This window comes from Bacillus sp. M13(2017), assembly GCF_002218325.1.
Classification (GTDB): domain Bacteria; phylum Bacillota; class Bacilli; order Bacillales; family Bacillaceae_G; genus Bacillus_A; species Bacillus_A thuringiensis_K.
Genome location: NZ_KZ268512.1, coordinates 56,135 through 162,909, shown reverse-complemented (window position 1 = coordinate 162,909; position 106,775 = coordinate 56,135). Strand labels below are relative to the sequence as shown.

Below are 106,775 nucleotides of genomic sequence, written 5' to 3'. Positions count from 1 at the left end.
TAAATAGTTTTTTTGTCATTTTCAACATTCTCCGATCCCAATTTTCCTTTTATTATACAAGAAATACCCTATAGAATAGACTTTTTTCAAGTGTCTATTCTATAGGGTACATTTTAATACATGCTTGCTTCTTTTCTTTATTTTGTAGAAACTTCGCCTTCAGCTTCTGTTTGCGGAATAAAGTATCCAATTATACCACCGATGATTGCTGGAACGATCCAGCCGATCCCTAAGTTATAAAAAGGAATCGTGTGTACGATATTAGCGATAAAACTTGGTATCATTCCCACATTATCAAGTGCATGAATACAGCTAATAATAAATGCTGCGATCATCGCTCCGATGTAGACAGAAGGTTTACGTTTCGTATATTTATCGATAAATGATACGAAAATTAAAATGATTGTAATTGGGTACAAAATAATTAATACAGGTAGTGTGATTTTAATTAATAAGCTTAATCCTAAGTTTGAAATAACGAAGCTAAAGATACAAACGTATAGTACAAGCTTTTTGTATGAAACATTTGTTAGCACTGTTGTGAAGTAATTTGCAAATGCACTTACAACACCAATTGCCGTTGTTAAACAAGCGAAGATAATGGCGATACTTAATAAAATATTACCGCTTGTCCCAAAGAATTGATACATAACAGTAGCTAATAGTTGACCACCGTTTTCGAATTGCCCTAAGTTTCCGTTTGAAGCTCCGATATAACCGAGTAAGAAGTAAACAATTGTTAAGAATAGAGCAGCGATGCTTCCGCAAATGATTGTATATTTTGCGATAGATTTCTTCTCTTGTATACCGTTTTGACGAATTGCATTTACAACAATTGTTGATAGAACGAGAGCGCCAATTGCATCTAACGTTAAAAATCCTTCAAGAAATCCTTTGAAAAACGGGATGTCTTTATAGTCACCGATAGGCTCTGCAAACGTTCCTGGTGAAAGAATCGCTTTTGTTGCCATAATTGCAATAATTACAAGTAAAATTGGCGTTAATATTTTACCGATATGATCTACTAGCTTGGATGGATTTAATGATAAGAAGTAAACGACTGTAAAGAAAATCGCACTAAAAACTAACATAGAATACCATTGATCTGTGAAAAGTGGTACAATCCCAATTTCATAAGATACAGATCCAGTTCGTGGAATAACAAATAGTGGGCCGATTGAAAGATAAATAATGATAGCGAATACTGCTGCGAATTTTGGATGAACACGGCTCGCTAAAGTGTTAAAACTACCACCAGCAAGGGCAACAGCAACGATAGCAAGTAAAGATAAACCGACGTCTGTAATAATAAATCCTGTAATGGAAACCCACATATTTTCTCCGGAAGAAAGACCAAGAAGGGGTGGGAAAATCATATTACCAGCACCGAAGAAAACTGCGAATAGTAATAAACTAATCGAAAGTATTTGCGCTGGTTTCAAAGTTGTACGCATATAAAGAAAATCCTCCTAATGAGTATTTTTGTCGAAAATTCAAATAATTTGTCGAGTAACTGTTATTATTTTAAAGGTCTGATGACTAGAAAGCAATAGGGAATTTTGAAAAAATTAAAAAATAATGCATTAAATCGAATAAATATACTATTTGTATGTTTAATAGGAAGGATTTAACTTTTAACGTGAAAAAAACACATATCGCTAGGATACGTGTATTAAAAATATATTTTTCTATCGCGTTCTTCTTTTAAAATTTCAACGGCTTCTCGGAAGCGTTGGGAATGGACAATTTCTCGTTCGCGTAAAAAGCGTAAGCTGTCATTTATGTCGGGATCGTCAGATTGGTTGATAAGCCACTGATATGTGGCACGCGCTTTTTCTTCAGCTGCAATATCTTCGTATAGGTCGGCAATTGGATCACCTTTAGCTTGTATATAGGTTGCAGTAAATGGAACACCAGCTGCGTTATGGTAATGAAGTGCGCTGTCATGATCGACGTAATGAGGGTCGAGACCAGCTGCCTTCATCTGTTCAGGAGTCGCATCTTTTGTCAGCTTATAAACCATCGTAGCAATCATTTCAAGATGCGCAAATTCTTCTGTACCAATATCGGTAAGGAGGCCAATGACTTTATCAGGAATGGTATAACGCTGGTTTAAGTAACGTAGTGCAGCAGCTAATTCTCCATCTGCACCACCGTATTGCTCAATTAATAATTTGGCAAGTGCTGGATTACAAGTTCCTACTTTAACAGGGTATTGTAATTTTTTTTCATAAATCCACATAGTTTCTCTCCTTTATATTTGCCATGGCCAAGGACCTTTACTCCATTCCCAAGGGGCATTAGAATAGCTATTTCCATACTGTTGAAGCGGTCCATATTTTTCTTCCATCTGTTGTTTTAATACTCTTCGTTTATAGGAAAAATCATTAAATTGGTTAATAGCTGCTGTATCGTCTGGGTGGGTGTCTAAGTAAAGAGTTAGTTCAACTAATACAAAGTCTAATTCTTGGAGATTCTCTAAAAGTCGATAATACTCTTCTGGTAGTGGTTGATTCACGTCAGTAGTCACCGCCCTTTTTTATAAGGATTTTCGTAATAATCATAAAAAACAGGCCATAAAGTTCCTTTTTGTAGTGCTTCTTTCGGTGAGAATTGTGGTAAATTTGGCGGTTGAAAACCTAAATATAAATTAGGAGGGGTAGAGTAATATTTTTTCCCAATAGGAGGGCAAGGATCTTGAGGGCTATGATATGGCACATATGATTTCATGTATTTATCCATTAATAAACCTCCCTATATCTTCATCACTACGTATTGTATTCAGACATAATGAGCATTTATGACACATATAAAAAAGTAATAAGTACAGGGGGAATGAATGTGGAGAATGTAAAGAATTTAATCGTGTTAGAAGTAAAGAACTTAAAGGAAACTCTGTATTTTTACGAAGGGATTTTAGGAATAACACCTAGTTCATTGAGGCCGCAATTAGATGTTACAGGGGTTTGGTATGATATCGATTCAACGAGAATTAGTTTTGTTATGAATCGCATGTTAGGAGGAAGAGAAAAGAGTGTTACGAATTTATGCGAGGTTATAACATTTTCAATTTCTAACATAGAGAAGTTAAAAAAGAAGCTAACGTTTTATGAAATTTTATATATAGAAAACAAAAGTGAGAAGAGTATTGTAGTACAAGACCCAGATGGATATAAACTTCAAGTGATAGAGAAGGATGAATAAACGGAGGGGATTTAGTGGAGAGAAGTTATGAAGAAAGTGCGTTGTTTGAGCATCAATTTTGGCTAAAGGTACTTACTGATCATGCACAATTTTTACTGGATGCATTAGCTCCGAAGGAAAAAGAGGATATAAAGAAAGCTACTTACTTTGTTGAAACATTTACGAATCTGTTAAATAAAGTTCGCAATGTGAATCTGATGGTATTCTCCAAAGAGGCAGAACAAGCCGCTAAGGAGATTCGGGCGTTTAAATTAGATACTATACAGAAACAGCTGGAAGGGAAAATTACTATTCATTTTACGCCAACTTTTATTAATCATATGGTAAACGAAGTGGAAGAGTATATAACGGTTTTAGAGTTTTTGAAGAAAGGGGAAGTTCCGCCTGTTTTTCATGAATTACATTATCATCTCGTTTGGTTAACAGATGCGGCTGGTCATGCAGGTTCTATTTCTGGTGGGCTAGATCTTGTTGAAAAAAAATTGAAAGAGAAAAGCGAAGAATTTACGAAGCATTTTGAACAATTTTACTTAAAGGCAGTTGAGATGACTGGATATTTACGAACGGAGCTTCATCATTTTCCAGCATTAAAGAAGTTTACGAAAGATGTTTCACTTGAATTGAAATTATTTTCGCATTTTTTACATGAAGTGGAAGAGCTCGAGTTATCGAATGAAGTATTAAGTGTATTATCAGCTAGAATGGCAGATCATATGGCAAGAGAGGAATGTTACTACTTATTAAAACTAGCTCAATCGTCTGGACTTGAAATGCCAAAATGTAATCCGCTTTAAAGACAAAGAGGCCAATTTTATTTGGCCTCTTTGTCTGTTTTATTGTCTCTTTTTATTTTTGCTTGTTCAATGCTTGCCTGTAATGTCTCCATAATATTAATGATGTTCGGAGCTGGAGAGATTGTTTCAGTTTTTTCCTGTTGTTCAATTTTATTCTCGATTAATTCGGTAAGGGCTTCTTTATATTCATCTGTATACATTTCTTGTTCAAAAGGATTTGTAAGATGGTGGATTAAATTAATTGCTGCGGTGAGTTCTTGTTTTTGTATAGGATAATTTTCGTTACTTGGTAAGTTAGGTGTATTTGTTATTTCGCGAATTTCATTAGGGTAGTGGATGGTTTGTAACATTAGCCCATCTTCAAAGTTACGGATAATAGCTAAATGTTGTTTTTTTCTAATAGAAATATGAATAAGCCCAAGTTTATTTGTACGTTCAAGAGCTTCTTTTAATAATAAATAGGATTTTTCATGTCCTGGGGTAGGACCTATAAAATAAGAACGGTCATAAAGAACAGAATCGATTTCGTTATTTTGGACAAAAGATATAATCCGAATGGATCGTGGTTCGTGAGCTTTTTGCAACTCAGCTAATTCTTTTTCATCCATAATAATGTATTTATGAGGTGCATATTCATAGGCTTTTACAATATCTGTATCATCAATTTCTTCATCCGTACAATCAGGAGCAAATTTTTTATATTTAATAGGTGTTAAGCATTCTTTATGGAGACTTAAAAATTTTATATCGTTTTCTTCTACGGCACTGTATAGTTTAATTCCTATATTTAATAGTCCAAGTGAAAGTGCACCTTTCCAGACGGTATGCAAATGAAACATCTCCTTTCGTTCAAAAATGGTTATGTATATTATGAGATAGTAAGAAATTTCCTATACGTTTTTTGTTTTTTACGGAAGGGATTGGGATATAAAATATATTGACAAGCTCTCTGAAATATTTTAATGTGATTGTATAAAATTGTGTATAAAGGGGAGTAACTTATTACAGTAAAGTCGTCATTACAGGGAGAAACCCTCGGCTTTATTGGCAACGTTTCGTTGTTAGTGAGACCTTTACCAGCAATGGTAAAGGCCCCTTATTGTCTTTTTGAGGACCCTTACCATATTTGGTAGGGTCCTTTTCGTATACAAAGAGAGGAGAAATAAAAATGAAAAAACTTATTAGTAGATTAAGAGTTGTATTTCATGTTCGCCGATTTGTTCCATTCCTATTTGACTTTTTCACTTCAAAAGAGGTTTCAATAAAGAAGAAAATTTTATCTATCGCTTTTTTAGTTGGTTATGTAGCGATGCCGCTTGATTTAATTCCAGACTTTTTACCGTTTATCGGTATTTTAGATGATATTGGAATTGTGTTATTTATTTTGAACCGAATTGTAAAAATGGCGCCAGTTCAATTACAAGAAAAGCATAACGTAAACGTAGGATAGGAGTTAAAAATATGGAGCAAATGATTTTAGATATAATCGAGTTTTTAAAGCAGTTTTCTTATTTTGGAGTTGTGTTAGCATTAACGTTTGAATTTATTCCAGCAGAAGTAGTTTTGCCCATGGTTGGGTATTGGGTGTACGAGGGAGATATGAATTTTTGGCTCGCTGTATTAGCTGGAACACTGGGCGGAACGACAGGACCTTTAACGTTATATGCACTCGGTTATTACGGCGGTCGTCCTCTATTAATAAAATACGGGAAATACTTCTTTATTAAAGAAGAACAAATTCAAAAAGCGGATGATTTCTTTGAGAAATATGGACCAGTTGTAGCATTTGTTGGACGCTTTGTACCGGGAGTTAGAACGCTTATTTCGGTTCCGTGTGGTATGGCGAAAATGAATATATGGAAATTTAGCATATATACATTTATAGCAATGTTCCCGTTAACGACTTTGTATGTTTATTTTGGAATGAAATTAGGTCCGCATTGGGAAAAAGCAGCAGATGTTGTTGGGCAATATATGCTACCGATATTAGGGGGCGTTATTCTTATCGTTGCTAGTATCTTTGTCTATAAATATATGAAGAAAAGAAACAAAACGGAATCTATCTAGTCATTTGAATATTTTTTGAAAATAGATGAATAGTACAGGCAAAAGACTCTGAGGGACATACACATATAGGGAATATAAAAGAGAGAGGGGAAACAACTATGTCTTGTGAGTGCTCAGGGTCAGCATTAACTTGTTGTCCAGATAAAAATTATGTGCAAGATAAAGTGTGTAGTCCGTGGTCTGCTACTGTAGTTGCAACAGCAATTGATAATGTTCTCTATACAAATAATATTAACCAAAACGTAATTGGTACTGGTTTTGTTAAATATGATGTTGGACCAGGCCCAATTACTGTAGAGGTACTTGATTCTGCTGGTACTGTAATAGATACACAAACATTAAATCCAGGAACGAGTATCGGGTTTACGTATCGTCGTTTTGATATTATACAAGTTGTGTTACCTGCAACACCTGCTGGAACGTATCAGGGAGAATTTTGTATTACAACACGTTATCCACTTTCATAGCAGAATAGGAGAGGATCGAAATGGGAATGAGAAGTTCCAGTTTGTCTTGTTGTTCTAATAAAACACTTGTGCAAGATCAAGTATGTACAGACTGGTCTATTACAGGTGCTGGTACTCAAATTGTATATACAAATAATATCACGCAAGAAGTATATGGTTCAGGTTATGTGAAATATGATGTAGGTGCCAACCCGATTACAGTTGATTTTTTAGTAGGTGCAACAGTAGTTGATACAATTACTGTACAACCACAAAGTAGTGGTACTTTCACTGTCCGATATTTTACTACTGTCCGAATTACTACGACAGGAACGACTGTTAATCAAGGAGAGTTTTGTATTACAGTACGTTATCCAATCTCATAAAAAGCATACCGTGAACGGTATGCTTTTTATATTAAGGAAATAATGAAATTGGTATTCTATAAGCAACATGTAAATTCGCAACAGTACTTGCCTTCTAAATATAGTGAAAGATTACTTGTTATATTGATAATATTGATCGACTGTAGGTCTTTTCCTGTGTACGATATTGTATTACCAGGAAACACAGTGAAAATATTGGTTACTGTTCCAATGATTTGAATTGTAATTGCTTCGGTGCTGCTAGTACTATTGTAAACCGAGACAGTACCTGATATAAGTAGTATCCCATCACTTTGCCATAGTATCATTGATTGTGATGCATCTTTGGCAGAGGGGATGGTGTTATTAGTTATGAGGAAATTCCCTGCAAATTCATTTTTTACTCGCTCGCAATTTGGATTTGGAGGAGGGGACGGTGGACAAGGGTCTGGACAAATAATAGATAAAGGAGCGAAACAGCCAATATTTTTTTTATTCTTCAATACAACCCCTCCTTTTAAGTTGTCTTTTACTACTATTAAATGTAAAAGTATGGCCGATGTGTTAAAAAAAGAAGGAAATATTAAAAATTAAGATTGTCTAATAGGCTTAAACCTTAACTTATCATTAGTGTTATAGAAAAGATTATATGTGAATAGTCATAGGAAAAGAATGATCAGACTCTTTTAGACAAAAGGTGGTTGTATACAATAGTACAAGTAATGTTGGACTTAATTTCTAATTAACTGTATATTTACAAAAATCTAATAAAGTTCATTTGTTATTTAAACGACATTAACATGTATTAGATAAAATAGCCCTTGTAATGAATCAATTATTATGAGGAGGATTCACGTGGACAGAAATGCTTTAAGAAAAGTAAAAGGCCTTATTGGATTATTAATGGTTTTTGTATTAGCATTTGTATCATTTCCGTGGAGTACATCAGTCAAAGCGGAAGAGAAAAAGCAAGAAAAGGCACCAAGTGAGAAGAAAATAGTTTTCCCTGTTGTAAGTGATGTTCATATTAAAAATAGTGGAACAGATGATATGTTTCGCTGGAAAAGAGCGATTGAACAGTTCAATACGCTTGCACCAAAGCAAGATGCGTTCGTAATTGTAGGAGATTTTACTGATTCAGGGTCTGTGCAGCAATATGATCGTTTCATGCAAGTGTATAATGACAATGCAAATAAAGATGCGGTACGAATGAATTCTCTAGGTAACCATGATTATTGGAACGGTTTATCCGTAGAGGGAGCACAGAAGCGTTTCTTAGAAAAAACAGGTATGGAATCAATTTATTATCATAAAGTGGTAAAAGGTTATCATTTTATCGTAATGTCTCCAGAAAATGAAACGACACATGGGTATTATTCGGACAAGCAAATTAATTGGTTAAAAGAAGAGATGGCAAAGGCGCAAAAAGATGACCCAGAAAAACCGATTTTCGTATTTTTACATCAACATATTAAAGATACAGTGTACGGTAGCCAAGAATGGGGAACGAAGGATAGTGCAAAAATTAATGCAGTATTAAAAGAATACCCACAAGTCATTACGTTTTCAGGTCATTCACATTATCCATTAGATGATCCAAGGTCGATTCATCAAAAAGACTTTACATCTGTTGGTACGTCTTCTGTAAGCTATATGGAGGTAGAGGGCGGTAAAGTGCAAGGGAATATTCCTTTAGAATCGCGTGCATTAAGCCAAGGTTTATTAGTAGAAGTAGACGATAAAGAAGTAACGATTAATCGTCGTGATTTCCATACAAATTCTTGGACAGGTGAGCCTTGGAAAATTAAATTACCAGCAAAGAAAGAAACTTTTACACATGTAGAAGATCGTGATAAAGAAAAACCATCTTTTTCGACAGATGCGAAGTTATCAGTATCAAATGTAACAGAAAATGCAGCAACAGTAACATTCCCACAAGCATTGGACAACCTTCTCGTTCATTCGTATCGCGTACAAGCGAAGGATAAACAAACGGGAGAGATTAAAAACAAGTTATTAGCATTCTCAGAGTTTTATCGTGATCCAGTACCAAAAGATCTTACGTTTACGCTTGCTGGGTTAGAGGGTGGGAAAACATATACACTTGAAGTAGTTGCGATTGATTCATTTGGCAATGAAACCGCGCAGCCGTTAACAGCAGAAATTACTACAAAAAAAGATAATATTGACCCGAATGTGAAAGTACCAAAAGCGGATGTTTTTGATGTAAACTTTGCAGATGGTACATTTAAAGACAATTCACCATTTGGTACAAAAGGTGATGTGAAGGGCAATGTGGTTATTGAATATGATAAAGCATTGAAGAAGAATGCTATGAAGTTAAACGGAAAAGCAAATACATTTGGATATCTTCCATTTTCAGCAGCACAAAAAGAGAAAATAGCAAATACGTTTACGTTAGAAACTGTGTTTTCAATGAATGAAATTCGCGGGCAAGGTATTTTGCAAAATACAGAGAGCGGCGGAATTGGTTTTGAGTCTACAGGAAGTGGATATGTTGAATTATGGGCTCACATTGGCGGTAGCTACAAACGTGTTGGCGTTCAATTGGAAGCGAACAAAACGTATCATTTAACAGGAACATATAACGGAAGCGAAGTGGCAATTTACGTAGATGGTAAAAAAGTAAATAGTCAGTCAGCTCAAGGGAAAGTTTATAACCCGAACGTACCATTTGCATTTGGAGCGGATCCTGATAGTAACGGAAATGGTAGTATTCCGTTAAATGGACAAATCGCGTTAGCAAAATTATATAGTAAAGCTTTAAGTTCTTCAGAAGTATTAGCAGCGTACAATGAGTTTTCTAACCGTACGAAGTTAGAGCAAGTAAATGCGCTATTTGAAGAGCTTGGAAAAGTAAAAGAAGTGTTAGCTGGTACGTATGAGTTTGGTGACAAGCCAGGTCAATATTCAAAAGAAGCATTTCAAGAATTAGAGAAAAGCTTTAACATAGCAAAGCAAGCATTTGAAAATGTAGGGAGTACGGGAGAGCAAATCGTTCAAACGTATAACGAATTAAAAACAGCTAATGTAACATTTGTACAATCTAAAGTAGTAGAACAACCGAAAACACCGAAAGAAAAATTACAAATTAATATTGAATCTGCAAAAGCAGTAGTGAAAAAAGCGCAAGCTGCAAATGTAATGGACGGTTCAGTGAAATCATTGAGTCAAAAAATTACAGTAGCAGAATCTGTGTTAAAAGATGCGAAAGTAAAAGATACACAAGTAGAAACGATGAATCGTACGATGGAATATGCGATTTCACTCGTTGAAAAAAGTATGAACAAATAAGAGAGAAGAAAAGAAGCTTATCATGATAGGCTTCTTTTTTGTTATACTAAAAGTAGCATATAAAGAAGGAGCGAATAATTTGGAACAGAAAAAGCTAAAAAGAATTCTTGAATATGTATGGATCGCGGTTGTGCTCCTTGTAGGATATTATTTATTAAAAGATAAAAGTATTTGGGTTTTATTCTTAATGACGTTTTTATTAGCAGGATTAGGAACGTTATTTATTAACTTCTTCTTTGATAGTTTGAATGCCTGGAAGAAGAAAAAGAAGGGGACGAAGTAAAGGAGGGAATATATGCAAAAATGGAAGCTCATATATCAGGTGATTATTTTCTTAGTGCTTGTGGGTATTGGAATGGTCAAATACTCGACACCAATAGGAAATTGGGCATGGTTTACAGCTTGCATCGGCATATTTTTCATTTTACAATCGTTAACGAAAAAATATAATAATACAGAAAGATAGCTCGCCGTTTTATCGGCGAGCTATTTTGTTATGCTTTTTTCTGTTCATCATCTGTTTTTTCGTTAGCTAAATGACTATGTTTCCTAGAGTAGAAGAAATAGAAGCATAAGCCGACTATAAGCCAAACTGCAAAGCTAATCCATGTTGTTTTAGACAAATTGATCATTAAATATAAGCAGCAAAGAATCGCGACAACTGGTAGTACAGGTACGAAAGGTGTACGGAATCCACGTTTTAAGTCAGGATGTGTTTTTCGTAAAATAAGTACAGCGCAGCAAACGAATGTAAAGGCTGTTAATGTACCGATATTTACTAAATTCGCTAGCAAATGTAAGTCTAAAAGGCCTGCTAATAAAGCGGCAATGACGCCAGTAATCCATGTATTTAATAAAGGGATTTTTACTCTTTTATTTACACGTGCTAACGCTTTTGGAAGTAGACCGTCACGGCTCATCGCATATGAAACGCGAACTTGTCCATACATCACGACTAGGAGGACGGTCGTCATTCCAGTCATCGCTCCAACAGCGAGTAGTCCTGCAATTGCATCTTCACCAACGAAGTGCAATGCAAATGCAACTGGATCAGAAACGTCTAATTGTGTATAAGGAACCATACCTGTTAAAACGAAAGATACAATCATATATAAAATAGTACAAATAAGAAGGGAACCAATAATACCAATTGGTAAATCACGCTGTGGTTTTTTCGTTTCTTCCGCAGCGGTTGCGATTGCATCAAAACCTAAAAAGGCGAAAAACACAGTGGCAGCGCCAGTAATAATACCGTCGTATCCGAATGGAATGAACGGTGTCCAGTTTTCAGGTTTTACATATTTTGCGCCTGCTACGATAAAAGCGATAATAACGGCTAACTTGATAAGAACCATAATATTATTAATGCGTGCGCTTTCGCGTATACCAAAACTTAAAAGGGCAGTAATGATGAGTAAAATACAAACAGCTGGTAAATCGATGAGACCACCTTTTCCTACGCCGGGGGCTGAGGCGATTATGGCGGGCAGGTGTATATTGAACCCTTGTAGTAAAGATTGCAAATAACCAGACCAACCGACAGCTACTGCTGCAACGGCAAGTAAATATTCGAGCATTAAACACCATCCGACGATGAAGGCGACAACTTCTCCGACTGTCATGTATGCGTAAGTATACACACTTCCTGAGACAGGAATAGAAGAAGCAAATTCAGCATAACAAAAGGCTACACAAGCACAAGTAAATGCAGCAATAAGGAATGATAGCATAATACCAGGACCAGAATGTTTTGCTGCAACAATACCTGTTAATACAAAGATCCCTGTCCCAATTACGGCGCCGATTCCTAAAAATGTTAAATCGAGTGCAGTTAATGTTCTATCTAGCTGCTTTGGTGATTCAGTACTAAGCGCTTTTTTTCGTAATAATGACTTCACTTTGGACTCTCCCCCCATTTTTTTATTTCCATAACTGCGACTATAGTATGAGCCCATTAAAAAAGAGTAAGTAAGGAAGTGGAGGTGCAGTTATGGTATGTAGTTTTTTTTAAAATTGCTGGATTAATCTTAATATAATTCAGAATATTTTGTCAAATAAAAATATGACAAATAAAATGCGGATCAATAGGGGAAACTACTTGCAGAAATGGACGGGGGTTAATAATCTACTTGGATGGAGAACCCCACTGATTAAAGTTAAAGTAGGAGCAGATGCTATGTTATTTTATTTTGAACTTGTCGTCATTTTACTTTGTACGAAATTAGCTGGTGACATTAGTGTGAGACTTGGTCAGCCTTCTGTACTTGGTAAGTTAATTGTCGGTATTATTATCGGTCCGGCTGTACTTGGTATTATTAATAGTTCTGAACTGATCGATGAACTGAGTGAGATTGGTGTTTTGTTACTTATGTTTATGGCGGGACTTGAAACAGATTTAGAAGAGTTAAATCGGAATTTGAAATCGTCGTTTGCAGTAGCGGCCGGTGGAATTATTTTTCCTTTCATCGGTGGTTATGTAACAGGATTGCTGTTTGGATTAATACAGTCCCATGCCATTTTTTTAGGGTTATTACTTTGCGCAACATCGGTTAGTATTACGGTCCAGACGCTACGTGATCTAGGAAAAATGAATACGAGAGAAAGTACAACAATTTTAGGTGCTGCCGTATTTGATGATGTCATTGTCGTTATTTTATTGGCATTTGTAATGAGTTTTTTAGGAACACAAGATGTGAATATAACACTTGTCATTGTAAAGAAAATTATTTTCTTTGTAAGTATTGTTTTTATTGCTTGGAAAGTCGTTCCTTGGATTATGAAAATGCTTGTACCGCTTCGTGTAACAGAAGCGTTAATTAGCGCGGCTCTTATTATTTGTTTCTCTTTTTCTTATTACAGTGAAATGATGGGAATTGCAGGTATTATTGGAGCGTTTGCAGCGGGAATTGCTATTTCTCAAACAGAGTATAAGCATGAAGTGGAACATAAAATTGAACCGATTGCTTATGCAATATTTGTTCCAGTATTCTTCGTAAGTATCGGAATGGAAATTACATTTCAAGGTATTGGAAGCCAGCTTTGGTTCATTATTATTATGACTCTCATTGCGATTTTCACAAAGTTAATCGGATCAGGTTTAGGAGCAAGGCTGACAGGATTTAATCTCCAATCTTCTATTAGTATTGGCGCGGGGATGGTATCACGTGGTGAAGTAGCGCTTATCATCGCTGCAAATGGACTTACGGCGAATTTATTAGCGAAAGAAAATTTCACAGCGATTGTTATTGTTGTTATATTGACGACGATTATTACACCGCCACTTTTGAAGAAATATTTTGTATAGAGAGGAAGGGCTTATCTGATGTAGGTAAGCTCTTTTTTTATTCCCAAAAGCAATGATCATATAGCATGAAGGGTTTGTAATTATGGTAAAATCTATGTATGTGATATGACAAGGAGAGGGAAGTGTGAAGATTACGAAGGAGAAGGTTATTGGTGTAATCGTACTTATTGCAGTATGTATACCATTTACTGCATGGAAAGAATCAAAAGTGAAAGATTTTCCGGTTTCTATTTTTTCGGAAGAAGCAGATGGTGAGTACGGTCAGAAGCTGAAATATACTGCTTTTTTACCTGATGTTGCGATTTGGATGAACGGTTGGGAAAAGAAGTGGACAGAAGGGGAAAGAACTGTTTATCAAAAAGGGAATCGCATTGTAAATGTGTTTCATCCTCCTGGCGATGATGGTTATTACCTTCTTGAAGCAAGAGAAAATAAGTGAACGCAACCGTAAGAAGTGGAGGTTAAATAGTGAAAGCTTCAACATTACTATTTAAAATTGAAAGTAATATGGATCAATTTTCACCAGCTGAGAAGAAGGTTGCCATGTACATAATGGAGAATGCAGAGATTGTACCGAATTTAACGACGAAAGAAGTGTCAACGAATGCAGGCGCAAGTGAAGCGAGTGTCGTTCGCTTTTGTAAATCGATTGGAATCGGAAGTTTTAAAGCATTTAAGATAGCACTCGTTCGTGAATTAACGATTGCTGATTATAATATTAACGATTTTTCAGTGATGAATACAGAAGATGGACCGTATGATTTATTTAATAAAGTTACTTATGTGAATAAAGCTGCAATTGAGGCGAGCGTGACGGCGATAGATAAAAAAGAACTTGAAAAAGCTGCAGATCGTATTGTAAATGCCGATAAAATTATCTTTTATGGAGTAGGCGGATCAGCTACTCCGGCGATGGACGGAGCTTATAAATTTACAAGGCTCGGATTTACAGCGATGATGCTATCTGATTTTCATATGATGTTGCCGCTTGTGACGAATTTAAAAGAAGGCGATATATTTGTTGCGATTTCAACATCTGGTCGAACGAAAGATGTGCTTGAAATGGCGCAGTATGCAAAGAGACAAGGTGCAACTGTTATTGGAATTACGAAACTAGATCAATCATCACCGTTATATAAAGAAGCGGATATTCGCCTTTGTATGCCAGATGTAGAACAAGATCATCGTATTGCGAGTATTGCTTCGAGAATGACGCAATTGAATATGATCGATGCTTTATATGTGATTACTTTCAATCGAATTGGTAATAAAGTATTGAATCAATTTATGGAGACACGAGAAGAAGCGTTGCGGTTACGGAAGTTAAAGTAGAAGAAAAGATGAGGAGACTCATCTTTTTTTATCCCCCTATTTGCCGGGCAGTAAGACCCTCACTTCAAAATTCAGCGGAAGCAAAGAAAGTTAGGTGGGGATCAACTGCCCGTAAATGCCCGATTGGTGCGGGCTAATAATCAGTGGGGATGAACAAAACCCACACTGATTAAAGTTTCACTTTATTATCTTTGACAAAAATATGTCATGTCGTGAAATTTTATTTCATAAAATAAGAAAGAGTAATTGATTTTTAGTTTCTTAAAGTTATAATAAAAGTGTGAAATATAATTTCAAAGAGGGTGGCAATATGTTAGAAAATTTATCGACAGAACATCGTAATGAGAAAACAATGAATTTGGATGAGATGAGCATAAAAGAAGTGTTGCAAAGTATGAATGAAGAAGATCGAACTGTTGCGTTAGCAGTTGAAAAAGAGATAGAACAAATTGAAAAGGTTGTACAGACTGTTATTAAATCTTTTGAAGAAGAGGGACGTTTAATTTACATTGGTGCTGGTACGAGTGGTCGTTTAGGTATTCTAGATGCAGTGGAATGTCCGCCGACATTTGGCACGGATGATAAAATGGTGCAAGGATTTATAGCAGGTGGATTGAAAGCGTTTACTAAAGCGGTGGAAGGTGCCGAAGATCGCGAAGAGTTAGCAGAAGAAGATTTAAAAAGTATTGGATTAAATGAGAAAGATACAGTGATTGGAATTGCTGCAAGTGGCAGAACTCCTTACGTAATTGGCGGCTTGAAATACGCACAGAGTGTAGGAGCGAGTACAGCGAGTATTTCTTGTAATAAAAATGCTGAAATAAGTAAATATGCAAAGTTAAATGTGGAAGTAGAGACAGGTGCAGAAATATTAACAGGATCAACGCGTTTAAAAGCTGGTACAGCACAAAAATTAGTGTTGAATATGATTTCAACAGCTTCGATGATTGGTGTAGGAAAAGTATATAAAAACTTAATGGTAGATGTTCAATCCACAAATGAAAAGTTAGTAGAACGGTCAAAACGAATTATTGTGGAAGCAACAGGCGCTAGTTATGAAGTAGCGGCAGAGTATTATGAAAAGGCAGAACGTAACGTAAAAGCTGCCATTGTTATGGTGTTGTTGCAGTGTGAATATGGGGAAGCACTGGAGAAACTAAAATACGCTAAAGGGTTTGTGAAGAAAGCACTATAAAATAATAGGGAGGGGGATTCTATTATGAAGAAAGAAGAGAGAATGGCCAAGGAAATTTCGGAGCAACTTGGAGGAATAAAAAATATTCGTAGTATTGCTCATTGTATGACGAGACTACGATTAACGCTTCATGATGAAAGTAAAGTAAATATGGACCTTTTAAAAAAAGTTGAAGGCGTTATGGGTGTTATAGAAGATGAGACGCTTCAAGTTGTCGTTGGTCCAGGAACAGTAAATAAAGTAGCAGCTGAAATGGAAGGCTTAACAGGACTACGAATTGGTGAGATAGCAGATCATCACCTTGAAGATATTGGGCAAGAGATGAAATCAGAGATTAAGAAGAAAAATAATACACCGGTGAAAAACTTTTTACGAAAAATAGGAAGTATTTTCATTCCGTTAATTCCAGGACTTGTTGCGTCAGGAATTATAAACGGGGTTGCTAACTTTGCGAAAAACGCTGGTGCTGATCCAAATGCAACGTGGTTACAAATGTTACTACTCATTGGCGGCGGTATCTTTACATTCTTAGGAATTTTAGTTGGTTGGAATACAGCGAAAGAGTTCGGCGGGACACCGGTTCTTGGGGCAATTGCTGGCATTTTAATTTTCAACCCGGCGATGGCAAACGTAAAATTGTTTGGTGAAGCATTAGTGCCCGGACGGGGCGGATTATTCGCAGTTATTTTTGCAGCATGGCTTATGGTTGTAGTGGAAAGACAAGTTCGAAAAGCAGTGCCGAATGCAGTTGATATTATCGTGACACCACTCATTACTGTATTAGTTGTAAGTATTGTAACAATGTTAGCCATTCAGCCATTAGCAGGTTTCTTATCAGATGGTATTACGAGCGGAATTAATGCGATTTTAAATATTGGCGGAGCATTTGCTGGCGCAGTACTTGCGGGAACATTTTTACCTCTCGTTATGGTCGGATTGCATCACGGTTTAACACCAATTCATATGGAATTTATTAATCAAACACACGTAACACCTTTATTACCAGTACTAGCAATGGCTGGTGCTGGCCAAGTGGGCGCAGCAATTGCGATTTATGTGAAAACAAAAAACAAACGACTTCGAAATGTAATTAAAGGTGGATTGCCAGTTGGCTTTTTAGGAATTGGTGAGCCGCTATTATACGGGGTTACATTACCACTTGGGAAACCGTTTATTACTGCTTGTTTAGGAGCGGCTGTCGGTGGTGCATTCCAAGCAGTTATGCAAACAGCTTCTCTTGGAATTGGCGTATCAGGGCTATCTTTAATTCCGTTAATTGCTGACAATAAATATTTACTATATTTCTTAGGTTTAGTAATTGCATATGCTTTCGGATTTATCTTTACGTACTTCTTCGGATTTAAAGAAGAAATGGCAGAAAACATATAGAGAAAGGGATTCCTTTCTCTTTTTCTATTAATAGAGAGGGAGATTTATATGATCGGAGTTTCCATTTATCTTTCAAAAGAACGAGTAGAGAAACAAGAAGAGTGGCTAAAAGTAGCGAAGGAACATGGGTTTACATCTATTTTTACATCACTGCACATTCCAGAAGATGATCCAAATACGTATAAAGAGTTAATTCAAATATTAGGGAAACAAGCTTTTGCACATGAAATGGAGCTAATGGTTGATGTTTCTCCAAAATCGTTACACCATTTAGGGCTAACATATGAAAATGTGGAAGAGCTATTGGACTGGGGTATTACCGGTTTAAGAATGGATTACGGCATTGCGCCAAAAGAAATTGCAAGCGTATCTCATAAGATGAAAGTAGCTTTAAATGCGAGTACGATTACAAAGTCATTTTGGAAAGAATTACTTGCAGAACATATAAGAGTAGAGAATGTAGAAGCATGGCATAATTTTTACCCACGTCCAGAAACAGGACTAGCAAAGTCCTTCTTACAAAAGCAAAATCAATATTTACAGAAGTGCGGAATAAAGACGATGGCATTTATTCCAGGAGATGCGGAAAAACGTGGTCCGTTATATGAAGGTTTACCGACTTTAGAAAAACATCGCAATATGCGCCCGCTTGAAGCATACTTAGAACTTGTTCAAGATTGTGGTGTTGATAAAGTATTGATTGGAGATATAAGCGCAAGTTTAGAAAGTATGCAAGAAGTAGCTAGTGCGAGTAGAGGGATTATTCCATTGCATTACAAATCATTTATAACTGATAAAGAAGTATTAAAAGTGGTGGAGCAAGTGCATACAAATAGACTAGATCCGTCTCGTGATGCTATTCGATCTGTAGAATCAAGGGAAGGAAATAGAGTGATGTTACAGCCGATGCATACAATTGTAAGAAAGAAAGGTAGCATTACAATTGATAATGAATTGTACGGTAGATATGCAGGAGAGATGCAAGTTGCCACACATGATTTACCTGTAGATGAGAAAGTGAATGTTGTTGGAATGGTTGTAGAAGAGGATATTTCTTTATTGCCGTATGTTGGCGCTGGAAAAATGTTTCAACTTTTTTGTGCGATAGAGTAAAAGCTTGAATTAGCGCTATTTTGTAAGAAAACATTATCCGTAAAAGGGATAATGTTTTTTGTTTTCTTTAAAAAAGTATTTGACGAATGAATTGAAATACCGTATTGTTTTGACTTGTAAATAAAAGTTCACTATAACAAAACGAAAAGGAGAGTTCAAAATGAACCAATATATTGGGAATTTAATTATTCGTATCGTGTTAGGAGTAACGTTCTTTGCGCACGGTTTAGCGAAGTTTCAATCAGGTATCGATAACGTAGCAGGATGGTTTACAAGCATCGGCTTACCAGGTGGCCTTGCATACGGCGTAGCAACAGTTGAATTAGTTGGTGGTATATTATTAATTATCGGTTTAGGTGTACGATATGTAGGATTGTTATTCGCTCTTATTTTAGCTGGAGCTATCGTAAAGGTAAATGGAGCAGCAGGTTTATTAGGAGATGGAAAGAATCCAGGATATGAATTAGATCTTGCATTATTATCAATGGGTGCGTATTTATTCGTAGTAAAAGCAGAAGGATATGTAGATCGTTTCTTAAAAGAGAAAGTAATGAAAACGAAGTAAATTTTATTTATAAATGTTGACTTGAAGAAATATTGTAACTATAATGATTACAACTAATGAATTACGAATGAAACAATTTAAATATTTTTTTACACAAGATGTAACTACATTGGTTACGTCTTGTGTAAAAATAAATAAACGGGAGGAAGTAATATGCCTAAATCAAATTTAGAAATTATTAAAAGCACGTATGAAGGATCAGCTTCTTCAAATGCAAAGCATTTAGCAGAAGCCTTCTCTGAAAAAGTGGAATGGACAGAGGCAGAAGGGTTCCCGTATGGCGGAACATATAAAGGCGTAGAAGCTATAATGGAAAATGTATTTAGCCGTTTAGGATCAGAATGGGATGATTATAAAGCAAGTGTAAATACGTATCATGAAGTAAACGGAAAAGATGTAATTATTGCTGAAGGTGTTTATTCAGGAATTTATAAAGAAACGGGAAAATCATTTGAAGCAGAATTTGTTCATGTATGGCAACTTGAGAACGGAAAAATTGTGAAGTTTAAGCAATATGTAGATAGTCATATTGTTAGGGAAGCGATGAAGAGATAATGCTTTTTAAATGGATCGTAGGTATATGCATTACAATTATAGTAATTTTCTCGTCTATAGTTGGCGGAAAGAAATTGTTTGCATATGTGGAAAAAGAAAATAAAAATATTCAAATCGAGCGAGCGGCAAACGAAAAAGAGAAAAAAGCTGCAGAAGAAGCTCCGCAAATTAGTGAAGGTGAAATTATTTCTACTATGCATAAAATGGTGCACCAAAAGGTAAAATCCTCTGAAAAATGGGGATTTGTAGAGATGACAAAAAAGGAGATTTCTAATGTAAAAAGAGATATTGAAAATAGTACAGGTTTTCAATATAAAATGAAGTTATTTTCTATTATAAATAGATGGGAAAAAGGAGATTTTTCTCAAACTGTTGAGGAGCATAACTTTTTATGGAGCCTTCAAGGTGGAGATACTGGCAAGGCGACGGAACGTTTATCGCCAGAAGAGGAAAAGCAGTATATAAAAGAAATGAAGAGTAAATAAAAACATCGCCAACCCAGATGACGATGTTTTTTCATTAAGAATGTTTTCGTATTAAAGGTCTAGTTGGCTGAACGGCAACAGTTTTGAAATGAGAAAATAAATAACATCCTGTTACAACGACAATTGTCCCTAAAATTTGTATCCACGTTAATTCTTCACCGAGGAAAAGGAATGCTAAAATGGCTGTGAAAATTGGATTGAAGTTTAGAAAAATACCTGATGTAGTTGCGCCTAATTTTTGTACGCCAATATTCCAAAATACCATACAAAGAACTGTCGAAATAAGTCCAGTATATAAAAGTGATGTGATGAAAGAAGTATTTATATTTGAAAGAGTGAAGCTACCTATGTTAAACGGTAGTAATAAAATAACGCCGAAAATACCAGAGTACAACGTTGCCATAAGTGGTGTAGCTGTTTTTGTTGCCCATTTACTACAAACAGAATAGATTCCCCAAATACAAACCGCTGCAATCATCCATAAATCACCGCTATTAAAATGTAGTGAAAATAAAAGCGAGAAATCACCTTTTAATAGGACGAGGATCACCCCGAAGAATGAAAGAATCATAGATAAAATTTGAAGTGTATTTACTTTTTCTTTTAGAAATAAGACAGAAAATAGTGCAATGGAAATCGCATTTAATGTAGAAATAAGTCCTACATTCGTTGCGGATGTTTTTTCTAGTGCTAGAAATTGAAAGATGTTAAAAAGAGCGACCCCTGAAATTCCCATGAGTATTAACGGAAGTATGGCAGCGCGAGGTGGAATGATTTTCTTTTCTTTAAACCATACCATCGGTAATAAACAAACGATCGCAATCATCCATCTTAAGCTTGTAAGTGTCATCGGAGACGCGTGATCGACGAGTGATTTTCCAACGACGAAATTTCCTCCCCATAATAAGCTCGTTAGTAATAATAAAAAGACATAAAAATAAGGCATATAAAAATCCCCTTTTTTGTAATCAATACGAATTGTAAATAATTTTAGCATTTTTCTTTATTATGTAATATATTCTTTTGTATAATTGTGAAAACTTGATAAAATCTTTAGTTTAAAATGATATTTATAGAAAAATATTCAGCTTTATATAAATTATAAGTTGTTTTTTCGAATAATCATCGGTAAGAAAAAAGGAGGAATTGTAATGGAATCGTCTGTTATTAAAGTGTTAGATGATTTAGACGTACAAATTTTAGATATATTGCAGAAGGAATCACAAGTAAGTAATGCAGAGCTTGCGCGACGCGTTAATTTATCGCCAGCTGCGATGCATGCGAGAATAAAAAGATTAGATGGAGAAGGGTTCATTGATAAGCAAGTAGCCATTTTAAATCAAGAAAAGCTTGGTTTTGATTTGTTATGCTTCATTTTTATGAGCACGAATATTCATCAATCGGATAAACTGGAAGTGCTGGAAAAAGAATTAGAAGCAATGCCTGAAGTGTTAGAATGTCACTGTTTAACAGGAGAGTATGATTATTTATTAAAAGTTGCAAATCGTGATCGTAAAGAGTTGGAGCAGTTTATTAGAAAGCTGAATAAGCTTGGTATTACAAGGATACAGACGAGTTTGGCACTTCGTGAAATTAAATATTCAACAGTATTGCCGATACGAGATGAGGAACCAAGCATCGATTAGATTGCTTGGTTTTTTGTTTGTATAAAGTGATTGACGAGAAGAAAAGAGAGATGTATTATTATATAAAATTATGTATTAAAATTCGTTTTAGGTTATAAATATTAATATCGGGGGCAAGGGGATAGCATATGAAAATCTGTAATGCGGTTACGAGTGATGTGAAAGAAATTTATAGTCTTATTGAGGTTTATGCAAAAGAGGGAGTTGTTTTACCACGTTCTCTTTTGTCTCTTTATCAATATTTACAATGTTTATATGTTATGAAAGAAGAAGAGAAAGTTGTTGGAGTTGCTGGTTTACATGTATTAGGAGAGGACCTTGCAGAAGTTCGGTCGTTAGTCGTTTCGCATACATATGCAGGGAAAGGAATCGGGCGTATGTTAGTGAATCATGTAATAAATGAAGCAGTGAAAATAAAAGTAAGTAGAGTCATTTCTTTAACATATGAAACAGAATTTTTTCAAAAGTGTGGATTTGATTTTGTGAATAGAGATGCGCTACCAGAGAAAGTATGGGTTGATTGTAGACATTGTCCAAAGGTTGATTATTGTGATGAGGTGGCGATGATTCGATATGTTGGATGAAATAAAAGGAAAAAAGAGCAGCTAGCAAAAGCTAACTGCTCCATTCAAGGGATCTCTCCAAGGGGGAGTGGAGAAAATATTATGTTACTAGCATTATTGACAGATTATTAGGAAATATACAAATCGGATGAAAGAAATTTTAAATAAACTTTCGGCATTGACAGTTTTTAAAATGTTCATGTACAATATATATGAATGACATTCAGTCATTTTTATGTGACAGGATGCAGTTAGCTTAGAAATGGAACAAATACAATGGTAAATGAGGATGATAGTTGTTTTTATATAGTATTGATGAAAGAGTATATTTTTTTAAAACAAAAATGACTGATAGTCAGTCATAAGAGGTGAGAGGTATGAAAAATAAAGCTTGGTTATATGTCATATTAACATGTATCTTTGAAATTTTTTGGGTGTTTGGTTTTAATACAGCCAATACTTGGTGGCATTGGATTATTATTTTAGGAGTTATCGCTGTTGATTTTCACTTCCTTTCTAAAGCGTGTGAACATCTTGCAACAGGGACTGTATATGCTGTTTTCGCCGGAGCTGGTACGGTAGGTACTTTCTTAATGGATGTATTTCTTTTCGGTGGAAGTTTCAGTGTAGGGAAGTTATTTTTTATCGTGATGGTTGTAGCTGGCGTTATCGGTTTAAAGCTAGCTGATAATAAAGAAGAAACTGTGGAAGGAGCTGCTTAAAAATGGGTTGGTTTTTCGTATTTTGTGCTGCAATTAGTGAAATAGTCGGTGTGATAGGACTTAAAATGTATAGTAAAGATAAGACATTAGCCAATGGTGCGATTTATATCGGTGGGTTTGCTACATCCTTCGCATTTTTGTATACTTCCTTCTTATTTTTACAAGTAAGTGTCGCGTATGCGGTTTGGATTGGTATCGGAACAGCAGGTGCAGTTTTGTTAAACATGTTCTTGTTTGGTGAGTCGAAAAGTAAAGCGCGTATCATTAGTGTGTTTCTTATTGTATGTGGAGTGACAGGATTAAAGGCACTTTCTTAAAGATATATTGTATTTTTATCTCCTAATTGTTTATTAGGAGATTTTATTATAAAAAAATGACTTCCTCTTAGAGTTCACTATCATTGACAGTACAATCGATTATCTTATAAAATGAGTGACAGTCATTCAATATGCGTGTGAAAGGGTTTAGATGATGAATAAAAAAGAGAAAATTGTCTATGCAGCTATTGAAGTGTTTCAGGAGAAGGGCGTCGAAAAAACGAAGATTTCTGATATCGTGAAATTAGCTGGCATTGCGCAAGGAACTTTCTATTTATATTTTCCTTCTAAGCTATCTGTTATGCCTGCAATAGCAGAAGTGATGGTTGAAAAGATGATACTTGCAGTGAAAGAAAAAGTACAAAAAGATGTACCTTTTTCAAATAAAGTGGCACAAGTAATTGATGCGGTGTTTCACTTTATTGAGGAATACCGTGAAATACAAGCTTTAATGTATGCGGGTCTTGCATCTACTGAACATATAAAAGAGTGGGAAGCTGTATATGAGCCTCTTTATATGTGGTTAAGCGAATTTTTAAGTGAGGCGAAAGAAGCTGGTGAAATTCGTGATTCGGTTCACGCAGAACGAACAGCGAAGTTATTTATCGCTCTTGTTGAATCAGCAGCGGAACAAGTGTATTTATATGATCATAAAGATGATGAGCAGGTGGATTTGCAAAAGGAAGAAGTACTAGATTTTTTAACACATGCACTACATATAAAGAAGTAGTAAGATGAACCTGTCTGAGAAGGTAGGTTCATTTTTGAGGAAAAATGAATGATAGTCATTCACCTAATACTTATGTATGTGTGGAAGGATAGAGTGAAATTCTAATGAGTGGAGGCATCTCTACTCATGATTAGCCCACAAATAGCAGGATAAAGAAAAAGCTTCTTGGGCATTATTTTTTGAGAGGAGCTTACGGGAAGAGGTGTTAAAAGTGAAGAAACCGATAAAAGAACAAAAGATGGTACTGGTCATTCTTTTGAGTAATATATTTATCGCTTTTCTAGGGATTGGATTAATCATTCCGGTTATGCCGTCCTTTATGAATGACATGCATTTAACAGGGAAGACGATGGGGTATCTCGTTGCAGTGTTTGCAATGGCTCAGCTTATTGCTTCACCTATTACAGGCCGGTGGGTTGATCTTTACGGTAGGAAGAAAATGATAATCATTGGATTATTTATTTTTGGTGTTTCAGAGCTTCTTTTTGGATTAGGAAAAGATGTGTGGATGCTTTATGTAGCGAGGGTGTTAGGCGGAATTAGTGCTGCTTTTATTATGCCTGGTGTTACGGCATATGTTGCGGATATTACATCTATTCAGGAACGTCCAAAGGCGATGGGATACTTATCTGCGGCTATTAGTACTGGATTCATTATAGGGCCTGGAATCGGCGGATTTATTGCAGAATACGGTATACGTGTGCCGTTTTTTGTTGCAGCAGCAATTGCCTTTATAGCATGTGTGATTTCGATATTTATTTTAAAAGAACCGTTAACGAAAGAAGAGCTTGCAGAGATTTCTTCTAATACGAAAGAATCAAGCTTTATTGGTGATTTAAAGAAATCATTACATCCAATGTATGCAATTGCATTTATTATCGTATTTGTACTCGCATTCGGATTATCAGCATATGAAACTGTGTTTAGTCTGTTCTCTGATCATAAATTTGGATTCACACCGAAAGATATCGCAGCAATTATTACAATTAGTTCAATCTTTGGGGTAGTTGTGCAAGTATTTATGTTTGGCAAATTGGTAGACATGTTCGGTGAGAAAGTATTAATTCAAATATGTTTAATTGTAGGTGCAGTGTTAGCATTCGTCTCAACTGTAGTCTTTAATTATTGGATTGTACTTCTCGTTACGTGCTTTATTTTCCTTGCATTTGATTTACTTCGTCCAGCTTTAACGACGTTTTTATCAAAAGCAGCTGGAAAAGAGCAAGGATTCGTTGCTGGGATGAACTCGACTTATACGAGTTTAGGAAATATCGCAGGACCAGCGATGGGCGGAATATTATTTGATATGAATATTCATTATCCATATGCATTTTCAGGCGTTGTTTTAATAGTTGGTCTCGGCATTACATTTATGTGGAGAGAGAAACAGTTGGCTGGAAGTTTTGCGAAGTAATGAGAATAAAGAATGATTGGAAAGCCCCTTTTTGTAAGGGGCTTTTTTGCATGTTAATACATGGATGGCTGTATCCATAACTTCGCAAAATTTGCCCAGCCGAATGAATCAATTGTTACGTTTTTTAAAGAAGAAGGGTATGTTTTTCTTTTTAAAACGTGATAGTTAAATAAAATGATGTGCTCTACTTGTAAAAATTCTTCGATTTCATACATGAGCTCATAGCGTTCTTCTTTATTTTCCTCTAATAAAAATGTATCAAGTAAACAGTTAATTTGTTTTTCATAGTGCGGATCCATGAACCGATTTACGAAGCAACTTTTATTTTTAAACACATTTAAGAATGCGAGTTCATGGTCAGCAGCAAATACTTCTCCCATGAAAATAATATCGGCATGTGTATCGATAGAACGATCCATATAATCTGAAACGAGAAATGGGTGAAGTTCTACATGTATGCCTAATTGTTCGCAACGTTCTTTTAGGAAATATGCGTCATTTGCACTGTCTTTAAATGCGAAGAAATAAATATGAATCGTTTCTCCGTTATAGGTGCTCTTTTTTAAATACTCTTTCGCTTTTTCTAAAGAGTAGGACCTTTTAGTAGCTTGGCGGCTTCTATCAGGGAAGAAGCTTGATGCAGCAATTGTTCGTCTACCCTCTATGTTACGAAGTATCATTTCAACATCATATAGTTCTCTCCAAGCTTTTCGAAAGTAAATGTCGTGATGAGGACCAGGTTTTGTAAAGTTGAAGCCAGCATAAATACAGCCTATTTCTTCTATTTGTATATCATGCCTTTCATTTTCCTCTTCGTTTGGTAGTTCATAATCAGCATCTATTTGCACATGGTCAGGAATACCCCAAAATTCAATACGGTCTAATAACGCGCGCTCTTTAAAATAATGGGTGAACGCTTCGAGTACGATATTATCTTCAGAGTAATGAGCAAGTTTGAAAGGTCCAGTACCTATATAATGATTATTTTGAATACTAGCATCACGCGGTAAAATTGCGAGCTGCATTGAACTTACATAGTGTAAGAAAAATAGATTTGGTTTTGCTAAATGGAATTGAATTTGCAGTGGTGATGGTGTTTCAATTTGAATAATTTCTTCTGTTAACCATTCGAAAGGGGATTGAACTTGTTTTAGTCTTTCAAATGAAAATTGTACATCTTTAGAAGTTAAAATTGTTTCGTTATGAAAATATATATCTTTTCGTAAATAAAAGGTCCACGTAAGTCCATCTTCACTTAATTCCCACGTATGCGCAATGTGAGGCTCCATTTTTTCAGTAACATCGTTATAGACGACTAACGTATCAAAAATTTGACTCGTAAGATGGCTCTCTGTAGTTACAGCCACAAAAGCCGGATCTAATGGGAATATCTTTCTCGATATAGGAATCTTTAATACGTCGTACATATCATTTGAAGGTTCGTATCCAAAATGATGATGTAGTTTATTTTCTATCTTTTTTTGAAGTGCAAGGGGGAGGGGACCTTTTAAAAGAAGAAAAACGTCTTTTAATTTTTCTTTCGCTAACAGTTCATCTGTATAGGACTCAATCGCTTCTACGAAATTATGTATAAATAGAATTTCCGTTTTATTTCCGCGGCCTCGCCCTGGAGTCCAGCTAATTAATTGCTCCTCGCTCATTTTCTTTAATAAAATCTTTACGTTTTTCGTACTGCAATATAAAACATCCGCTAATTCTTGTAAGCTATTTCGCATATGTTGTTGATCTTGTGCATGTAGTCTTAGTCTAATGTAATAGTCCATAATTTTCATATATACACTTCCTTCTATCATAAAAGGGGAAACTCTTTAGAATATTCTAACCCTTTTCTTCCTTTTTTTCAAAGTAAAATAAGTAAGCATAAGGAGGGGAAACAATGGGATTTTGGAGTATGCATCGAAATATAAAAATTAGAATTATAACATCATTTTTAACACGTACTGTGTCCACGATGATTTTTCCATTTATGGCGATTTATTTTTCAATAAAGTTAGGTAGTGCGATTGCTGGTGCGTTACTACTCATTAATGTCATAGCTTCATTAGTAATTGGTTTATACGGTGGATATGTTGGAGACCGGCTTGGGCGTAAAAAGGTTATGATTATCGGTCAAAGTATACAAGTCATTTCCATTGCTTGTATGGGAGTTGCGAATTCGGATTACATTGACTCACCATGGCTAACATTTGTGTTTATGTTAGTGAATAGTTTAGGGTCTGGACTTATGAATCCTGCGACAGAGGCGATGTTAATTGATGTGAGTACACCTGAAAATCGAAAAGTGATGTACAGCATTAGTTACTGGGCTATTAATTTATCGATTGCCATTGGAGCGATATTTGGAGGATTACTATTTGAAAACTATAGACTACAATTGTTTATCGTATTAACGCTTGTTGCCATTATGACTTTATATGTGATGGCTGTGTATATGGAAGAAGTGTATGTAGCACGAAAAACGGTGGAGAAGAAAAATGTATTAAAAGATATGGTAGATAGTTATAAAGTCGTGATGAAAGATAAAGCATTTTTAATTTTTTGTGCAGCGAGTATATGTACATTATCGTTAGAGTTTCAAATTAATAATTATTTAGGGGTACGTTTGCAGAAGGAATTTGAAACGGTGCACTTTTTATTCGGGGATGGTTTTACGTTTGATTTAACAGGTATTCGCATGTTGAGCTGGATTTCTGCAGAGAATACAATTTTAGTTGTGTTATGTTCAGCACTTCTTATTAAAATGCTGAAAAGCTTCAATGATTTGAAAATCTTATATGTAGGCTTATTCATTTACACGATTGGATTTACAATACTCGGAACAAGCAATAGTTTATGGATTTTATTAATTGCAGGGCTGTTCCAAACGGTAGGCGAGATGATGTATGTGCCAGTACGTCAATCTATTATGGCAGATATGGTGCCAAATGAGGCAAGAGGCTCATACATGGCGATTAACGGAATGGTCTTTCAAGTGGCAAAAATGAACGGAGCATTAGGTGTTATGCTAGGTTCATTTCTTGCATCTTGGGGCATGAGTGCTCTGTACTTTATCGTGGGTATGAGCAGTATTTTATTATTTATGAAGGCGATTGGGAGAGAGAAGTATGAGGGGGAGGCTTCTCAGATTGGATAAAATGATATGAAAAGCGATGCTAGAAATCGCTTTTCACATGGCTTTTAAAACGGATCAACTTCAGCTAAATCAGGATTGCTATTTGGGTTCGTTAATAAGACTTTCAGCTCACCTACTTCAGAGAGAGCGACGAGGATATAACCACTAATAAGGACGACGAGTCTGATGACTCTTAATGTTTGCAGTGTAATGTCACGGCTATTGTTTTCGGAGTTGTCTTGGGGCGTTGAAGGTGGATTGTTGTTCATAGTTAGGCTCCCATCTCTTGTATTTATATATGTGTAAAATCATTATTTAACTTATGGATAGGAATCGTATAGTCATTTTCACTATATGAGAAATGCCTATGAAAAGTGATTAGAAATTTGGGGACAAAGAAGGGGGGAATTCGCAGGCCATTAAAAATGACATTCCTTTTTATTTTTCATACAAATAAAAAGGTTAACCAAAGTAGCTAAACAGCTATTTTGGTTAACCTATAATAACTATCCTAATATACGCAATGATTCTTCAATAAACGCCGGTATATCTTCTGGTTGTCTACTTGTGACTAGCTGGTTTTGGCATACGACAACCTCTGTGTCATGAAAGTTTCCGCCGGCGTTTTTTAAATCGACTTCAATAGATTTATATCCAGTGACATCACGTCCTTCAAGTGTTTGTGCAGTGATGAGTAGCTGAGGTCCGTGACAAATAGCGAAAACAGGTTTTTTTGCATCCATAAATGCTTTACTAAAGCGAACGAAACGCTCATCTGCACGAAGTATATCTGGAGAAAATCCGCCGGGTATGAAGAGTGCATCAAAGTTTTCTGGAGAAACACCATCAATATTTTTATCAATTACGACTTCGCTTTTTTCTTGTTTACCGTGTACCGTTTTACCTTTTTCCATTTCAATAGTTGTTAATTCATATCCCTTCTGTTTAAAAGCTTCTACTGGCTCTGTGTATTCTGTGTCCTCGAAATAATCCGTTATTAAAATAGCAATTTTTTTACTCATTCTAATCCGCTCCTTACATTATATTATCGGTTCCAGAATCGTCCTTGGGCAATGCCTTCTATAAATGACTCAATTGAAGTGTTTGTTAAGTTGTAAACTCCTGCTCCATCCAGTTTCACCTTACTATGGTCTAAAGCATGAGGGTCACTAAGGACATGAGCTATCGGTTTAAAATGTTTAAAAGTAGTTTCTGCAAATTCTAAAACAGGGGGTTGAATGACAGATTTACTACTAAACACTAATACTGCATCAAAAAGTGAGGAGTCTGCTGTTGTATAAGTATCCGTTACTTTAATGGAATTATTGAAATGATAAATTTTATTATCTATGATGCTATAGTTAATTCGATGCTGTGCAAAAGCTTGAATCCATTCGGACAGAAGAGAGATGCTTGGGTCACCATTTAATAGAATTGCAACATTTTTGGAATCAGCTTTAAAAATAGTATTGGACATGCTGAGTGCAGGTGATTTTGCATCTGAATTTACTTCGTGATTTTCCTTAGGTAAAGGAGCTCCAATAATGTTAGCGACTTCTTGTGCTAATTGACGATCGACGTGGTTTAAAAGAGCAATTACATTTGCCTTCACCATGTCTGATTTGCACTTCCCAACTTCAAAGCAAAAAGCTTCTTTTATATGTTGCTTTTCAATAGGGCTCATACTATTATAGAAAAGTTTAGCCTGAGAATAAAAGTTAAGGAAGCTTTTACTGCGCCCTCTAATTTTATGTCCATCAATCTTTTCTTGATAATGCTCATATCCTCCTTGTTCTGCTTGGACTGTTGCTGGTTGATTATTATTTAAGCCATTAGGATGATAGCTTGTTTGACCACGATGAATTTGCATTTGATGCATACCATCACGTTGATTATTATGAAAAGGACATACAGGCTGATTAATAGGGATTTGATGGAAATTAGGTCCTCCTAAACGAGATAATTGTGTATCTGTATAGGAGAATAATCTTCCTTGCAGAAGAGGGTCATTTGAAAAATCAATACCTGGTACGACATGACCAGGGTGGAAAGCTACCTGCTCCGTTTCCGCAAAGAAGTTATCAACATTTTTGTTCAATGTCATTTTACCAACTAGTTTTACAGGAACTTCTTCTTCCGGCCATAATTTCGTTGGATCTAAAATATCAAAATCAAATGCATGCTCATCTTCTTCTGGAATTAACTGTAATCCAAGCTCCCATTCCGGATAATCGCCTTTTTCAATTGCTTCGTATAAATCTTGACGATGGAAATCAGGATTTTTCCCAGCAATCTTTTGAGCTTCATCCCATACTAATGAATGAACCCCAAGGGCAGGTTTCCAGTGAAACTTTACGAAATGGGCTTTTCCCTCTGCGTTAATGAGTCGAAATGTGTGAACTCCAAAACCTTCCATCATTCGTAAACTACGCGGAATAGCACGGTCGCTCATTTGCCACATGACCATATGCGTGGACTCAGGGTTATGTGCAACAAAATCCCAAAAGGTATCATGAGCGCTAGCTCCTTGAGGAATATCATTATGTGGTTCTGGTTTAACTGCATGGACAAAATCAGGGAATTTAATAGCATCTTGGATAAAGAATACTGGCATATTATTGCCTACTAAATCATAGTTTCCTTCATCTGTATAAAATTTTGTAGCGAATCCGCGTACATCTCTTACTGTGTCGTTGGATCCTTTAGAACCTTGAACGGTTGAGAAACGTACAAATACAGGTGTTTTCTTTGAAGGATTTGTAAGAAAATCTGCTTTCGTATATGCTTCTAACGATTCATAAAGCTGAAAATAACCATGAGCGCCAACTCCGCGTGCATGAACAATTCTTTCGGGAATTCGCTCGTGATCAAAATGGGTCATTTTCTCGCGAAAGTGGAAATCCTCCATTAAGGTTGGGCCTCTTAAGCCCATCTTTAAAGAAAATTCATCTTCGGCTATTTTTACTCCTTGGTTTGTTGTTAAAGCATGTTTGTATTGATTGTCAGTAACGTGATGCTTCAATTGTTCCGTTTTTTTATTCACAATATAGGCCCCTCCTTTACTCTGTTAATTTAATAGATACCCTTTTTATTAGGACGTAAACATGTATTATCGTTTTTGTATGTAAAATCATAAAATATCGGTTGTTCCGGTGATTCTTGTTTGAGGAAAAAAATAAAACGCCAAGGAGAAAATTTATTTTCTCCTTGGCGTTTAAGATAATTCTTTTCGTTAAAACGAGGAAACACGTTGCTTCGTTTTTGGTACAATAATAAATTTGATCCAGAGTAACCCGATAATCATAATGATAAGGCTATGTAAAAATTGTCCCGTAGCAATGAGTATAACAATTGAAAATACAATGAGTTGAATACTTAGCGATATAAAGATTAAGTGAAGAAATTGATTCAGTCGTTTTTCAGTATCAATTGGATATAATGCTACAATAATATTTCCCGAAAAATATTTCCATAGGGAACGGAGCTGCATAGAAATCATATATAGGACGATGTAAGCGATAGCGCCCTTTACGTATATGTTTGGTATAAAATATAAGGCGAAGGCACCAATCAGCCCTAAGCGAATATATATACCGAAATAATCATTCCCTCGTAAAAATGCGAGTGTATGTAAATAGAAGAAAGTTGCTCGTTTTTTATGTAATAAAGGTTCAATCCAAGTTGTAAGCCATTTTCTTTTATTTACTTGCTTGTTTAGTTGCGGAACATCGGTGAAGATGCTAGCAAATTGATAGAAACGAACGTTCATTTTTTCTTCTTGCTCGATTATGTAATCCCACGGTATTCGTTTTGTAGGCTGTTTTTTCGTGTATAGAAGTAGGAAAGCAAGTAGTAAGAGTAATCCGCCTAATATGAGAACATTTGCTACATAAAACAGCATATAAATGACTAGGGCGTTACAAGCAATACGAATGATCAGCCATATATTTTTTTCGTGACTATCACGCCACATCCAATGTATGTATATGTTCCAAGCTTTCGTAACCATTAAAACGAGAAAGATTGTACAGAAGAAAGGTATCGTTAATTGTAATGATTGCAGTGCAAGCGGAACGAGAATAAGGAACGTAAATAATAATGGGAAAAGCTGAATGATGTAATTATATAGAAGAGATTTTTTGAAATAAGAAGTTAATTTCTCTTCTAGTGCTAGTAAATAGACAGCGTCAGGTTTCTGAATAAATGTACGAATAGGGCATCTCGTTATAATGAATGTAAGTACAATCGTGATGAGTAGTAAAGATATTCCTTTAGAAGGAGATGTTTTTAGAAACTGAGCATAGTAGTATGCGCCAACGCATGAAATAAAGATAAAGCTATATAGTAAACCGTTAATCATACGTGCAAAGTATGTAATGATATTTTGAATATGTTGTTGGAAACGGCTGTTCCATAGTGATTCGATTGACATGTTTTTCACCTCTTTGTTCTATTATATATGTTTTGTAAAAGAAAAAACGAGCAAATTGCGTTATGCAACTTGCCCGTCTTTCTTTTCGTTATTTTTTTTCTGATCACGATTCATTAATGGATAGAAGGCAAAGCCGATTACGAATAAACCAATTCCGAGAAGGAACGTTTTTATATCGGCTGCGCCCGTTTTAATAACCCATAGTGCGTAGCAAAGTGCGATAACTGCGACTATGCCATCTGTAATTCTTGCCCGCATTTCATTTTTATATGTTTCACCAGTTGCGACTAGTTTTAACTGGAAGATTGGTGAAACGAGATATGGAATGAGGTAGGCCAGTGTCGATACGGTAATAACGAATGTATAAGCTTCCGCAATGGTTCCTGATAATGTTGAGAATAGGAATACTTGCGACATAATGTTTGTTAATCGTAATGAGTAAATTGGACTTCCTTTTTTATTTGTTTTTGCGAAGAAGGAAGGGAAGAAACCTTCTTTTGCTGCTTGATAAGGGACTTCTGAGCTTAATAAAATCCAGCCTAAGATAGAACCGAACAGGGAAGTAAGAGCAAGTAATGCCATCAGTTTCCCGCCGCCATGACCCATTGCAGCATTTAATGCATCTGCTAATGGACGTTCAGAAGCTTGTAATGTATCAACGTGAAGTACACCCATTGTTAAAATTGTGATTCCTAAGTAAATTGCAACTGTAATAAGTAATCCCGCAACTGTTGCACGTTTTACCGTTTTTGGAGAAACAGCACGGTTTGATAAAAGAACGGCTGATTCAATTCCGATAAACGCCCAAAGCGTTGTAAGAGCAGCTAAATTTACTTGTGAAAGAAGACCGTGTGATGCACCTGATTTATCAATCATCGGTGTGTACCATTGTCCAAACTTAGAAGCTTCGAATGCAAATAACGTAACGACGATGAATAAAAGGAATCCAGTTACTTTCGTTGTTGTTGCTAAAAAGTTTAGCTTTCCAGCTCCGCTTACACCGTTTGTTAATATAATATGAGTTCCCCAAAGTAAGATGGAACAAATTGTAAATGTAATTAGTTTTCCGACTTCTACGTTAAACGAACCGATTGAAAATAGTAGTCGCGTATCTTTCATAATTGGGAAGAAGAGTGATAAATATCCCGCAAATGATGTAATGATGGCAACGTTACTTGCCCAGTTTGCAACCCAATATCCCCATACCATACTGAAACCAGCCATTTTTTTCTTTTTTGGTGTTGAGAATAAAGCATATGCATGACTTTGTGGCCCTGTCGTTAAATCAGGACGACGAATTGCTAAATTACCGAAAACAAGAGCTAGCATTAAAACACCAAACCCTGTAGTTAACCAAGCTAAAGTGACACCGAGTGGGCTTGCTGTTTGTGCCAACGTACTTGGCACCATGAAAATACCAGCGCCAACCATGTTACCGACAACGAAAGCTGTTAGTACCCAAAAGCCCCATTTTTTTTGTTGCATAGAAAATACCTCCAAAGTTAGTATAACCAAGTCAAGCGAGGAGATATGTATGTCTTCCTGAGTCAGGAAGAGAAGTCCCAAACAAAACAAAAAAAGCACGTAATTTGCCGCTACATGCTTTCTATCTTATAAGAAACCCACGACATACCTCTCGATAGCTCTCCACAAACGAAACGTTTGTGACAGTTCTGCACTTATTAAATGCAGACCCAGCAAGCGTGCATGGTGGACACGACTTACTTCGGCAACCATTCCTTTCTCATTCCTTCATCAATGCCACTACATCTCCTGAAATGATACTCTTAATGATTGCAACCTCTACCTCACCGAGATACGAATGAGGATTTAAATATTAAATTAACGTCTTTAAGAGTAACAAATGTATTTTTATACGTCAATGGATATAGTAATAATCAGATTATAGAGAAGAGTTTGTGATTAAAAGAGAACTAGGAGAAGATGTAACGATTATTAGTTCCGCAGAAGAAACAGCGATAGAGTTAAGCACAATTTTACAGCACAAAGGAATTTTGTCTGACAATCTGAATCCGAAGCATCACTTTTTTACAACGGGATCTGTTTTATTATTTGAACATATTGCTGAGCGATGGCTAGGGTATCAAATTTCTGTAGAATGTGTACATTTACCCATGAAAAATGCGTGTATGCATAATTAAGATTTAGTAAATTACTTTTTTAATAAATCACGTTCGTTTCATAAGAAGGAAAGAATAAGCTTTTAATTGAAATGATTAAGGTCATTTTAATTAAAGGAGAGGTTTGATTATGGAATTATCAAGATCTCAATTATTTGCTTTACAGTATATTTCAAAATATGCAGAGAACGAAAAACGTGGGGCTAAAGCAACAATTAATCATATACTTAAAATGTCTAATATTACAGATGAAATATTTGAAGAAGCTGTCGCTAATTTAAAATCTCATGCACGGATTGCTTTACACTTTCATCCAGACAGACTAGATTCGAGTATGAAAAGTGTTGCTGAAGCACTGTTTGAGCAAGGAATATATAAAAGTCAGTTTGAAACATTGCTATCTAATGGAAGCGTATCTGCTTACCCTGGTGGTGAACGTGACCTTTGGGAAAAGAGAATATTTGGAGGAGCATATCAATTAGAAGGCGTAACGAATGATCAACGGCCAAAATATGGAGCGCTAAATTTAATGTTACATCCAGATGGGCCGGCTCCACGTTTTGGTTCATGTTATTTTCTCTTATCTTCAAAAGTTTCTTCGCGCTCTACATATACGTATTTAGATTCGCATCAAGATCCGAAAGAAAAGGGGACTTATGAGGAGTTTGATATGATTTTAGCTGCTCTTTTGGAAGAGACATTTGTAAGAGACTTTGCAATTGGTGAAGGGAATTTGACTCCGACAATATTAATTAATCATTTACTGGGTAACCTGAAAAGGCCGTTTATAGATTTAGTAAGCAAAGAGCCAGCCCGTAATCTTAATCATTATATTGAAGCGCAAATTCATGGAGAGATTTCTCTTAAAGAAGACGTAGAGGTGCTTGTTGTAGATCCTTCATTTAAGGGTACGGATATAGGAAAAGTTTTAGAAGAAATTTGCCTGAAGTATGCGATTGATTTGTATTGGCACATCGGTTTTGTACTTATGGTAGACGAAGTTCCGATGGATTTTAGAGGTTCAAAAATGCCATCTTTAGCAAGACGCATTGCACGGAATCATTGTATCGATGCCAATATAATTGGCTCTGCTGTAGTGGATTTGAAACGCAATCCATTATCTTGGAGTGATCGTGGTACTTATGAAGAAGTGCTTCAGGAATTAAAATTATTATGGCATGTTTTAGTTCGATTTGGAAAACCAAATCGGAAGTAGAACTAACTACTCTGTTTTTTGGAAGTATATATAGAAAAGAAGCTGATCTAAAAATAGATCAGCTTCTTTTTATAAGATTAAACTAAGTTTAATACAGTTACTTTTTCACGTGTCATAGACTCAAGGCTCTTACGAATACCTTGTGCGCCCATACCTGAACCTTTTACACCGATGAATGGGAAGTGGTCAGGGCCGCGCTCTGTGCGTCCGTTAATTTGAACAGAACCAGTTTCGATTTTGTTAGCAATTGCAAATGCTTTGTTAATGTCTTTTGTGAAGACACTTGCTTGCAGGCCGAACTCTGATTTGTTAGCAATCTCAATTGCTTGCTCATCTGAAGAAACACGGATGATTGGAAGGATTGGGCCGAATGGCTCTTCCCAAGCAACTTTCATTTCTTCTGTTACGTGGTCGATTAATGTTGGGTAAATTAAGTTACGCTCACGTTTGTTACCGATAACGATTGTAGCACCTTTTTCAACAGCATCGTCAACTAAGCCTTGAACGAAGTCAGCAGACTTGTCGTCGATTAATGGAACGATTGTGCTGTCTTGTTCTGGAGATCCAACTGATAGTTCAGCTACTTGCGCTTTTAATAAGCTAACAAGCTCGTCCGCTACGTTTTCGTGTACAAGTACACGTTTAATAGCTGTACAACGTTGACCAGAGTAAGAGAATGCACCGCTTACGATATGGTTTGCAGCATCTTGTAAGTCAGCATCTTCACGAACGATACCAGGATCTTTACCACCAAGTTCTAATACAAGTGGAATCATTGAAGCTTTTTTCGCTAAATGTTTACCTGTGTTTGTACCACCTGTGAACGATACCATATTGATGCCTTCGTGTTCTACTAAGTAGTCACCAATTACAGAACCGCGTCCTGTAGCTACGTTTACAAGACCTTTTGGAAGGCCAGCTTTGTGAAGTGCTTCCACCATTTTAATACCACTAATTGCACCTTGAGTTGCTGGTTTGAAAATAACAGCGTTACCCATAATTAATGCTGGTGCAAGTTTTGCAGCAGATAAGTTTACTGGGTAGTTAAACGGTGCGATTGCTAATACAACACCAAGTGGTGCGCGTTGGATAATCGCAAGTTTAGATTTTGTACCGCCCGGGAAGCTATCGCCCATCATGCTTTCTCCGTGCATATGTAAAGCTTCTTCGATCGTGTAACGAATGAAGTCAGCTGTACGAACAACTTCTTTCTTCGCATCTTTATATCCTTTACCGACTTCTTTCATAATGATATCGGCAATTTCATCTTGCATATTTACGAGCTCATCAGCCCATTTATATAAATATTTTGCGCGATCTTGTAGAGAAGCTTCTGCCCATGATTTTTGAGCTTCTTTTGCAGATGCAATTGCTTCATCTACTTCTCCGCGAGTAATTGCTTGTACTTGTCCAATTACTTCGTGTAAGTATGGAGATGGAATTTCGATTGTTTCTCCTGAAGAGCTTTCTCTCCATTCTCCATTTAAATAAAATTTGTACGTATTGCTAGTTGTCATGATTAGTCCTCCTAAAATAGCAACTTGTAAGAGTGAGTATAAGGTGATTGTAGGGGGTTTGATAACATTTTTCAAATGAAATGTTTGTGAAAACGATTTCTTATTATTTTTTTATTTTGTATGCCCTTTCTTACAGAACATTCCCTTATTTCAAAATGATGTATCGTATATTTTCATTCGATCTGTAAAAAAAAATAATTGACAGAATACTCAATAAAGTTGTAAGATTATAAATGGAAAATAAATGAAAGGGGTGTGCGTAATGATTGTAATCGTAAATGTAATGGGTTTAGCTCTGTTAAATGGCAGAAAACATTCATATCATTACGCAACCCGTGCGGATATATAAGGCATTCTCTGTCTTATAAAAAGCGTACGTTGCGTATATCGTAACGTACGCTTTTTATGCATTTTTGTGCATATCGTCAAGCGGCGGTATGCTTTTTTTTGTTTATTTTCCATATTCCTATATAAAACTTTGGAAGGTGGACAAATGTGATGAGATTGTATGGGTTACGAAATGTAAATGTAATGGGTTTGGATAGTGGATAAAGAAATGAGAAGTAAACGAGAACGAGAAGGGAGAGGTTACATTGTTATCAGTATTACTAAAGTTAAAATGGTTTTTTAAAGAGCACTGGAAGAGATATAGTATTGCCATTGGAGCTCTTTTAATTGTGAATATAGTTGAAGTGATTCCCCCGAAAGTGTTAGGGGTTACGATAGATAACATAAAAACAGGAACGTTATCAAACGAAGCTATTATACAGTCTATTCTTATTTTAATAGGGGTTACAATCGTTGGGTATGGTCTTACTTTCGTATGGCAACATCAATTGTTTGGAGGTGCATTCGTACTTGAGAAAACGATGCGCTCTAAATTTATGGGGCATTTACTTAAGATGACGCCGACTTTTTATCAAAAAAATCGTACTGGTGATTTAATGGCGAGAGCGACAAATGATTTGAAAGCAATCGCTATGACAGCTGGTTTTGGTATATTAACGCTCGTGGATTCGAGTTTATATATGCTTACGATTGTCTTTATGATGGGATTTACAATTAGTTGGGAGCTTACATTTGCGGCGCTTATCCCGCTTCCAATTATGGCGTATGCGATGAATATATATGGAAAGAAATTGCATGAAAGATTTACAGTTGCGCAAGATGCGTTTGGTGATATGAACGATAAAGTGCTTGAATCAATCGCTGGTGTGCGCGTTATTCGTGCATACGTACAAGAGAATGCAGACGAGGAAAGATTTCATCACTTAGGAGATGACGTCTACGAAAAAAATATGAAAGTAGCGAGAATTGACGCATTATTCCAACCAACTGTGAAAATGCTTGTTGGCCTTAGTTATTTAATCGGTTTAGTGTACGGCGCATATCTTGTATTTCAATCAAAGGTAACACTTGGTGAACTTGTTTCATTTAACGTGTATTTAGGGATGATGATTTGGCCGATGTTTGCAATTGGTGAATTAATTAATGTTATGCAAAGAGGAAATGCTTCATTAGACCGTGTAAATGAAACATTAGCGTATGAACCAGATGTAAAGGATCCGAAACATCCAAAGCTTGTACAAGAGCCGGATTATATTCAGTTTGATGATGTTACCTTTTCATATCCTTCATCAACTGAAACAAATTTAAAAAAGGTTTCGTTTACATTAAAACAAGGGGAAACGCTTGGGGTTGTTGGAAAAACAGGAAGCGGGAAAACGACGCTTGTACGTCAGCTTCTTCGTCAATATCCGCTTGGAGATGGGGATATTGCAGTCTCTGATGTGACGCTAGATAAAATGACAAATGAAAATGTGCTCGGTTGGATTGGATATGTACCGCAGGAACATATTTTGTTCTCAAAAACAGCGAGGGAAAATATTTTATTTGGAAATAGGGAAGCGACGGAAGAAGAACTCGAGAAAGCGATTGAAATCGCGGCGTTTACAAAGGATTTAGAGTTTTTACCAGAAGGGTTAGAAACGCTCGTTGGAGAGAAGGGTGTTTCTTTATCAGGAGGGCAAAAACAAAGAATCTCGATTGCGCGAGCTGTTATTCAAAATCCAGAAATTTTAATTTTGGATGATTCTTTATCAGCTGTAGATGCTCGTACGGAAGCAGCGATCATTGAAAATATAAGAACGGAAAGAAGCGGAAAGACGACGATTATTACGACGCATCGTTTATCTGCCGTACAACATGCGGATTGGATTCTCGTTATGGATGAAGGCGCAGTTATAGAAGAAGGTACGCATGCTCAGCTTATCCAAAAGGGAGGCTGGTATGCTGAGCAGTTTGAAAGACAACAAGGTGAAAGTGAAAGTGCGGATAGTGGGGTGAAAATATGAGCGTTTCAAAACGATTATTTCAATACGCGATGAAAGTGAAAGGGACGATTTTTGCAGCGATGTTAATGTTATTTATTTTCGTCATCGCAGAGCTTGCCGGTCCTTTCGTCGCTAAAACGATGATTGACGATCATATCGTCGGGATAGAGAAACCTTGGTATGAAACAGAACAGAGTGAAGAAGCTGTTTCGTATAATGGCGCCTTTTATAAGCGAAGTGATCGCTTCCAGCAAGGCGAGACAAAAGGTAAAGAAGTACGTGTGATGCAAGTTGGTTTTCAATATTATTTTGTACCGAATAAAGTGAATATTGAAGGATCACGTACTGTAAAAGGGGGGATGATTACCGTTCAAAATGGTAAGGCGGTGCAAGTGTATAAAGCGAAAGCATTAACGAAAGAAGAAGTGTTTGCGTTTTATAAACCGGAAATAAACCGTCTATTATTGCTTGGTGGTGGCTATTTCGCTTTACTAGTAGTCGTATCATTATTTGCATACGGAAAGCAATTCTTCTTACAGAAGGCGGCGAATAAAATTATTCAAATTATGAGGGAAGATGTGTTTTCTCATATTCAAACGTTGCCGATTCGGTATTTTGATCATTTACCGGCGGGGAAAATTGTTTCGCGTGTGACGAATGATACAGAGGCCATTCGTGATTTATATGTAACGGTGCTGGCAACATTCGTTTCTAGTATCATTTATATTATTGGGATATTTGCTGCGCTATTTTTACTAGATGTGAAGCTCGCTTCATTATGTTTGTTAATTATCCCGATTTTAATTGTTTGGGCCATTTTATATAGAAAATATGCGTCTGTATACAATCATAAAATGCGTTCGCGTTTATCTGATATTAACGGAACAGTGAATGAATCCATTCAAGGGATGCCAATTATTCAAGCGTTCCGTCAAGAGCGTGAAACGAAAAAAGAGTTTGAAGAATTAAATGGCGATTATTTTAAGTATCAAAATAAAATTTTAAATTTAAATGCAGCAACTTCGCATAACTTAGTAGCCGTATTAAGAAATATCGCTTTCACAGGAGTAATTTGGTATTTCGGCGGTGCGTCATTAAGTGCTACAGGTATTATTTCACTTGGGGTACTGTATGCGTTCGTCGATTATTTAACACGATTATTCTCGCCAATTACGAATATGGTGAACCAGCTTGCAAACTTAGAGCAAGCGCGCGTTGCATCAGAACGTGTCTTTGAATTGTTAGAGGAAAAAGGAGAAGCGGTAGAAGAAGAACGTATGCCTCGTTTAAAAGGAAATGTAAAATTTGATAATGTATCATTTTCTTATAATGGAAAAGATGAAGTGTTAAAAAATATTTCTTTTGAAGCGAAACAAGGCGAGACAGTGGCACTTGTCGGTCATACTGGATCAGGAAAAAGTTCCATCATGAATGTACTCTTTCAATTTTATGAGTTTGAAAAAGGGAAACTTACGATTGATGGTCACGATGTAAAAGAAATGCCGAAACAAGCAACTCGTGAGCATATGGGAATCGTACTGCAAGACCCGTTTCTTTTCAGCGGAACGGTTGCTTCTAATGTAAGCTTAGAAAACGAAAAAATTTCAAAAGAGCGTATCATAAAAGCATTGCATGATGTCGGTGCTGAAAGATTTGCGAACAATATAAATGAAGAAATTACAGAAAAGGGAAGTACACTTTCAACCGGAGAACGTCAGCTTATATCGTTTGCTAGGGCGCTTGCTTTTGATCCCGCTATTTTAATTTTAGATGAAGCAACGTCTAGTATTGATACAGAAACAGAGGCGATGATTCAACAAGCATTGGAAGTTGTAAAAAAAGGAAGAACGACATTTATTATTGCTCATCGTCTTTCAACGATTAAAAGCGCAGATCAAATTATTGTGCTCGATAGAGGGACGATTTTAGAAAAAGGGTCTCATGATGAACTAATGAAAAAGCGCGGGCGTTATTACGATATGTACAAAACGCAAATGGAAGGTAATCAGAGTGCTTAATATGTACGGGGGAGAACTTGTGATTTTCACAAGTTCTTTTTTATTGATGAACATGTCGACTCTTTAGCAAATTACGACAGTTAAATAAGAAGTATTGTTTTACCTTTTTCTCCATAAATGCTATATTAAAAAATGTTACTTATTTTTTGTATGTAGCGTTATTTTTCCCTTTTGTTTGATTATGAAGAAAAAGGATAAACTAAATAAGAACATTTTCATTGAAAAATTGTTCAAGATTGCATACAATCAATATAGTTTTTAAATTCCTATCAGAATACTTGGAGGATTACTATCATGAAGAAATTATTTTCAGTGCTTGCAGTAACTACATTAGCGATCGGGATTGTAGCCGGCTGCGGTAAAGAAGAGAAAAAAGATACAGCTAGTCAAGACGCGTTACAAAAGATTAAACAAAGCGGTGAACTTGTAATTGGTACAGAAGGTACATATCCACCATTTACGTTCCACGATTCAAGCAATAAATTAACTGGATTTGACGTTGAATTAGCAGAAGAAGTTGCAAAACGTTTAGGTGTAAAACCTGTATTTAAAGAAACACAATGGGATAGCTTACTTGCTGGCCTTGATGCAAAACGTTTCGATATGGTTGCAAACGAAGTTGGTATTCGTGAAGATCGTCAAAAGAAATACGATTTCTCTAAGCCATACGTTTCATCTTCAGCGGCATTAGTTATTGCAAAAGATAAAGATAAGCCTGCTACATTTGCTGATGTAAAAGGATTAAAAGGAGCACAATCTTTAACGAGTAACTATGCAGATATCGCTAAGAAAAATGGTGCGGAAATTATTGGTGTAGAAGGATTTAGCCAAGCGGCAGAATTATTAGCTTCAGGACGCGTTGATTTTACAATTAATGATAAGTTATCAGTATTAAATTATTTAGAAACGAAAAAAGATGCAAAAATTAAAATTGTAGATACTGCAAAAGAAGCTTCAGAAAGTGGATTCTTATTCCGTAAAGGTAGCGATAAGCTTGTACAAGAAGTAGATAAAGCGTTAGATGATATGAAAAAAGACGGTACGTATGACAAAATAACGAAAAAATGGTTCGGTGAAAATGTATCTAAGTAGTGCATTGGTTTCAGATCGATTGTCTACTTGGATAGATATTATGCAGACTTCCTTCATGCCTATGCTGAAGGAAGCTGTTTTTACAACAATTCCATTAACGCTTATTACATTTATTATCGGGATTATACTGGCAACGTTAACAGCGCTCGCACGTATTTCTGGTAGTCGTATTTTACAATGGATTGCTCGTATCTATGTATCTATCATTCGCGGAACGCCACTTCTTGTACAATTATTTATTATTTTCTATGGACTTCCAACTCTTAATATTGAAGTTGAGCCATATACAGCAGCAGTTGTTGGATTTTCATTAAATGTCGGTGCATATGCATCTGAAATTATTCGTGCTTCTATCCTTTCCATCCCGAAAGGGCAGTGGGAAGCAGCTTACACAATTGGGATGACATATCCACAAGCATTAAAACGTGTTATTTTACCACAAGCAACGCGCGTATCAATCCCGCCGCTTTCGAATACATTTATTAGCTTAGTGAAGGATACTTCATTAGCATCGTTAATTTTAGTAACAGAAATGTTCCGAAAAGCGCAGGAAATTGCGGCGATGAACTACGAGTTTTTAATTGTTTATTTTGAGGCAGGTCTTATTTATTGGGTTATTTGTTTCTTATTATCAATCGTACAACAGATGTTAGAAAAGCGTTCAGAACGCTACACATTAAAATAATCCTTTTACAAAAGGAGTTTTTGTTTTTATGATTTCAATTCAGCACTTACAAAAAAGTTTCGGAGATAATACCGTACTAAAGCATATAGATTTAACAGTTGAGAAGGGCGAGGTTGTTGTTATTATCGGGCCATCTGGATCTGGTAAAACGACATTTTTACGTTGTCTCAACGTGTTAGAAACGCCGAACGCTGGTAGTATTCGCATCGGTAATAAAGAACTCGACTTCTCTGAAAAAGTAACGAAGAAAGATATTGTCAATCTTCGTACGCAAACAGGTATGGTATTCCAGCACCATAACTTATTCCCGCATTTAACAGCACTTCAAAATGTAATGGAAGGGCTCGTTACAGTGAAAAAGATGGGGAAAGAAGAAGCGAAGAAAAAAGCAAACTATTTCCTTGAAAAAGTTGGTCTTGCGGATAAAGTAGACTTATATCCGTTCCAATTATCAGGCGGACAGCAACAGCGCGTTGGAATTGCGCGCGCGCTTGCGATGGAGCCGGAAGTGTTACTATTTGATGAGCCGACGTCAGCACTTGATCCTGAACTCGTTCAAGAAGTTCTGAAAGTAATGAAGGAACTTGCTAAAGAAGGCATGACGATGGTTATTGTAACGCACGAAATGCGTTTTGCACATCAAATTGCGAACCGTGTTATCTTCATGGATGGTGGTGTCGTTGTCGAACAAGGTACACCAGAAGAAGTATTTACAAATCCAAAAGAAGAACGTACGAAGAAGTTTTTACAAATGTTGCAATAAATTAAGGAAGGTCTCAAGGCATATGCCTTGAGACCTTTTTGCCATATATATTTATTTGTGGAATCCGCCAAGGCTTTGCTCAGCCATTGCAACTAGACGTTTTGTGATTTCTCCACCAACTGAACCGTTAGCGCGAGCCGTAGAATCTGCTCCTAATTGTACACCAAATTCTTGAGCGATTTCGTACTTCATTTGATCGATTGCAGCTGTTGCACCTGGTACTACTAATTGATTTGAAGAATTTTGGTTTGCCATAGGAATATATCCTCCTTAGAGTTATAAAAGTTTTTTTGGTTGGACTAGCTGGAGTTGAACCAGATTATCGCCCCGGTTGGCGCTAATCCATCGGTAATTAAGTTTGTACTCATAGTATGGATGTTACCTAGAAAGATATACAAAATAATAATTTGTAAATTTTGTCAAAAAAACTTATTGATTTCGTAAATTATGAAATAAGAGTAATCGTTGTATTTTTAAGAAAACAGGCCAAACTAAGAGGGATATTAAATATATTTTTCTCTTTGTAGCCTATTACTTGTAGGCTAATCATTAGCTTCTTATTTATGATTTATTGAAATGAAATCGGTAGCAACTTTATAGTTCTATTTTTAAGTAGTGGTGGAGTGACCGCTCCTATGCCTGGATAGGTTGCTTTCTTTCTTCACTCTAAAAAAGAGAGGCTTTAAACGATAATGTATGGAGGAATCATGATGGGGATTTGCCCGCTTTGCAACGCATTAGAATCACAAACATATTCTTGTCAAAATTGCCAAAGTATACTCCAAGATTATGGGAAGTCTGTAGATTACATAGACGATTATAGTGCCTATATGGATCAAGAATTATTAAGTGCAGTAGATGGTTTAACGCATAATAATTCAAATGAATATTGCAATCATATTTTTTATTGCGGAGTATGTAACGTGGAAACTGAGGTTGTAGTAAAACTTGTGTAAATAGAAAACTTCCACCTTATTATCTAGGTGGAAGTTTTTGTTTTTGTATTTGTGAGTGAATCATAGGAGAAGGGATATGTTCGGTGTTTGATGAAGCCCCTGATTTTATTTGAGACATTTTTTCTTTTGTATCACGTAAAGAATGTTCAGTTAAGTAGACGGCATATTCGTAAAATAACTGGCGCGTCAGTTCGCTTTGCTCTTTTAATTTTTTATCTTGGAATACAGTTCGCCCAGGTTTCGAGTTGGCTTCAAAGAGCCACGGATTTTCCTTCGTGTCTAAACCGATATCAAAACCGATTTCTCCAATATTTCCGGTTACTTGTTCATCGAGCGCGTAACTTATTTGTAAGGCAGTATGTTTTAATTTATTTTCAATTTGAACTTGTTTCGTTGAATCTGGAAAAAGCTCTTGTAATAATTTTGTATCACCACCACTATTTACGTGCGTTGTTAAACTGCCTTTGCCGGCGATTTTGGCGACGATTGCACTAACTATCCAATTACCGAAATGATTTTTATTTGTATGAATGCGGAAATCAACAGGTTGCCCATCGAAAAGAAGTAACGAAATACCTTGCTGTACGATAAACTTTTTTAAATCATGTCCTTTTAATAAGTGGTTTAGAAGAGTTTCTAATGATTGATACTTTCTCAGTTTATTTTCTTCATTTTCGCGATAACGACAGTAGTAGCAATTCTCTGTTTGAGAATAAAATATTTGATGAATATTTCTACCAAAGCTCCCGTGTATTGGTTTCATGTACACTGATTTATACGTGCCAAGAAACCGTTCTACTTGTTCAAAATGCTGAAATGTTTCTGTATGTGGTAATAAGGGTTTAATTGATTCGTCTTTCATAAGAAGTTGATGAACTTCCCATTTATTGAAAAACCCTGGGTTAAACCATGGGATGGAGTAGTCATGTTCTAACTTTCTTTTTGCTCTGACAATTGGTTTATAATTTTCCGCTTGTCGATTCGGTAATCGATCGTAAATGACATTTGGTAAAGGGACTTTTTTCTTTATCCATTGTTTCTCTTGAAAGAAATATCCTTCAATCGTTTCTTCTTCCCAGTTTATATGTTGAACGCCAAAGACGAATACGAACGGTCGTAATGAGAATGGTGGTGTTAACAACTCACTGAGAGCAATTGAACGATTTCCTAAAGGGTTAGAAGAATCATCGTTAAAGCCAGTTGTAAAAATGCCAATCAATGGTCCGAAAATAATCGTTTGGTTTTGTGTGAATGCATGAATAGTAGTTGATTGAGGCAGTAAAAGTTTTTCGGCAATATGTTTTCCGATAATAATTTCGCGAGTAAAGGAATAATGAATTTTCACCTCTTCACTTGCAATGTGACGTATACCGAAGGATAGGGATGTAATAGGTGGTGTAATAGAAAAAACGTAAGGTAAAGTAATGCTATTTGGATGTTCATCTGAAATGTTTAATGTATATATATGTTCTTTCAAAATAGATTTACCTCCTTTCATTATGGTGTAAAGCGACTGAATTTAAGTGGTCCGTGAAATATCTTTTCAGCTAATAAATCACTATGACGAATGTATTGTTCGTAAGGAGGGATCGTGTTGACATACATAAGCCAGATTGCACCTTTTTGATCCATAATTGTGGAAAGTTCTAGTTCAAATAACGAAGAATAAGATTGATCTAGTGTTTGGAATACTTCATTTATAATGTCGTGTAAAGCGTCATGCAATAGTTGCACACCTGTACTAGATAGTACGTATTTAATTTTTGAAAATGAATGCAATGAATCATCGGCCGTTGCTGAGGGTAAAAGCTGATTAGGAAATGAGCTTTTTTGTATAAATTGACCGATAACATTCCAAGTTTGTTCTTTGTTTTTTTGCAAAATGGTTCGAATGTGCAGTGGATATGTTAATTGATTTGGTGGTTGTAGCATAGTATGCACTATGTAGCGTGATGAACGTATGTTAGATTTACACCAAGATATAAATTCATCTGTCCTCTTGATTGGAATAGATGTATGGTATTTTTCATTTACTGTATCGATATGAAACGTTTTATTTTTGTAAGCGACTCGATATAAGTTATCTTTAGAATGTATATTAGTGGGGCGTATAATAATATCTTTAGTTTTTAACAACAGTTTGAAAATGATTTGTATCGTTGCCACTTCAAATTTTGGTATATAAGGAGACAGTTTTTTATTAGTAAGAAATAAATCATGTAGTTCACTTAAGTTAATAAGTGTGTTATTTAAAAAGGTAGTGGAAGGACGGTTGTGCAAAGAGTGAATAATTGATTTTGCTTTTTCAAAGTCTGTTTCCTCGTGAAAAGAATAACGATCATATATATAAGAAGGAATAGGGAATGTTTGCTCTTTCCATTTTCCTGTATCTGTATCGTAAATAAGACCAGAAACAAGGTCTGTTTTAGAATCAATACAAAATGGCGTAAACTGGGCAACGACATTATGATAAAGCCGAGCGCGTTTAGCGATTTCGGTGTAATACGTTTGCTCATAATGAAGTTTAGAAGTTAAAAGGCCGAGAACCAACGAAATCACTCCTTTACTACTATTTGCATAAAAGGCGAAGCTATATATTGCAAATACGTTTTTATACCATTATACTTTTGTCCGTATGATGATATGCTATAGTTTTGGAGAAGTGAAAGGTTGATTGTAATGAATATATGGTTAAATATGTTAACGACGACAGGACTCGGAGCAATTATTGGGGGATATACGAATCATCTAGCGATAAAAATGTTATTTCGTCCTCATCGTCCTATTTATATCGGAAAGTTTCGAGTTCCATTTACACCAGGATTAATTCCGAAGCGTCGTGATGAACTTGCTGTTCAATTAGGGAAAATGGTTGTAGAGCATTTGTTAACACCAGAAGGACTCGGAAAGAAGTTAACAAATGAAGAGTTTCAAAAAGGTTTAATCCACTGGGCCAAAGTAGAAGTGGATAAAGTAATTACGAATGAACAATCACTGCGACATATGTTAGAGAAATGGAATGTAGCGCATGTAGAAGATGAAGCGATTCGAAAAATCGAACATGTGATTACAGAAAAAATTCATGCATTTTTAGCAGAGTATTATACATATACATGGGAACAGGCTTTACCTCATTCTGTACATGAAAAGATAGAGAATGCGATTCCGAATGCCTCGGCGTTTATTTTAGAGCGAGGAATTAGCTTTTTTGAAAGTGAAGAAGGGAAAGCGCGTCTTTCAAAAATGATTGATGATTTCTTTGCTTCTCGCGGAACGCTACTTAACTTAGTCGGAATGTTTTTAGGAAATGTAAGTGTAGTGGATCGTGTGCAGCCAGAAGTTATTAAGTTTTTAGGTCAAGATGGTACAAAGCAGCTTTTAACTGATGTACTGCAAAAAGAGTGGGAAAAGTTAAAAGGAAGAGATGTAAAAGAATTAGAAGCATTTGTAGAGAAAGAAATGATTGTAAGCTCCGTGCTGTCAGCAGTTAAAGTAGAGGAAACAGTGAGTAAGTTTTTAAATCAATCTGTTCAGCAAGTATGTGAACCAGTTCGAGAAACAATTATTGAAAAAGTGGTTCCAAGCACAGTAACGAAAGGCTTGAAGTGGGGAACAGAAAATGTAGAGAGTATACTAAACAATCTACACCTTGCGGAAATTGTCCAGCAAGAGGTGTCTACATTTTCAACAGAAAGATTAGAAGACCTAGTTCTGTCTATTACGAAAAACGAATTGAAAATGATTACGTATTTAGGAGCGTTATTAGGCGGAATGATCGGACTCGTACAAGGATTGTTACTATTGTTTCTTAGATAATAAGGTGAGTACATAGAAATAAAAGTGAAATTTCTTCACATCTCTTGCATAGTTTGATATGGTAAGAAGAGGTGCGTATGTAAATGCACTGAAAAGGCAGTGCGAGTGAAAAGCGCTAGCCTTCTAAAGGAGGAAAAATAAAATGACAAAGAACATTCATGATGTTGCATATGAATTACAAAAAGCAATCGCTGAAAACGAAGACTTCAAAACTTTAAAAGAGAGCTACGCAGCAGTTCAAGCTGATGCGGCTTCAAAGAACTTATTCGATGAGTTCCGTACAATGCAACTTAGCTTACAACAAAAAATGATGCAAGGCCAAGAAATCACTGAAGAAGACAACCAACAGGCACAAGAAGTTGTAGCTCGCATTCAACAAGATGCTAAAATTACAAAATTAATGGAAACTGAGCAACGCCTAAACGTTGTAATCGGTGACGTTAACAAAATTATCATGAAGCCACTTGAAGAATTATATAGCGCGCAACAACAAGCGTAATAGTGGAAGACGCTCCTAGTTTAGGAGCGTCTTTTTTGTTTAGGGAATTTAATAGTTATACCACAAAAACTCCCTTTCAAAATAGCCATTTCTTATTGGTTATTTTGAAAGGGGTATGTAATACATCTAATTTTTTTTATTGCTGTTAATTGAAGTTTTAATGTTTTTTTCGTTCAAAAACTTTTCAATCTCTTTTTGTTTCTTCCCATTTATTTTCTCAAGGCGTTTTGTAAAAGAAAAATTGGCTTTGAATAAGTTACCATCTTGGGCGAGTTTGTCTAATTCTTGATCTAGCTCTACGAAAATATCTGTAGATGAAGACATAAATTCATATATTTCTTTTGAAGGCTTTTTATAATCATTAGGTAAATTATTATTACTAATAAACTCATGGAAATTCATATCGTTTTGTTTCGCTAAATCGATTAGCTTTTGTAATTTTTCTCGGTCAGGTTCCGTGAAATCAGTATCAGAATTTGTTGAAGCGAGAGGGATAATATTTTCAGATAACTCCCAACTATAATCTATATAACTTTTTATATTTTGTTTCATTTCGTCTTCACTAATAGTTTCATTTTTCTTTGAGGAACTAAATATATTTTCTGGAACTTTAATAACAACATCTTTGATAGATTGTACATCATTTTTTTCCTTAGGCTGTACACTGTTTGAACAAGCTGATAGAAATAACATTGTAAGTAACATGAGTGGGTATAAAATATAATTTTTCATCTTAATCTCCTTTTGCATTAGTGTCGTTGCAAAATAGCTACATTCCATTTCAAATACTTAACTAAAGCTACGTATAGATGTTTTATTATTTGATAACATATGACTGATATTAGTAAGCCGATGCAAAAAGCTATGAATACATTGTAAACATCGGAATAACTGATTTGATGAAACCCTTTAAAGAATCCTAACCCTAGTAATAATATAGGCGAAATAATTAATAACGGTGTAGCAATTATAAGTGCTAGAAGAAGCGGTAATAGAAAGAGTAATACGAAAAAGGCGATAATGATAAATATAAAGTTTAAAACACTTAAGCTCATAACAGAAAACAGTGCTTTCATAATGTTTTTTAGGCTGCGCCTATTGTCAGCGTTGCTTATTGCATATGAAACGTTAAGTTCTTTAGCGATAGTTTTAGGGTTTCCTAGTTTTTTAGAAATTTCCTCTTCAGATATTCCATCCTGTTTACCACTAATAAAATGAGTTTCGTACTCCGAGATAATATCCTCCTTTTCTAAAATATGCATATTCCGTAGGGAAGAACTAAGTTGCTCTAAAAATTCACTTTTGTTCATAACAATCACTTTCCTTTATAAAATGATGAATTATGGCTGAAAATCCTATCTTTTTTCTAAACAGCACACACAATCTATATCTACTTTTTGAAAGGAGATATAGATTGCGAATAACATTCCAAATAATGGTTATTCCATTATTTACAAATATATCACTTACTATTGTTCTTTGCAAGGTACTATAAAATTTTTAATATTATAAATGGATGGAAATATTTTTGCGTATTTTTAGAAGAGATATAAAAATGTTATTTTAAGATAAACAAAAGGTTGTAAGCGCATTCTTTGAATCTTGTCAAAATAATGTCGAATTCATATTGTTGGAAAAATAATGAATTTGTAATATAATGATAACGATACTTCACCACATTAATTAACTAGGTGAAATTAAAATCTTTATTACACACATTATGAAATAAAGGGTGATTAGTTTTGAGTACAGATGTAAAAGCAAACGACGTGAAGACAAAAACAAAAGGAGCAGATCTTGTTGTTGATTGTTTAATTAAACAAGGTGTTACACATGTTTTCGGTATTCCAGGAGCGAAGATTGACTCTGTATTTGATGTATTGCAAGAAAGAGGACCAGAGTTAATCGTTTGTCGTCATGAACAAAACGCAGCATTTATGGCAGCTGCTATTGGTAGATTAACAGGGAAACCGGGCGTATGTCTTGTAACTTCAGGACCAGGGACATCAAATTTAGCGACAGGTCTTGTTACTGCGAATGCGGAGAGTGATCCCGTTGTTGCTTTAGCTGGTGCAGTACCTCGTACGGATCGATTAAAACGTACGCATCAATCTATGGATAATGCTGCACTATTCGAACCAATCACAAAATATAGCGTAGAAGTAGAGCATCCTGATAATGTGCCAGAAGCATTATCAAATGCATTCCGAAGTGCAACTTCCACAAATCCAGGCGCTACTTTAGTAAGTCTGCCGCAAGACGTTATGACTGCGGAAACAACTGTAGAGTCTATCGGTGCGCTTTCTAAGCCACAGCTTGGAATCGCTCCCACACATGATATTACATATGTAGTAGAAAAAATAAAATCAGCGAAATTACCAGTTATTTTACTCGGTATGAGAGCGAGCACAAATGAAGTGACGAAAGCTGTTCGTAAATTAATTGCGGATACAGAACTTCCTGTCGTTGAAACATATCAAGCAGCTGGTGCGATTTCACGTGAGTTAGAAGATCATTTCTTCGGCCGCGTTGGATTATTCCGTAACCAACCAGGTGATATTTTACTAGAAGAAGCAGACCTTGTTATTTCAATTGGTTATGATCCAATCGAGTATGATCCAAAGTTCTGGAATAAACTTGGCGACAGAACGATTATTCATCTTGACGACCATCAAGCAGATATCGACCATGATTACCAACCAGAGCGTGAATTAATTGGTGATATTGCCTTAACGGTAAATAGCATCGCGGAGAAATTACCGAAACTTGTATTAAGTACGAAATCAGAAGCGGTATTAGAACGATTACGCGCGAAATTATCAGAACAAGCAGAAGTTCCAAATCGTCCTGCAGAAGGTGTTACGCATCCACTTCAAGTGATTCGTACACTTCGTTCTTTAATTAGTGACGATACAACCGTTACATGTGACATCGGTTCCCATTCTATTTGGATGGCGAGATGTTTCCGTTCTTATGAACCACGTAGATTATTATTTAGTAACGGCATGCAAACGTTAGGTGTTGCACTTCCTTGGGCAATCGCTGCTACTTTAGTAGAACCAGGTAAAAAAGTAGTTTCCGTATCAGGTGACGGTGGTTTCTTATTCTCAGCGATGGAGTTAGAAACAGCGGTACGTTTAAATGCTCCAATCGTCCATCTTGTATGGAGAGACGGCACATATGATATGGTTGCATTCCAACAAATGATGAAATACGGCAGAACATCAGCTACAGAGTTTGGCGATGTTGATCTTGTGAAATATGCGGAAAGTTTCGGGGCGTTAGGTCTTCGTGTTAACACGCCTGATGAATTAGAAGGGGTATTAAAATCCGCATTAGCAGCAGACGGCCCTGTCATTATTGATATTCCAATCGACTACCGTGATAACATTAAATTAAGCGAAAAATTATTACCAAACCAACTAAACTAATGGAGGCAGATTTGAGATGACTGTTGCGCAATTAATTGATATTGATGCAAAAAAAACGAAAATGAGTAATGAAGTATATCAAACATCTACAATGCTTGCGCTATTAGATGGTATATATGATGGTGTGATTAGCTTTGAAGATTTGAAAAAACATGGTGATTTCGGCATCGGCACATTTGATCAATTAGACGGTGAAATGATTGCATTTGATAATGGATTTTATCATTTACGTTCAGACGGTTCAGCGGAAAAAGTAGAGCCAGAAGAAACAACGCCATTTGCGACTGTAACGTTTTTTGAAAAAGAAATGAGTTATACGGTAGAGCGTCCGATGAATCGTGAAGAAGTTGAAGCGTTATTACATGAATTAATGCCAAGTAAAAACTTATTTTACGCTATTCGAATGGACGGTACGTTCCGTGAAGTAAGAACGAGAACTGTTCCAAGACAAGAAAAACCGTATACACCACTCGTTGAAGTGACGAAATCGCAACCAATCTTTTCGTTTGAAAATACAGAAGGTACGCTTGCTGGATTTTGGACACCGGACTATGCACAAGGTATTGGGGTAGCTGGATTCCACTTACATTACATTGATGATGAAAGAAGCGGAGGCGGACATGTTTTCGACTATGTTGTAGAAAACTGCACGATTCAAATTTGTCAAAAAGCTCATATGCATTTAGCACTTCCAGAAACAGCAGATTTTATGGAGGCTGAATTATCAAGAGAAAATTTAGAGGATAATATTGCAACTGCGGAAGGTGCAGAGTAAGAGGGAAAGACTGTTCCAAAATGGAACAGTCTTCTTTTATTCGTAATGTTATTATTTGTCGATAAATCGATATTTCTTGTCGAACCGTTGATATATTGTAAGTTACGATAGATATATTTGAAAAATCGTTGATATCGCTTATTTCTTTGAAACGAACGGATGTCCTTCATAATAAAAACGCCACGGATAATGTACAGCTTCTTCCGCATAGTCGATGTTAATACGAGGTCCTGCTGTTATTTTATATTGTGATGATAGGTGTTCTTCTTCTGGGACGAGTTCAATATGTAATGTATCACTTTGTAAGGATACACCTCGTTCTTCTAAAGTAATTCCGAGGGCACGGCATAGTTTGCCAGGGCCGTTCGTTACATTTTTATACTGGGCTTTTGTAATGTCGGTTTTGTTGTAGCGTGCTAGTTTTATTTCTTCTATTCCATCTACCGGCTCAAGGGCTCGAATGAGAACACCTTGCGGGGTGCCAACTGGCGCTGTAATGACGTTAAAACAATGATACATACCGTAAATTAAATATACGTAAGCATGTCCCGGTGCACCAAACATGACTTCTGTACGGTCCGTTCGTCTACCTCCGTAACTATGTGCGGCTTTATCATCGGGACCTTTGTATGCTTCTACTTCTACAATGATTCCGCTTCGTTTTACTCCGTCTACAATATGTACAAGTTTCTGTCCGAGTAATTTCTTTGCGACTTCTAACGTATCGCCTTCATAAAAGGAAGGTGGTGCCTGCATTGTACTATCTCCTTTGCTAAGTGTATATGTATATAGTAAACCAAATTTTCAGTAGTAATTCTAACTCGTTCTATTTGCTACATTTATTTCATAAATTATGGATAGAGTACAACAGCGAAGAGGGGGAGTGCGACATGATTTATCGCTTACTAGCTCTTAATATAGATGGGACACTACTATACAACAACGGAAAAATTGCAAAAGGATTAAGAGAAACAATTGAATTTGTGAAAAGAAAAGATGTATACGTTACATTATTTACGAGTCGTAATTTTCAATCCGCTCATAAAGTAGCAAAAGCGTTAAAATTAGATTCTATATTAGTGACACATGGTGGTGCTTTCGTTTCAGCAACGTTAGATAAGCCGTACGTTCAAAGAAGATTATCTGAAGAGAAGACTTTTAACATTGTGCAAGTGTTAGAGCACTTTGATTGTAACGTACGTATTTCTCATGAACGGTTTTCAATCGGAAATCGTGAGAGAAATACACCAAACTTAATTGCGCGCACTGTATTATCAAGCGCAGATCCGTTATTTTATCCAGTTCAATTTGTAGATTCGTTAGGTGATGCGCTTCGTGATCATCCGGTAGCGGCGCCAAAAATTGATGTTCTTTTCCAAACTAAAGGTGAAAAAGAACGCGGGCTAAATACATTAAGAAAAGCGTTCCAAGATGTAGAGTATGTTGAATGTGATTCAAAACGAATAGAAATTTTACCACAAAATGTATCAAAATTACGTGGATTACAATTGCTTGGAGAGCATTTAAATATTTCGCTAAATGAAATGGTTGCGATTGGAGATAGTATGGAAGATTTAGAAGTTATTGAAAACGTGGGACTTGGGGTAGCGATGGGGAACGCACCTGTAGAATTAAAGCAAGCAGCAGATTGGATTACACGTTCAAATAGCGAAAACGGTGTAGAGTATATGATTAAAGAGCATTTCCGTAAGCAATTCCCGCTTCCGTTTTTGAAGAATCATAAAAATACACCGAAACGATGAAAGAAAAACGTAGCTTTTTGGCTACGTTTTTTTGTTTATCTTATTAAAAACAGTGAAAGCGTTTTAAAATATGAATTGTGTACGAAATCCATACAATTCACTTGAATCCTTCAGAAAACTAATGTAAAGTGGATGATGTTGCCAAAACAGTTACACCACATGAAATATTCTTCAGATTAATTTTATTGGGCTCCCATACGTAAAAGTATTTCCGCATGACAGTTTAGTTCACGTATTATTTCAAAAATGAATTGTAGCAATCTTATTAAGTAGTTGTAGTGTTTCTTTGTTTTATTTAAATGGATTATTTTAAGTTAATGTGAGTAAGGTTTGGTACATATGATATGTACTTCTTTTTGTGATTTTAGGAAGTTTAAAAGGGGGAATGAATTTCTTGAGGAAATCATTTAATCAAAAAATTAAAAAGTTAAGTAGTAGTTTAATAGTTGTATTACTAATATGTATGAATTTTTTAATCCACTTACCATTTAAAGCAGAGGCAGCTACAACAGAATTAAAAGGTTTAGGTGATGTATCTTATTACAATGCCATCATTTTTGGAGATCATAGTGCAACGAGTGCGGATATTGAAGGTGCGATGGCTGTTCAGAAAAATATGAACGCATCAAGTTATACAGTCGTAGCGGCTGCAACTGGAGCAAATAACTTAGCTGGAGCAACTTGGGTAGATGAAGGATATCCATCATTATTACTAGGCGGTCAATTTACGAAAGCGGGAGCAGGACAAGTAATTATTCAAGATGGAACAGTGGCGATGACAAAAGACGGTGACCCAGATGGCGCAATGAAAACATCATATGACCGTATCTCTTATAAAGAGCAAGCGGAGATTGATGCTAAGTTTAAAGAATTTAGAAAAGACGTCGATGGTGTAATTGGGGATGCAAGTAAACTACACACTGATAAGCCAAAACCTAATATGAGCTTTGGAATCGGTGAAGATGTAAACAACCCTAATATTTATGTCTCTTCAGGCCAAACGGGAAAGAAAACATTTGATGTAAAAGACGTTTTTCTTCCGAATGTAGAGAATAAAGACTTTATTGTTATTTATTCAGATGCAGAAGAAGTGAGTTTTGGTGGCGGTGCAATTTTGTATGATACAAGAAATACTGGGATGGCGACGGATTTAATTAATACATCTCAAGCATACGACCCTAATTCATCTTTTACTGAGTTAGCTAGTAAGGTAATTTGGGTATTTCCTAATGCTACAAAGATAACAACTAAAGGTTATGGTGTAGTAGGTAGTGTGTTTGCACCTAATGCAGTTGTAGAAACAAAAGGTGGTTCTATTAATGGACAAGCCTATGTTGGAGGATTACACCAAAGAGATGGTTTTGAGGTTCATAATTTTAAATTTAACTGGCCAAAGTGGAATAAGCCAGCAGCTGAAAAAGGACATTTACAAATTAAAAAAGTTGATGAAAATGATGAAAACATTGTTTTAAAAGATGCAAAATTTGATGTTATAGACAAAGATAATAACGTTGTGGCTACTGTTACAACAAACGAAAAGGGTATTGCGGAAGTTAAAGATTTACCATTTGGTGACTATTTTGTAAAAGAAATAAATGCACCAGAAGGATATATAAAAGTTGATACACCAGTCAAAGTAACAATTGATAATACAAACGTAATTGAACTTGTTATGAAGAATACGAGAAAAGTAGAGAATGGCCAATTTAAATTATTGAAAAAAGATAGTGAATCTGGTCAACTTCTACCAGGTGCAAAATTTGATGTTATCGATAAAGATGGGAAAGTTGTGGAAACAATTGTTACAGATGATAAAGGTGAAGCCTTATCGAAACAACTTCCAGTTGGAAGCTATACATTAAAAGAAGTAGAAGCACCAAAAGGATATGAATTATCATCTAGTTCAGTTTCTATTGATGTAGAGGCTAATAAAGTAGTGACTGTAGATGTGGTGAATAAAAAGATCCCCGAAAAAGTAACGGGTCAATTCGAAATCGTGAAAGTAGATGCGGAAGATAAAACGAAAGTATTATCAGATGCAGAATTCGAAGTGTATAAAGATGGTAAAAAAGTAGAGACGTTACGAACAGATAAAACTGGTAAAGTAGTTTCACAGAAATTAGAACCAGGAAAGTATACATTAAAAGAAACGAAAGCACCACAAGGATATAAATTGTTAAAAGAAGAAATTGAAGTCGTTGTGGAAGCAAACAAGTTAGTAGAAGTACAAATAGAAAATGCGAAAGAACTAGGAAGCTTACAAGTAATCAAAAAGGATGCAGAGAGTGGAACAGTTCTAGCAGGTGCAGAATTTAAATTAAAGAACGAAGCTGGTCAAGTAGTTGGAGAAGCGAAAACAACGAATAAAGAAGGTGTTGTGAAATTCGAAAACTTAGTGCCAGGAAAGTACACGTTAGAGGAAACAAAAGCGCCAGAAGGTTATAAGGCGTTAGAAGTAACAGTAGAAGTAAATGTTATAGCGAACGAAGTAGTAAAACAAGAAGTTACGAATGAAAAAGTAACAGGTCAATTTGAAATCGTGAAAGTAGATGCGAATGATAAAACGAAATTGTTATCAGGTGCAGAATTCGAAGTGTATAAAGATGGTAAAAAGGTAGCAGAACTAAAAACAGATGAGAGTGGAAAAGTGATGTCACCGAAATTACCGCTAGGTGAATACACAGTGAAAGAAACGAAAGCACCAGCGGGCTACAAGCTTTCAAATAAAGAATGGAAAGTAACAATTCAAAACGAGAAAGAAGTAGTAAAAGTAGAGGCAGAAAACGAAAAAATCTTAGGTTCTCTACAAATTATTAAAATGGATGATAAAGATCAAACGAAACGCTTAGCAGGCGCACAATTTACATTGAAAGATGTGAAAGGAAATGTTGTAAAAGAAGGAATTACAACAGATAAGTCTGGAACGGTTAAAGTAGACGGACTTGTGCCAGGTGAATATACGTTAGAAGAAACAAAAGCACCAGAAGGTTATGAGTTAACAAAACAAATAATTCATGTAACAGTTGACGGTGAAAAAGTTGTTGATGTAAAAGTAACGAACAGTAAGAGCCTTGGTCAATTCGAAATTGTAAAAGTAGATGCGGAAGATAAAACGAAAGTATTATCAGACGCAGAATTCGAAGTGTATAAAGATGGTAAAAAAGTAGAGACGTTACGAACAGATAAAACTGGTAAAGTAATCTCTAAGAAATTAGAACCAGGAACATACACATTAAAAGAAACGAAAGCACCACAAGGATATAAGTTGTTAAAAGAAGAGATTGAAGTCGTTGTGGAAGCAAACAAAGTAGTAGAAGTACAAGTAGAAAACGCAAAAGAACTAGGAAGCTTACAAGTAACCAAAAAGGATGCAGAGAGTGGAACAGTTCTAGCAGGTGCAGAATTTAAATTAAAGAACGAAGCTGGTCAAGTAGTTGGAGAAGCGAAAACAACGAATAAAGAAGGTGTTGTGAAATTCGAAAACTTAGTGCCAGGAAAGTACACGTTAGAGGAAACAAAAGCGCCAGAAGGTTATAAGGCGTTAGAAGTAACAGTAGAAGTAAACGTTGTAGCGAACGAAGTAGTAAAACAAGAAGTTATGAATGAAAAAGTGAAAGAAGAAATTACAGGTCAATTAGAAATTACAAAGGTAGATGCCAATAATACAAATAAAACTTTAGCAGGCGCAGTGTTTGAAATTTGGAAAGACGGAACAAAAATCGACACATTAACAACAAACAAGAGCGGTAAAGCGACTTCTAAGAAGTTAGAACCAGGAGATTACACTTTAAAAGAAATCCAAGCGCCAGAAGGATATACTTTATCCGATAAGGAAATGAAATTTACGATTTCTAATGAAAAAATTGAAGTTGTAAAGCTTCAAATTACAAATAAAAAAGATACAGAAAAAGGTCCGGAAAAACCAGGTGAAGGAACAGAAAAGCCAGGTGAAGAAACAGGGAAGCCAGGTGAAGAAACAGGGAAGCCAGGTGAAGAAACAGGGAAGCCAGGTGAAGAAACAGGGAAGTCAGGTGAAGGAACAGAAAAACCAGGTGAAGGAACAGAAAAGCCGGGTGAAGGAACAGAGAAGCCGGGAGAAGGAACAGAAAAACCAGGTGAGGGAGTAGAAAAACCTAATTTACCAGAAAAAGGACAAGGTTCTTCTAATAATCAACAACTTCCAGCTACAGGACACAATACGAATTACGTTCCATTCATCGGTTTTATGCTTCTGTTATTAGGAATACGTTTAAGATTCATGGCTAAAAATAGCTAACAGATGTATAAAAGGCATCAGAGATATATAGTCTCTGATGCCTTTTAAGTGAATACAGATAAAATGAAAATATCTATATGGAATGATAAATATGTTAAGCTTCAATTACGCTAAGCATTCTGTTTATAAATGCAGCTGCGTGAGCACGTTGTGATGGTCCTTTTGGTACGAATTGATTAAATTCATTACCTTTTACAATTCCATATCCATACACTCTTTGTACTTCTTCTTTAGCGTAAATTAAGTTTTGGTCTACGAATGGTAGTTCAACTTGTTTTGCAAAAATACCAGCGTGTTTTAGAGAACGATCAATCATAATAACAGCTTCTTCGCGTGTAATTGTAGTATTTGGATCAAATGTATTATCACCACGTCCGCGGATTATGCCTGCGCTTGCTGCACGATTAATACCGTCTCTTAACGATGGGTGTACTTGTTCTAAGTCTGTGAAATTAGCATTTCCACTTGGTAATTGTAAAGCACGAGTAATTAGTGTAGCAAATTCAGCACGCGTTACAAGACGTTCTGGGAAGTACTTGCCGTTCCCTTCTCCTTGCATAATGCCTCTAGCTGCTAATTGACGAATGTCTTGTTCATACCATCCACCTGTAATGTCATCAGTTACTGGATCTTTTTGGTTTTCCTTATAGTATGTTTCAGTTCCTTTTAAGAAAGCATCCCATTGTCCGCGTTGAATCATAAACGCAGGGCAGTTTTTTCCTGACCAAAATTGGTGTTTTTGGACCTTATCTAGAGAAATATTTAAGTCGTTCATTAAATAAGCTGCCAATTTACGGGCATTTTCTACCGCTTTTTCATAGTTTCCATCTTGATTAACGGCAATTTCAATTCCGATAGATTCATAGTTTCCAGTTTTATTTCCAGCATGCCATCCAACTTCATTTACTGGAAGATGTTGATAAATTTCTTTATCATCTACTGTGAAATGCCAAGATGCGGCGCGATCAGCTGTTCCGCGTGCTTGATTATCTAAGAATTTTGCATGATTTAGAGCATTGGCACCTTTCGCTGTATTAGCCGTTTCGTGAATCGTAATATATTTAGGTACCATTGGGTAGCCAGGGCGAATATCATCATTTCCTTTTGGGACAATCATTTCTTTAAATGTAACGCCATAAATATTGTTTGTTTGTAGAGCTTCTGGCGATCTCAATAAACTATTTTTAGCAGTACGACTGTTTTTTAATAATGAAGCTTTTGTACCTTCAAATGTAGCAGCAGGTGCATAAATCCATTTTGCTGTTTCATTTATTTGGACTTTAAACCAATTTCCAGCTTGTTCAGTAGGAGTTATGACTTGTGGCTGTAGTTTCCCTTCTTCTTTAAATGATTGGAACGGAAGGGCATGTATGGAAGCTTCTTCTTTTACGATTAATTTTTGGTTAGATAGTTTATGAATCTCTTGAACTTCTAAACTATTATCATTGTTATCTATCCATCCAGCGCCAGTTGGCGTCGTTATGTAATAAGCATTTCCTTTTTTCTTTGTCGCCGTTACGACTTGTTCTGTAATCTCGATATTCGATTTGTTTTTTAAATCATTCGCGGTATATAATGAATGTTTTTTTGAAGTGTATAGTAGGAATTGACCAGTAACCTCGATATCTTCTTCATGAGTACTATGCTCATTAACATGCTCTTTAATACTTTTAAAAACTTGATCTTCCGTATATACTTCAGCGGATTTTTCAGCACTCTCTGCAAATGAATAAGTAGGTGCAAGAACAGTTTGTAATGCAAGAGAGAGAGTTAAAACACTATAAAATTTCTTTTTCATATTTGTTTTTAACACATTAGATTATGGAATCTAGTGTTAACATTCCTCCTTTTTATATTGTATTTTCACTATGTATCGATTTTAATACTAATAAATTTTAACAAGAGAAAATGATGATGTCTATATACATGAGCGATATTCATAAAAAGAATTATTTGAAAAAATGTAAGAGAAACAGGTAAAACCTTCTGTATTGACCTGTAAACGCCCTTCAAGTAAACTAAAGAGAGTTTGCAAATGAAAAGGTGATAATGTTGTTAATTTCAATTAAAACGTTACAAGATGATCGTTTTTTACGTCCGCTACAAAATATTGGCGGCTTATTTTTTGAAGATAGTACGATTGGATTTGAACAAGAGGAAGCGAATCTTATCGTTGATATACACATTGAGGATAATGTGAAAGCATCCGCTCGATTAACGGATGTTAGCACAGGAAATGTGTATGAAGAAACATTCTCGAAAGATTTATCTGCTTTCACAGATGAAAAAGAGCGTATGAAGCAAGTGAAACACGTTGTTTCTTATGTATATCTTTCTGTTCTTCAGCAGTTAACTGGTATTGAACAAAGCTGGGGTATTTTAACCGGAGTACGTCCGACGAAACTTCTTCATAAAATGCTTCAAAATGGTATGTCAAAAGAAGAAGCGCATCAAGAGCTTCGTGAAAGTTATTTAATTCATGAAGAGAAAATTGAACTTCTTCAGCGCATTGTTGATTGCCAATTAGCAGTTGTTCCGGATTTATACCGTTTGAAAGAAGAAGTAAGTATTTATATCGGTATTCCGTTCTGCCCAACGAAGTGTGCATATTGTACATTCCCGGCTTATGCGATTAATGGACGCCAAGGCTCTGTTGATTCGTTCTTAGGTGGTTTACATTATGAAGTTCGTGAAATTGGTAAGTTTTTAAAAGAAAAAGGTGTAACAGTTACGACGATTTATTACGGCGGCGGTACACCGACAAGTATTACAGCAGAAGAGATGGATATGCTGTATGAAGAAATGTATGAAGCGTTCCCAGATGTGAAAAATGTGCGTGAAGTAACAGTTGAGGCAGGTCGCCCAGATACGATCACGCCAGCAAAGCTAGAAGTGTTAAATAAATGGAACATTGACCGTATTAGTATTAATCCGCAGTCATACCATCAAGAGACACTAAAAGCAATTGGACGTCATCATACTGTAGAAGAAACAATTGAGAAATACCATTTAGCTCGTGAAATGGGAATGAACAATATTAATATGGACTTAATTATTGGTCTTCCTGGTGAAGGGTTAGATATCTTCAAACATACGTTAGATGAAACAGAAAAGTTAATGCCAGAATCATTAACAGTTCATACGTTATCATTTAAACGTGCTTCTGAAATGACGCAAAACAAACGTAAATATAAAGTAGCAGGTCGCGAAGAAATTACAGCGATGATGCACGAAGCAGAAGAGTGGACGCAAAAGCATAATTACGTACCATATTACCTATATCGTCAAAAGAATATTTTAGGTAACTTAGAGAACGTTGGTTATGCAATGCCGACGCAAGAAAGTATTTACAACATTGTTATTATGGAAGAAGTACAATCGATTATCGGACTTGGCTGTGGTGCATCAAGTAAATTTGTTCACCCGAAGACGGGGGCAATTACGCACTTCGCAAATCCGAAAGATCCAAAATCATATAACGATGGCTTCGTAAAATATACAGAAGACAAACTGAAAATTTTAGAAGAGCTATTTGCATAAGAAGAAAGAGGTTGTTCCGAGTCGGAACAACCTCTTTTTTATCCTGCAGTAATGGGCGGTCCGATTATATCTTGTCAGTTTTTGTCGGTAAGTCGATATATTCGAAAAATCGCTGATATAATTCGAGTTGCGCTGATATATTTCAAGTTACGGTCGATATACCTGGAAAATCGCTGATATAATTTCATTTACCTTCTAGCGGCACCGTATGTAAAACTATGTCGATAATAATCAGAAAAATTAGTCAAATCATTAAAGGACAATGTCTACTTATGGACGAAATGATAGATTTATGAAAGAGAAAAGGGGGAAATTGTTGGCATGTACATGACGATAGGGAGAATTTTTGATTTATCAGTTGGTAAGTATCCGAATAAAGAGGCGTTAGTGGAACCTGAAAAGAATATTCGCTGGACGTATAAACAGTGGGATGAACAAATAAATAAAACAGCGCACGCTCTATTAGAAGACGGAGTAAGAAAGGGAGATACTGTATCTGTTTACTTATATAATTGCCGTGAATTTGTAAACGTTTACTTAGCCTGTGCGAAAATTGGAGCGATCTTTAACCCGATTAATTTCCGCTTAAAAGCAAAAGAAGTATCTTATATTCTTCAGGACGCATCCTCGAAAGTCGTTGTCTTTGAAAAAGCAGTTGAGTCAACTGTTGCTATAATTGAAAGAGATTTTCCAAATACATCTTTTTGGTCTATAGAAAACGATAAACCTTCCTATGCAAGTTCCTACCATGAAAAAGTGAATGCAGCATCTTCTGAGAAAGTAAATATCGAAATTGATGAAATGGATTATTGTTCAATGCTTTATACGAGCGGTACGACAGGTCATCCGAAAGGCGTATTACATCGTCATCGTGAAATGACTGAGCATAGTATGATTTGTACGTATTTCCTTAAATATAATAGAGATAGTGTAGGGCTTGTTGTGGCGCCTTTATATCACTGTGGTGAATTAAATGCCGGAATCATACCACGCATTCAAGTTGGTGGAAAGAATGTTATTTTGCATCATTTTGATACAGAAACAGTATTACATACGATTCAAGAAGAAAAGATTACGACGTTCTTTGCAGCGCCGACGATGTGGAATATGTTGTTGCAAAAAGATTTAGCTCAGTATGATTTAACTTCGATGAAGATTGGTATATACGGCGGAGCAGCAATGGCACCGGCGTTAGTGAAGGAATGTAAAGAACGCCTTTATATTGATCTTGTTCAAATATACGGAATGACAGAAATGGGACCAGTTGTTGCGTTTCTCGTAGAGGAGGATCAAATTACGAAAGCTGGTTCAGCAGGCACGCCATGCTTTAGCCATGAAGTTCGTATTGTGAAACCGAACGAGGATGCACCGGCAGAACCAGAGGATGTATTACCTCCTTATGAAGTGGGAGAAATTATTTTGCGCGGCCCAACTATGATGGCTGGCTATCATAATCGTGAAGAAGCGAATAAAAAATCGATGTATAAAGGATGGTATCATTCTGGTGATCTAGGCTATTTTGATAAAGACGGTTATTTATTCGTTGCTGATCGCGTTGATGATATGGTAATTAGCGGTGGCGTAAATATTTATCCTCGTGAAATTGAAGATTTCCTTCATAGTCATCCTGGTATATTAGATGTGGCGGTACTTGGTGAGCCAGATGAATTATGGGGAGAGCGTGTTGTAGCAGTTATTGTGAAGAAAGATGAAACAATAACTGAAGCTGATTTAGAAACGTATTGCAAAGAAAGTGATGAACTAGCAGATTATAAACGTCCGCGTCATTATTTATTTGTAGATGAACTTCCGCGTAATGCGAGCGGTAAGTTGCAGAAGTTTGTGCTGAGGGAATCGTTGAAAGGGGCAAAAAATAGAAAATGAAGGGTGCCTCATACCTATGGGATTTTTGTCCCTTGTTCTGTAAGAGATTAAACCGAAGAAACAATATCTTTGTTAATTCTTAAATGTCCTGTTCCTTTATAGAGATTGAGAATTAAGTGAATATCAATCACTTTATATTTACTTAATTCTCGTTTCTTCTTGGTGAAGGTTAATTAGCGCATTTGAAATAAGGTGGAAAAACAAAATGGATGTAATGTCCAAAAAGAAAAGACACCTTAAGGTGCCTCTCTCCGACTTGAACCATTTCATTTCATACGAATCGGAATCTATCCGTATTACCATTACCCCTTTGTTATGAGTGTAAACACACACTATAAAGCAGAATCGTCTATATACACTAGATTGTTAGTTCACAAAAGACAAGAGATTTGAGATCAATATCGAAGTGACGCCACATCCCCTATAATAATTGATATGTTACGCCTTTTAAAAGAATCTGCTTTATAGAACGTGCCCACAAGTTATATTTTACTACATGTAATATTCATTTAGTGTATTTTTTAATGAATATGTATAATTACATAAAATGTATGAAAAAAGAGTATACTCTAATATTGTGTAATAAAGATAAAGCCCACCTACGGAATAGGGGGCTTTTCTTACTTTTTATAAATATTTATTCCAATTATATTATCAGATGAGTCTAAACGAATATAAACGTCATCTGATAAAAGGTGTGCATTATATATTCGTTGTTTATATGTTGATATCTCGAAGCGTTTTCCATTTAATTCACATTCTAGAATAATCATATCGCCATGTTCTTTCCAATTTATTAATTTAGCAGTTGTATTCATATAAACCTCCTCTAAATCATTTTATGAAAATTAGTAGAGATAGTGTGAGAAAGGAGTTTATATAACAAAAAAAGACACCTTAAGTGTCTTCTTTGATTACTATAAAAGTCGTTGAATGAAATAGGTTTCTATTTTTATTTGCGTGAAAAGCCTTCTTCATCAAGGTATTCCGCAGCTTCTGGATAAGAGTTGAATGTACCGTCTAAGTTTACACCAGCGTACACGTTCCACATGTCATCCTCTGAAATAAGAGTAAGAATATGACCATCTTCGTTCTGCCATTCTTCTTCTTTCGCAGGTTCTACAGGTGCTACTACCTCTTCTTGTGATAGAAGGTCAATTGATTTCTCAATTACTGAACGTAACTCCTCTGCTGAAAACTCACGGATGTTAACCATACCTTTATCATCTGTTTTATAACCTTTAATACCGCTTGCATATACAAATCCATTTCCATTTGGGTGTAAATGAAATACAACGTTCTTTTTATCTAAACGACTTTCTTCAAAGTGGAAGTTTACACGTTTTAATGATACGTTCTTTCTTTCTAGTTCTGGGAAAGATTCAATAATCGATAATTTTTCTTCAAAAGTTAGCATAGTGCCTCCAAGTATATAGTAAAAGATTTAATTTGTTCATTATAGCATAGTTGCAATTGTTTCCAAAGATAAGGGGAAAACTTTTCGTTGAATACGTTTACGTCACGAGAATGTAAAAAGTGAGCTAACGAATGTATCTTTTTAGGTGTACAATGGAACATGGACTTTATACAAAGGTGGTTTTTTTATGTTTCAAAAAATAGCAAAGGAATGTTTAGCAGGATTTACTGTTGCGATTGTTGCGTTACCACTTGCGATTGCGTTTGGTATTGCTGCGACAGGAACGTCTGAGGGAGCGCTTGTTGGATTGTATGGTGCAATTTTTGCAGGTTTATTCGCAGCGTTATTTGGCGGGACACCTGGGCAAGTAACAGGGCCAACTGGACCGATTACCGTTATTGCAACAGGAGTTATTGCGACGCACGGGTTAGAGGCAAGTTTTATTGCCTTTATGATGGCAGGATTATTTCAAATTTTATTCGGTGTATGTAAGCTCGGTTCTTACGTTCGATATATTCCGTATCCTGTCGTTTCAGGATTTATGAATGGTATTGCATTAATCATTATTTTAGGCGAAATAAAACACGTACAAAATAGTTTTCTACTTGTTGTGTTAACGATTATTGTAATGATTGTTTCTGGCAAATGGATTAAGGCGATTCCGTCTAGTTTAGTAGCACTAGTCGGTGTGACAGCTTTGCTTCCTTTATTTTCTTCTCTACTCGAAGGACTTACAGTAAAGTTACCGATTATCGGAAATCTTTCACTAAATAAAGTAATTGAAAAGATTGGAACTATTCCAGAAGCGATACCTACGCTTCATATTCCATCTTTAAGTGGAACAGGAATAGCAGCACTTATTTTACCAGCGCTTAGTATTGCTTTGTTAGGGTCGATTGACTCGTTGTTAACATCGGTCGTAATGGATAATGTGACAGGTACACGTCATAAAAGTAATAAAGAGCTCGTTGGACAAGGTATCGGTAATATGATGAGCGGATTGTTTGGCGGATTAGCAGGTGCAGGTGCGACTGTAAGGTCTATCGTGAATATAAGAAGTGGCGGTAAAACGGCACTTTCGGCATGTATGCATAGTGTTATCTTATTTATTTTTATTATGGGTCTTGGTTCGGTCGTACAATATATTCCACTTGCTGTATTATCAGGTATTTTAATTTTAACTGGTATTGGAATGTTCGATTGGGGAAGCATGAAAAAGATGCATGTCGCTCCTAAAGGTGATGTCGTTGTTATGCTCGTAACGATGATTGTAACGGTGAAGTTCGATTTAATGATTGCTGTTGCCTTCGGTATTATTCTTTCGTTCATCATATATATGGTGAAATGTAAAGAACGTAAAACTTCTATCGTAAAAGAAAAAGAAGAAACGTACACAATTCAAGGGCCGCTCTCTTTCCTATCAGTAGATCGTATTTTCGCTACTTTACAAGATGTGAAGTCACCGGTTGTTTTACGTATGAAAGATGTGCGTTATATGGATGTATCAGGAGCTATGGCATTATTAAATTTTGTTGAGCAATCAAATAAAGTAGGAGCAAGTGTAAAGCTTGAGCAAGTACATCCGAGTATTGAAAAAACAATCGCAGTAATGGCAAGCGATGAACAGAAAGAGCAATTGAAAATCTTAAGTGTTTAGATAGTAATTAGAATATCTCACAATTTTACATAAATTATAATGTAGAGTTGTGGGATGTTTTTATAATGTTTTTAGTAATATGTATCGCAGTGACAGAGAGGAAGGGCTCTTTTGGCGTAATAGAAACGCTTATAGTGTGTACATATATAATGGAAGGAATTAGAAAAATATTGTGAAGAGACAGGCTTAAATGGGTTCGCTTTTCTATTTTGAAAAAAAAACCAAGTATTCAACCTATAATAAATTTGTTATGATAACCAATGGGATAAAATGAATCCCTATCGCTTAAAACAATATGTTTGAGAGTATATGTATAAAAGAAAAGAGAAAAAATATGAATAAAACATTTGTAAAAGGAGCAGCAATTTTAACCATTACAACTTTTTTGTCAAAATTGCTTGGTAGTTTTTTTCAAATTCCATTACAAAATATTGCAGGAGATGAAGTGCTCGGTATTTTTCGCCTTGTTTTTCCTGTATATATGATTGCTCTTACATTATCGGTAGCCGGAGTTCCACTTGCAATTTCGAAACTAATTGCAGAGTTGAACGAAAAAAATAAGCAAAAGGAAATTGCGAAATTATTTAAATCAGCGTCAATTATTGGGATAGCATTTGGCGTTTTCGGCTGTTTAGTCATTGTATTATTTTCTATTGAAATTGCGAATATGCTCGGTGGACAAGAAACTAGAATGCCGTTGCTTATTACTTCATTAGCATTACTCATTGCGCCATACATGGCGGTGTATAGAGGGTATTTTCAAGGTTTCGGTGATATGAAACCAACAGGGGTATCACAGGTCATTGAGCAATTTGTACGTGTGTTTTTTATGTTAATAATTGCTTACATACTAGTATCATGGGATAAGAGTAATACTGTTATTACTAGTGGTGCGATGGTTGGCTCTTTTCTTGGAGTCATTAGTTCGCTTATATATTTGCGTATAAAATATAATAGAAGTCCATACTACAATAAAAGCAATTCCTATTCGCTCCGAGATTTAAGAGAAAACGGCAAAAAGATATTGCGGGTATCGATCCCAATCGCTATCGGAGCTTTATCAATGCCACTTTTAAATTTAGTAGACTCGCTTACAATACCGCATGTATTACAAGGATCATCAACAGAAATTCAAGAACAATTTGGAATATACAGTCGCGGTTTTGCATTCACGCAAATAATTGTTATTTTTGCAAGTGCAATTGTATTTCCGTTAATACCACTCTTAACTTCCGCATTGGCCAAAAGAGATATAAATTTGGCGAAAATAACAATTCAAAATACAAATCGACTAGCGCATGTTTTGACAGCACCGTTAACAATATGGTTGATGGCATTAACAGTACCGTTAAATGTCGGATTGTTCACAGACGTAAAAGGCAGTAGTATGTTAACAGTTATGATTGGCAGTTCGTATTTTACTGCGGTTATGGTATTATCAATAGGTGTTTTACAGGGCATTAACCGTTCTGCACAAGCTGCATGGATTGTTATTGGTGCGAGTTGTGTGAAAGTCGTGTTAAACATTATGTTCGTGCAGAAGTTTGGCATAGATGGAGCGGCGTATAGTACATTAATTACTTACATATTGCTTTGTATTGTAAATCATTTGTATATTCGAAGCTATATTGCCTATTCTATTCATTTAAAAAGCTTTTTTGGTGTGCTAGCAATAGCATGTATTTTGGGACTAGGATTGTATGAATTATGTAATGTGATAGATGTTACATCTTCAAGAATTATGACGTTATTATTCAGTGGTATAGCATTAAGTATTACAACCATTTTGTATGGTGTATGTGCTTTGAAATTAAAATGGATATCAATAAACAAAATACCATTTTTGAAAAGATAAATATAGAAATTTAATTTTTTATTATAATTCATATGAACTGATAAAGAGGAAACTATGTAGGGTATCAAGTGTTTAGGTAAGGAATGGGTACCAGTTTATGTTAGATGAAATAAACGGTTACCTAGTTTTGGAGGAGATTTAGGGTGCGTTTAGTCTTATCAGGATATTATGGTTTTTATAATGTTGGAGACGAGGCGATTCTACAATCAATTATTGAATCGTTAAGTAAAGAGAACCCGGATATAGAACTAGTAGTACTATCAAATGATTCTAAATATACAAAGGAAATGTATGGTGTAGAATCGGTAGATCGCTGGGATATAAAAGCTGTTTATCATGCAATCAAAAACAGTGATGGAGTCATTAGCGGTGGCGGGAGCCTTCTTCAAGATCAGACAAGTACGAAGAGTATTCTATATTATACGGGTATTATGGGACTCGCTCGATTATTAAAAAAGCCGTATTATATTTATTCACAAGGAATAGGTCCAATTACAAAAGGATATAATCGTTTATTAGTAAAATGGAACTTGTCAAAAGCTTCCTACGTATCAGTTCGAGATGAGGATTCGTTTTTATATTTAAAAGAACTTGGCATAAAAAACGATATTGAAATTGTTCCAGACCCTGTTTTAACATGGAAACGGACAAAACAATCGGATTGGTTGCAAAAGCATTCGATACATGGAAAAGTAATTGCGGTTAGTGTGCGTTATTGGAATGCAAAAGAAGATTATATAAAAAAATTAGCTGAGGCATTAAAAAAATTAAAGCAAGAAGGATACCAAATTCTATTTGTTCCAATGCATGAGCCATTTGATCAAAAAGCTTCGCGTGAAGTAGTAGACTTAATGGGAGAAGAGACGTATATGCTTCCATATAAAATGGATATCGACGAGAAAATATTCATTTTATCACAATGTTCATTACTAATTGGTATGCGTCTTCATGCACTAGTTTTTTCTGCTGTAGCCAAAACTCCAATGGTCGGGATTTCATACGATCCGAAAATTGATTCGTTTTTAAGTCAAGTGAATCAGCCAGTTATAGGAAGTGTGGATGGCGAATGGAGTGCTGAGTATTTATATGAAATTGCGAAAAAGCAATTAATGCAACAAGGAACTGTGGAGCAAGAGTTACAATTGACAATAGATGAGCTTCGGTTGCAAGGCAAACAGGCAACAAAGAAACTCATTGATCATATGGAAAAAGGCACTTTATTAAAAAAGTAAAGTGTCTTTTATTTTTGTTTTGAATTTAATGAAAATTCTAATTACAAAAACGTTTTATTTTAATTCCTATTTATTATGCTAAAATGATTGCGATTATTATATAATCAAATTTGTGATAATAAATTCGTAGATTACGAGGAGGGTAAACTTGAAGACTTTTTCAAAAGGTATAACAGCAGTGGCATTAACGGGATCATTACTTTTAACTCCTATTTCAAGTTATGCGGCAAATGATGATATTACAGGACATATGTTTGAGACGAATATGCGCTCACTTATTACTAAAGGAGTTTTAATGGGGTATGGAGACAATGTATATGCGCCTGATAAATTAGTAACAAGAGCAGAGTTTGCTACATTCATAGCAAGGGCTTTAAATTTACCGAAAGCTGATTCGAATTTCGAGGATGTGCCGAAGACTTACGGTTTATATGATGGTGTAAGTAGAGCATATGGAGCGAAAATTATTAATGGTCGTACGAACGAGACATTTTCACCAAATGATGTGATTACACGTGAAGAAATGTCGATAATGGTAAAGCGAGCGTTAGACTATAAAAATATTAAAGTAGCTGTAAGTCCGCTTACCTTTACTGATAAAGATAGTATTAACTATAAAGAGCATGTACAAGTTATGGTGGCTACTCAAATTATTAAAGGGTATCCAGAAGATAATACATTTAGACCACATTTATCAGCTACAAGAGGGATGGCTTCAGCTATGTTGGATCGCATGCTTCAGACGATTGAAAAAAACGGAAATAGCAATCCTGTAGAAACTAAGAAATATGTTGTGACAAATGTAAGAGAAAACGGAACAGAGCAAGAAGTAGAGCGCTATAATACGTATAAAGAAGCGGTTACGGCTGCTCAAAATAAAGGTATGAATGCGGTAAAATACGAGAACGAATTTTTATGGATTAAAGATGGTTTTGCAAGTGCAAAAAGAATAACTGGGCAAAACATCATTAATATTTATGATGAGAATTTGTCAACAGTATATACGTATATTCAGTATGGAACAGAATTGAAAGTGTTAGAAGTTGGCGAAGATCGTGTGAAAGTTCAACTTTCTGGTTTGACAGGTTATGTGAAGAAGAATGAAATCACTTTAATTCCTACAAATGAAATGAAACAGTCGTCTTATTATGTGAAATCAGATGGATATTTATACCATAAATATTATACATATAATACAAGTTCACCTGGATATACAGAATTTAGATATGGTGTGGCACCTTCTTTCATGAAGCAAGGACAGCAAATGTATAGTGTAGATGGAAAGACATTTGGAGACGAAACTTTCTATCAATATTTCAATTATTTATCATTACGTTCGAAAACAGATTATACAGCTGAACAACTAGATAGTTATGTGAAATCGATTAAACCAGACTCTCCATTAATTGGTTTAGGAAAGAAATTTAAAGAAGTAGAAAGCAAGTATAATGTAAATGCATTATTCTTATATTCATTAGCAATTCATGAAAGTTATTATGGAACAAGCGCTCTTGCAAAAGACAAAAATAATTTATTTGGTTTAAAAGCAACAGACGATAGTCCGTATGGTAACGGAGAAGCATTCAATTCAAAAGAAGATTGTATTGAACATGCAGCAAAATTATACATGAATGAAGGATATTTAAATCCAGGACATTGGCGTTATACAGCAACATATACAGGTGATAAAGCTGCTGGTTTAAATGCGAAATATGCATCTGATGCGAACTGGGGTAAAAAAGTAGCGGGGCATATGAACCGTTTTGATTCTTATTTAGGTAAAAAAGAATACAACAAGTACAAACTTGCACGTGTGATGAATAACGTGGAAGTGAAAAAGAATCCTAGTATATCAAATGAGCGACTGTATCGTTTAAATACAAATGTAGTTGTCACAGTTACTGGTGAAGAGATAATAAATGGAAAAGCGTGGGTTAAAGTTATTTCAGATAATCCTACTGTAACAGAAGCGTATATTGCAAAAGAAAGCTTAGAATACGTAAAACATTAATTAAATAAAAAAGAAGGTGCTACTAATATTTCGTAGCACCTTCTTTTTATTCAATTTCAAAATCAACAATGATATAAGCGAGAATAACAATGAAGAAAATACTAACGGCTGGTGCTGTTAATACGTGGCCAGACATAAAGCCAATGCCAAGTGATAGAACGAGTGTGCTCGCTAATAGCATATACTTTACTTTCATGATTTTCTTAAAGTTTGTGATCATGCGGATAAATAATTTAATACCAAAGTATAGAAGAGGTATTAAGTAAATAAGGAAACCGACAATTCCAAAGGCGAAAAATAGGTCATGGAAGTCCATTTCAATTAATTTAATTTTATCTGTGTAGTTACCAGCGTAACCCATTCCGAATAGTTTTTGTGAAAGCGGTGCGTCTTTATAGTATTGTTTGTATGTTTTTAAGAATTTGTCGCGATCACTGTAAATTAAACTTTTTACTTCAGAATCTGTAAGTTCACCTTTTGCATGTTTTTTTGCATCTTCTGGATCTGCTTTAATTACTTTTCCTTCTTTTCGATCTTTCTCTTCTTGCACTGATTTTTTGTATTCGTATATTTGCATGTGAATGCCTATATTTTTTGCGATAGGAGTATGCGGTGTAAGAGCAATTAAACCTCCTAGTATAACTGCGACAACAACGGTATTTACAATATGTGTGAATCCTTTTCCTTCTTTTTTACGATTTATCATATATTCAATGAATGAGAAGAAAAGTGCTACGCCTAATGTAATAACAATTGCGCCATATCCGACTTTCGTTCCGACCATAATACTTGCATACATCGCAAGTATTGTTGGAATCCAGTAATATATTTTCGAGAAAGAAGTTGTTTTATGAATCGAATATAAGACAATGATTGGGAACATAATGGCGAAAAGAGAACTTAAATCATTTCCAGCGAAGAACCAACCTCTTGAACCGATTTTTGAGTGAGGATAGCTTGGGAAATCCGTTCCAGTTTGCATTGCGACAATCATTGTAATGCTTAAAATTAAAGTTGCATATAAGAAATATGTAATGATTTTATGAAATACATACTCTTTATTTTTTAGCTCTTTAAAGGCGATAATATATCCAAACAGTAGCACAATTGGATATACGCTCTTTAAGATGAATTTAACTTCTTCTCCAAATGAAACTGGAGATTTAACCATCATATTATTTACAAGACCGATTGCGAGTGCGATCCCGAGTAAGCACAAATAGAGGATGTACTTTTTCGCATCTTGTTGTTTGTGATGAAGAAGTAGGTACCCTAATGCAAGAAGCATAAAGGCGAAACGGACTACAACTCCAACTGTTGCGCTCATGTGTAGTATATAGATTGAAAAAGATGTTAATAAATCTAAAATTGGTTGAAACACAATGAATAGCAATAGGAAATGTGGGAAGTAGTTATCCGTTTGTTTCAACTTATTAACCATATGTTCCTCCAGTTCTTCATTCCTTTATTACAACACCCAAAAGATGGGTATAAAGCCTTTTTTACATAGTAAGGCGAATGAATTTCAATATTTGTTTTTTATCAAACTTAAGAATACACCATTTCATTGTAATGGTAAATAGATGAAAAGCATGGATAAACCGACTTTAATTTCTATATTTTTTAACGGAATTGTATGTTTTATACGGTAAATGTACAAATTGCGAGATTATTAGACAGAAAATTGAGAAAAAAGAAGGATTTTTCAGTGGTTTTCTATAATTATATAAGTATAATCTTTATGGAGAAAAGAGGGGTATATATAATGGAAATAACAAGTAAAACAGAATCTGTCGTTGTGAAATATGAAGGCCACGTTGCAACGGTTATGGTCAATCGCCCAGAGGTGTTAAATGCGTTGGATGAGCCGACCTTAAAAGAGTTATTACAAAAGTTGAAAGAAGTAGCGGAAAGTTCTGCGCATATCGTTGTGTTATGCGGGAACGGCCGTGGTTTTTCTGCGGGTGGGGATATTAAATCGATGCTTTCAAGTAATGATGAAAGTAAGTTTGATGGCATTATGAATACCATTTCTGAAGTTGTCGTGACATTATATACGATGCCAAAGCTTGTTATTAGTGCAATTCATGGACCGACTGCAGGTCTTGGGTTAAGTATTGCGTTAACAGCTGATTATGTAATGGCGGATATATCATCTGTTATTGCAATGAACTTTATTGGAATCGCTTTAATTCCAGATGGAGGCGGTCATTTCTTCCTTCAAAAGCGTGTCGGTGAAAATATGACGAAGCAAATTATTTGGGAAGGTAAGAAGTTATCAGCGACAGAAGCGCTTGATATCGGCTTAATTGATGAAGTAATCGGCGAAGATTTCCAAACGGCTGTGAAACAAAAAATTAATGAATGGTCACAAAAACCGATTAAAGCAATGATTCAAACGAAGCAAATTTTGTGTGAAGTAAATCGCTCTAATTTAGAGCAAACATTGCAATTAGAAAAGCGTGGTCAATATGCAATGAGACAAACAGCGGATCATAAAGAAGGTATTGCTGCGTTTTTAGAGAAACGTTTACCAGCATTTAAAGGGGAATAAAGTTTGTCAATTCCTCACTGATTATTAGCTCGTTAATTCGGGATAAAGGGGAGAAAGTGCTAACACATTTTAGTATAATTGTGTTAGCACTTTTTTTAGGAGTAATACATGAAGAAAATAATCGGTGTTATCACTATTATTTTGCTTACATATTCTGCTTTACATAGTACACCATCTTTGGCAGTTCGGACTGCGTTATTTTTTGAGGGACATCCAAGTGTTGCATTTTCTGACGGGGTGACGAAAGAAAAAGATGTGAAAAAAGAAGCGATTCCAGATGAGTACCAAACTCTATATGGTAAGGAAGAAAACTCAGAGCACTATTTCTTTCCGCATGTAAGAGCACATGAATCAGGAATTGATATGTTAAGTGCATGCGTGAAGAAAAAATGGTTTTTCTATAAAGCAGAGCTCGGATGTTATTAAGTATAGGAGGATAAATGATGTCAGCATATAACAAGTTAGTAAGAGATCGTGTTCCAGAGAAGATTTTAATGTCTGGAAAAACATATACAGCACAAAAATTAACAGGGCAAGCATACATACAAGCTTTAGCGAAAATTGGAACGGAAGAAATTCGTGAATTTGCTTCTATGAAAGAACGCGAACATGCGCTAGATTCTCTTGCGGATGCGCTAGAAGTTATCATCTCATTAGCACGTGCAGAAGGTGCATCGATTGAAGATGTAGAACGCCTTCGTAAGCAAAAAGAGATAGAGCGCGGTGGATTTGAAAGAGGGATTTATTTATTAGACGTTTCAGAAGAATAGTTTTATAGGAAAAGCATAGCGTTAATGAGTAACGCTATGCTTTCTTGTTGCAATGAAGCTAATAATGAAGAAGATAGCTGTTAATATCCAGCCGATTGTAATAGAAGTAGTAGTATGAACGGCATAAGAGATTTGTAAACAAAATAATGATGCTAAAAACCAAATGAGTGCAATGTGTATATATTTTTTTGATATATTCATATTTCAAGGCTCCTTTTGTATACTAAAAAGAATTTTACTACAATTTAGAAAATTAGGCTATATAAGTAGAGGTTTTCTGGCGAATTTTGTATACTGAATAGTAGAGAAAATGAGGAGGAAACGACAATGGCACACCATACGAAAGAAACGATGGAACTGATTAAGGAGCTTGTCTCTATTCCAAGTCCATCTGGAAATACAGCAAAAATTATTAATTTCATTGAAAACTATGTCAGTGAGTGGAACGTAGAAACGAAACGTAATAATAAGGGAGCTCTTATTTTAACGGTAAAAGGGAAAAATGATGCGCAGCATCGCTTATTAACGGCACACGTTGATACGTTAGGTGCGATGGTGAAAGAAATTAAGCCTGATGGTCGCCTGAGTCTTTCTATGATTGGTGGATTTCGCTGGAACTCTGTAGAAGGGGAATATTGCGAAATTGAAACATCAAGTGGCAAGACATATACAGGAACGATTTTAATGCATCAAACATCTGTACATGTATATAAAGATGCAGGTGAAGCAAAACGCGATGAGAAAAATATTGAAGTTCGTATTGATGAGCGCGTATTTTCAGCTGATGAAGTACGCGAATTAGGAATTGAAGTAGGAGACTTCGTTTCATTTGATCCGCGCGTTCAAATTACAGAGAGTGGATACATAAAATCACGTCATTTAGATGACAAAGTAAGTGTTGCAATTTTATTAAAATTAATTAAAAGATTACAAGATGAAAACGTAACATTACCATATACCACGCATTTCTTAATTTCTAATAATGAAGAGATTGGATACGGTGGTAACTCTAACATTCCAGAAGAAACTGTTGAATACTTAGCAGTTGATATGGGAGCGTTAGGTGATGGACAAGCATCTGATGAATATACAGTATCTATTTGTGCAAAAGACTCTAGCGGCCCGTATCATTATGCACTGCGCAAACATTTAGTAGAGCTTGCGAAAACGAATCATATTGAATATAAAGTAGATATTTATCCGTACTACGGATCTGATGCATCAGCTGCGATTCGCGCGGGATTTGATGTGAAACATGCGTTAATTGGAGCGGGTATTGATTCTTCCCATGCATTTGAACGTACGCATGAAAGTTCTATTGCGCATACAGAAGCATTAGTGTATGCATATGTAATGTCTAATTTAATTGAAGAATAATTTCATAGATAATAGAGAGCTGATTAAAGATATTATTTTTAATCAGCTTTTTATTCCGCTATTTGCCGGGCAGTAAGACCACTACCTCAAAATTCAGCGAAAGCAAAAAAGTTAGATGGGGGCGGGCTGCCCGTAAAAGCCCGATTGGTGAGGGCTGATTAAAGTTTTTTATATACATTCATTATAAGTTATATATATGCGATTTTTGTTATACGGCCGGAAACGTATTTACTATAGATATATAATGTTATACACTATGAAAGGAATTAATTAATAGTTAATATTTTTTAGTTAGCTTGATTAAAAAAATGAATGAATATGAAGTTTTGAGAGGAGATTTATTTTTCATGAAGTACAAAGCAATAGCCGCAGGTTTATTAGCAGCAAATTTACTAGCACATCCAATTAGTAGTTTAGCAGAAACGAAGAAATTTCCTGATGTTTCAGATAGTGCGTGGTCAAAAGACGCAATTTATTATTTAGTAGAGAGAAATGTAATTAACGGTATGCCAGATGGTAACTTTATGCCATACGGAAATTTAACACGCGCTCAGGCAGCAAAGATTATCGCAACAGCAATTGGTGCTAAAGTAGATCCAAATGCAAAGCCGTCTTATAATGATGCAAAAAATAGTTGGGCAGCTTCATTTATTGCAGCCATGGAAAAAGAGAATATTATTAAAGGGCGAGAACCAGGAGTATTTGATCCTGAAGGAAAAGTAACTCGTGCTGAAATGGCAGCTATGCTTGTAAGAGCATATAATCTGAAAAGCAAAGTAACAGGACCAGTTCCTACAAAATTTGCTGATTTAGAGAATCATTGGGGTAAAGAAGAAGTTAATATTTTAGTAGAATTAAAACTTTCGTTAGGTACAGAGGATGGCTGGAAACCGAATGATTCTATTACGCGTGAACAAGCAGCTCAACTTACTGCGCAAACAGATAAATTTAGCAAGAATAGTGATCGTCCAGTAGAAACAAAGAAAATGTACATAGATAGAAAATTCATTACATATCACGCACCATCATTAAGTTCTGGGATTAGTGCAAATCAGCATAATCCACAAATGGTTGAAATTAAAGAAGAACGAGATGGATGGATTAAAATTGCAACAAGTAAAGGTGATAAATGGACACCTTTAGTAGAGAAAACAGAATTTATTAATGAAGGATTCACTACTTATGCAGAAGCTTCTTCTTCTTCAAAAGTAATGGGAACACATAACGCACAGCAAGTAACTGTTATTGAAGAGAACGGCAGCTGGATTCGTATCCGCATGGGCGCTGGTTTCCAATGGGTTAATAAAAATCAATTAAATCCAGTGAAGCAAGGTAACTTCTTAGAGGGCAAAGCGATTATCATTGATCCAGGTCATGGTGGAGTTGATTCAGGTAATCCAGGTTATTATGAGAAAGAAAGTGAAACTGTATTAGATGTATCATTGCGATTACAGAAAATATTTGAGAAAAAGACACCATTTACTGTGTTATTCACTCGTACAGATGATACACGTCCAGGAACAAGTGCTTCTGATTCTTTAAAGAAACGTGTAGAATTTGCTCAAAAAAATAATGGGGACATTTTTGTAAGTATCCATGGTAATGGTACGGAAAGTAAAAATGGACAAGGTACAGAAACGTTTTACTATGAATCAGCGACAGCAAGAGGAACAAATCCTAACGTATCAGAAAGTCGTTTGCTAGCAGAAAAAATTCAAGAACGTCTTGTAGATGCACTGGGAACAAAAGATCGTGGTGTGAAAAAAGGCGATTTATACGTAATTAGAGAAAATACAATGCCAGCTGTATTAGCAGAATTAGCATTTGTAGATAATAAAAGTGATGCAGATAAAATAGCTACACCAGCGCAGAGACAAAGTGCAGCGGAAGCTATTTATCAAGGTATTTTAGATTACTATGAAGAAATGGGTAACAAAGTGTCTTCTTTCCGTTAATAAATAATAAGAGATTGCCATTGGCAGTCTCTTTTATTTATTAACGTTTCTCTTTATTTCCGGCATATGATATCATTTAATTTTATATACAAAAGAAAAGTATTTGAGTAATTGTAATCAGAACAATTTTAAACGATAGAGGATGATAATAGATTGAATAATCATAGTAAAACACCTGCCTGTATATATACGTATGCATTTCGTGAGGAGGAGCGTGCTTTATGTTACTTGGAAATGCGCTCGTTCTTTGGAATGGAGTCCCACGTTAATATTTTAAAAAGTGATGTCAAAATTGACCCGAGTAGAAGTGCGTTTATAAAAGAGCGCGTTGAGGTTATGTATGAAGGGGACGACTTAGAAAGCATTTTAAAACAAGTGGAACAAATTGATTTGGCGGGAGCGACATTTAAAGTTATCTTCGTTAAAATCAATGACCTCGTTGGAGAGAATAAAATTGAATATGGAGAAAGACGTCTCATTGAACGCGACCTCGGCATGCATATTGAAGGAGAAGCGGATGTTCGTAATCCAGAGCGTGTATTCGGGATTGTTCCTCTTGGAGGACGCTGGTACTTCGGGCGCTATGTAGAAAGCGAACCCGTTTGGTATCATCACATAAAAAAACCGCATAGTTATTCGACATCTCTTAGCACACGTGTTGCGAGATCAGTTGCAAATATCGCTGTACCAAATCCAGAGGGAGTACGAGCAATTGACCCGTGCTGCGGTATTGGAACAGTAGTAGTAGAAGCACTTTCTATGGGGATTAACATCGTTGGTAGAGATATAAATCCACTTGTAGTTCTTGGAACGAGAAAAAACATCGCGCATTTCGGATTTGAAGGAACAGTAACAAAAGGTCCAATCGAGGAAATTACTGAGAACTACGACGTTGCCATTATCGATATGCCGTACGACCTATTTACGCACGCCACACCAGAAGATCAACTATCAATTCTCTCAAGTGCACGCCGCATCGCGAAAAAAGTAGTCGTTGTCACGATGGAAACAATGGACGACATGATCCATGAAGCAGGATTTGAAATTACAGATCGCTGTATTACAAGAAAAGGGTCATTTACTAGACAGATTCTTGTTTGTGAATAAGAAAGGAAGGTCACCCGTTTGGGTGACCTTTTTTGTTTGTATTGATGTGTAATTGGTTGGTGGTTTAGGTAGATGAATTAGCGAAATTTGTCGGTAAGTCGATATTGCATGTCGAATCGCCGATAAATTTAAAAAATCGCTGATATATTGTGTTGAATCGCTGATAAATTTAAAAAATCGCTGATATATTCCGAGAATCGCCGATATCGTTACATTAGAATATTACTGTTCTTTTAATTTCTCTTGTTGTGCAAGTAGTAAATTGCGCAAGATGTGTCCGCGGTAACTTTCTAGTTTTCGTCCTTCATGATAGCGCACGCCTAATTTTTTTAATTCAGCTACGTACCAGCCTTTTGTTCCGTAGTACATTGGATCACTTCCTTTTTGCTTTTGAACAGTATATGTTGGGGGTGGAAGTAACTTTCCAGTGAAAATAATAAGACTGGTTGTATCAAGGGGCTCCATAACATAGCCTCTGGACAGTGTATAAAAAAATAGACAGTACTGTATGCTTTTTTACACAATGTATACAAATTTATATCCTATGCGTTGGCATGATATTTGCAATAAAAAGAGTATCAACATATAGGGGAGAGATAGAAATGAAGGTTAGTAAAGTGTACACAACAATTGATGCTCACGTAGCTGGGGAACCGCTTCGAATTATTACAGGCGGCGTGCCGGAAATAAAAGGAGACACGCAGCTAGAAAGACGCGCATACTGCATGGAACATTTGGATCATCTTCGCGAAATTCTTATGTATGAACCGAGAGGACATCACGGCATGTACGGTTGTATCATTACTCCGCCTGCGAGTGCTCACGCTGATTTTGGCGTATTATTTATGCACAACGAAGGATGGAGTACGATGTGTGGTCATGGCATTATTGCTGTTATTACAGTCGGAATTGAAACAGGCATGTTTGAAGTGACAGGTGAGAAACAACAGTTCATTATTGATAGCCCTGCTGGGGAAGTCATTGCGTATGCAACATATAACGGGAGCGAAGTAGAGTCCGTATCATTTGAAAATGTTCCTTCTTTTGTATATAAGAAAGACGTTCCTATTAAAATAGATGACTATGAATTTCAAGTAGATATCGCGTTTGGCGGAGCTTTTTATGCAGTAGTAGATTGTAAAGAATTTGGCTTGAAAGTCGATTTCAAAGACTTATCTGCTATTCAAAAGTGGGGCGGTAAAATTAAGCACTACATTGAGAGCCAGATGGAAGTGAAGCATCCACTTGAAGAAGATTTAAAAGGAATATACGGCGTTATTTTCTCAGATGAACCGAAAGGAGAGAGCGCAACTTTACGAAATGTAACGATTTTCGCTGATGGACAAGTAGATCGTTCTCCTTGCGGCACAGGAACTTCCGCAAGAATCGCAACGCTTTTTGAAAAAGATGCCTTACAAAAGGGAGAAATTTTCGTCCACGAATGTATTACTGACGGGGAATTCGAGGGGGAAGTATTGTCGGTAACCGCAGTAGATACATATGAAGCTGTCGTTCCGAAAGTAACGGGGCATGCATTTATTACAGGATTTCATCAGTTCGTTGTAGACCCAAGAGATGATTTAAATCGAGGGTTTTTGTTAGGATAGAAGGAGGAGGTGGAAAGATATGCTAGTCATAAGCGCGAACGAACAACGAAACTTAGTAAATATGAACGAAGTCATTGAATACGCGGCGCTTGCTTTAAAAGAATTTTCCGCAGAAAGAACGATCACACCAATTCGAGGCTCATTGCCATTTGCGAACGAGAAAAATACGGCATTAATTATGCCCTCAGTAGCGGAAGGGCTTGAGGCACTTGGCTTAAAAGTAGTAACAGTAGTCTCAGAGAACAAAAAGATAGGAAAGAAAACGATAAACGGGATTGTGATGCTATCAGACTTTCAAACGGGAGAACCGCTCGCACTTTTAGAAGGATCCTACTTAACGATGATTCGAACAGGCGCCTTATCAGGAGTAGCGACAAAATATTTAGCTCGTCATAACGCAAAAACTTTATGCATTATCGGCACGGGTGAACAAGCGAAAGGAATTGCCGAAGCAATATTTACGGTTAGAGATATCGAAAAAGTTATCTTATACAATCGCACAGAAGAAAAAGCGTATGCATTTGCGCAATATATACAAGAGAAATTTGGAAAACCAGCTTACGTTTACAGGGATCCAAATGAAGCAATACGTGAAGCAGACATTATCGTCACAACTACGAATGCATCCACACCAGTCTTCTCAGAAACACTACAAAAAGGCATCCACGTAAACGCCGTTGGCTCATTCAGACCGAGCATGCAAGAACTACCCTCACATGCCATAGCTAAAGCAAACAAAGTAGTAGTCGAATCAAAAGAAGCAGCACTAGACGAAACAGGAGACCTTCAAGTTCCGATAAAAGAAGGTCTATTCAAAGCAAACGCCATTCACGCTGAACTTGGTCAAATTATAAGTGGAGAAAAAGCTGGCCGCGAAAATGATGAAGAGATTACTATTTTCAAATCAGTTGGTTTGGCGGTAGTAGATATTATCGTTGCGAAGTATTTGTATGAGAAAGCGATGGAGCAAGGAGTAGGGAATAAGATTGAGTTTTGAGACTGCCTTTTGGTGGTCTTTTTTGTCAGGATGGGTGTGCTAGTATTTATAATTAAATACTTTTAATATTATGTTTAAATATATGAATTCTGCGCGGACATCACATCATTCATTCAATTGGTATATGAAAAAAGCTGCACCTCTAACAATTAGAGGTGCAACTTTTTACCATTCTCGCCATTCTTCTGTTATGTCTTCTTCAGATTCTAGACCAGCTATTCGTGCTGCTGTATCGATAAATTCATAGAGATCTTCTCTTTCCATTGTTTCGATAAAATAGTCATGTTCGTCATTTAATTCATTTATGTTAAGAACAACCTCTTTAACAACATGCATTATTTCAAATTCAGTTGGATTTTTTCCCAATTGCTCTAAATTATTTATGTAAGTATCAAGAACTTTATTTGTTGCACTTATATTTTCTTCAGTGAAAAATTCCCCATCTTCATCATTCTCAATCCATTGGGTTGTTGGTTTGTTTTTTTTCAATTCATCAAATGTCATGGTAACCTCCTAAATGTGTTTTTTGTCTTTAATCCCATTCTACATTTTCGATCATATATAACAATCATTTCAGAGGTTTTTTTGGAAGCTACTAGTTTTTTAACTCATTTTACGAGGTAACCTATTCGTGGTCTTTTTATTTTATCTTCCGCATAAATATATTTTATCGCAAGAACGCATTAATAGATTTTAAACTTTCTATCTTTGCGAAAAAGTTTGACAATACATACGGGCAGTGGTAATTTAAAACCTATAAGAAAACTCGGTATTAATTCCGAGTTTTCTTATAGGTGTAAATAGTCGAGAGGGGTCGAAATATGAAGAAGAAGTTGTTTGTATTACCATTTGTCCTACTATTATTTATTGCATTAGCTGCTTGTTCAGGGGAAAAAGATTCGAAGCAAGCGGGCACTAGTAAATCAGGGACTCCGAAAGATGGAGGAACGTTAACGATTGGCGTTAGCGATAATCCAGATACGATGAATCCGCTTTATGCGAATGATCGTGTGTCATTAACTGTGCAGCAAGCTTTATATGCGCCGCTATATCATATGGAAGACGGTAAGAAAAAGTTTGTTCTTGCTGAGAGCTTTACGCCTTCAGAAGATCAATTAACTTGGACAATGAAGTTAAAAGATAATTTGAAATGGCATGATGGTAAGAAAATTACATCAGACGATATAGCATTTACATTCCAATCTATTTTGGATGAGAAGCAAAATAGCTCAAGTCGTGAAAACTTTATTTTTAAAGGAAAGCCGCTTGAGGTGAAAAAGGTAGATGAGTTAACAACTCAATTCGTTTTACCACAAGTAAGCGCATCTTTCGAAGGTGTGATGAATGATTTCTTCCCAATTCCGAAACATGTATTTGAAGGGGAAGCAGATTTAGCGAAAAGTAAGAAAAACTTACAGCCTGTAGGATCAGGGCCGTTTAAATTTAAAGAGTATAAATCAGATGAGTACGTTGCATTAGATCGATTTGATGATTATGTAGGTGGAAAAGCTAAATTAGACTCTATCGTATACCGTGTTGTAAAAGACCGTAATACAGCCAATGTTTCACTGCAAAATGGTCAAATCAACATGAAGATGATTGAGCCACAAGATTTTAAGAAATTAGATAGCACTGGGAACTTCTCAATGGTGACATTCCCTGAAGGTAGATTATTCTACTTATCTTATAACATGAATACAGATTTGATGAAGAAAAAAGAAGTGCGCCAAGCAATTGCGCATGCGTTAGATAAGAAAGAAATGATTAACTCAGCATTCGTTTCAGGTGAATTTGCAGAACCAGCAAATTCAATCTTAACGCCAGACGCTATGTACTATGCGAAAGATATTAAAGACTATAAGTATGATAAAAAAGAAGCGAAAGATTTATTAGCAAAAGCTGGCGTGAAAGATAAAGAAAAAGTACGTGTGATGTATGTAACGAATAATAAAATCATGGAAAGCTTAGCGCTTTATACACAACAAAAATTAAAAGAAGTTGGCTTAGAAGTTGAACTAAATGCATTAGATGCTAGTGCAGCAAGTGAAAAAGGCTTAGATAAAGAGAATAAAGAATATGACATTACATTTGGTGGTTACATAATGGGACCTGAGCCAGATTCATATAAGAGCTTATTCTTAAGTAATGCTGAATACAATTATGCCCGATATAAAAACGCTGATTTCGATAAGTTATGGGAAGAAGCTGCAGTTGAAACAGATAAAACAAAACGTGCAGAGCTATACCATAAAATTCAAGAGACAGCTAGAGAAGACGTACCTTATCTACCAATTGCGTATCCGAAAGCAGTTATTGCAGTAGATAAAAAGTTTGATGGATTAAAAGAAGCGAAAGCAATTCCTGTCACAATGTTTGAAGATCTATCTAAGATTTATGAAGTGAAATAAGAAACAGTAAAGAAGCTGGTGGAAATCAGCTTCTTTAGCTTGAGGGGGGAAGTTTGTGTATAAAGTAATTGCGAAGAGGCTTTTAAATGCAATTCCGCTTTTATTTGTTATTTCTATTATTTCTTTTCTATTAATAAAGCTAGCGCCGGGGGATCCTGTTCGAAACTTTGTAACGCCAAATATGAGTCCAATTGATGTGGAGCGTATTCGCAAAAGTTTAGGACTAGATCAACCAATTTACGTGCAGTATATTTTATGGTTAAAAAATATTTTAACAGGAAACTTTGGTTACTCACTTCAAAATCATCGTCCTGTTTTAGATCTTATCGCAGAAAGATTACCCGCAACAATTGGGTTAATGGGATCATCTTTACTCGTCTCATTCGTAATCGCAATACCACTTGGACTATTTACAGGTGTGAAAAAGAATTCGTTCTTTGACCGCATTGTAAACTTTATTTCATATGTTGGTATTTCTATGCCGGTTTTCTGGTTTGCACTACTATTAGTCTACTTATTCTCTTTAAAATTGAACCTACTTCCGAGTATGGGTATGCGCACCGTAGGTAAAGATTCTGTTTGGGATATTGTGCAACACGGCATTTTACCTTGTATGGTGCTAGCGTTCCAAAACGTATCTGTTTATATGAGATATATTCGTTCAAGTACGATTCAGCAATTAGAAGAAGAATATGTACAAATTCAATATGCGTACGGTGCTTCAAAGAAAACGGTTTTATTTAATCACGTACTTCGAAATGTATTAATACCAATCATTACAATTTTCGGATTATCGATTCCAAGTTTAGTAGGCGGAGCATTTATTACGGAAACAGTATTTTCATGGCCGGGTCTTGGTTCACTTGGGGTAAATGCTATTTTTAGATTTGATTATCCGATTATCATGGCAATTACATTACTATCATCATTCATGTTAATTCTCGGTAACTTAATTGCTGATATTTTATATGGCGTAGTAGATCCGCGCATTCGAATGAGGGGGTGATTTGGAATGAATAATAGGAGATTTCAAACGATAAAACATAGCTTTACGAAAAATAAGTTTGTTGCAATGGGAGTTATTATACTTGCGATTTTAACGGTCGCATCAATTTTCGCATTCGTATCGCCGTACGATCCTAGCAAAATGTCGATTCCAGATCGCTTACAAGAACCAAGTATGAGTCATCCTTTCGGAACGGATGATTACGGAAGAGATTACTTAACGAGAGCGTTATATGGCGGACGAGTTTCACTTGCGGTCGGTTTTCTTGCGATGGTTGTTTCTATTACAATCGGTACCGCAGTTGGAACAATTAGCGGATATTTTGGCGGAAAGTTAGACAACTTCTTAATGAGGGTTGTTGAAGTACTTATGTCAATTCCATCATTCTTTTTAATGCTACTATTAAATGCGTATTTAAAACCAGGAATTACGACGTTAGTTCTTATTATCGGATTACTAACATGGATGGACACCGCCCGTATTGTAAGGGCAGAAACGTTATCTGTAAAAGAGCGTGAGTACGTTTTATACGCAAAAGTATCAGGACAAAAATCACTTATGATTATTGTAAGACATATCATTCCTAACATTTTATCAACCATTATTATCGCTGCGACATTAACAATTGCGACATCGATTTTAATGGAATCATCACTTAGTTTTTTAGGTTTAGGTATTAGAGAACCAGATTCTTCTTGGGGCAGCATGCTAAACAATGCGCAAGGATATATTGGTGAAGCTTGGTATTTAACACTCTTCCCAGGATTCCTTATCCTTTTAACGGTACTTAGTTTTAACGTAATTGGTGAAGCATTGAAGAAAGCTTTCGCACCAAAAGGAGCCGGACATGAAAACTAAAGTGTTAAGTGAAGGGAGTGAGAAGCGTGTCTGAAAAACTACTAGAAGTGAAAAATTTAAAGACTTCTTTTTTCATAGAAAGTGGCGAAGTTGAAGCGGTTCGCGGCGTTACATTTCGCTTAAATAAAGGAGAAGTAGTCGGTATCGTTGGGGAATCTGGAAGTGGAAAGAGTGTAATGGCGAAGTCCGTTATGTCTCTCGTTACGTCACCAGGAAAAGTGAAAGAAGGGGAAATCCTTTTTCATAATGAAAACATACTTTCTAAATCTGAAAAAGAATTGCGTTCTATTAGAGGAAATCAAATTTCACTTATCTCTCAAGACCCAATGTCAGCGCTAAATCCGGTCGTGAAAATTGGGAAACAAATGATGGAAGTAATTATACGTCATCAAAAAGTGAAAAAGAAAGAAGCAGAGCAAATCGCGGTCAACTTGTTAAAACAAGTCGGTCTTTCTTCACCAGAAGAAAGGGTGAAACAATATCCGCATGAACTAAGCGGTGGTATGAAGCAGCGGGTTATGATCGCAATGGCGATGTCTTGTGACCCAGACCTTCTTATTGCGGACGAACCGACGACTGCACTTGATGTAACGATACAGGCGCAAATACTAGATTTAATGAAAAACTTAAAGAACGAAACGAATATGGCGTTACTTCTTATTACGCATGACTTAGGAATTGTCGCACAAAACTGTACGCGCGTCATCGTTATGTACGGCGGGCTTATTATGGAAGAAGGACCTGTACTTGATATTTTCCAATCGCCGAATCATCCATATACGAAAGGGCTATTAAACTCTCTGCCAAAAATAGCGAACGGCGTAAAAGAAAGACTCGCTCCTATTCAAGGTGTAACGCCAAACTTATTAAACCCACCACAAGGTTGCCCATTCGCAGAGCGTTGCCCGCATGCGATGGACATTTGTGGAAAAGAACGTCCGCCATATTTTGAAATCGCAAATGAAAGACGTTCTATGTGTTGGTTAAATGATAGGGCGGTAGGTGATTTCCATGCATGAAGAAAACTTAATTGAAGTTCGGAACTTAAAAAAGTATTTTCCTATTAAAAAAGGACTATTCGGTAGAAAAACAGAGCAATTAAAAGCAGTCGATGACCTAAGCTTCACAATTAAAAAGGGTGAAACATTTGGATTAGTAGGAGAATCTGGCTGCGGAAAATCAACGACAGGAAGAAGTATCATTCGCTTACACGATGTCACTTCAGGTAACGTTTTATTCGACGGAAAAGATATCGCAAGTTTAAAGGAAAGTGAACTAAAAGAATATCGAAAACGAATGCAAATCATTTTCCAAGATCCATACGCATCATTAAACCCGGCAATGAATGTATACCAAATTATTAGCGAGCCAATGAACATTCACGGATCTTACGAAAAAGAAGAACAAAAAGAAATCATTTTAGTCCTTCTGAAAAAGGTAGGATTAAAAGAAGAACACTTATATCGCTACCCGCACGAATTTAGCGGAGGCCAGCGCCAGCGCATTAGCATCGCGCGCGCACTATCTGTAAAACCAGACTTTATATTATGTGACGAACCAATCTCAGCACTCGATGTCTCAGTCCAAGCACAAGTCGTAAACATGCTGCAAGACATTCAAGAAGAAACAGGAGTCACATATTTATTCATCGCACATGACCTATCCATGGTAAGACACATATCAGACCGAATCGGAGTCATGTACTTAGGAAACATAGTAGAAATTGCCGATAGTGAAGACCTATACACAAAACCGGCACATCCATACACACAAGCACTACTCTCATCCATGCCAGAACCAGATCCAACAAACACTGGTAAAGAACGGATTATCCTAGAGGGAGAAGTACCAAGCCCAATAAACTCACCATCCGGCTGCAAATTCAGAACGCGCTGCAAATTCGCCACTGAAAAATGCGCACAGGAAGTACCGAAGATGGTTGAGATTGCGAAGGGGCATGAGGTGGCTTGTCATTTGTTTTAGGGGGAGAGCACTAGGGGGGACCTGGTGCTTTTTTCTTTTGTGTTGGGGTGTGGGATTGGTTGTAGACTAATGGTCAGCGACTGTCTATATTTGTATCTCCTATCATATAATTCCCTTTATTTTTTAACTATAATGCTGGGAAAGCACATAAAGTAAGGCAAAGTATTAAAAATCATCGTGATGAAGTGTATCGTATTGATGTATGTATTGTAGAAGATCCGATGGAAAGAGAAATTTACGAAACATATATGATTAACGAATTTCAAGCAAAGTATAATGTGGATAAAGTATTTTATAAATAATATCAACGTAAAACATGATCTTGGTACTACATCAAGATCATGTTTTTTTATATGTAATAAAAACAATTGATTATTCTTAATCATTCGACAAGATGCAACAATTTAAGATCGTGTTTTTTGCTATGATAAGTAAGAAATTTACATATCGTGTTATTGGGGGATAAAAAAAGATGTTGAAAAAATTTACTACATGTATTTTAGGTGGCGCTTTAGTATTCAATTTATCTGGTTGCGGCAATACATCCGACAAAACTTCTTCAGAATCTAAAGAAACCAATTCTAAACAAGAAGAAAAGAAAGTGCAAACAACTGATGAGACGAAAACGAAAGAGAATACAAAGCAGAAAAATACAGAACAAACAAAAGAGAAATCAAAAATAAAAGAAAAAGAGTATGCTGTAAACAAGGATTTTCATACACCTAAATTTGATGTAACTGTAAAAAGAGTTGTAGAAAGAGATAAGGTTGGTAAAGAGAGTATAGGATTCCAAAAACCTGAAGATGGACATGTCTTTATTGTTGTAGAAGCAGAAGGGAAAAATATCACAAACGAACCGATGAAATTAGCCGTTTTACCATCAGTGGATTTAGTGGATGAAAATGATAATGCTTACCAAAGTGATGTGTTGGCAGCTAGTAGTTATGCGGTTGAAAAAGGCGAGACCGCTACTATTACTAAGGGATTAAAACCAGGGGAGGTAATGAGAGAAAGTAAAGTTTACGTGATTAATAAAGAAAAATTTGATACAGGAAAGTGGTATGTAGTTGTTAACCATGAGTATAAGGAACAAATTAAATAGTGTTTATTTATGAAGAGGAGATGGCTCCTCTTTTTTTTTTACAAGTTAACACAGAATTTCGTTATAATGTAGAAATTTAATGTTTTCGAAAAAAAGAATTGACTTCTATATTAGTTGTAACTAAAATGGTTACATAAAGATGTAATTAATTTAGTTACAACTAATATCTGCTAAAAATATGATTTATATATTTAATTAAGGATGGTGGTCCATACGTTGCCACCCGGTGTAGAAAGTTACTAACACATTCAAATCAATGCATATTCCAAGCTTTAGTATTTTCTGTTACGGGGCAATAAGGTGCAATGTTATCTTTTGTTAAAAACCTTGGTGGATCTTTCTTTGGAAATATTAGTTTTGGGGAAATATAGTAAGGTATCTAAAAAAGAACAAGGTATAAAAAGATGTACCTATATAAACCAAAAATTTAGTTGAGCTGGATAATAAAAAAAGGTAGGAGATTTAAATGGAGACGAAACAAGATAATCTTATTTACGTATGGGATGCATATTGTGGATGGTGCTATGGTTTTTCAGAAAGTATTAAAGGATTTTACAAAAACCACACTGAAGTACCATTAACGGTTTTATGTGGAGGGTTATTTTTAGATAATTTACCAATGAAAAACTTCTCATATATAGAAGAAGGAAATAAAAGAATTAATCAACTTACAGGTGCTGAATTTGGTCCTTCATATCAAAAATTAGTGGAGGAAGGGACTTTTAAAATGAATTCGAAAGATGCTGCAATTGGCTTTTCAGCTTTACGCTCATTAGCGCCAGACCGTTTATTAGAATTCACTTCGGCTATGCAAAAAGCGTTTTATTATGAGGGCCAAAGTCTGAGTGATCCTGAAACATATCGCAAGATTGCAATCGAGCATGGTTTGGACCCTGAACAAGTATTAGAACGTTTAAACGCTCAAGAAACAATAATAGATGTCCAAAATGATTTCAATAAAGTTCGACAGCTTGGTGTTAATAGCTATCCTTCATTACTTTTACAAAAGGATAATCAAATTATTCCTATTGGTGGTGGCGTAATGACACCGGATAAAATTGAAGCGCGTTTTAAAAATTTATATTAAGAAAATTTAGGATACAGTAGCAAACATGTTATCTTAGACCACCTGACGTTGATCTCCGGAATATTCGCCAGTACTATTACACTTTCAGATAAATGGGAGTGGGAGATTTTATCCCGCTTTAACGGGCAGTAAGACCCCCACCTCAAAATTCAGTGGAAGCAAAGAAGTTAGGTGGGGGATCAACTGTCCGTAAAAGTCCGATTGGTTCAACTAATAATCAGTGGGGGATGAACAAAACCCCCACTGATTAAAGTTTCACTTTATCGGAACAAGATAAAAATATGATAATTAGTTAATAACTTTAACAAAAGGAGAATAACATACTATGTTTAAAACAATCGATACAAATCAAAAAGATGTGAAATTAACGGTGTTTAGTTCGGACGAAAAAAGCTTTATGGTCACAGCAACATTAGTTGAGAAAGCAGGACATGCATTTTTAATAAACTCAAAATTTACTCAATCTGATTCGAAAGAAATTATTGAGTATCTGAAAAAAAACAACTTATCTCTAGATAAAATCTTTATTATTCATGGGGATCCAGACTACTACTTTGGATTAGAGAGCATTAAAGCCGTTTACCCAGAAGCTATAGCGTATGCAACAGAGTCTACTGTTGAACATATCGTTCATTCTGTCTTAGGAAAATTAAAAGTTTGGAAAGACGCCCTTGGAGAAAATGCACCAAGTAACGTGGTATTACCTCAAGTGTTTAAAGAAAAAGCGATTGATTTTCAGGGGTTAACATTTGAACTAGTAGGCTTAGATCATTACAGAACTAGCCTATTTAATAAAGAACTAAAAGTATTAATTGGTGGTATTGATGTATTTAACGAAATACATGTATTCTTAGCGGATACTAACTCAAAAGCGGCTATGGAGGCATGGATTGAGAACTTGAAAGTATTACAAGCATTACATGCTGACATAATTGTGCCTAGCCATGGATCAATCGAAAAATCCCTAAATAATCAAGCACTTACTGCGACAATGGATTATCTAAGAACGGCGGTTCAAGCTTCTGAGGAAAGTGGAACTTCAAAAGATTTTGTGGCAAAACTTGAAGCAGCATATCCAGGCTATGCAAATAAAGGTGTATTAGAATTAAGTGCAAAAGTTGTAACAAAAGAAATGCCTTGGGGTTAATGATATGAATAAATATCAAAAACTATTACATGAAACGTATGTGTTAACTGGCGAAGGGAAATTGGATGCGTTCAAAACGTATTTAAGTGAAAATGTATCTTGGACAGAAGCTGCTGGGTTTCCATATGCAGGTACTTATATAGGTCCAGATGAAGTAGTGAAAAACGTACATGAACGTCTTGGCACGGAATGGGATGACTATAGTGCTAAAGATGAAATTTATACTTTTAATAACGATACTGTTATCGTGTATGGAAAATATAGTGGAACATATAAAGCTACAGGGAAGTCATTTGTAGCAGATTTTTGTCATCTTTATAAGTTTGATGAGAACGATAAGGTTAAGAAGTTTATTCAAATTGTGGACAGTGCAACTGTTAATGAGGTATTAAGTTAGAGTTAATCGTTTCTAATATGCCTTGTATAGGGGGAGGTTAGGATAAATGAAATTCTTAACATTACCCCTGACATTACATTTTGGGGAAGGTTTCTCCTTCTTCAAGCTTTTTATAGAAGAAAACTTATTTAAGTAGAAGAGGTAGGTATATATGAAATTAGAGAAAAGTTTAATAGTAATAATTATTTCTGTGTTTATTTTAGGAATTGTATCGACTTTGATATTTCAAGCTTCCACCGGTAATAACAAAGGGAACTCAATAAAGAGCGAAAATGTCGCTTCTGTATCAAAAGAAGTAAAAGAAAATGAAAAGAATAAAAAGATGGTAGTTGATTTCTATAATGAAGTTTTTAACAAACATAATATCGATACTATCCCTAAATATGTTAGTGAAGATTATAAGCAACATAATCCTTTTGTTGCTGATGGACGAAAAGCCTTCATGGATTTCTTTAAGGAGGATTTTGTTAAAAATCCTAATTCCTCTGCAGAGATTAAACGTGTAGTAGCTGAAGGGGATACAGTTGCTCTTCATGTACATTCTCGTACTAATTCTCAAGATAAGGGAGTTGCTATAGTGGATATATTTCGTATCAAGGATGGAAAGATTGTCGAACACTGGGATGTAATTCAAGAGATTCCAAGTGAAGCAGCTAATGATAATACGATGTTTTAGTTAGAAGATATATTTAATAATTGTTTAAATGATAGTGCTGTATAGAGTTTAGAAATTTAGATAATTAGTCATCAAATTTGGAAATCATTTAAAAATAGCATATTAAATGATGGCACAAATTAATACGAAATAGCTCTTTAATAAAAAATCCTACTCATTAAAAAATGAGTAGGATTTTTTATTAAAGAATAGTGCTAATTTTGTGGTTCGGCACTATCTAAATTTGGAAACCATGAAAGTATAGGTACTCTATATCCACGTAAAGTAAAATCGTAATTTTTTCCTTCTTTTATGTTTGCTTGCAGATTCACTGAATGAAACTTCATCATAAGAAGGCTATCCTCATTAGAAATAACTTTTTCGGTTCCATTTTTTTGCTCAACTTAGTACAATCTTACCAATTTAAAAAAGACCACCATTACTGGCAGTCTTTTTTGGGTAGTTTTAGAAATTAAATTATAACATATTAATATACAAATTATAAATATACTTTTACAAAAGATACTATAAGTTTTTTATAATTCTTGATTTCTCAATTTTCATTGCATAATGAATTTTTCTATGAGTAGTAACAACTAACATTAAAATTATCAATTCACTAGATTTTTAGAAAAAACTGGTTATCTATATAATTATTTGGTAAAATATAGATATAATTTAAGGGGTAAAGTTAATATAGATCAACTAAGTAATGCTAAGAAAATGTTTTATTGCATAAAAAAAGGCTCCATTGCTGGAGCACTCAAAATAAACAAACGAATTAAAACAAGAAACAGACAATTTAACTATATAGATAAAACATAAATAAATCTATATATATGTAAAAATACATATAAAAACTCTATTTATTGATGCTATAATAGGTTTACTCGATGATTGTTATATTTTTTTATGGTTTTTAAGCAATAAATACCTTCTTAACATCAAGTGTACAAGAAAAGAAGACATCTTAAGCGATGTCTTCTTTTCTTATATAATAACAACACAATAAAATTAAGATGGTTCAAGTGGGAGGAAGGCACCTTTGGGTATCTTTTCTTTGTCGAATTTGCCTAATAGGTGCAGCACCACATTGCTATCAAGTTAAAAATTTTTTCACCCAAAACAAAAAAACGAGCTGAATTCACATAAATAACTATGGAAGAAAACAAAAACTTGGGATTAAAGAACTTGTGATGTATGACTATATTGGCTGTTTTTATCCAGAAGGATACATGAATCCTGATTATACATTTGTATTTAATCATGAGGATATTGAAGGAATTATATTTGTAGGTTTTATAGATGAGGAAGAAGAGGCATTTGTAGGATTGCTTAATTGAATAGGATCTAGAAACAGGTAATCTTCAAATTTTGATAAAACTAGCAATCTCCACGCCGAAATTGGTTAAATTATAAGGGGGAAAAGCTGGTCACGAAAATGATGAAGAGATTACTATTTTCAAATCAGTTGGTTTGGCTGTAGTAGATATTATCGTTGCGAATTATTTGTATGAGAAAGTAGTGGAGCGCGGGACGGGATTGAGTTTTGAGGGACTGCCTTTTGGTGGTCTTTTTTGCATAAAATCTTGTAAAGTAAGAAAAAGTTGAATATTAATATTCTAATATTCAATAGAAAGATAAAATGTTTTAAAGTTCAAAATAATACATTATAATATATTTAGTAAAATTAACCAATTTATATTTTGCTCATTATGTATTAAAGGGGAAATGAAAATGGCTGGACAAATTCGTATGTCACCAGAGGAGCTTAAATCGAAAGCAGCTCGATATGGAAAAGGTGCAAATCAAATTGAGGACATTTTAAGTCAACTACAAAATTTACAAAATGAATTAAGGGGAGAATGGGAAGGTCGTGCTTTCGAAGGTTTTGATCAACAGTTCAATCAATTAAAGCCAAAAGTACAAAACTTCGCACAGCTATTACAAGAAATTAATATGCAGCTTAATAAAACTGCAGAAGCTGTTGCTTCTCATGATGAAGAATTATCACGTAATTTCGGTTTGAAATAAAAATTGTCATACTCTATATAACAAGCATTTCAAATGAGCCATACAGCTTATAGTGTATGGCTCATTTGATTGCATGCCCAACTTAGCTGGACACACGTTTAAAAAGAGTGATATTGATAGGGAATTTTCATATATTTATTGGGATTTCTTTGGCATGTTCTGAAAATTAGAGAAAGGATTTGAGTGATGGGACAATTTCAAAGTAATTTTCAAACGGCACAACAAATTGCTACGCAGATGAGAACAGCTTCGAATATAATCCAAAGTGCAACAAATCGTCCTATAACAAAGGCGACGCGTACAACATTATCTGTTAATTCCAAAGCACAAGAAGCGAATCAACAAATGTTAGATTTTACGAAACAATTTTCCACTGCCTTTCAACAAGCGGTCGATAATATTCATTCAGTAGCCCAAGAGTTTGAGAGAATGGATAACGAACTTCACAAAACTTTTCGCTAATGTGACAACCTACGTAAAGGTAAAATAGTAGGAGGAATATAATGAGTCAAGATATTGAAAAACAAATCAATCAAGTAAATCAAAAGTTAAGAAGTGTATTTGAAGAACAAGACCGAAATCAATCCGCGATTCACATTCAGGAGCAAGCGGAAGCAGATTTTTATGAATGGAGAGGTCGAAACCATCGTTTGTTTGATCGAATTTTAGGAACTTGGCATGGTGATAGAGAAATGTCTCAGTTTTTTATGAATACATATCAAGAGGCACAACATATTGAACGAAAAGTCACATTTGAATTGGAAAACCAAAAAGAAACGTTGCTTAAAGAAAGACGAAACCTTAGTGATTTAGAAAACGACCTTTCCTATCAACAACAACAATTAGCGAGGGAGGTCAATGCATGAGCTTAAATATGTATTTAGGAGAAGTACAAGGCCAAACTCAAAGCATGAATGCTGTATGTAACGCTACTATTCAAGGTATGGAACAAGTCATTCAGTCAATTGATGCCTTTGCAATTGATACTGTTCTACAAGGCCAAACTTATAGCAGTGCAAAATCATTTTTTGTACAAACCTTTCGTCCTTTAGCGCAAGGAATCATTTATCTGTGTGAAGAGTTAATTCGCCAGAACGATGCTTTTCCAAGTCAATTTCAATCACAAGTCGCTTCCACAGATGTAATTGAACAAGAAATATTAGAACAAATTCGAGAAATTGACCGAATGAAAACAAGTATGGAAGCTGTCAGTCAAGCTATGCCAATCCCAGGTATGGACGATATGGCGAATCTTTTTACTGTTATGAGGCAAAAACTGCAAGAAAAGCTGGATCATTTGTATCAATTCAATCAGACCTCTAGTAATAATTATAGTACAGCACTTCAATTAGCAGCTAGTATTGCTGCAGGTCTTGCGGAAGTTCAAAGTGGAAAAGGCTTTAGTCCTGCAAGTGGTACATTTAGTACGCAAGGGTTGAATATGGAATGGACAACTTCTATTCAAACAATTACAGAAGATAGAAATCGTCAGACTGATAACCTTCTAAATAGTGGTACAATTGAAGAAGGAGCAATTGATGGTAGATTTTCATCGGAATCAGAAGAAAAAGGTTTTGATGGTAAAAAACTAGCAAGGGATATAGCTGGTGAAATAAGTGGTGAATATGATATTCGTCGGGCTTGGGATGGTGTTGATCCATCATCTGGAGAAAAACTGTCTACTTTGGACCGATTTTTAGCTGGTGGGATGGTAGTAGCTGGTCTTACCCCAATTGGAAAAATTTCAAAAGTTGGTAAGGGTGTAAAGATGACTGCTGACGCTACTAAGGTTGTAAATAAAACTAAAAAAGTACCTGTTGAGAAAGTAAATGAAGCTAAAGGTACAAGTGAAGTTAATAAGAAAGTCAGCGGAACTAGTGTAGGAGAAGAAAACGTTACTTATCGTAGGGTTCAAGGTGGTGATAGTAAAGAGTTAATTTTAGTTAATGATGATGGTACACTCTCTTTAAATAGTAAATGGAGGGCAGATCATAATTTAAATGTATCTACTGGAAAAGATCACTCTACATATTTCAAAAATAAACGAGCAGACTCATATATTGTGGAATTTGATGTACCACAGTATTTAGATGATTTAATTAGAGAAAATGCGATTTCTCAGAAGGGTTATAAAACTAATCCACTTAACCAAGGTAGAACAGCTCCTAAGATTGTTGACAAGGGTATTTTTGATAAATATGGATTTGAAGGTGTTGCATACGAATTACCTGACCCCATTAGTCGGTGGTTGGTAGAATACGGACGGAATGCTAAACTTATTAAGTAAGAGAGGAGAGCGTGTTAAATGATTAAGCCTTTATACGCCGAAAATATTATAGTAGGTGTAAAATATAAAAATAAGCTCAATTGGTATATAACTGAATCGGATTTATGGTATTTAGATTATAATCAAGCTGGATATTCTCCTAGTGAATATCCAGAGGAAAGAAAAGGCATTAGTATTTTAAATGAGACTACAATAGCTAACTTTTTAGAAAGAATAGAAAAATATAAAAGATTTACAGAAGATATTAGGTTAGAATTTTTAAGGGAAATAAGAACTAATAGAGAAGAAGCCTATTATGATTATAATCCATGTTTCCTAATAGACTTTGAGCGTTTAATTTTTTATTCTAATTATCCGGAATCAATATCTTTTGAAGAATATATTCCGAATAACTGGAGAGGTTATTTACAGCGATTTGATGAACAAGTACCCTATGAATATAGATATTGGGAAGATGAGAATAAAAACTATTTAGTTAGAGAGGATTAGGTCATGGAAGAAAATAAAGTAGTTATGATAAAAGAAACATTTAAAAATGAAGAAACTGGTGAACTAACGCCAGGAGTTACTATAATACTTGATGGGAATTTAAGGGAAGTGTTGGAGATAATTATGGAAAAAGAAGGCTATTCGGATTATCCAGAAGCTTTAAAAGAAGTAATCTTTGAAGGGATTCATCATTTTGTGAAAAGAAATAAATAATAAGCTGACATATACTTTTAAGGTAAAGGGCAATTCTGAAAGGGATATGCCCTTTTTATTTTTTAAATTTGAAATGTAGCTCAGATATTATCTTTTTCTTCCTTATTGATACCAATATATTTTAAGTGTAATTTATGAGGTGCTATGATTGAGTATTTCTTACAACATAGCGAAATCTTTTGTTTGTTTATAGAACCAATAGCCGAAGGTTTTGCACATGGTGTGAGTCCCAATAGATTCGATACCAGCAAAATCTTTGGCTTTTTGAAATTTTTGATAAGCCTAGATTTTATTAATGGGTTGATCTTCTTTTCGAGAAGGGAATAATATTTCACAGAAGGTGTAAAATGGGATGTTGATTTAGATGGTGATGGTGAAGATAATAGTATTAAGGATAGGGTGAAAACGGGTTCGAAAAAAGCTTGGTTAACAGTAGCGGGGGTGGTTTAATTAACATGAAAAAAAATACAGATTTTAATAAAAAAGTTTTTGAATATTATATGGCTCTTTATGCTGTAAATGATATAAGATCGACTATAATTACTCTTGTGATTGGGATAGCAGATATATTTGTGCTTTTGCCTGCTTTTGCGAATCCTGTTCAACCGATATATATGTACATAATAGTTCCACCAGTTGCTTTTTTAAATGTATGGGCAATATGGATTGTTATAAATCCTAGGAAGCGGCAATTACAATACACTCTATTTCGTGGGGTATTTGGCATCGTATGTTCAGTAGGATTATTAGTTATAACCCAAAAGTTTGCATATGGAATGTTAGGATTACAAACTCCTATCTATTTTATTTTTTCGGTTGGTTTGTATATTTTTGCTTTGCATTATTATTATAAAAATCATATTAAAAAACTTCAGGAATCAATCAAAAAATCAAAATCATCGAAAAAAAACTCTAGTTTTGGAGTAGTGGCTTTTGTAGTATTGGGTCAACTCATTGCTAATATCAGTCTTGGTTTTGCAACACAAAAGATGGTAGCAATTGTATTAATGTGTGTATACTCCATGCTTTCGTTTATGTTGTTTCATTTCATTATGGAACTCCATAGGTACTATTATTTAAGGAAGCATATAGAAGATGGGGGTAGAACACATGAAACCTTTTAAAGAGGTTTATTGAATTTTAAGTATTGTGATTTATGGAAGGAAACAAAAACTTATGGTTAAAGAACCTGTGATGTATGACTATATTGGCTGTTTTTATCCAGAAGGAGGAAAGCTGATATGCAAGCATTTAAAGTTGGGAAATTAGTCACATTCGTTGCAATTATAATACTTCTTGTAGTTGCTATTTTATCTCCTTACAACTTATTTAAAAAGATTTATTTTATTATTGGTGTTCTTATTATTGGCGCAATTTCACTTGGTACAAATAAATTCTTTGAACTGATACACAGTAAATTTAATAAGAAATGATATTACTTATGTGATAAAGAAATTCCCCTCTAAATCCTTAATGATTTAGAGGGGAATTTCTACAATATGATTTTACTGGATTACGTGGAACTAAATTAGTCCATCACCATATTGGTGGTGGTCAAGCTGTTGGTGTTCCGCTGCCACTACATCCTGGTTTTGGAGGGATTCATAACGCAGAAAAAACGATTGGAGCATGGGGGAAAAGATGCAGGATATGTAGAAATGCTTCAGAAATTTATTGAACATCATACATTAGGCGGTAAATAAAAAAATGAAAAATGAAATGAAAAATTGTTTTGATAAAATAATTAGAGAGTGGCAAGATTGTAATAATTCATTGCCAAAATCTTTATGGATAGAAGAAGCAGAGGCTTTTATCTATGAAGGAGAACCAGATATAGAGGGATACGTATTCTGGAAACCGTTAGAAAAAAATATAATTCATGATTTTTCTAATATAGAAAAAGATTTGGGGATACAATTATATAATTCAATTAAAGAATATTATAATTCTTATTGGTTTTTAGACTTAGGAGGTAATTATTTAGGTTATGATTTTGAATTTAATTCTGTTATACCAGGAATTGAACTGTATGATTTTTATGTATCTTTACAAGGGTACCAAGGCGCACATGATAATCAACTGAATAATATTCCTATTGGTATGGAATTCAATGGTCTCTTGGTAGTTGTAGATAATGAAAATGGACAAGTAAAATTAGAAGCTTATGAAAGCGGAAGCTTCGAAGTAATCTGTGATAGTTTAGCAGAATTAATTTTAAATCTTTCATAATCAGGAACCTGGTCGAATACAACTTGTAGATTATCAGATACATCACGATACTGGTCATACAGGTGGATATAAAAATTGAGGAAAAGATAGGGCGGTTTATAATTATGAACAACATTACATGGATTAATGTAAGTGAGAAAAAAGTTACAGATGAACAAATTGAACAATTTGAAGAGTACTTTGGTATTAAATTTCCTAATGATTTTATTGAGTGTGTAAAGAAATATGATGGTGGCTATCCTACTCCAGATACATTCAATATTCCTAATCAGGATGAAGATTCACTTAATAACCTTTTAACCTTAGACTCTGAGAGAAAAATTTCTATGCTGCAAACATATAATAGTATAAAAGATAGATTGGTAGATAAAGTATATCCTTTTGCTAGAGACCCGTTTGGTAACCTTCTATGCTTTGATTACCGAAATAATCCTCAGTCACCAACAGTCGTATTTTGGGACCATGAGGAAGAAGAAATGGAAGAATCAATCTATCCTGTTTGTTCATCTTTTGCAGAATTACTTGATAGCTTATATGAGTTTGAAGACGAGGACGAATAATTAATTATGAGTAACAAAAGTAAGACTTATGTGAATTACGCATAAGTCTTTTTAATATTATCCCCAAGTTAAGAAGATTGAGGGGGAAAATTCTCATGAATCTAGGGGAGCTAGTTTAAAAGAAATTAAAAGACAATTAAATATACCTAGATTTCAACACCCGATTAGTCAAAAAATGGTACCATTAACAGATAGTAATGGTAAAAGGATATTAAATGATAATAAACAGCCTATTATAACTCGAGAATTAACATATGAAGTAAAAGGTCAAAAAATTATAATTCAAGATCATTCAGAGGGTCATAAGTTTGGAGAAGGTGGAATTGGAGATCAGTCACCGCATCATAATGTAAGACCTGAATACAATACACGAACAGGACAGGTAGATCGTATGGAGGATCATTATTATTTTGAGAAGAGAAATAAAAAATAGGAAGTATAAAAATGATTGATCAATTTAAATTTTTAAATCCACAAGCGTTAATTAGTATTTTTGGGAAAATACCAAAGTTTGAAGAATCAGAGTTATTAGATGTGCGTCTTAAAAGAGATGGCCCTACTTTAGTTATTCAATTGATGACAAAGGAAAATGTTGAAAACAAGCCAAAAAGATGGGATAAGTGGGATGTAATTTATGTAGAGATATCTTTCTTTACTATTCATAATTTAACAATAAAAGGTTTAGGGACAGAAAATATAATTGATTATTTTGAAATAAATACGATAGAAGAAGGTTTATTAAGAATTAAGTGTAAGAATCAAATGTTAGTTGAGTGCTCGTTTGAATGGGCGAAGGTAGAAGGAGTAATCCCAGGCTTAATAGGATTACCGTAATTTTGATGGGAAGTAGATAGTTAATTTTTATAATATTCATATTTTAATGTTTTGGGGTTAAATAAGGAATGTATAAAGGACATTTGAAACGTTGATAGTGTTGCAAACATATGAAGCGGAAATTACTAAAATTAAGATACCTAATTATATACCTGTATTAGGTGATTATGATATAAGTTCCAAAGGTGAGATTGTAATAGGTGGGTATGGTTATAGATTCCGCAGGAGTTTCATTTAAGTTTGAGAAGGAAGCGAGATAATAGAATGCGAAAATTTTCAAAAATAGTTATATGTGTTGGTGCGTTAATAATGATTATACTAGGCATGATTGTACATGATACATGGAAGGATAGGATTTATTTTTCTTTAGCTGTACTTTTTGTTACCGTACTTTCTTTACTATGGAATATAGTTGCTCATAATATTATGGATAAATTTAGGGGGAGAGAATGAATAGTTATGAAACTTTTACTGATTGGAACAGTAGCGGGGTGGTTTAATTAACATGAAAAAAAGTCTAGATTTTAATAAGAAAGCTTTTGCACATTATATGGCTCTTTATTCTGTAAATGAAATAAGAGTCCACGTAATTGGTCTTGTCCTTTTGGGGGCAGATGTGTTTGTTCTTTTGCCTGCTTTTGCGAATCCTTTTCGATTACTCTATGTATATATAGTAACTCCTCCAGTTATTTTTTTAAATTTGTGGGCGATATGGATTGCTATCAATCCTCGGAAACGACAGTTACAATACACTCTATTTCGAGGAGTATATGGCGCCATATGTTCAGTCGGATTATTGGTTATAACTCAAAAATATGCTTATGAAGTGTTACAATTACAAACTCCCATCTATTTTATTCTTTCATTTGGTTTGTATGGTTTTGCTTTGTATCTTTTTTATAAAAATCATATTGAAAAACTTCAGGAACCAAGAAAAAAATCAAAATCATCGAAAGGAACTGGTGGTGTAAAAGTAGCAGCTATTGCAGCGGGATCGGGGCAGTTAATTGCTAATATAATTCTTAGCATTGCAACACAACAGATGGGTGCGATTGTATTTATGTGTGCATGCACAGTGTTTTCGTTTGGTTTGTTTTATATGATTATAGAACTCCATAAGTATTATTATTTACGGAAGCATATAGAAGATGGAGGGAAAATACGTATAGGCTTTTAAAGAGAATTTGTTGCATTTCAAGTATATAATCGCATTCTTCTTATGGAAGCCATTTACGAGGCTTATAGCAATGAAAGATGTATAAGTGGAAGATTATATTCTGGTAAAACATCTGAAGGAATGGAAATTAGGTTTGTTCTTATTAATGATAAGATTATAACTGTTTATCCAATGTATTAAAGAATGTGAGGTACTCAAAATTGAAAGTAACTACTTAGCCCATAGTTAAAAATGCAGCGCAATATGGAGGGAGTTGTTAAGAAGCACTCCCCCTAAGTTTCAGATGAAATTAAATGATTGAATATTTACATTTAAATAATCGACTATTTATGCTTTAATATTTATATGTACATAACTGGAATGATTAGGAAATTATATTTAATATGTTTTAAGAAAGGGGAATGTTTTTTATATGGAAACTCCAGAAAATCAATTTAAACGTGCACTTAATCCTTGGTTCTCCATTTGGACAAAACCACGTGATACAATGAAAGAAATTTTTATATCCAAACCTAAGAATGTGTTTTTACTCATTTTATTAGGCTCATTCGTACAGACTTTAGATCGAGCATCTTCTAAAAATATGGCGGATTCAATAAGTAGTCCAGTTTCATTAATCTCAATGGTTATATTCGGTACCTTCGTTGCCTTCTTAATTTATTATTTTTTGCTACCAGCGTTATTTAATTGGGTGGCAAAAAAACTTGGTGGACAAGGTACCTTTGAGAAAACACGTTACTCAGTTGCCTATTCTTATATCCCTTACGTTTATTCTCTTATATTAGTTTGGGTGCCTTCATTTTTCTTGTTTGGGATAGAAAACTTTACGAGTGAGACACCGAAAATGGAGAGTAGCATAACTTTAACGATTTTGTTTCTTATTTTTGCCATAATTGATATAGTTATTGGAATTTGGACAATCATTATTTCCTTAAAATGTTTAGGAGAAGCACACCAATTTTCAGCATGGAAAGCATTATTAACAATAATAATATCCTTTATGATTATCATTCTTCCTTTAGTAATAATAGTATTTCTTATAGTAGGGGTTACAACTTTTTAATCATTTATTTGCCTCTTATTTATCCAAATGTTTTCTACGCGCTGTTAGTAATTGTTACAGGGTGAACAACCACATGATTCGGATGTTCTACTTGGCGAAGCGTATGACCTATATGATCAAATTAATCGCCCGTTTTACGGCCTGTTTTTCTTATTATCAGTGTTAACAGGAATTTGTGAAGGCAACTTGAAAATCAAATATTAAACTATTAAAACCTTAGGAGAGCTGAGTAGATTGTCTTTGTTCGTCTCTTATTTTCCAATTGGAGGCTAATTATTACCAATTGGTTCTGTAGCTCTTATAGAAGAAATTAATCAACCTCTTATGATTTATGGAAGAAAGCAACAACAAGCGGATAATAAATTATGCGATTATGTTTCTTGTCCATATCCTCATGGTAATTTATCAAAAGAATATAATGTGTTTTTTAATCATAATCAAATAATTCATTTATTATTTAAGGGTTTCGAAACAGAGGATGAATTAGAATTAAGAAGTAAATTATCTGAGTTTTAGTGAAAATGGAGAAAATATAATATGGTTTTAGGAATTTCATATTCTGATATTTTTCGTATCATAATTATTGTTTTGTTTTTTTTCATTTTTTGGAGATTGAATACTTGGTATAATAAAAAATATAATGTTCCTAAGGTTTTTCAATGGTTTCCTAGAAGATGGGGAAAAAGAAAAGTTTCAGAGCATTTGTCTCAACTAGATAAAAAGTTAGAAGCTGAAGGTAAAGGTATCTGGGTTACAATCTATGCTATTGATTTGTACATTGTAACTATTCCTTGTACAGTAAAAAAATATAAATCTTAATACATATATGTTTATAAAAAAGACCTTTTATTTTAAAATAAAAGGTCTTTTTTATGATGATTGAAATAGTAATTTTAAGTGAATTAAATTTGAAATG

General features: G+C 35.3%; 108 protein-coding genes, 9 pseudogenes and 1 riboswitch (1 of these 118 cut by a window edge). Of the genes and pseudogenes, 86 read left to right on the top strand and 31 right to left on the bottom strand.

What is annotated here, in order from left to right:
* Nucleotides 1-137: 137 nt before the first annotated feature.
* The 4 genes from brnQ2 to CGQ22_RS24090 all read right to left on the bottom strand — a co-directional run bounded on the left by brnQ2 (nucleotide 138) and on the right by CGQ22_RS24090 (nucleotide 2,742).
* Complete coding sequence (gene brnQ2, locus CGQ22_RS24105; protein ID WP_001260942.1) at nucleotides 138-1,454, bottom strand: branched-chain amino acid transport system II carrier protein BrnQ2; 1,317 nt, start codon at nucleotides 1,452-1,454, stop codon at nucleotides 138-140.
* Nucleotides 1,455-1,672: 218 nt separating this feature from the next.
* Entirely contained in the window at nucleotides 1,673-2,242 is a 570-nt protein-coding gene (gene cotJC, locus CGQ22_RS24100) for a spore coat protein CotJC (RefSeq protein WP_000265278.1), read from the bottom strand.
* Nucleotides 2,243-2,254: 12 nt separating this feature from the next.
* Nucleotides 2,255-2,518, bottom strand: coding sequence for a spore coat protein CotJB (gene cotJB / locus CGQ22_RS24095; protein ID WP_001075543.1), 264 nt, complete (start codon nucleotides 2,516-2,518; stop codon nucleotides 2,255-2,257).
* 8 nt (nucleotides 2,519-2,526) lie between these two features.
* The gene (locus CGQ22_RS24090; RefSeq protein ID WP_000362188.1) at nucleotides 2,527-2,742 is read right to left on the bottom strand and encodes a spore coat associated protein CotJA; all 216 of its coding nucleotides are present in this window, start codon (nucleotides 2,740-2,742) and stop codon (nucleotides 2,527-2,529) included.
* 33 nt (nucleotides 2,743-2,775) lie between these two features.
* Between CGQ22_RS24090 and CGQ22_RS24085 the strand changes: the two genes are divergently transcribed.
* On the top strand, nucleotides 2,776-3,204 hold the full coding sequence (locus CGQ22_RS24085; protein ID WP_165498028.1) for a VOC family protein: 429 nt from the start codon (nucleotides 2,776-2,778) through the stop codon (nucleotides 3,202-3,204).
* 14 nt (nucleotides 3,205-3,218) lie between these two features.
* On the top strand, nucleotides 3,219-3,998 hold the full coding sequence (locus tag CGQ22_RS24080) for a DUF2935 domain-containing protein (protein ID WP_000442439.1): 780 nt from the start codon (nucleotides 3,219-3,221) through the stop codon (nucleotides 3,996-3,998).
* Nucleotides 3,999-4,015: 17 nt separating this feature from the next.
* Here the strand turns inward: CGQ22_RS24080 and ku are convergent, their stop codons facing one another.
* On the bottom strand, nucleotides 4,016-4,828 hold the full coding sequence (gene ku, locus CGQ22_RS24075) for a non-homologous end joining protein Ku (RefSeq protein WP_000557753.1): 813 nt from the start codon (nucleotides 4,826-4,828) through the stop codon (nucleotides 4,016-4,018).
* Between the two features lie 338 nt (nucleotides 4,829-5,166).
* On the opposite strand from ku, the gene CGQ22_RS24070 reads away from it, so the two are divergent.
* The 4 genes from CGQ22_RS24070 (at nucleotide 5,167) to CGQ22_RS24055 (ending at nucleotide 6,897) form a co-directional block, all read left to right on the top strand.
* Entirely contained in the window at nucleotides 5,167-5,448 is a 282-nt protein-coding gene (locus CGQ22_RS24070; protein ID WP_000733844.1) for a YkvA family protein, read from the top strand.
* Nucleotides 5,449-5,459: 11 nt separating this feature from the next.
* Entirely contained in the window at nucleotides 5,460-6,065 is a 606-nt protein-coding gene (locus tag CGQ22_RS24065) for a DedA family protein (protein WP_000437063.1), read from the top strand.
* Nucleotides 6,066-6,163: 98 nt separating this feature from the next.
* On the top strand, nucleotides 6,164-6,532 hold the full coding sequence (locus CGQ22_RS24060; protein WP_001277538.1) for a DUF3992 domain-containing protein: 369 nt from the start codon (nucleotides 6,164-6,166) through the stop codon (nucleotides 6,530-6,532).
* 20 nt (nucleotides 6,533-6,552) lie between these two features.
* Nucleotides 6,553-6,897 (top strand): DUF3992 domain-containing protein, encoded by a 345-nt coding sequence (locus CGQ22_RS24055; protein ID WP_000525819.1) that lies wholly within the window; start codon nucleotides 6,553-6,555, stop codon nucleotides 6,895-6,897.
* A gap of 56 nt (nucleotides 6,898-6,953) precedes the next feature.
* On the opposite strand, the gene CGQ22_RS24050 is transcribed toward CGQ22_RS24055, so the two are convergent.
* Complete coding sequence (locus CGQ22_RS24050; protein ID WP_231122449.1) at nucleotides 6,954-7,337, bottom strand: S-Ena type endospore appendage; 384 nt, start codon at nucleotides 7,335-7,337, stop codon at nucleotides 6,954-6,956.
* Here CGQ22_RS24050 and CGQ22_RS32610 point away from each other — a divergent pair.
* From CGQ22_RS32610 to CGQ22_RS32160, 4 genes are all read left to right on the top strand, one after another.
* Nucleotides 7,222-7,470, top strand: coding sequence for a hypothetical protein (locus CGQ22_RS32610; RefSeq protein ID WP_003300113.1), 249 nt, complete (start codon nucleotides 7,222-7,224; stop codon nucleotides 7,468-7,470). The two genes, CGQ22_RS24050 and CGQ22_RS32610, sit on opposite strands and share 116 nt — an antisense overlap.
* Nucleotides 7,471-7,731: 261 nt before the next feature.
* Nucleotides 7,732-10,191 carry a LamG-like jellyroll fold domain-containing protein gene (locus tag CGQ22_RS24045; RefSeq protein WP_139032708.1) on the top strand — a complete coding sequence of 820 codons (2,460 nt, stop codon included), beginning with the start codon at nucleotides 7,732-7,734 and terminating at the stop codon, nucleotides 10,189-10,191.
* A 79-nt stretch (nucleotides 10,192-10,270) separates the two neighbouring features.
* Nucleotides 10,271-10,474 carry a hypothetical protein gene (locus tag CGQ22_RS24040; protein WP_000435800.1) on the top strand — a complete coding sequence of 68 codons (204 nt, stop codon included), beginning with the start codon at nucleotides 10,271-10,273 and terminating at the stop codon, nucleotides 10,472-10,474.
* Between the two features lie 12 nt (nucleotides 10,475-10,486).
* Entirely contained in the window at nucleotides 10,487-10,657 is a 171-nt protein-coding gene (locus CGQ22_RS32160; RefSeq protein ID WP_001174853.1) for a hypothetical protein, read from the top strand.
* A gap of 28 nt (nucleotides 10,658-10,685) precedes the next feature.
* Here the strand turns inward: CGQ22_RS32160 and bcaP are convergent, their stop codons facing one another.
* The gene (gene bcaP, locus CGQ22_RS24030; RefSeq protein ID WP_000838709.1) at nucleotides 10,686-12,089 is read right to left on the bottom strand and encodes a branched-chain amino acid transporter BcaP; all 1,404 of its coding nucleotides are present in this window, start codon (nucleotides 12,087-12,089) and stop codon (nucleotides 10,686-10,688) included.
* 200 nt (nucleotides 12,090-12,289) lie between these two features.
* Between bcaP and CGQ22_RS24025 the strand changes: the two genes are divergently transcribed.
* From CGQ22_RS24025 to CGQ22_RS23980, 9 genes are all read left to right on the top strand, one after another.
* Complete coding sequence (locus CGQ22_RS24025; protein ID WP_001174890.1) at nucleotides 12,290-13,495, top strand: cation:proton antiporter; 1,206 nt, start codon at nucleotides 12,290-12,292, stop codon at nucleotides 13,493-13,495.
* A gap of 124 nt (nucleotides 13,496-13,619) precedes the next feature.
* Nucleotides 13,620-13,934: a hypothetical protein gene (locus tag CGQ22_RS24020; RefSeq protein WP_000704958.1), complete on the top strand. Its 315-nt coding sequence runs from the start codon at nucleotides 13,620-13,622 to the stop codon at nucleotides 13,932-13,934.
* Between the two features lie 29 nt (nucleotides 13,935-13,963).
* A complete protein-coding gene (locus CGQ22_RS24015; RefSeq protein ID WP_000648164.1) occupies nucleotides 13,964-14,827 on the top strand; it encodes a MurR/RpiR family transcriptional regulator in 864 nt (287 codons plus the stop codon).
* A 310-nt stretch (nucleotides 14,828-15,137) separates the two neighbouring features.
* Nucleotides 15,138-16,022 (top strand): N-acetylmuramic acid 6-phosphate etherase, encoded by an 885-nt coding sequence (gene murQ, locus CGQ22_RS24005; RefSeq protein WP_000892345.1) that lies wholly within the window; start codon nucleotides 15,138-15,140, stop codon nucleotides 16,020-16,022.
* A 24-nt stretch (nucleotides 16,023-16,046) separates the two neighbouring features.
* Nucleotides 16,047-17,411 carry a PTS transporter subunit EIIC gene (locus CGQ22_RS24000; RefSeq protein WP_000711291.1) on the top strand — a complete coding sequence of 455 codons (1,365 nt, stop codon included), beginning with the start codon at nucleotides 16,047-16,049 and terminating at the stop codon, nucleotides 17,409-17,411.
* 48 nt (nucleotides 17,412-17,459) lie between these two features.
* Nucleotides 17,460-18,524, top strand: coding sequence for a DUF871 domain-containing protein (locus CGQ22_RS23995; RefSeq protein ID WP_074593851.1), 1,065 nt, complete (start codon nucleotides 17,460-17,462; stop codon nucleotides 18,522-18,524).
* Between the two features lie 160 nt (nucleotides 18,525-18,684).
* Entirely contained in the window at nucleotides 18,685-19,089 is a 405-nt protein-coding gene (locus CGQ22_RS23990; RefSeq protein WP_001077751.1) for a DoxX family protein, read from the top strand.
* Between the two features lie 153 nt (nucleotides 19,090-19,242).
* Nucleotides 19,243-19,644, top strand: a complete 402-nt coding sequence (locus CGQ22_RS23985) for a nuclear transport factor 2 family protein (RefSeq protein ID WP_001126687.1) — start codon at nucleotides 19,243-19,245, stop codon at nucleotides 19,642-19,644.
* Nucleotides 19,644-20,129 carry a PRK06770 family protein gene (locus CGQ22_RS23980; protein ID WP_089149457.1) on the top strand — a complete coding sequence of 162 codons (486 nt, stop codon included), beginning with the start codon at nucleotides 19,644-19,646 and terminating at the stop codon, nucleotides 20,127-20,129. The genes CGQ22_RS23985 and CGQ22_RS23980 overlap by 1 nt, the downstream gene beginning before the upstream one ends.
* A 34-nt stretch (nucleotides 20,130-20,163) precedes the next feature.
* On the opposite strand, the gene CGQ22_RS23975 is transcribed toward CGQ22_RS23980, so the two are convergent.
* The gene (locus tag CGQ22_RS23975; protein ID WP_089149456.1) at nucleotides 20,164-21,075 is read right to left on the bottom strand and encodes a DMT family transporter; all 912 of its coding nucleotides are present in this window, start codon (nucleotides 21,073-21,075) and stop codon (nucleotides 20,164-20,166) included.
* A gap of 205 nt (nucleotides 21,076-21,280) precedes the next feature.
* Here CGQ22_RS23975 and CGQ22_RS23970 point away from each other — a divergent pair, with 205 nt between their 5' ends.
* The 6 genes from CGQ22_RS23970 to CGQ22_RS23945 all read left to right on the top strand — a co-directional run bounded on the left by CGQ22_RS23970 (nucleotide 21,281) and on the right by CGQ22_RS23945 (nucleotide 25,521).
* Nucleotides 21,281-21,775, top strand: coding sequence for an Lrp/AsnC family transcriptional regulator (locus tag CGQ22_RS23970; protein ID WP_000446105.1), 495 nt, complete (start codon nucleotides 21,281-21,283; stop codon nucleotides 21,773-21,775).
* A gap of 128 nt (nucleotides 21,776-21,903) precedes the next feature.
* Nucleotides 21,904-22,359 (top strand): N-acetyltransferase, encoded by a 456-nt coding sequence (locus tag CGQ22_RS23965; protein ID WP_000686671.1) that lies wholly within the window; start codon nucleotides 21,904-21,906, stop codon nucleotides 22,357-22,359.
* Nucleotides 22,360-22,715: 356 nt separating this feature from the next.
* A complete protein-coding gene (locus CGQ22_RS23960; protein WP_000790626.1) occupies nucleotides 22,716-23,060 on the top strand; it encodes a DMT family transporter in 345 nt (114 codons plus the stop codon).
* A gap of 2 nt (nucleotides 23,061-23,062) precedes the next feature.
* Nucleotides 23,063-23,377, top strand: coding sequence for a DMT family transporter (locus tag CGQ22_RS23955; RefSeq protein WP_000539671.1), 315 nt, complete (start codon nucleotides 23,063-23,065; stop codon nucleotides 23,375-23,377).
* A gap of 151 nt (nucleotides 23,378-23,528) precedes the next feature.
* Nucleotides 23,529-24,107, top strand: coding sequence for a TetR/AcrR family transcriptional regulator (locus tag CGQ22_RS23950; protein WP_002163855.1), 579 nt, complete (start codon nucleotides 23,529-23,531; stop codon nucleotides 24,105-24,107).
* A 211-nt stretch (nucleotides 24,108-24,318) separates the two neighbouring features.
* A complete protein-coding gene (locus CGQ22_RS23945) occupies nucleotides 24,319-25,521 on the top strand; it encodes an MFS transporter (RefSeq protein ID WP_000742946.1) in 1,203 nt (400 codons plus the stop codon).
* A 53-nt stretch (nucleotides 25,522-25,574) separates the two neighbouring features.
* Here the strand turns inward: CGQ22_RS23945 and CGQ22_RS23940 are convergent, their stop codons facing one another.
* Nucleotides 25,575-27,335 (bottom strand): SgrR family transcriptional regulator, encoded by a 1,761-nt coding sequence (locus CGQ22_RS23940; RefSeq protein WP_139032709.1) that lies wholly within the window; start codon nucleotides 27,333-27,335, stop codon nucleotides 25,575-25,577.
* A gap of 83 nt (nucleotides 27,336-27,418) precedes the next feature.
* Here CGQ22_RS23940 and CGQ22_RS23935 point away from each other — a divergent pair, with 83 nt between their 5' ends.
* Entirely contained in the window at nucleotides 27,419-28,675 is a 1,257-nt protein-coding gene (locus CGQ22_RS23935) for an MDR family MFS transporter (protein WP_000508200.1), read from the top strand.
* A 44-nt stretch (nucleotides 28,676-28,719) separates the two neighbouring features.
* On the opposite strand, the gene CGQ22_RS23930 is transcribed toward CGQ22_RS23935, so the two are convergent.
* The 5 genes from CGQ22_RS23930 to CGQ22_RS23910 form a co-directional block, all read right to left on the bottom strand.
* Nucleotides 28,720-28,923, bottom strand: coding sequence for a hypothetical protein (locus CGQ22_RS23930; RefSeq protein ID WP_002163857.1), 204 nt, complete (start codon nucleotides 28,921-28,923; stop codon nucleotides 28,720-28,722).
* Between the two features lie 237 nt (nucleotides 28,924-29,160).
* Nucleotides 29,161-29,676, bottom strand: coding sequence for a type 1 glutamine amidotransferase domain-containing protein (locus tag CGQ22_RS23925; protein ID WP_000037535.1), 516 nt, complete (start codon nucleotides 29,674-29,676; stop codon nucleotides 29,161-29,163).
* 23 nt (nucleotides 29,677-29,699) lie between these two features.
* Nucleotides 29,700-31,697: a catalase gene (locus CGQ22_RS23920; protein WP_089149455.1), complete on the bottom strand. Its 1,998-nt coding sequence runs from the start codon at nucleotides 31,695-31,697 to the stop codon at nucleotides 29,700-29,702.
* A 189-nt stretch (nucleotides 31,698-31,886) separates the two neighbouring features.
* A complete protein-coding gene (locus CGQ22_RS23915; RefSeq protein ID WP_089149454.1) occupies nucleotides 31,887-33,086 on the bottom strand; it encodes an ABC transporter permease in 1,200 nt (399 codons plus the stop codon).
* 60 nt (nucleotides 33,087-33,146) lie between these two features.
* The gene (locus CGQ22_RS23910; RefSeq protein WP_001186306.1) at nucleotides 33,147-34,571 is read right to left on the bottom strand and encodes an amino acid permease; all 1,425 of its coding nucleotides are present in this window, start codon (nucleotides 34,569-34,571) and stop codon (nucleotides 33,147-33,149) included.
* Between the two features lie 147 nt (nucleotides 34,572-34,718).
* Nucleotides 34,719-34,900: riboswitch (Lysine riboswitch) on the bottom strand.
* Between the two features lie 99 nt (nucleotides 34,901-34,999).
* Between CGQ22_RS23910 and CGQ22_RS23905 the strand changes: the two are divergent.
* Nucleotides 35,000-35,248, top strand: a pseudogene (locus CGQ22_RS23905) (glutamate racemase); the annotation flags it as partial.
* A gap of 109 nt (nucleotides 35,249-35,357) precedes the next feature.
* Entirely contained in the window at nucleotides 35,358-36,443 is a 1,086-nt protein-coding gene (locus CGQ22_RS23900) for a DUF3626 domain-containing protein (RefSeq protein ID WP_089149452.1), read from the top strand.
* Between the two features lie 77 nt (nucleotides 36,444-36,520).
* Here the strand turns inward: CGQ22_RS23900 and gapN are convergent, their stop codons facing one another.
* Nucleotides 36,521-37,960: an NADP-dependent glyceraldehyde-3-phosphate dehydrogenase gene (gapN, locus tag CGQ22_RS23895; RefSeq protein ID WP_000213634.1), complete on the bottom strand. Its 1,440-nt coding sequence runs from the start codon at nucleotides 37,958-37,960 to the stop codon at nucleotides 36,521-36,523.
* 593 nt (nucleotides 37,961-38,553) lie between these two features.
* Between gapN and CGQ22_RS23875 the strand changes: the two genes are divergently transcribed.
* From CGQ22_RS23875 to CGQ22_RS23850, 5 genes are all read left to right on the top strand, one after another.
* Nucleotides 38,554-40,314, top strand: coding sequence for an ABC transporter ATP-binding protein (locus CGQ22_RS23875; protein WP_089149451.1), 1,761 nt, complete (start codon nucleotides 38,554-38,556; stop codon nucleotides 40,312-40,314).
* The gene (locus CGQ22_RS23870) at nucleotides 40,311-42,311 is read left to right on the top strand and encodes an ABC transporter ATP-binding protein (RefSeq protein ID WP_000116656.1); all 2,001 of its coding nucleotides are present in this window, start codon (nucleotides 40,311-40,313) and stop codon (nucleotides 42,309-42,311) included. The genes CGQ22_RS23875 and CGQ22_RS23870 overlap by 4 nt, the downstream gene beginning before the upstream one ends.
* A 294-nt stretch (nucleotides 42,312-42,605) precedes the next feature.
* A complete protein-coding gene (locus CGQ22_RS23860; RefSeq protein WP_000732841.1) occupies nucleotides 42,606-43,403 on the top strand; it encodes an amino acid ABC transporter substrate-binding protein in 798 nt (265 codons plus the stop codon).
* Nucleotides 43,390-44,088, top strand: a complete 699-nt coding sequence (locus CGQ22_RS23855; RefSeq protein WP_000281499.1) for an amino acid ABC transporter permease — start codon at nucleotides 43,390-43,392, stop codon at nucleotides 44,086-44,088. The genes CGQ22_RS23860 and CGQ22_RS23855 overlap by 14 nt, the downstream gene beginning before the upstream one ends.
* A gap of 28 nt (nucleotides 44,089-44,116) precedes the next feature.
* Entirely contained in the window at nucleotides 44,117-44,851 is a 735-nt protein-coding gene (locus CGQ22_RS23850) for an amino acid ABC transporter ATP-binding protein (RefSeq protein WP_000623612.1), read from the top strand.
* Nucleotides 44,852-44,902: 51 nt separating this feature from the next.
* On the opposite strand, the gene sasP is transcribed toward CGQ22_RS23850, so the two are convergent.
* Nucleotides 44,903-45,106: a small acid-soluble spore protein, SasP family gene (gene sasP, locus CGQ22_RS23845; protein ID WP_000013338.1), complete on the bottom strand. Its 204-nt coding sequence runs from the start codon at nucleotides 45,104-45,106 to the stop codon at nucleotides 44,903-44,905.
* A gap of 455 nt (nucleotides 45,107-45,561) precedes the next feature.
* On the opposite strand from sasP, the gene CGQ22_RS23840 reads away from it, so the two are divergent.
* Nucleotides 45,562-45,807, top strand: coding sequence for a hypothetical protein (locus tag CGQ22_RS23840; protein ID WP_000510474.1), 246 nt, complete (start codon nucleotides 45,562-45,564; stop codon nucleotides 45,805-45,807).
* A 19-nt stretch (nucleotides 45,808-45,826) separates the two neighbouring features.
* Here the strand turns inward: CGQ22_RS23840 and CGQ22_RS23835 are convergent, their stop codons facing one another.
* Both CGQ22_RS23835 and CGQ22_RS23830 read right to left on the bottom strand, forming a co-directional pair.
* Complete coding sequence (locus tag CGQ22_RS23835; RefSeq protein WP_089149450.1) at nucleotides 45,827-47,284, bottom strand: YheC/YheD family endospore coat-associated protein; 1,458 nt, start codon at nucleotides 47,282-47,284, stop codon at nucleotides 45,827-45,829.
* Nucleotides 47,285-47,304: 20 nt separating this feature from the next.
* Nucleotides 47,305-48,357 carry a YheC/YheD family endospore coat-associated protein gene (locus CGQ22_RS23830; protein WP_000242821.1) on the bottom strand — a complete coding sequence of 351 codons (1,053 nt, stop codon included), beginning with the start codon at nucleotides 48,355-48,357 and terminating at the stop codon, nucleotides 47,305-47,307.
* A 129-nt stretch (nucleotides 48,358-48,486) separates the two neighbouring features.
* Here CGQ22_RS23830 and CGQ22_RS23825 point away from each other — a divergent pair, with 129 nt between their 5' ends.
* Together CGQ22_RS23825 and CGQ22_RS23820 are read left to right on the top strand one after the other, a co-directional pair.
* Complete coding sequence (locus CGQ22_RS23825) at nucleotides 48,487-49,623, top strand: DUF445 domain-containing protein (protein WP_139032710.1); 1,137 nt, start codon at nucleotides 48,487-48,489, stop codon at nucleotides 49,621-49,623.
* Nucleotides 49,624-49,765: 142 nt separating this feature from the next.
* Nucleotides 49,766-50,122: a YlbF/YmcA family competence regulator gene (locus CGQ22_RS23820; protein ID WP_000164612.1), complete on the top strand. Its 357-nt coding sequence runs from the start codon at nucleotides 49,766-49,768 to the stop codon at nucleotides 50,120-50,122.
* 126 nt (nucleotides 50,123-50,248) lie between these two features.
* On the opposite strand, the gene CGQ22_RS23815 is transcribed toward CGQ22_RS23820, so the two are convergent.
* Nucleotides 50,249-50,854, bottom strand: a complete 606-nt coding sequence (locus tag CGQ22_RS23815) for an NDxxF motif lipoprotein (RefSeq protein ID WP_061883809.1) — start codon at nucleotides 50,852-50,854, stop codon at nucleotides 50,249-50,251.
* A 17-nt stretch (nucleotides 50,855-50,871) separates the two neighbouring features.
* On the bottom strand, nucleotides 50,872-51,432 hold the full coding sequence (locus CGQ22_RS23810; RefSeq protein WP_046946579.1) for an HAAS signaling domain-containing protein: 561 nt from the start codon (nucleotides 51,430-51,432) through the stop codon (nucleotides 50,872-50,874).
* A 432-nt stretch (nucleotides 51,433-51,864) separates the two neighbouring features.
* Here CGQ22_RS23810 and alsS point away from each other — a divergent pair, with 432 nt between their 5' ends.
* Entirely contained in the window at nucleotides 51,865-53,553 is a 1,689-nt protein-coding gene (alsS, locus tag CGQ22_RS23805) for an acetolactate synthase AlsS (RefSeq protein ID WP_000102393.1), read from the top strand.
* Between the two features lie 16 nt (nucleotides 53,554-53,569).
* Nucleotides 53,570-54,328 (top strand): alpha-acetolactate decarboxylase, encoded by a 759-nt coding sequence (gene alsD, locus CGQ22_RS23800; RefSeq protein ID WP_089149448.1) that lies wholly within the window; start codon nucleotides 53,570-53,572, stop codon nucleotides 54,326-54,328.
* A gap of 138 nt (nucleotides 54,329-54,466) precedes the next feature.
* Here the strand turns inward: alsD and CGQ22_RS23795 are convergent, their stop codons facing one another.
* A complete protein-coding gene (locus CGQ22_RS23795) occupies nucleotides 54,467-55,084 on the bottom strand; it encodes a DNA-3-methyladenine glycosylase (protein WP_001148809.1) in 618 nt (205 codons plus the stop codon).
* Nucleotides 55,085-55,218: 134 nt separating this feature from the next.
* Here CGQ22_RS23795 and CGQ22_RS23790 point away from each other — a divergent pair, with 134 nt between their 5' ends.
* Complete coding sequence (locus CGQ22_RS23790; protein WP_000640430.1) at nucleotides 55,219-56,091, top strand: Cof-type HAD-IIB family hydrolase; 873 nt, start codon at nucleotides 55,219-55,221, stop codon at nucleotides 56,089-56,091.
* Nucleotides 56,092-56,485: 394 nt separating this feature from the next.
* Nucleotides 56,486-60,367: a SpaA isopeptide-forming pilin-related protein gene (locus CGQ22_RS23785; RefSeq protein ID WP_139032712.1), complete on the top strand. Its 3,882-nt coding sequence runs from the start codon at nucleotides 56,486-56,488 to the stop codon at nucleotides 60,365-60,367.
* Nucleotides 60,368-60,461: 94 nt separating this feature from the next.
* Here the strand turns inward: CGQ22_RS23785 and CGQ22_RS31665 are convergent, their stop codons facing one another.
* A complete protein-coding gene (locus tag CGQ22_RS31665) occupies nucleotides 60,462-62,165 on the bottom strand; it encodes an S-layer homology domain-containing protein (protein WP_000726525.1) in 1,704 nt (567 codons plus the stop codon).
* A 251-nt stretch (nucleotides 62,166-62,416) separates the two neighbouring features.
* On the opposite strand from CGQ22_RS31665, the gene CGQ22_RS23775 reads away from it, so the two are divergent.
* A complete protein-coding gene (locus tag CGQ22_RS23775) occupies nucleotides 62,417-63,907 on the top strand; it encodes a coproporphyrinogen III oxidase (RefSeq protein ID WP_002163864.1) in 1,491 nt (496 codons plus the stop codon).
* Nucleotides 63,908-64,228: 321 nt separating this feature from the next.
* A complete protein-coding gene (locus CGQ22_RS23765) occupies nucleotides 64,229-65,791 on the top strand; it encodes a fatty acid--CoA ligase (protein ID WP_000281981.1) in 1,563 nt (520 codons plus the stop codon).
* Nucleotides 65,792-66,411: 620 nt separating this feature from the next.
* On the opposite strand, the gene CGQ22_RS23760 is transcribed toward CGQ22_RS23765, so the two are convergent.
* Together CGQ22_RS23760 and CGQ22_RS23755 are read right to left on the bottom strand one after the other, a co-directional pair.
* Nucleotides 66,412-66,609, bottom strand: a complete 198-nt coding sequence (locus CGQ22_RS23760; protein WP_001098260.1) for a hypothetical protein — start codon at nucleotides 66,607-66,609, stop codon at nucleotides 66,412-66,414.
* Between the two features lie 134 nt (nucleotides 66,610-66,743).
* Nucleotides 66,744-67,208 carry a hypothetical protein gene (locus tag CGQ22_RS23755; RefSeq protein WP_000954998.1) on the bottom strand — a complete coding sequence of 155 codons (465 nt, stop codon included), beginning with the start codon at nucleotides 67,206-67,208 and terminating at the stop codon, nucleotides 66,744-66,746.
* A 187-nt stretch (nucleotides 67,209-67,395) separates the two neighbouring features.
* Here CGQ22_RS23755 and CGQ22_RS23750 point away from each other — a divergent pair, with 187 nt between their 5' ends.
* The 4 genes from CGQ22_RS23750 (at nucleotide 67,396) to CGQ22_RS23735 (ending at nucleotide 73,963) form a co-directional block, all read left to right on the top strand.
* The gene (locus CGQ22_RS23750; RefSeq protein WP_089149446.1) at nucleotides 67,396-68,865 is read left to right on the top strand and encodes a SulP family inorganic anion transporter; all 1,470 of its coding nucleotides are present in this window, start codon (nucleotides 67,396-67,398) and stop codon (nucleotides 68,863-68,865) included.
* Between the two features lie 334 nt (nucleotides 68,866-69,199).
* On the top strand, nucleotides 69,200-70,720 hold the full coding sequence (locus CGQ22_RS23745; protein WP_061883812.1) for a putative polysaccharide biosynthesis protein: 1,521 nt from the start codon (nucleotides 69,200-69,202) through the stop codon (nucleotides 70,718-70,720).
* A gap of 143 nt (nucleotides 70,721-70,863) precedes the next feature.
* Nucleotides 70,864-71,952: a polysaccharide pyruvyl transferase CsaB gene (gene csaB / locus CGQ22_RS23740; protein WP_061883813.1), complete on the top strand. Its 1,089-nt coding sequence runs from the start codon at nucleotides 70,864-70,866 to the stop codon at nucleotides 71,950-71,952.
* Nucleotides 71,953-72,100: 148 nt separating this feature from the next.
* On the top strand, nucleotides 72,101-73,963 hold the full coding sequence (locus tag CGQ22_RS23735) for an S-layer homology domain-containing protein (RefSeq protein WP_000847506.1): 1,863 nt from the start codon (nucleotides 72,101-72,103) through the stop codon (nucleotides 73,961-73,963).
* 46 nt (nucleotides 73,964-74,009) lie between these two features.
* On the opposite strand, the gene CGQ22_RS23730 is transcribed toward CGQ22_RS23735, so the two are convergent.
* Nucleotides 74,010-75,404, bottom strand: a complete 1,395-nt coding sequence (locus CGQ22_RS23730; protein ID WP_089149445.1) for an O-antigen ligase family protein — start codon at nucleotides 75,402-75,404, stop codon at nucleotides 74,010-74,012.
* Between the two features lie 300 nt (nucleotides 75,405-75,704).
* On the opposite strand from CGQ22_RS23730, the gene CGQ22_RS23725 reads away from it, so the two are divergent.
* The 3 genes from CGQ22_RS23725 (at nucleotide 75,705) to CGQ22_RS23715 (ending at nucleotide 77,287) form a co-directional block, all read left to right on the top strand.
* On the top strand, nucleotides 75,705-76,517 hold the full coding sequence (locus tag CGQ22_RS23725) for an enoyl-CoA hydratase (protein WP_001999174.1): 813 nt from the start codon (nucleotides 75,705-75,707) through the stop codon (nucleotides 76,515-76,517).
* A gap of 108 nt (nucleotides 76,518-76,625) precedes the next feature.
* Entirely contained in the window at nucleotides 76,626-76,943 is a 318-nt protein-coding gene (locus CGQ22_RS23720) for a hypothetical protein (RefSeq protein WP_000720149.1), read from the top strand.
* A 17-nt stretch (nucleotides 76,944-76,960) separates the two neighbouring features.
* The gene (locus CGQ22_RS23715) at nucleotides 76,961-77,287 is read left to right on the top strand and encodes a nucleoside triphosphate pyrophosphohydrolase (protein ID WP_001277350.1); all 327 of its coding nucleotides are present in this window, start codon (nucleotides 76,961-76,963) and stop codon (nucleotides 77,285-77,287) included.
* A 21-nt stretch (nucleotides 77,288-77,308) separates the two neighbouring features.
* Here CGQ22_RS23715 and CGQ22_RS23710 read toward each other — a convergent pair whose 3' ends face one another.
* Nucleotides 77,309-77,488, bottom strand: a complete 180-nt coding sequence (locus CGQ22_RS23710; protein ID WP_001027086.1) for a hypothetical protein — start codon at nucleotides 77,486-77,488, stop codon at nucleotides 77,309-77,311.
* Nucleotides 77,489-77,614: 126 nt separating this feature from the next.
* On the opposite strand from CGQ22_RS23710, the gene CGQ22_RS23705 reads away from it, so the two are divergent.
* The 3 genes from CGQ22_RS23705 (at nucleotide 77,615) to CGQ22_RS23695 (ending at nucleotide 81,726) form a co-directional block, all read left to right on the top strand.
* Complete coding sequence (locus CGQ22_RS23705; RefSeq protein ID WP_000930085.1) at nucleotides 77,615-78,664, top strand: M42 family metallopeptidase; 1,050 nt, start codon at nucleotides 77,615-77,617, stop codon at nucleotides 78,662-78,664.
* A gap of 347 nt (nucleotides 78,665-79,011) precedes the next feature.
* Nucleotides 79,012-80,619: an N-acetylmuramoyl-L-alanine amidase gene (locus CGQ22_RS23700; RefSeq protein WP_000875331.1), complete on the top strand. Its 1,608-nt coding sequence runs from the start codon at nucleotides 79,012-79,014 to the stop codon at nucleotides 80,617-80,619.
* A gap of 153 nt (nucleotides 80,620-80,772) precedes the next feature.
* Entirely contained in the window at nucleotides 80,773-81,726 is a 954-nt protein-coding gene (locus CGQ22_RS23695) for a TRM11 family SAM-dependent methyltransferase (protein ID WP_089149444.1), read from the top strand.
* A gap of 222 nt (nucleotides 81,727-81,948) precedes the next feature.
* On the opposite strand, the gene CGQ22_RS23690 is transcribed toward CGQ22_RS23695, so the two are convergent.
* Complete coding sequence (locus CGQ22_RS23690) at nucleotides 81,949-82,191, bottom strand: YflJ family protein (protein WP_000433499.1); 243 nt, start codon at nucleotides 82,189-82,191, stop codon at nucleotides 81,949-81,951.
* 89 nt (nucleotides 82,192-82,280) lie between these two features.
* Between CGQ22_RS23690 and CGQ22_RS23685 the strand changes: the two genes are divergently transcribed.
* Both CGQ22_RS23685 and CGQ22_RS23680 read left to right on the top strand, forming a co-directional pair.
* The gene (locus CGQ22_RS23685; protein WP_131252005.1) at nucleotides 82,281-83,333 is read left to right on the top strand and encodes a proline racemase family protein; all 1,053 of its coding nucleotides are present in this window, start codon (nucleotides 82,281-82,283) and stop codon (nucleotides 83,331-83,333) included.
* 19 nt (nucleotides 83,334-83,352) lie between these two features.
* On the top strand, nucleotides 83,353-84,330 hold the full coding sequence (locus tag CGQ22_RS23680) for an ornithine cyclodeaminase family protein (protein WP_089149442.1): 978 nt from the start codon (nucleotides 83,353-83,355) through the stop codon (nucleotides 84,328-84,330).
* A 165-nt stretch (nucleotides 84,331-84,495) separates the two neighbouring features.
* Here the strand turns inward: CGQ22_RS23680 and CGQ22_RS23675 are convergent, their stop codons facing one another.
* Nucleotides 84,496-84,834, bottom strand: a complete 339-nt coding sequence (locus CGQ22_RS23675) for a hypothetical protein (RefSeq protein WP_000141767.1) — start codon at nucleotides 84,832-84,834, stop codon at nucleotides 84,496-84,498.
* Between the two features lie 317 nt (nucleotides 84,835-85,151).
* On the opposite strand from CGQ22_RS23675, the gene CGQ22_RS23670 reads away from it, so the two are divergent.
* The 11 genes and pseudogenes from CGQ22_RS23670 (at nucleotide 85,152) to CGQ22_RS23620 (ending at nucleotide 94,994) form a co-directional block, all read left to right on the top strand.
* Nucleotides 85,152-86,738, top strand: coding sequence for an ABC transporter substrate-binding protein (locus CGQ22_RS23670; RefSeq protein ID WP_089149441.1), 1,587 nt, complete (start codon nucleotides 85,152-85,154; stop codon nucleotides 86,736-86,738).
* 55 nt (nucleotides 86,739-86,793) lie between these two features.
* Nucleotides 86,794-87,744 (top strand): ABC transporter permease, encoded by a 951-nt coding sequence (locus tag CGQ22_RS23665; protein WP_000278787.1) that lies wholly within the window; start codon nucleotides 86,794-86,796, stop codon nucleotides 87,742-87,744.
* A gap of 6 nt (nucleotides 87,745-87,750) precedes the next feature.
* A complete protein-coding gene (locus tag CGQ22_RS23660) occupies nucleotides 87,751-88,602 on the top strand; it encodes an ABC transporter permease (protein WP_001065278.1) in 852 nt (283 codons plus the stop codon).
* A 26-nt stretch (nucleotides 88,603-88,628) separates the two neighbouring features.
* Nucleotides 88,629-89,621, top strand: a complete 993-nt coding sequence (locus tag CGQ22_RS23655; RefSeq protein ID WP_089149440.1) for an ABC transporter ATP-binding protein — start codon at nucleotides 88,629-88,631, stop codon at nucleotides 89,619-89,621.
* Nucleotides 89,614-90,585, top strand: coding sequence for an ABC transporter ATP-binding protein (locus CGQ22_RS23650; protein WP_139032713.1), 972 nt, complete (start codon nucleotides 89,614-89,616; stop codon nucleotides 90,583-90,585). The genes CGQ22_RS23655 and CGQ22_RS23650 overlap by 8 nt, the downstream gene beginning before the upstream one ends.
* Nucleotides 90,586-90,701: 116 nt before the next feature.
* Nucleotides 90,702-90,887 (top strand): annotated as a pseudogene (locus tag CGQ22_RS32290) (GIY-YIG nuclease family protein); the annotation flags it as partial.
* Between the two features lie 170 nt (nucleotides 90,888-91,057).
* The gene (locus tag CGQ22_RS23640; protein WP_089149438.1) at nucleotides 91,058-91,687 is read left to right on the top strand and encodes a hypothetical protein; all 630 of its coding nucleotides are present in this window, start codon (nucleotides 91,058-91,060) and stop codon (nucleotides 91,685-91,687) included.
* A 466-nt stretch (nucleotides 91,688-92,153) separates the two neighbouring features.
* On the top strand, nucleotides 92,154-92,774 hold the full coding sequence (locus tag CGQ22_RS23635; protein ID WP_000448622.1) for a DsbA family protein: 621 nt from the start codon (nucleotides 92,154-92,156) through the stop codon (nucleotides 92,772-92,774).
* Between the two features lie 325 nt (nucleotides 92,775-93,099).
* On the top strand, nucleotides 93,100-93,921 hold the full coding sequence (locus CGQ22_RS23630; protein ID WP_089149437.1) for an MBL fold metallo-hydrolase: 822 nt from the start codon (nucleotides 93,100-93,102) through the stop codon (nucleotides 93,919-93,921).
* Between the two features lie 4 nt (nucleotides 93,922-93,925).
* Complete coding sequence (locus tag CGQ22_RS23625; RefSeq protein ID WP_001046364.1) at nucleotides 93,926-94,318, top strand: nuclear transport factor 2 family protein; 393 nt, start codon at nucleotides 93,926-93,928, stop codon at nucleotides 94,316-94,318.
* 151 nt (nucleotides 94,319-94,469) lie between these two features.
* Nucleotides 94,470-94,994 (top strand): nuclear transport factor 2 family protein, encoded by a 525-nt coding sequence (locus CGQ22_RS23620; RefSeq protein ID WP_000764220.1) that lies wholly within the window; start codon nucleotides 94,470-94,472, stop codon nucleotides 94,992-94,994.
* A gap of 194 nt (nucleotides 94,995-95,188) precedes the next feature.
* Here the strand turns inward: CGQ22_RS23620 and CGQ22_RS32605 are convergent, their stop codons facing one another.
* The gene (locus CGQ22_RS32605) at nucleotides 95,189-95,323 is read right to left on the bottom strand and encodes a hypothetical protein (protein WP_254922577.1); all 135 of its coding nucleotides are present in this window, start codon (nucleotides 95,321-95,323) and stop codon (nucleotides 95,189-95,191) included.
* Nucleotides 95,324-96,130: 807 nt separating this feature from the next.
* Here CGQ22_RS32605 and CGQ22_RS23610 point away from each other — a divergent pair.
* From CGQ22_RS23610 to CGQ22_RS23575, 8 genes and pseudogenes are all read left to right on the top strand, one after another.
* Nucleotides 96,131-96,316 (top strand): annotated as a pseudogene (locus CGQ22_RS23610) (DUF4176 domain-containing protein); the annotation flags it as partial.
* 76 nt (nucleotides 96,317-96,392) lie between these two features.
* Nucleotides 96,393-96,584, top strand: a pseudogene (locus tag CGQ22_RS23605) (hypothetical protein); the annotation flags it as partial.
* Between the two features lie 126 nt (nucleotides 96,585-96,710).
* Nucleotides 96,711-97,007, top strand: coding sequence for a WXG100 family type VII secretion target (locus tag CGQ22_RS23600; RefSeq protein ID WP_089149436.1), 297 nt, complete (start codon nucleotides 96,711-96,713; stop codon nucleotides 97,005-97,007).
* 186 nt (nucleotides 97,008-97,193) lie between these two features.
* Nucleotides 97,194-97,469: a TIGR04197 family type VII secretion effector gene (locus tag CGQ22_RS23595; RefSeq protein ID WP_139032714.1), complete on the top strand. Its 276-nt coding sequence runs from the start codon at nucleotides 97,194-97,196 to the stop codon at nucleotides 97,467-97,469.
* A 41-nt stretch (nucleotides 97,470-97,510) separates the two neighbouring features.
* On the top strand, nucleotides 97,511-97,873 hold the full coding sequence (locus tag CGQ22_RS23590; RefSeq protein WP_000076120.1) for a DUF3958 family protein: 363 nt from the start codon (nucleotides 97,511-97,513) through the stop codon (nucleotides 97,871-97,873).
* Nucleotides 97,870-99,294 (top strand): pre-toxin TG domain-containing protein, encoded by a 1,425-nt coding sequence (locus tag CGQ22_RS23585; protein WP_089149434.1) that lies wholly within the window; start codon nucleotides 97,870-97,872, stop codon nucleotides 99,292-99,294. Before CGQ22_RS23590 ends, CGQ22_RS23585 begins: the two co-directional genes overlap by 4 nt.
* An 18-nt stretch (nucleotides 99,295-99,312) precedes the next feature.
* Nucleotides 99,313-99,783 (top strand): hypothetical protein, encoded by a 471-nt coding sequence (locus tag CGQ22_RS23580; RefSeq protein WP_000595044.1) that lies wholly within the window; start codon nucleotides 99,313-99,315, stop codon nucleotides 99,781-99,783.
* A gap of 3 nt (nucleotides 99,784-99,786) precedes the next feature.
* Complete coding sequence (locus CGQ22_RS23575) at nucleotides 99,787-99,996, top strand: hypothetical protein (RefSeq protein WP_000392187.1); 210 nt, start codon at nucleotides 99,787-99,789, stop codon at nucleotides 99,994-99,996.
* Between the two features lie 80 nt (nucleotides 99,997-100,076).
* Here the strand turns inward: CGQ22_RS23575 and CGQ22_RS32600 are convergent.
* Nucleotides 100,077-100,323, bottom strand: a pseudogene (locus tag CGQ22_RS32600) (tyrosine-type recombinase/integrase); the annotation flags it as partial.
* 128 nt (nucleotides 100,324-100,451) lie between these two features.
* Between CGQ22_RS32600 and CGQ22_RS23565 the strand changes: the two are divergent.
* The 13 genes and pseudogenes from CGQ22_RS23565 to CGQ22_RS23490 all read left to right on the top strand — a co-directional run bounded on the left by CGQ22_RS23565 (nucleotide 100,452) and on the right by CGQ22_RS23490 (nucleotide 106,678).
* On the top strand, nucleotides 100,452-101,120 hold the full coding sequence (locus CGQ22_RS23565; protein WP_131252020.1) for a hypothetical protein: 669 nt from the start codon (nucleotides 100,452-100,454) through the stop codon (nucleotides 101,118-101,120).
* 13 nt (nucleotides 101,121-101,133) lie between these two features.
* Nucleotides 101,134-101,226: pseudogene (locus tag CGQ22_RS31660) on the top strand (DUF4176 domain-containing protein); the annotation flags it as partial.
* Between the two features lie 11 nt (nucleotides 101,227-101,237).
* Nucleotides 101,238-101,429, top strand: coding sequence for a hypothetical protein (locus CGQ22_RS23550; protein ID WP_001147554.1), 192 nt, complete (start codon nucleotides 101,238-101,240; stop codon nucleotides 101,427-101,429).
* A 107-nt stretch (nucleotides 101,430-101,536) separates the two neighbouring features.
* Nucleotides 101,537-101,674 (top strand): annotated as a pseudogene (locus tag CGQ22_RS32595) (hypothetical protein); the annotation flags it as partial.
* A 29-nt stretch (nucleotides 101,675-101,703) separates the two neighbouring features.
* Entirely contained in the window at nucleotides 101,704-102,225 is a 522-nt protein-coding gene (locus CGQ22_RS23540) for a SecY-interacting protein Syd (protein ID WP_089149433.1), read from the top strand.
* Nucleotides 102,221-102,304: pseudogene (locus CGQ22_RS32810) on the top strand (HNH endonuclease); the annotation flags it as partial. The gene CGQ22_RS23540 and the pseudogene CGQ22_RS32810, both read left to right, overlap by 5 nt.
* A gap of 25 nt (nucleotides 102,305-102,329) precedes the next feature.
* Nucleotides 102,330-102,785: an SMI1/KNR4 family protein gene (locus CGQ22_RS23530; protein WP_089149432.1), complete on the top strand. Its 456-nt coding sequence runs from the start codon at nucleotides 102,330-102,332 to the stop codon at nucleotides 102,783-102,785.
* 175 nt (nucleotides 102,786-102,960) lie between these two features.
* A complete protein-coding gene (locus CGQ22_RS23525; RefSeq protein WP_061883827.1) occupies nucleotides 102,961-103,218 on the top strand; it encodes an HNH/endonuclease VII fold putative polymorphic toxin in 258 nt (85 codons plus the stop codon).
* Nucleotides 103,219-103,229: 11 nt separating this feature from the next.
* A complete protein-coding gene (locus CGQ22_RS23520) occupies nucleotides 103,230-103,619 on the top strand; it encodes an immunity 50 family protein (protein ID WP_016078029.1) in 390 nt (129 codons plus the stop codon).
* A 505-nt stretch (nucleotides 103,620-104,124) separates the two neighbouring features.
* The gene (locus CGQ22_RS23510) at nucleotides 104,125-104,796 is read left to right on the top strand and encodes a hypothetical protein (protein WP_089149431.1); all 672 of its coding nucleotides are present in this window, start codon (nucleotides 104,125-104,127) and stop codon (nucleotides 104,794-104,796) included.
* A 412-nt stretch (nucleotides 104,797-105,208) separates the two neighbouring features.
* Entirely contained in the window at nucleotides 105,209-105,859 is a 651-nt protein-coding gene (locus tag CGQ22_RS23505) for a Yip1 family protein (RefSeq protein WP_000449722.1), read from the top strand.
* Nucleotides 105,860-106,183: 324 nt separating this feature from the next.
* Complete coding sequence (locus CGQ22_RS23495) at nucleotides 106,184-106,375, top strand: DUF4176 domain-containing protein (RefSeq protein ID WP_000639126.1); 192 nt, start codon at nucleotides 106,184-106,186, stop codon at nucleotides 106,373-106,375.
* Between the two features lie 21 nt (nucleotides 106,376-106,396).
* Nucleotides 106,397-106,678: a hypothetical protein gene (locus CGQ22_RS23490; RefSeq protein WP_046945335.1), complete on the top strand. Its 282-nt coding sequence runs from the start codon at nucleotides 106,397-106,399 to the stop codon at nucleotides 106,676-106,678.
* A gap of 83 nt (nucleotides 106,679-106,761) precedes the next feature.
* Here the strand turns inward: CGQ22_RS23490 and CGQ22_RS23485 are convergent.
* Nucleotides 106,762-106,775, bottom strand: a pseudogene (locus CGQ22_RS23485) (site-specific integrase) (its annotated part continues 202 nt past the right edge of the window); the annotation flags it as partial.

Excerpts from the sequence above, each read along its gene's own strand:
- CGQ22_RS23750 (WP_089149446.1), top strand. The coding sequence starts at position 67,396 with ATGTTTCAAAAAATAGCAAAGGAATGTTTAGCAGGATTTACTGTTGCG.
- CGQ22_RS23990 (WP_001077751.1), top strand. The coding sequence starts at position 18,685 with ATGAACCAATATATTGGGAATTTAATTATTCGTATCGTGTTAGGAGTA.
- CGQ22_RS24000 (WP_000711291.1), top strand. The coding sequence starts at position 16,047 with ATGAAGAAAGAAGAGAGAATGGCCAAGGAAATTTCGGAGCAACTTGGA.
- CGQ22_RS23985 (WP_001126687.1), top strand. The coding sequence starts at position 19,243 with ATGCCTAAATCAAATTTAGAAATTATTAAAAGCACGTATGAAGGATCA.
- CGQ22_RS23860 (WP_000732841.1), top strand. The coding sequence starts at position 42,606 with ATGAAGAAATTATTTTCAGTGCTTGCAGTAACTACATTAGCGATCGGG.
- CGQ22_RS23935 (WP_000508200.1), top strand. The coding sequence starts at position 27,419 with ATGGGATTTTGGAGTATGCATCGAAATATAAAAATTAGAATTATAACA.
- CGQ22_RS23720 (WP_000720149.1), top strand. The coding sequence starts at position 76,626 with ATGAAGAAAATAATCGGTGTTATCACTATTATTTTGCTTACATATTCT.
- CGQ22_RS23710 (WP_001027086.1), bottom strand. The coding sequence starts at position 77,488 with ATGAATATATCAAAAAAATATATACACATTGCACTCATTTGGTTTTTA.
- CGQ22_RS23925 (WP_000037535.1), bottom strand. The coding sequence starts at position 29,676 with ATGAGTAAAAAAATTGCTATTTTAATAACGGATTATTTCGAGGACACA.
- gapN (WP_000213634.1), bottom strand. The coding sequence starts at position 37,960 with ATGACAACTAGCAATACGTACAAATTTTATTTAAATGGAGAATGGAGA.
- CGQ22_RS23850 (WP_000623612.1), top strand. The coding sequence starts at position 44,117 with ATGATTTCAATTCAGCACTTACAAAAAAGTTTCGGAGATAATACCGTA.
- CGQ22_RS23965 (WP_000686671.1), top strand. The coding sequence starts at position 21,904 with ATGAAAATCTGTAATGCGGTTACGAGTGATGTGAAAGAAATTTATAGT.
- CGQ22_RS23815 (WP_061883809.1), bottom strand. The coding sequence starts at position 50,854 with ATGAAAAATTATATTTTATACCCACTCATGTTACTTACAATGTTATTT.
- CGQ22_RS23870 (WP_000116656.1), top strand. The coding sequence starts at position 40,311 with ATGAGCGTTTCAAAACGATTATTTCAATACGCGATGAAAGTGAAAGGG.
- CGQ22_RS23940 (WP_139032709.1), bottom strand. The coding sequence starts at position 27,335 with ATGATAGAAGGAAGTGTATATATGAAAATTATGGACTATTACATTAGA.
- CGQ22_RS32160 (WP_001174853.1), top strand. The coding sequence starts at position 10,487 with ATGCAAAAATGGAAGCTCATATATCAGGTGATTATTTTCTTAGTGCTT.
- CGQ22_RS23640 (WP_089149438.1), top strand. The coding sequence starts at position 91,058 with ATGTTGAAAAAATTTACTACATGTATTTTAGGTGGCGCTTTAGTATTC.
- CGQ22_RS23670 (WP_089149441.1), top strand. The coding sequence starts at position 85,152 with ATGAAGAAGAAGTTGTTTGTATTACCATTTGTCCTACTATTATTTATT.
- CGQ22_RS23795 (WP_001148809.1), bottom strand. The coding sequence starts at position 55,084 with ATGCAGGCACCACCTTCCTTTTATGAAGGCGATACGTTAGAAGTCGCA.
- alsD (WP_089149448.1), top strand. The coding sequence starts at position 53,570 with ATGACTGTTGCGCAATTAATTGATATTGATGCAAAAAAAACGAAAATG.
- CGQ22_RS23595 (WP_139032714.1), top strand. The coding sequence starts at position 97,194 with ATGGGACAATTTCAAAGTAATTTTCAAACGGCACAACAAATTGCTACG.
- CGQ22_RS24070 (WP_000733844.1), top strand. The coding sequence starts at position 5,167 with ATGAAAAAACTTATTAGTAGATTAAGAGTTGTATTTCATGTTCGCCGA.
- CGQ22_RS23960 (WP_000790626.1), top strand. The coding sequence starts at position 22,716 with ATGAAAAATAAAGCTTGGTTATATGTCATATTAACATGTATCTTTGAA.
- CGQ22_RS23600 (WP_089149436.1), top strand. The coding sequence starts at position 96,711 with ATGGCTGGACAAATTCGTATGTCACCAGAGGAGCTTAAATCGAAAGCA.
- CGQ22_RS23825 (WP_139032710.1), top strand. The coding sequence starts at position 48,487 with ATGAATATATGGTTAAATATGTTAACGACGACAGGACTCGGAGCAATT.
- cotJC (WP_000265278.1), bottom strand. The coding sequence starts at position 2,242 with ATGTGGATTTATGAAAAAAAATTACAATACCCTGTTAAAGTAGGAACT.
- murQ (WP_000892345.1), top strand. The coding sequence starts at position 15,138 with ATGTTAGAAAATTTATCGACAGAACATCGTAATGAGAAAACAATGAAT.
- CGQ22_RS23625 (WP_001046364.1), top strand. The coding sequence starts at position 93,926 with ATGAATAAATATCAAAAACTATTACATGAAACGTATGTGTTAACTGGC.
- CGQ22_RS23730 (WP_089149445.1), bottom strand. The coding sequence starts at position 75,404 with ATGGTTAATAAGTTGAAACAAACGGATAACTACTTCCCACATTTCCTA.
- CGQ22_RS23525 (WP_061883827.1), top strand. The coding sequence starts at position 102,961 with ATGGTACCATTAACAGATAGTAATGGTAAAAGGATATTAAATGATAAT.
- CGQ22_RS23540 (WP_089149433.1), top strand. The coding sequence starts at position 101,704 with ATGAAAAATGAAATGAAAAATTGTTTTGATAAAATAATTAGAGAGTGG.
- CGQ22_RS23650 (WP_139032713.1), top strand. The coding sequence starts at position 89,614 with ATGCATGAAGAAAACTTAATTGAAGTTCGGAACTTAAAAAAGTATTTT.
- CGQ22_RS23790 (WP_000640430.1), top strand. The coding sequence starts at position 55,219 with ATGATTTATCGCTTACTAGCTCTTAATATAGATGGGACACTACTATAC.
- CGQ22_RS23700 (WP_000875331.1), top strand. The coding sequence starts at position 79,012 with ATGAAGTACAAAGCAATAGCCGCAGGTTTATTAGCAGCAAATTTACTA.
- CGQ22_RS23745 (WP_061883812.1), top strand. The coding sequence starts at position 69,200 with ATGAATAAAACATTTGTAAAAGGAGCAGCAATTTTAACCATTACAACT.
- CGQ22_RS23915 (WP_089149454.1), bottom strand. The coding sequence starts at position 33,086 with ATGTCAATCGAATCACTATGGAACAGCCGTTTCCAACAACATATTCAA.
- CGQ22_RS23685 (WP_131252005.1), top strand. The coding sequence starts at position 82,281 with ATGATATTTGCAATAAAAAGAGTATCAACATATAGGGGAGAGATAGAA.
- CGQ22_RS23910 (WP_001186306.1), bottom strand. The coding sequence starts at position 34,571 with ATGCAACAAAAAAAATGGGGCTTTTGGGTACTAACAGCTTTCGTTGTC.
- CGQ22_RS23630 (WP_089149437.1), top strand. The coding sequence starts at position 93,100 with ATGTTTAAAACAATCGATACAAATCAAAAAGATGTGAAATTAACGGTG.
- CGQ22_RS23950 (WP_002163855.1), top strand. The coding sequence starts at position 23,529 with ATGATGAATAAAAAAGAGAAAATTGTCTATGCAGCTATTGAAGTGTTT.
- CGQ22_RS23980 (WP_089149457.1), top strand. The coding sequence starts at position 19,644 with ATGCTTTTTAAATGGATCGTAGGTATATGCATTACAATTATAGTAATT.
- CGQ22_RS32605 (WP_254922577.1), bottom strand. The coding sequence starts at position 95,323 with ATGATGAAGTTTCATTCAGTGAATCTGCAAGCAAACATAAAAGAAGGA.
- CGQ22_RS23900 (WP_089149452.1), top strand. The coding sequence starts at position 35,358 with ATGGAATTATCAAGATCTCAATTATTTGCTTTACAGTATATTTCAAAA.
- CGQ22_RS23660 (WP_001065278.1), top strand. The coding sequence starts at position 87,751 with ATGAATAATAGGAGATTTCAAACGATAAAACATAGCTTTACGAAAAAT.
- CGQ22_RS24065 (WP_000437063.1), top strand. The coding sequence starts at position 5,460 with ATGGAGCAAATGATTTTAGATATAATCGAGTTTTTAAAGCAGTTTTCT.
- CGQ22_RS23510 (WP_089149431.1), top strand. The coding sequence starts at position 104,125 with ATGAAAAAAAGTCTAGATTTTAATAAGAAAGCTTTTGCACATTATATG.
- CGQ22_RS23755 (WP_000954998.1), bottom strand. The coding sequence starts at position 67,208 with ATGCTAACTTTTGAAGAAAAATTATCGATTATTGAATCTTTCCCAGAA.
- CGQ22_RS23580 (WP_000595044.1), top strand. The coding sequence starts at position 99,313 with ATGATTAAGCCTTTATACGCCGAAAATATTATAGTAGGTGTAAAATAT.
- CGQ22_RS23955 (WP_000539671.1), top strand. The coding sequence starts at position 23,063 with ATGGGTTGGTTTTTCGTATTTTGTGCTGCAATTAGTGAAATAGTCGGT.
- CGQ22_RS23995 (WP_074593851.1), top strand. The coding sequence starts at position 17,460 with ATGATCGGAGTTTCCATTTATCTTTCAAAAGAACGAGTAGAGAAACAA.
- CGQ22_RS23505 (WP_000449722.1), top strand. The coding sequence starts at position 105,209 with ATGGAAACTCCAGAAAATCAATTTAAACGTGCACTTAATCCTTGGTTC.
- CGQ22_RS23590 (WP_000076120.1), top strand. The coding sequence starts at position 97,511 with ATGAGTCAAGATATTGAAAAACAAATCAATCAAGTAAATCAAAAGTTA.
- CGQ22_RS23680 (WP_089149442.1), top strand. The coding sequence starts at position 83,353 with ATGCTAGTCATAAGCGCGAACGAACAACGAAACTTAGTAAATATGAAC.
- CGQ22_RS23530 (WP_089149432.1), top strand. The coding sequence starts at position 102,330 with ATGAACAACATTACATGGATTAATGTAAGTGAGAAAAAAGTTACAGAT.
- CGQ22_RS23715 (WP_001277350.1), top strand. The coding sequence starts at position 76,961 with ATGTCAGCATATAACAAGTTAGTAAGAGATCGTGTTCCAGAGAAGATT.
- CGQ22_RS23775 (WP_002163864.1), top strand. The coding sequence starts at position 62,417 with ATGTTGTTAATTTCAATTAAAACGTTACAAGATGATCGTTTTTTACGT.
- CGQ22_RS23565 (WP_131252020.1), top strand. The coding sequence starts at position 100,452 with ATGAAAAAAAATACAGATTTTAATAAAAAAGTTTTTGAATATTATATG.
- brnQ2 (WP_001260942.1), bottom strand. The coding sequence starts at position 1,454 with ATGCGTACAACTTTGAAACCAGCGCAAATACTTTCGATTAGTTTATTA.
- CGQ22_RS23520 (WP_016078029.1), top strand. The coding sequence starts at position 103,230 with ATGATTGATCAATTTAAATTTTTAAATCCACAAGCGTTAATTAGTATT.
- CGQ22_RS23490 (WP_046945335.1), top strand. The coding sequence starts at position 106,397 with ATGGTTTTAGGAATTTCATATTCTGATATTTTTCGTATCATAATTATT.
- CGQ22_RS23855 (WP_000281499.1), top strand. The coding sequence starts at position 43,390 with ATGTATCTAAGTAGTGCATTGGTTTCAGATCGATTGTCTACTTGGATA.
- CGQ22_RS23675 (WP_000141767.1), bottom strand. The coding sequence starts at position 84,834 with ATGACATTTGATGAATTGAAAAAAAACAAACCAACAACCCAATGGATT.
- CGQ22_RS31665 (WP_000726525.1), bottom strand. The coding sequence starts at position 62,165 with ATGAAAAAGAAATTTTATAGTGTTTTAACTCTCTCTCTTGCATTACAA.
- CGQ22_RS24055 (WP_000525819.1), top strand. The coding sequence starts at position 6,553 with ATGGGAATGAGAAGTTCCAGTTTGTCTTGTTGTTCTAATAAAACACTT.
- CGQ22_RS23575 (WP_000392187.1), top strand. The coding sequence starts at position 99,787 with ATGGAAGAAAATAAAGTAGTTATGATAAAAGAAACATTTAAAAATGAA.
- CGQ22_RS23705 (WP_000930085.1), top strand. The coding sequence starts at position 77,615 with ATGGCACACCATACGAAAGAAACGATGGAACTGATTAAGGAGCTTGTC.
- CGQ22_RS23725 (WP_001999174.1), top strand. The coding sequence starts at position 75,705 with ATGGAGAAAAGAGGGGTATATATAATGGAAATAACAAGTAAAACAGAA.
- CGQ22_RS23635 (WP_000448622.1), top strand. The coding sequence starts at position 92,154 with ATGGAGACGAAACAAGATAATCTTATTTACGTATGGGATGCATATTGT.
- CGQ22_RS23550 (WP_001147554.1), top strand. The coding sequence starts at position 101,238 with ATGCAAGCATTTAAAGTTGGGAAATTAGTCACATTCGTTGCAATTATA.
- CGQ22_RS24090 (WP_000362188.1), bottom strand. The coding sequence starts at position 2,742 with ATGGATAAATACATGAAATCATATGTGCCATATCATAGCCCTCAAGAT.
- CGQ22_RS23760 (WP_001098260.1), bottom strand. The coding sequence starts at position 66,609 with ATGAATACAACTGCTAAATTAATAAATTGGAAAGAACATGGCGATATG.
- CGQ22_RS23620 (WP_000764220.1), top strand. The coding sequence starts at position 94,470 with ATGAAATTAGAGAAAAGTTTAATAGTAATAATTATTTCTGTGTTTATT.
- CGQ22_RS23820 (WP_000164612.1), top strand. The coding sequence starts at position 49,766 with ATGACAAAGAACATTCATGATGTTGCATATGAATTACAAAAAGCAATC.
- CGQ22_RS23810 (WP_046946579.1), bottom strand. The coding sequence starts at position 51,432 with ATGAACAAAAGTGAATTTTTAGAGCAACTTAGTTCTTCCCTACGGAAT.
- CGQ22_RS23765 (WP_000281981.1), top strand. The coding sequence starts at position 64,229 with ATGTACATGACGATAGGGAGAATTTTTGATTTATCAGTTGGTAAGTAT.
- CGQ22_RS23690 (WP_000433499.1), bottom strand. The coding sequence starts at position 82,191 with ATGGAGCCCCTTGATACAACCAGTCTTATTATTTTCACTGGAAAGTTA.
- CGQ22_RS23495 (WP_000639126.1), top strand. The coding sequence starts at position 106,184 with ATGATTTATGGAAGAAAGCAACAACAAGCGGATAATAAATTATGCGAT.
- CGQ22_RS23975 (WP_089149456.1), bottom strand. The coding sequence starts at position 21,075 with ATGCCTTATTTTTATGTCTTTTTATTATTACTAACGAGCTTATTATGG.
- CGQ22_RS23840 (WP_000510474.1), top strand. The coding sequence starts at position 45,562 with ATGGGGATTTGCCCGCTTTGCAACGCATTAGAATCACAAACATATTCT.
- CGQ22_RS24060 (WP_001277538.1), top strand. The coding sequence starts at position 6,164 with ATGTCTTGTGAGTGCTCAGGGTCAGCATTAACTTGTTGTCCAGATAAA.
- CGQ22_RS23585 (WP_089149434.1), top strand. The coding sequence starts at position 97,870 with ATGAGCTTAAATATGTATTTAGGAGAAGTACAAGGCCAAACTCAAAGC.
- CGQ22_RS23930 (WP_002163857.1), bottom strand. The coding sequence starts at position 28,923 with ATGAACAACAATCCACCTTCAACGCCCCAAGACAACTCCGAAAACAAT.
- CGQ22_RS23970 (WP_000446105.1), top strand. The coding sequence starts at position 21,281 with ATGGAATCGTCTGTTATTAAAGTGTTAGATGATTTAGACGTACAAATT.
- sasP (WP_000013338.1), bottom strand. The coding sequence starts at position 45,106 with ATGGCAAACCAAAATTCTTCAAATCAATTAGTAGTACCAGGTGCAACA.